The sequence below is a fragment of the Halomicroarcula saliterrae genome (assembly GCF_031624395.1).
Classification (GTDB): Archaea; Halobacteriota; Halobacteria; order Halobacteriales; family Haloarculaceae; genus Haloarcula; species Haloarcula saliterrae.
In genome coordinates this window covers 178988-290838 of record NZ_JAMQON010000004.1, presented here as the reverse complement: position 1 = coordinate 290838, position 111851 = coordinate 178988, and the positions used below count along the sequence as shown (strand labels likewise).

The following is a 111851-nucleotide window of genomic DNA, read 5'->3' as shown; positions in this document are numbered from 1 at the left end:
GCCGACGTCGTCCAGCTGCGCGAACAGCCCCGCCGCACGGGGTCGGTGTGGACCTACCTCGCCGACGTCTACCGGATGGGCGTCCAGGTCGAACAGCGCGCCTTCGCGCGGCTCTCTATCCCGCTGTTCGCATGGGGCGGCGGCATCGCCGTCCGCAGCGACCTCGAAGACGAGGTCACCTGGGACCGGGAGACCATCGTCGAAGACACCGCCTTCGTCTGGGCGGCCGCCCAGCAGGTCGATATCGACTTCGAGCTCGCGACGACGACCTGCCGGAACGAGGCCCCGCCGTCGCTGACCGAGATTCTCCAGCAGCGACGGCGCTGGGCCGCCGGCAACGTCGAGGCCTCGACCGACCTCCCGCTGGGCTACCAGCTGTTGACCCGCGTGCGCAACTACGCGTGGGCGCTCTCGCCGGTCGTGACGATGGTCGTCGTCCCGCTGTCGCTGCTCGGCGTCGGTGCCGGTGCCGGCGGTCTCTTTGCCGCCGTCTCCCTGCTACTCGGCGCGTTGACGCTGTTCTGGTATCTCCGCGGCGTCAGCTACTACGGTCGGGAGCAGCTCCCGTTGGCCGTCGCCGTGCCGCTGGCTCCGCTCATCACCGTCGTCCACTCGATGGGGACCGTCGCGGGCATCCTCGCGCCGCCCACGGAGTTCCGCGTCACGGAGAAGGTAGGATGACTCCCTGAAACAGCCGGTTGAACTAAACCCCTGTCAATCGATGGGTGGACCATGTCAATCGTTTCCTTCGGTGACACGGCGCTGCGGTTCTCGACACGGGACGGGGTACGCTTCGAGAGCGCCCGCGAGGTCGGGCTGCACGTCGACGGGATGTCGAGCAACGCCGCGGCCGTCGCCAGCCGACTGGGCGCGGACGCCGTCTGGCTCTCCAAGCTCGCCGACACGCCGCTCGGCCGGCGCGCCGTCGCCGAACTCCACGAGCACGGACTGGAGACGGAAGTCGTCTGGGCCGACGCCGACAGCGGTCGGCACGGCCTGAAGTTCCACGAGAGCGGGACCCCGCCTCGCGAGTCCCGACTCATTCAGGACCGGGCCGACACGGCGATGGCGACGGTGACGCCGGGCGACTTCCCGATGGGGCGCATCCAGAACGCCGACGCGGTGTTCACGACGGGCTCCATGGCGGCGCTGTCGGACCAGGCGGCCGAGACGGCCGGCGCCCTCCTCAGGTCTACCCCGGGGCTCCGGGCGCTGGACCTAGACTTCCACCCGGGTCTCTGGAGCGCCGAGGACGCCCACGACACCCTCACGGACATCTTCGACCCGGTCGAGCTCCTGTTTGCCAGCGAGGACCAGGCCAGAGCCGTCTTCGACCGGACGGGGTCGCCCCGGGAACTGGTCCACACCATCGCCAGCGACTACGACTTCTCCCACGTCGTCCTCACCCGAAACGAGTACGGCGTCGTCGGCTACCACGACGGCGTCCTCCACGAACAGGACGCCTTCGAGACGGCCGCGACCGACAGCGCCGGCCAGCACGCCGCCCTCGTCGGCACCGTCCTCCAGCAACTCACCGCCGGCGCCGCGACCGACGAGGCACTGGCACACGGGGCCGCGGCCGCGGCGCTGGTCCGGACGATGTCCGGTCCGCTGACGCCGCTCGAAGCCGACGACGTCGAGGGGCTCGTGGCGTCGGAATCGAACGGCCGATAGCGCCGACGGCCCGCTGTTCCGGCGTCTCCGAGCCGGTGGCGCCGAATCAGTAGGGGAGCCATACTGTTAAGGATGTACGTTGTTACCACTCGGGTATGGGTTCGACACGGCTTACAATCAGCCTCTGTATCGTGCTGCTTTTGGGGGGAGTCACAGTGGTCCCGGTGGCCGTCACCGCCCAGCAGGACCGGGTCACTATCACCGCCACTATCGTCGACCAGGACGGGCGGGCGGTCGGCAGCGGCGTCGGCGTCACGGCCACCTGGGACGGCGGCTCGGTCAGCGAGACGACGGCTTCGAGCGGACAGGTCCTGCTCGACGTGCCCGAGGGAGCGAACGTCTCCATTCAGGTCGACGACGACCGGTACATCCGCAACATCCCGTACACCGTCGAGGACGCGTCCACCGAATCGGTCGAGGTGCCGGTCGCGCAGTCGGCCACCGCGGAGATTACCGTCCGTAACACGGACAACGCGACCGTCGAGGGGGCCCGCGTCTTTCTGTACCGCGGCTCCGAAATCGTGACCAACCAGCGCACCGGCGCCGACGGCACTGTCGCGACGGGGGCCATCGAGGCGGGGGCCTACCAGCTCGGCATCCAGAAGGCGGGGTACTACACAACCCGCTCGCGCGTCGCCATCGCCGGGCAGGCCAGCCTGAACCGCACCATCGAGGAGGGCGAGGTGTTGCTCACCGTCTCGGTCGCGGACGACACGCTCGAACCGCCGGCGGACCTCAACGCCTCCGTCCGAATCCCGGCCGTCGGGACGCTCCAGACCGGTGCGGACGGCCAGACGGGGACCCAAGTAGCAGTCAACACGAACTACGACCTCGTCGTGACCGCGGACGGCTATCAGGAGGCGACCCGGACCGTACGCGTCGGTGAGAGCGACACGACGGTGAACGTCTCTACCGCCCGGGTCGACGAGATAAACGTCGACGCCCAGAACCAGAGTATCATCGACCAGCCCGTCAGGATGGACATCACTGACGAGTACGGTGAGCCGGTCACCGGCGCGACGGTCACCAGCGGCGGCGAGCAGGTCGGTACGACCGACGACGCCGGCGTGGTCAGAGTTACCCCCGAGTCGACCGGGAGGGTGACCTACACCATCGACGACGGTGACACCACGGAGACGGTCACTATCGAAGTGTTCGCGCCGAACGAGCTACAGGGGACTGCGACGCCGGCGGCCTCGCCGACGCCATCGGCCACTGCGTCGCCCGCGGCCGCGGAGACCACCGCGGGGGACGGCCCCGGCTTCACGCCGCTTACTGTCGTCGCGGCGGTCGCCGCGCTCTCGCTGGTCGCGTACCGACGCCGGTAGCGGGACGTTTTTTGCCGCGAAGCTCCCACTCGTTTGCATGACTGTTATCGAGGGCGTGCACACCGACCACGGCGCCAGCTTCCGCGAGGTCGGTGGCCGCCGTGTCGTCGCTGAGTACGGCCGGCCGGAACGGACCCACCGGGCGGTCCGTAACGTCGTCGGCGTCTGTGAGTTCGGCTACGGCGTCCTCGTCGTCACCGGCGAGGACCGCGTCGACTACGTGGACAACGCCGTCTCGAACCGCGTCCCCGACACCGACGGAGAGGGGGTGTACGCGCTGTTGCTGGACCCGCAGGGCCGCGTCGAGACCGACATGTACGTCTACAACGCCGGCGAGCGACTGCTCGTTTTCACCCCGCCACAGGAGGCCGAGCCCCTCGCCGAGGACTGGCAGAGCAAGACGTTCATCCAGGACGTCGACATCCGGCTGGCGACCGACGACTTCGCCACGTTCGGCGTCCACGGCCCGAAGGCGACGGAGAAGATAGCGAGCGTCCTGCATCAGGCCGCGTCGCCGGAAGCGCCGCTCTCCTTTAACCGCGGCGAGCTGGGCGACGCCGGCGTCTCGGTCATCCGGACCGACAACCTCGCCGGCGAGGAGAGCTACGACGTGGTCTGTGGCGCCGACGACGCCGAACGGGTCTTCGACACGCTCGTCAACCGTGGGCTCAACGCGGTTCCCTTCGGCTACCGTACCTGGGAGACGCTCACGCTCGAGGCCGGCTCGCCGCTGTTCGACACGGAAATCGAGGGCGCGCTCCCGAACGACCTCGGCCTGCGCAACGCCCTGGACTTCGAGAAGGGGTGTTACGTCGGGCAGGAGGTCGTCTCGCGCGTCGAGAACCAGGGCTACCCGCGGTCGCGGCTCGTTGGGCTCGCGCTCGACGGGCTCCCCGACTCGGGGGCGGCCGTGTCGGTCGGTGACGAGCACGTCGGCGAGGTGACCCGCGCCGTCGACAGCCCGACCCGCGAGGCCCCTATCGCCATGGCCAGCGTCGACTGGGACGTGCCCGACGGGGACCTCACGGTCAGCGTCGACGGCGAGGCACTCCCGGCCGAGCGGCGCGAGCTTCCGTTCGTCGACGGGTCGGCCGCCTCGGCGCGGCTGCCCAGCTACGAGTAGCCGATTCTGTCGCCCTCGTCCGTCTCGCCGGTGTCACCGGCGCCGAAAAAGCCCTCGACGGCGACCAGCGCCGTGTAGGCGGAGAAGGCCGCCAGACACATGCCGCCGAACTGTACCAGGGCGGTCAGCGGTGCCCCGACCGAGTCGTACTGCAGCGGCGCGACGATGAGCCAGAGTCCGAGGACGGTCGCCATGACGCCGGCCGCGAAACTCGGGAGTCCCCGCTCGCGGATGGTCTGGAAGTTCTTCCCCGCAAAGACCGCGCCGACGACGGCCGAGAGCGTCACGCTCCCGCGAATGCCCGGCTGTGCGCCCAGCGCCAGCGGCGCGACGAACGCGACCAGACAGCCAAGCAGTGCGACGACGCCCGATGCGACGGTGAAACGCGATGCGTCCATACCCCGTGCTAGCGGCCCGCGCGGTAAACAGGTTCGGCGTCTCTCACTCGACGAGCGGCAGAACGATACCGAACACGAGTGGCGAGAACAGCGCCAGCAGGATACCCAGCGCTTCCATGTCGGTCAACAGCAGGTTCCCCCAGCCCGGCAGCGGTCCGACGAACGCGTGGGCGGCGAGTTCCCCCAGTGCGCCGAGCGCGAACAGCCCGACACCGAGCAGGAAGCCGCGTTTGGCGAGCGTCGCGTGGTCCATACTCTTGTACTGTCCCATACACGCCGGGTTGCCACCACTCGACTAACCGCTTTCGCTTCGGGCGGAAAGCATATGTCGGGCTTTGGCCTATAGCCGCCGATGAACGGCTTTGGCTCACTCGTCGAACCGCTCGGACGACTACTCGCCGCTCTGGCGGCCGCCTTGCTGACGGTCGTCGGCGCGCTCACGGAGAATGCCGGCGTCGCGGACCTGCTCGCCGGCCAGTCGGTGTTCGGCCTCTGGGAAGTCGGCATGGGCGCACTGTTGCTGTACGTCGGCGTCTACATGCTCGGCTACAGGCAGGTGTGGCTGGGTCTCCGCGGCGCGGCGAACTGATCAGGACCGCGACAGCAGCGCCTTCAGCTGCTCGCGGGAGAACAGCGTCGAGGGACGGTCCATGTGGACCCCGATTTCGCCCTCGAACGCTTTCATGCCGGCTTTCTGGACCATCTTCGGGACCGAGTAGCCGGCCCGCACGGCGTGGCCCAGCCGGATATCGTCCCGGAGGTCCTCGCGCCAGGCCCGCTCGTAGTCGCCCAGCGTCGCTGGGTCGTCGGGGTCTATCTCCCGGGCGGCGTGGTCGGCCGCCGTCATCCCGTAGAGGATGCCGCCGCCGGTGAACGGCTTGGTCTGGGCGGCCGCGTCGCCGACGAGGAACGACCGCGAGCCGGTGACGCGTTTCGGTGGGCCGATGGGGATGAGTCCGGAACAGCGCCGGGTCACGTCGGCGTCGTACCCATCGCAGAACGCCTCGAAGCGCTCGCGGGCGTCGTCGCCCGGCGGCACGGCCAGTCCGTACTCGACGCCGGCCTCGCCGCGGGGGATGCGCCAGGCGAAGAACTTCGGGACGGTGAGGTGAACGTCCACGAAGTCTTGGTGGTCGGCGGTGTCGTCGAAGCCGAGCACGCCGTGGAGTAATTCGTCGGGTTCGGGGAGAGACAGCTCCCGGCGAACGCGGCTCTTCGGGCCGTCACAGCCCGCGACCAGTTTCGCGCGATGCGTTTGGACCTCGCCGTCGTCGCCCCGAACCTCGACGGTGACGCCGTGCCGGTCCTCCTCGACAGCAACGACAGTGTGGCCCTCCCGCAGGTCGGCCCCGGCCTCGCGAGCGAGCTCCGCGAGGTGCTTGTCGAGTCCCACGCGGTCGATGACGTTCGAGATGACCTCGTCCTTGTAGAACGGGTGGTCGTCGCTGCCGGGGCCGCCGGTGTGGAAGCGCGCGCCGCTGATTTCGTTCTGGAACAGCTCCCCGCGAGCGCCTTCCGTGAACTCCCAGATGTCCGTGCTGACGTGGCCCGAACAGGCGAGTGGCTCCCCGACCTCGCCCTGCTCGAAGACGAGCACGTCGAGCCCGTTCCGGGCGGCCCGGCGGGCGTACCGCGAGCCCGCGGGGCCGGCGCCGACGACGACGACATCGTGCATACCGACGACGTGGGTGTCAGGGGGCAAATACCTTCTCGATTCGAACGGGCCGGCTACGTGCCGTTTGCGGCAGGCTGGCGCGGCTGGCCGCGGAGTTCGGCCATCCACCCGCCCACTCGGCCGCCGACGGCCCCGGTCAGGCCACCGAGCAAGACGACGACGGGCGTGAGAAGAGCGACGAGCAGGCCGACGCCGAGCGGCTCCGCGAGGAGGCCGCCGCTGAACACGAACACGTCGAGCAGCGTCCAGAGGCCCGGTAACGACCCGACTTCCCCGGCGTCGAAGCCCGCTGCAGCGCCGGACTCGCCGCGGCGCCCGGCGACGTAGCCGGTCAGCAGTCCGGCCCCGAAAACCGGCCAGAACGGCAGCCACGTGACGGCGCCGGGCTGTACATAGCTGTGGACGGCGAACGGTATCGAGCTCAGCCCGACGAGGAGGGCGTATCGCCGCGTGGTGGGGTCGGTGCGACGCCGCGGGAGTATCGGGGCCACGGGTCAGTATCCGGCGGCCGGTCGGGGGTGGCCACTGCGCATAGCCAGCCAGCCGCCCAGCCGCGCGCCCAGCGCGCCGACGACCACGCCCAGACCGACGATGAGGGGGAGCAACAGGGCGACGACGGCCAGCTGGACGGCGCGAAACCACGCGGGGCCACCGAGTCCGAGGACGACCACCGCGAGGTCGCCGACCATCCACAGCGCCGGTACCGAGCCGACTAACCCGGCGCGGGCGCCGACCGGCGTGCTCGACAGCCCGCGGCGCTTGGCGAGGTAGCCGACGAGTAAGGCGGCCCAGAACACCGCGCCGAGTGCGAGTTCTCTGCCGGTCTCTGCGTAGCTGAGCGTCGTGAACGGAACCGCGAGCACACCGCCGAGGAGGGCGTAGCGCCACCGCTCGGACAGTTGCTGGAGGGAACTATGGAGGGACACGCACGGAAATCACGCTCGGACGACATAATTCTTCCCGGTAGCGGTGAACCGAATCGGCCCCCGCTGCTTTCACGTCGGAGCGCAAACGGCGGGTATGGCAGAGTACCAGCCCGGTGTCTGTAACATCGGCGCGGACCAGCGCCGCGCCCGGCGGCTATCCGGTATCGGTTCCTTCGGCCTCGCCGTCGGCGTCGTCCTCGCCGTCGCCGTCGACGTGCTCCCGACGAGCGCGCTGTGGCTCACCGCCCCGCTCGCCTTCGGCGGCTGGGTCGGGCTCGTTCAGGACTACTACGGCTTCTGTGTGGCCTTCGGCGCGCTGGCTCGCTACGACCTCTCGGGCTCGGGCGGGGAGACGGGGTCGGTCGCCGAGGCCGAGGCCGTCGCCGCCGACCGCAAGCGGGCGCTGAAAATCCTCGCCGTCGCCGCGGTGCTGACCGTCCTCACGACCGTCCCGGTCGTCCTCGTCGGTGGCGCGGTCTAGCGCAGCGCGAGCGTGAAGGCGACGACGGCGACCAGCAGCAGGGCGAGCGCGAGCGGCGACTCGCCGCCGGTCAGCGTCCGTTCGAGGAGGTAGCCGGCGCCGCCGCCGGCGACCAGCGCAGTCAGCGTCGAGACGGTCCGGACGAGTTCGACCCGTAGCGTCGACGCCGCCCGTCCGACCTGTCGTCCCAGCCGGACGGCGTCGCGCGCGCTCGTCCACGCGAGCACCGCGGGCACCGCCGCGAGCAGCAACCACCCCGTCGACTTGCCGTCGATGCCCGCCAGCACGACGGCGCTGAAGAGGGCCCCCGCGCCGACTGCCAGCGGGGCGTCCCGCCGTCGGACCAGCCCCGCCGCGAGGAGGCCTCCGCCCAGCAGGGCGACTCCCAGCGGCGCTGGCGCCGGCGCGACCAGCGCCGCGACGACCAGCACGGCGACCGCGCTGGCGCCGACGCTGAACCGCGGGAGTCCGCCGGTCGGTGACTCAGGCGCGGACACGGTGGCTCACCCCCACGATACCCTCGCCCGGGTCCCAGTCGGTCACGGGAATCCCGGCCCCCCGAAGGGCCGACAGGCGCTGGCTCCGCCGGAGCCGGCCGTAGGCGCCCGACACGCTCTCCGGGGTCGTGGAGTCCGGGCTCACCACGGTGACGCTGTGGCCCGCGGCGTCGAGCGTGCGGGCGAGCGTGACGCTGTCCTCGTCGGCGACGGGCGAGACGAACAGGACCTGCACGTCGGGGTCGAGCCGGGCGGTGAGCGCGGCCACCGTCTCGGCGACGGACGGGGACGAGTCGGGGGGCAGCCACGGGACGGCGTCGTCGCCGGCGAGGGCCTCGCGCAGCCTCGCCCGCTGGTCGGGGCCGGCCCCGACCGGCGTCCAGTGGCCGCCGACCGGTATCGTCCCCACGCCGACCGGGACGCCCTCGGCGAGCAGCCCGCCGGCGACGGTGAAGGCGGCGCGCGCGGCGTGTCTGGGCGCGGGCACCCCGCCCGGCGCGGCGACGTAGGCGGCCGGCCGGGCGTCGACGAGGACGGCCACCTTCGACAGCCGGGGCTCCCGGAACTCGACCGTGGCGAGCTCGCCCGTCTTCGCCCGGTGGGTCCAGTCGATGCGGGCCGGCGGGTCGCCCGGGCGGTACTCCCGCAGCGTGTCGAACTCGACGCCGGCGCCGCTGGCGTCGCCGAGCCGCCGGCCGGGCTGGACCGTCTGCTGGCGGCGCGGTGGCTCGGAGCCGGTCGCCGGCCGGCCGAAGCCACAGTCCAGTACCGTCGGCCCGTCGGCCGCCTCGACGGTCGCCACGGTCTCAGCGGCCCCGATAGGGTCGCTCACGACGACGACCCCCGGCTCGAACGTGTGCCGGCCGGCGACGGCCTCGACGGTGTAGCTCGCGGTGGTCGCCTTCCCGGGCCGCAGCGCCGTCGTGACGCGGGGGCTCCCCTCGACGACGCTGAGACCGGCCGGGACGCCGTCGACGAGGCGGATGTCGGGCAGCGTCCGCTCGCCGGTGTTCCTGACGGTGACGGTCACCGTCACTTCGTCGCCCGTCGCCGTCGACAGCGAGCGGTCGAGTGCCACGGTCGGCTCGGGCGACCAGGCCCGCGCGGCCCCGACCAGCGCGATGCCCAGCGCCGCGGTCAGGACCACTCCCGGCCGGCCGAAGACGACGCCGACCGCGCTAATCGCCAGCGCGCCCGCGACGACGGCGGCCGTCAGCCCGGTCGAACGCTCCCGCGGGAACTCGCCCGTCGGCCAGTAGCTGTCGGTCGGGACTGTCGGGCGCTCGGCCGCCTCGGTGTCGGGCACCGGGCCGCCGACGCGGTCGGCCAGTGCCGCGACGACGCGGCGGCCCCGCCGAGCGAACGGGAGGTCCGGGCGGCCGACGGGGAGATACGCCAGCCGGGAGACCGGCGGCGCGTACCCCTCGGCGAAGAAGGCGGCGGCCGCCTCGTCGTCGGTCCACGTCCCGTCGGCCAGCCGCTCGCGGGCCGTCTCGGCGTCCCAGCCGTCGGTCCGGCCCAGCACGTCGACCGCCAGCTCGCGGAGCGTCGCCCGGAGCCGCTCGCGGGCCGTCAGCTCCTCACTCTCGACCTGCCGGCGCCCGGCCAGCCCCATCTCGGCGAACAGGTCGGCCAGCTCCCCGCCGACAGCGCGGTAGCCCGGCCGGGACTCCGGCGTCGGCAGCGCGAACGGCTCGTCGGCGTCTGCGAGCTGTCGCACCGCCAGCCACACCGCGACGACGCCGACGCCGATGGTCAACACGACCGCCGCGGCCGTCGGGACCAGCGCCGCGCCCAGCGCCGGCACCGCGACGACGAGGAAGCCCCCCAGCCCGGCCAGCAGCCCCAGCGCGACGAGGCGGCGGTCGGTCACGGCTCGCCCTCCACGTCGAGGGACAGCTCGCTCGCCAGTGTGCGGGCGCGGGCCTCCCGCTCGCTCGTCGGTGCGGCGTCGCCGTAGCGTACCGCACAGAAGGCGTCGGTCAGCGCCGCCACCGCTTCGGGCGGGTGGCCGGCCGCCACCGCCGCCTCGGCCACGTCCGCGGGCGTCTGCCCGTCCGGGTCGAGCGGGACCGCACCACAGAGCGCCGCCCAGGCCCGGTAGACGTCGTTCGACGCGGGGACGGCCGACCCGAGGACGACGCTGTCGGCCGACGGCGCGGTCGGTTCGGGGTCGGGCCGCCCGTCGCCGGTGCCCTCCCCGTCTTCCCCGCGGGTCAGCCCGTAGAGCGCGACGGCGCTCCCGACCAGAAACAGCCCGAGGCCGACGACGACCTGCCACAGCGGGACGTCGGCCCCGTCACTGTCGTTCTCGGCAGCGATTTCGGTTCTCGTGGGCTGGTCGCGCTGCTCCCGCTCCGGCGTTCCGGTTCCCGAACCGCCGCCACCGCTTGAGTCGTTTTTCACCGTCAGCGTCGGGTCCTCGGTGTCGATGGTCGGCTCCGTCGAGACGCTGTCCAGCGAGGTGGCGACGGTCGCCAGCGCGACGACGGCCAGCGCGGCGAGCGCCAGCGGCGCGAGTCGCCGCACGCTCACGCCCCCCGCGAGGGACAGCCGGAATCGTCCGCACGCTGTCTTCCGGTCATGGGGTCACCCCTCGACGGTCGCTTCGCCGTCCTCGGCCGCCACGGTCGGCACCGGCACGGCGTCGAGCACGTCGTCGAGGATGTCGGCGGTCGCGGTGCCGTCGACGGTCGCGTCCGTCGTGCGGACGAGGCGGTGGGCGAGCACCGGCGGGGCCACCGTCGTCACGTCGACCGGCCGGACGTAGCCCCGCCCCTCGACGACGGCGCGGGCGCGGGCCGCTTCGAGCAGCCGCTGGGAGCCCCGCGGGGAGACGCCGACCTCGACGCGGGGGTCGCTGCGGGTCCGCCCGACGATGTCGACGATGTAACCGAGGATGTCGTCGTCGACGGTGACGGTCTCGGGGACGGCCTGCAGGGCGCGGACCCCGTCGGGGTCGAGCGCGGTGTCGGTCGACGGCGTCGGCGCGTCCCGCCGCGTGCGGGCCCGCAACAGGCCCTGCTCGGCCGCGGCGTCGGGGTACCCCATCGCGGTCTTGACCAGGAAGCGGTCCTTCTGGGCCGCCGGCAGCGGGAAGACGCCCTCGCTCTCGACGGGGTTCTGGGTCGCGACGACGACGAACGGCTCGGGGAGGTCGTGGGTGTCGCCGTCGACGGTCACCTGCCCCTCTGCCATCGCCTCCAGCAGGGCGGCCTGTGTCTTCGGGGGCGCGCGGTTTATCTCGTCGGCCAGCACGAAGTTCGCGAAGACGGGTCCCTCGCTGAAGACGAACTCCTCGCCGTCCTCGCGGAAGATGTGCGTGCCGGTGATGTCGGCGGGCAGCAGGTCCGGCGTGAACTGGATGCGGGAAAAGGAGAGCCCGAGCGCGTCGGCGAAACTGCGCGCGGTCAGCGTCTTGCCGGTGCCGGGCACGTCCTCGATGAGGACGTGACCACGGGAGAGCACCGCTGTCAGTACGGTTTCGAGGAAGGACTGGTCGGCGACGACGGCGGCGGAGACGGTCTGGAGGACCTCGTCGCATTCAGTGCGGGCTTTCGGAACGTCCATGTCACCGCCGCATTCCCCGCCGTGTGTAAAATAACTGACGACATTTCGCGGGCCGGTGAGCTACACCACCGCCAGCCCGTGCGGGACCTGGTCGTAACTCCCGTCCCACGCGCCGATGCGGTCCCACTCCGCCCCCCGCGGCGAGCGAAAGAGGCCGCGGTTCGTCAGCGCGAGGACGCCGCGCTCGTCGGTCGAAAGCACCGCACGCGCCAACCCGTCCGGGCCGGGCAGGCCGTCCATCGCCGGCTCCCACGTCCCGCCGGTCGTGCGGTAGACGTAGCTCTCGCCGGTCGTCGAGTGGGCCGACCGCGCGCCACGGGCCGCCGACGCGACGACGGTGTCGGGGTCGTCGGGGTGGACCGCCACGCTCCAGAGGTACCGGTGGTCGAGCCCCGCTTGCGGGTGTGTCCACGTCTCGCCGCGGTCGGTCGAGAGCGCGTAGCCGTCGCCCGCGGCGGCGTAGACGCGGTCCGGGGCGTCGGGATGCGTGGCGAGCGTGTGGTTGTCGTACCGGCCGCCGTCCGGGTGGTCGAGCCACGTGTCGCCGCCGTCGGGGCTCCGGACGAACGCGCCGGCCTCGATGGCGACGTACAGCCGGTCGGGGTCGTCGGGTGCGACCGCGAGCCAGCGGACGTGATGCGTATGCGGTCGCGGCGGGAACGACCAGCGCGAGGTGGAGTCGAGGTCGGTGAGTCCCTCGCGCTCGGTCCAGCTGTCGCCGCCGTCGGTCGAGCGATAGACGGCGCTGGGTTCGGTGCCGGCCCAGATAGTATCGGGGTCGTGGGGACTGACGGCGACGCTGGTCGCTCTGTCACCCGCGCTGAGGGCCCGCTGCCAGCTCTCGCCGCCGTCGGTCGTCCGCTGGAGCCCCGCGTCGACGGTGCCGACGAAGGCGCGGTCCGGCACTCGCTCGTCGGCCGCGACGCATTCGAGCGTTTCCCCGACGAGTCGGTCGGTCCACTCGCCGTCGCCGACCAGCAGCCGGTCCGAGAGCGCGGCGTAGTACGGTGGCATGGGTCACGGTACGGGCTCGCGGGACAGAAGTGTGTCGTCACCGAGGCTTACAGTGCATCGTGTTCTGGTGAGCAAACGCATGAACCACGACGAGTCAGAGCGCATCCGCACCGCTTTCCGGCTGTACGAGATCGGCGAGTTCGGAATGCGTGACGCGGCTGCTTTCGCCGGGCTCGGCATCGGGGAGATGATGACCGAAGCGAACGAGCGTGACATCCCGTCGAACTACGACGGCGCCGAACTGGCCGACGACGTCGAGGCGCTGCGCTGACCGACGCGAACCAGCGGTCGTGAGTGCCTTCCACGCCACCGACTAGTCGTCGTCGGCCTTCGCCGCCGCCTTCCCGTCCCGCTCGGCGCGTGGCCCCTCCAGGTCGACCGCGGGCAGGTGGTCACGCAGATATCGCCCGGTGTAGGACTCCTCGGTCCGCGCCACTTCCTCGGGCGTCCCTTCGCCGACGAGGTCGCCGCCGCCTTCGCCGCCCTCGGGGCCGAGGTCGATGACGTGGTCGGCGTTTTTCACGAGGTCGAGCTCGTGCTCGATGACCACGACGGTGTTGCCGTCGTCGGTGAGCCGGTGGAGCACGTCGATGAGCTTGCGCTCGTCCTCCGGGTGGAGGCCGGTCGTCGGCTCGTCGAGCAGGTACAGCGTCTCGCCCGAGTCCTTCTTCCCGAGCTCCTCGGCGAGTTTCACCCGCTGGGCCTCGCCGCCCGAGAGCGTTGTCGAGGGCTGGCCGAGCGTCATGTAGTCCAGTCCAACGTCTTTCAGGAGCTGCAGCCGGCGGCGGATGCCGCTGTGGCTCTCGAAGAAGTCGTAGGCCTCCTCGACGCTCATCTCCAGCACGTCCGCGATGGTCGCGCCCTTGTAGGTGACATCGAGGGTCTCGTCGTTGTAGCGGGCCCCGTTGCACTCCTCGCAGGGGACCTGCACGTCGGAGAGGAAGTTCATGTCGATGGTGACGGTGCCCTGCCCGCCACAGGCCTCACACCGGCCGCCCTTGACGTTGAACGAGAATCGCCCCTTCTCGTAGCCCCGCTGTTTGGCGAGGCTGGTTTCCGCGAACAGTTCGCGGATATGGTCGAAGACGTTGGTGTAGGTCGCCGGGTTCGACCGCGGGGTGCGGCCGATGGGCGACTGGTCGATGAGCCGCACGGTCTCGATGTGCTCGATGCCGTCGATGTCGTCGTGCTCGCCGGGGTTCACGTCGGTGTCGTTCATCCGTCGGACCAGCCCCTTGTACAGGATGTCGTGCATCAGCGTGGACTTCCCGGAGCCGGAGACGCCCGTAATCGCCGTGAACGTGCCAAGCGGGAAGTCGACGTTCAGGTCACGGAGGTTGTGCTGGCGAGCGCCCCGTACCGTGATGTGGGCCCCGTCGCCCTCGCGGCGCTCCTCGGGCACCGGAATCGTCCGCTCGCCCGAGAGATACTTCCCGGTGACCGACTCGTCGGTCTCCATCAGCACTTCCTGTGGCCCGTTGACGACGACTTCGCCGCCGCGCTTGCCCGGCCCCGGCCCCATGTCGATGACCGTGTCGGCCCGCCGCATCGTCTCGGTGTCGTGTTCGACGACGATGAGCGTGTTCCCGAGGTCGCGAAGCTCTTCGAGGGTGTTCAGCAGTTTGTCGTTGTCCCGCTGGTGGAGCCCGATGGAGGGCTCGTCCAGCACGTACAGCACGCCGACCAGCCCCGACCCGATCTGGGTGGCGAGGCGGATTCGCTGGCTCTCCCCGCCCGAGAGCGTCGACGCCTCGCGGTCCAGCGTCAGATACTCCAGACCGACCTCCTCCATGAACCCCAGCCGGGCGCGGATCTCTTTCAGAATCTCCTCGGCGATTTTCTTGTCGCGGGCCGAGAGGTCCGCTTCCAGCCCCTCGAAGTGGGCCAGCGCGTCGCCGATGGACAGCTCGTTCACCTCGGTGATGGCGGTGCCGTCGACGAGGACGGCGCGGGACTCGGTCTTGAGACGGGTGCCCTCACACGCCGGGCACTCCGTCGTCGCCATGAACTCCTCGATGTGCTCGCGGGCGCGGTCGGAGTCCGTCTCGACGTGGCGGCGTTCGAGGTTCGGGATGACGCCCTCGAAGCGCTCGTTCTTCTCGCGCGTGCCGTTCTTCGTGCGCCACTCGAAGTGGACCAGGTCGTCGGTGCCGTAGAGGAACTGGCGCCGAATCGACTCGTCTACCTCCTCGAAGGGCGTCGACAGCGAGACGCCGAAGTGCTCGGCGACGTTGTCGAGCTGTCTGGAGTAGTAGGTCCGGTCGTAGCTCCAGGGCTCGAAGACGTGTTTCAGTGGCTTCGAGGAGTCCCGGATAACCAGCTCCTCGCTGACCTCCTTGGTCTCGCCCAGCCCCTCACACTCGGGGCAGGCGCCGTGAGGGGAGTTAAACGAGAACGAGCGGGTCTCGACCTCGGAGATGTCGATACCGCAGTGCGTGCAGGCGAGTTCCTCCGAGAGCTCGACGACGAGGCGCTCGTCCGTCGACTCCTCGGCCTCGGCGAGGTCGCCGGTCGCCCGAGCGGTCGCCCCGCCCAGCGCGTCGGCGGCGCCCTCCGGCGGGTCCGGCAGGACGACTTTGAGGGTCCCGTCGGCCTCGCCGAGCGCCGTCTCCACGGAGTCGTTGATGCGCGACCGGGCCTCGGTCGATATCTTCACGCGGTCGACCACCACGTCGACCGTGTGGTCGTAGTTCTCGTCGAGGTCGGGTCTGTCCATGGTGAGGTCGTACTCCTCGCCGTCGACCTCGACGCGGGAATACCCCTCGCCGACGAGGTCGTCGAAGAGGTCCTCGAAGGCCCCCTTCTGGTCCCTGACGACCGGTGCACACAGCTTCGCACGGGTCCCGTCGGGCAGTTCCAGCAGCCGGGTGACCATGTTCTGGGCGGACTGCTCGCCGACCTCGCGGCCACACTCCGGGCAGTGTGGGACGCCGACGCGGGCGTACAGCAAGCGGAGGTAGTCGTGGAGCTCCGTCACAGTGCCCACCGTCGAGCGGGGGTTGTTCGCGGCGTTCTTCTGGTCGATGGAGATAGCCGGCGAGAGCCCCTCGACGTTCTCGACCTGGGGCTTGTCCATCTGCCCGAGGAAGTTCCGGGCGTAGGCCGACAGCGACTCGATGTACCGTCGCTGGCCCTCGGCGTACACCGTCTCGAAGGCCAGTGACGACTTCCCCGACCCCGACAGCCCCGTGACGACGGTGAGTTCCTCCCGGGGAATCTCCACGTCGACGTCTTTGAGGTTGTGTTCCTCTGCGCCGGTGACCTCGATGACGTCCTTACTCATCTATGACGTTCCCAAGAAATGTAGCCGTGAAACCCTGTCGGTTGACCCCCGTGGCTCGCGTAATCCCAGCTCCACAGCAGTACAAACTTTCAAGTTACTATCCGAGAATTCGATGGTATGAGCCAGCAGGAGCGGTCCTACGACATTCAGGGCATCGAGCTGACCGACGACAAGTACGTCGTCGAACAGAGCCTCATCCGAAACAAGTACAAGGCGATGGACAAGGCCGGGAACGTCGTCATCCGGGGGAAACAGAAGATGTTCAAGCTCAAAGAGGAGTTCCCCTTCGTCGACGCCGAGGGCAACGAGGTGTTCACTGTCAAGGCCGGCGGCATGCTCGACGTGGCCGGTAACTACGTGCTGAGCGACGCCCAGACCGGCGAGGAGGTCGTCATCCTCGACAACGACTACTCCCTCCTGCAGGACACCTGGAAGATTCGCGACGCCCGGACCGAGGCCAAAATCGCCGAGATAAACTCCCAGGGCGCGCTCGTGACTATCGCCCGCAACGTCATTCCCTTCGGCGGCTGGATTCCCCACAAGTACGAGATCACGGACGTCGACGGCAACCACGTCGGCAACATCGACGGCCAGTTCTCGCTGAAGGACCGCTACGAGATCACCATCGACGACTCCACGACCGTCCCGAAAGAGCCCATCATCGCCGCGGCGATGGTCATCGACGCGATTCAGGGGAACTAGTCGGAAGCCTTCTTTCTCTCCCGCCCCTTCCGCAGATATGCGTCGTCGCACCCTCCTCCAGTCGCTCGCGACCGCGAGCGCCGGCGGTGCCGTCGGCACTGCTTCCGCCCACCCGCTCCCCACCGACGACGGAAGTTCGACACCGGCCGGGACGCCGACCGGGGGCGAGCCGCTGGGGACGCTGTCGCTCTCGGGTGCCCGCGAGCTCGTCACCAGCCCCGACGGTCACACCGCCTACGTCGCCACCGGGGCTGGCATCGCTCTGGTCGACGTCGTCTCTCCGAGCAACCCCCGGCTACTGGCCGAGCGGACCGACCTGCTCGCCGACAGCGCCGACGGTCCGATGCAGGAGGTCCAGGACCTCGCCCTCCGGGACGACCGGCTGCTGGTCGTCGGTCCCGCAAACCCCGCCGAGGGCGCCCACGGGCTCGTCGTCTTCGACGTGAGCGACCGCCAGACGCCAGAGCGGGTCACCGCCGTCGAACTCGACACGCGTGTCCACAACTGCGATTTCGACGGGCGCTACGCTTACGTCACCGCGAACAGCCGCACGGACAACCCGCTCGTCGTCGTCGACACCCGAACCGGCGAGGCGGTCGGGTCGTGGTCGCTGGGTGCCGCCGACGAGCGGTGGGCCGAGGTCTCGCCCTCCCTCCGTCCGCTCCACGACGTGACGGTCCGGGGCGACCGCGCCTACCTCGCCTACTGGGACGCCGGGACGTGGATTCTGGACGTCTCCGACCCGGCGGATATCTCGCTCGTCTCCCGCGTTCGGGGGCGCAGTCGCGAGGCGCTCGCGGCCGTCTCGGACCCCCGGACCGAACGCACCGAACCGCCGGGCAACGACCACTACGTCACGGTCGACGAGGACGCGACGCTGCTGGGAGTGGGCGGGGAGTCCTGGGACCGCGACGACGACGGCAGCGGCGGCCCCAGCGGCATCGAGCTGTTCGACATCAGCGACCCGCGCGCACCCGAGTCGCTCGCGACCGTCGACCCGCCGCCGACGAGCGACCCGACGCGGGGCGGCGTGTTGACGACGGCGCACAACTTCGAGCTCACCGACGGCCGCCTGTACTCGGCGTGGTACGAGGGCGGCGTCAGGGTCCACGACGTGCGCGAACCGAGCCAGCCCCGGGAGATATTCCGGTGGCGCGACAGCTCGACGACCTCGTTCTGGACCGCCCAGCGGGGTGCGGGCTGTTTTCTGGCCGCGAACACCGCCGCCCTCGACTCCGATATCTCGCCGGGCGTCTACACGTTCCCCGACCCGGCCGTCGGCGCACCGACCCGGACCGAGAACGCCACGGGCGCGGGCGGCGACGGGTTCGGTATCGCCGCGGCGCTCGCAGCGGTCGGGCTGGGCGCGTGGCGACTCGCCCGCCGGCAGTAGTCTACGACAGCGCGCTCGCCACCGCCGCCGCGACGCTCCGGGCCTGCTCGGCCAGTTCCTCGGGCACGTCGCCCGCCGCGACCGCCGCGTCGAGCTCGTCGTCGTCGACGCGTTCCACGGTCCCGTCGGCGTGTTTGACGACGTCGACGTGCAGGTCGACGTAGCGGGCGGTGTCCGGGAATATCTCGACCGGCGTACAGACGTTGACGTAGGTGCCCTTCGTCGCGCCCTCGCTGTCGCGGTACACCGTCGGATACCACCACCGCCCCTCCTTCAGCTTCGTCTCGGCGACATCGCCGGCCTCCTTCGGGACGCCCAGCGCGTCGTAGCTCCCGCCGGCGCTCATCTCGCGCTCGACGGTGACGGTTCCGTCGGGGTCGACCGACTGCACGTCCGCCCGGCCGAGGGTGATGAGCCGCCCGTCGGGCTTGCCGTGGCCCAGCGTGAGCGAGCCGCCGGTCTGCGGGCCGAACTGCCGGGCCGTGACGGCGAACGGGAAGTCCGTCTCGGCGTCGCTCCCGGGCTCGTCACACAGCGCCTCGACGTAGTCCACGGCCGCACTGGCGCTCCGGGAGCCCGCCTTCACGCGGTGATGGCCCCGCATCGTCGTGGTCACCTGCCGGCGCGTCCCGTCCAGCGCGAAGCGGCTCTCCCGGCCGAACCACACCCAGGTCGTCCGTCCGCCGTCGGCCTGTCGGCGCGGCTCGCCCTCGCCGACGGGCTCGGCAGCGCCGAGCGCGTCGTCGATGGCCGCCGCCCGCTCGTTGGCCGCTTCCAGCGCCGCCGCGAGCGCGTCGAACCCGGCGTCGTCGCTGGCCGCTTCCCACGAGACGCCCCACCCCTCCCGCGGGTCGGCGGCGACGACGTCGAGCATCGCCGGCCCGGTCGCCGTCGCCGTGTTCGTCCCGCCACGGGACAGGGTCAACAGCTCGCCCCGGACGGCGACGGTCCCGTCGAGCACCGGCCGGCCGTCCGTCCACGGCGCGGCCCCGTCGACTACCTGCACCTGCACCCGATCGCCGGTCTCGACGCGGTCGTCGCTGTTCGAGTAGGGGAGAAACCCCTCGCCGTCGCCGCAGTCGACGACGGCGCCGCTCCCCAGCGTCTCGGTCACCTCGCCGGCGTAGACGGCCCCCTCGGGGAGCGGGTCGGCCCACGCCAGCGTGTCCCGACCCACCCCGCGGAGCTCCCCGAGCACTCGCTGGACCGTCTCGCGGTCCCCGCTGACGCCGACGCCCTGCCCGTCGTCGGTCGTCTCGACGGTCGCGCCGGCCCGTGCCACCGCGAACTCGTCGTCGAAGCGCGCCGCTATCGGACCGGAGGCCTGCACCACGTCGACGCCGGCGTCGGTCAACAGCCGGGTCAGCGCCGTCGCGTAGATTCCCCTGACCCGGACGCTCATAGAGCGTCCTCGTCGCCGGCAAAACGGACCCGCCCGTCGACCGTCGGCCCCAGCGTCAACTCGACTTTCCCGTCGGTCAACACCCGCCCGCCCTCGACCGGGACGCCCCACGTGTCGAAGCGGACGTAGCCGCGGATGTCGCCCGCGTGGGTGTACAGGTCGACGTAGTCGAGGGCGTGTTCCTGGATATCGCTGCTGCTGTGAGCGATGTCCATATCCGAGTACACCGTCTCCATGTCGGCGAAGAACGCTTCGAGTTCGTCGGCCGCCTCGCTGGTCGCTGCGACGACCGCCTCGGAGGCCCCAGCGATGGTCTCCTGGTCCATCCCGGCCTCGCGGAGCGCGGCCTGTTCGCGCTGCGTGAAGTGCATATCGGCCAGTCGCGCCGTAGTAAATTAAGCCACGTGGACTCCGTGCGGCCAGCCGGAGCGCTCGGACGCTGCCGCTGGCTTCACCGTCCGAATCGGCAGAAAGTACCGCGTCTACAGGCCGCTGCCGGTCTGGATAATGGCGTTCAGGACGAGCACGAGCGCGCCAAAGAGGACACCGAAGGCGACGATAGTACGCGGGTCGATTCGGATAGTGTTCTGGTCCTCGGCGTCGAAGTACCGGACCAGTCCGGCACTCGACATCAGTCCGCCGCTGTCGCTGCTCATACCTCTCAGTCTCCGCTCGCGTGGAGTAAGCTTTTCGGGTTCGCTTTGTTCGCGCCCACATGGACAATCCTTATCAGAACGCACAGTTTAGTCGGAAGAGAACCATGGCTGTCACGCTAAAGGACTTCTACGCCGATTGGTGCGGCCCCTGCAAGACACAGGACCCCATCCTCGAGGACTTAGAGGAGGAGTGGGGCGACGTCGAGTTCGAGAAGATCGACGTCGACGAGGAACAGGACGTGGCCAACGAGTACCAGGTCCGGTCGCTCCCGACGCTCATCGTCGAGAACGACGACGGCATCGTCGAGCGGTTCGTCGGCGTCACGCAGGCCGAGGACATCGAGGACGCGCTGACGCAGGCCTCCGCGTAGCCACTTTTCACTTCGTCGGGTCCCCTCTGCCACCTACGGCGGGCTGCGGGACCGCCTCGCGAAAACGCGGGGAACAACGGCCGAGTCCGAGCGAAGCGAGGATTCGGTGAAACCGCGCGTTCGGCGCAGAACACTCACACTGCCAGCCTGCCCTTCCCCGCCTTCGCGCGATGAAACGCGCTCACGGCCACCGCCGGGGCTCCTCAATCGGTCGACGACGACGCCTCGAACCGGCTGGCCGGAAGCAGGAGGTCCTGGACCGCCGGCAGGTGTTTGACGTTGTAGACGATTTTCGCGTCCGTCTCCGGCGCGACGATACAGGAGAGGCGGATGCCGCGGTCGTGGAGCTCCTTCGGCAGGATATGGCTCGACGGCGAGGGCATCTCCCCCTCGACGACGGCGACGGCGCAGTTCGTGCAGGCCCCGCCTCGACAGGCGAAGGGCCAGGCGTACCCCTGGCGCTCGGCGGCCTCCAGCAGCGACTCGCTGTCCCGGACGTAGAACTCCCCGTAGTCCTCGGGGGTGAGCCCGCCGTCGGCCGCCTTCTCGAAGAGGTCGTCGTCGGTCAGCTCCCACAGCTTGTCCGCCATCACCTCGTAGTTCAGATACTCGACCCTGACGCCCTCGGGCTCCGAGGGCTCCGCTGGGCCGGCCGCCTCGTCGGCGTCCGTGGTCCCCGTCGGCGCTCCGGGCACGTCGCTCTCCGGGACGGCGTCGCCGGGTCGCCAGCCGTTCTCGATGCGCTCGAAGGCAGTTTTCACTGCGAGGAACGCCTCTGTCGACCCGCCCTGGTCCGGATGGGTCTCCTTGACGCGCTCCCGGTAGGCATCGACTATCTCGGCCTCGTCCGCGTCGGGGTCGACGCCGAGAATCTCGTATGGGGACGCCACACCGGCCCGTAGGACCCTGCCGTCAAAAACTGTGTGCAATCGCCCCAAATTGCGGCTGGGAAAGGTTGGGTTTGGTGGTGTGAGTGCTGCTGGAGCGGTTCAGTACAGCCAGAAAGCCCCCGACCGCTCGGCAGCGAGACGACGCAAGCACCGCAACGAAGTGAGGAGCACAGCGAGTCGCAGCCGTCGAGCGGTCGGCCCCTTTCAGTCCCGCCCGTAGCTGTTTGACCAGCCGGCATGGGCGGGACTGAAAGGGGCGCTTGGCTAAACGAAGGCGGGCGATGTAAGCACCGCAACGAGTGTAGCGAGTGAGGAGCGCAGCGAGCCCCCCGAATTTAGCCAAGCGGGGCTTTCTGGCTGTCGGGGGTCTGTCGAGCAGCAGTAGCTAGCGGGGCGTTCTGGCTGTCGGGGGCCTGTCGAGCAGCAGTAGCTAGCGGGACTTTCTGGCTGTCGGGGGTCTATTGAGCAGCAGTAGCTAGCGAGCGTTCTGGCTGTCGACAATCGGTTCTATCCCGGAAAAACGACCGAGGTAGCTAGCGGAACTGCACGCCCAGGTCGTGCAGGCCGTCGTTGTGGCGGGCGACGTTGATGAGCAGCGGGGTCAGCCCCTCGACCTCGGCGGCGTTGGCGAGCGGGCCGCCGTCGAGCGCGCGCAGACCCTCGATGCCCTCGGCGAGTTCGGAGACGGTCGCCTTCGCGTCCCTGTCGTCGCCGACGACGATGGTGTCCCACTCCAGCTCCGCTTCGAGGTCGGCCAGCCGGCCGGCCGCGAGGTTGTGGAACGCGCCGACGACGGGCGTCCCATCGGGGGCGGCCTTCGCGGCGAGCTGGGTGACGCTGCCGACGCCGGGGCGGTTGTAGTGGAACCCGTCCTCGTCGCGTTTCATCCCGACGGCGGGGGAGACGAGGATAGCGTCGCCGAGCTCGTCGGCGACCGCCTCGACGGTGTCCGTGAGGTGGTAGGCCGGGACGGCCGTCACGACCACGTCGGCGCGAGCGGTGGCGTCCTCGTTTGCCAGCCCGGCTATCTCGACTTCGCGGCCGCGGCTGTCCAGTTCCGCCTCGTACTCCTCGGCTTTCGCCGCGGCCTTGTCGGCGTCACGCGAGCCGACGATGACGGTGTGGTTCGTGTCGTCCGCCCAGCGCAGGGCGAGCCCTTCACCGATGTCGCCGGTGCCGCCGAGTAACGCGATATCCATACCGGGGCGAAGGGCGAACCGTGAATAAGCGTTGTGCGACCGGAGGAGTTTGCCACCGTCGCGCTCGCCGGGTGGCGAACGCCACCGAAAGAGCCAATCGTGTCAGAATAGTATCTGTATTTCTAGGTGTGTGAAATGTTAACAGGTATTCCACTCGTCGTGTTGCTCGTCGGTGCCGTCGCCTTCATCATCGTCGCGACGGCGAAGCTCGACCTGCACGCGTTCCTGACGCTCCTCATCGCGGCCTACGCCACCGCGCTGCTCGGTGGCATCGGCCCGCAGTCGGCCGCCAACCTCGTCACGGAGGGCTTTGGCGACATCCTCGCGTACATCGGTATCGTCATCCTCGCGGGGACGATTATCGGGACGGTGCTCGAACGGTCGGGCGCGGCCGTCGTCATCGCAGAGAGCATCCTCGACGTCGTCGGCGAGGAGTACACCGAGGAGGTCATGGCTGTCACCGGCAGCGTGGTGAGCATCCCGGTGTTCTGTGACTCCGGGTTCGTGATTCTCTCGGGGCTCAACCGCGCGCTCGCGGAGCGCTCGAAGCTGTCGCTGTCGACGCTGGCCGTCGCGCTCGCTGGCGGCCTCTACGTGACCCACGTCTTCGTCCCGCCGACGCCCGGGCCCATCGCCGCCGCCGGGATTCTCGGGGCGGACATCGGGCTCGTGATGATCGCCGGCATCGTCATCAGCATCCCCGTCACGTTCGTCGCTGCACAGTGGGCCCAGCGGGTCGCCTCACGCTTCCACATCGACCCCAACCCGGAACGAACCGTCGAAGAGATAAAAAACGAGTACGGTGACCTCCCCTCGAAGGGCGCCTCCTTCGCGCCGCTCATCGTCCCCATCGTCCTCATCGCCATCGGGAGCATCGCCGCGTTCCCGTCGGCTGACGACCCGGCGTATATCACCGGCCCGGTCCAGCGCTGGCTCCTGTTCGTCGGCGACCCCGCGGTAGCGCTGCTGGCCGGGGCGTTCGTCGCCTTCGGTATCGTCCCGACCTACGGGTCGGAGATAATCGACGACTGGGTCAGCGACGGTCTGAAGAACGCGGCCGTGATTCTCGCGGTCACCGGAGCCGGCGGCGCGTTCGGCAACGTCCTCGGCGAACTCCCCTTCCAGGACCTCGTCAGCAACGCCTTCGGCGGGCTCGGGGTCGGGCTGCTCGCCGCGTTCGTCATCGCCGCCGCGCTCAAGACGGCGCTTGGCTCCTCGACGGTCGCCATCCTCACGACGGCGAGTCTCATCAACCCGCTGCTCGGGACGCTCGGGCTGGCGGGCGAGCTGGGGCGGGTGTTCGCGGTGCTGGCTATCGGTGCCGGCGCCATGACTGTGAGCCACGCCAACGACTCGTACTTCTGGATCATCACGGAGTTCTCGGACATGGAGACGGCGACCGCCTACCGGGCCTGGACCCTCGCGACGCTCGTGCTCGGCGTCGCCAGTATCGTCTGGATAATCGTCGTCAGGAACGTCACCGGGATGGTGTTTTGACCCACCTCACTCGGACGGTTCGACGACCAGCACGCGGAGGTCGTTGACGTTCGTCCCCGTGGGTCCGGTCTCCAGCAGCGCGTCCCGCTCGGCCAGATAGGCGTTGGCGTCGTTGGCGTCGAGGGCCTGCTCGGCGACCCCGCGGTCGGTCACGGTGTCGCCGTCGACGAGCGCGCCCGCCGCGTCGGTGTTGCCGTCGATACCGTCCGTGTCGACCGCTGCCAGCCCCGCCGCCGACGGCAGGTCCAGCGCGGCGGCGAGGGCGAACTCCTGGTTCGGACCGCCCCGCCCCTCGCCGGCGACGGTGACGGTCGTCTCCCCGCCCGAGAGCACGACTGCCGGCGGCTCGATGGGGTTGCCCGTCTCGACCACCTCCTCGGCGACGGCGGCGTGGGCCAGCGCGGCGTCGCGCGCCTCGCCCCGAATCCGCGAGGAGAGCACGAGCGTCTCGTACCCTCGGTCGGTCGCGACGTCGCGAGCGGCCGCCAGCGCGGTCATGTTGGTGCCGACGAGGTGCGTGCTGACGCGCTCGAACGCGGGATCGTCCGGACCGGGCGTCTCCTCGGTCTCGCCCCTCGCACCCGCCGCCAGTCGCTCGCCGACGCTCTCGGGAACCGAGAGGTCGTAGCGCTCGACCACGTCGAGTGCGTCCTCGTACGTCGTGGTGTCGGCGACGAGCGGCCCGCTGGCGACGACGTCGAGGTCGTCACCGACGACGTCGCTGAGAACGAGCGCCGAGACGCGTGCCGGGGCGAGCGCCCGTGCCAGTCGGCCGCCCTTGATGGCCGAGAGGTGTTTCCGGACCGCGTTTATCTCGTGGATATCGGCCCCGCTGTCGAGCAGGGCGTCGGTCGTCGCTTGCACGTCGTCGAGGCTGATACCCGCCGCCGGGGCCACCATGCATGCGCTCCCGCCACCCGTGATGACGGCGACGACGAGCGTCCCCTCGTCCACTGCTCGCGCCCGTTCGAGCAGTTCGCTCGTCGACTCGACGCCCCGTTCGCTGGGAATCGGATGGTCCGCCGGCAGCACGTCAACGGCGTCGGTCGGCTGCGGGTCGTCGGTGACGACGACGCCGCCGTCGAGGGCGTCGCCGAGGACGTCTTCGACTGTCACGGCGACGTGTGCGGCCGCGTTGCCGCCGCCGAGGACCAGCACTGAACTGTACGCGCTGCGGTCGTAGCGCTCGTCTCCGACCGCGAGCGCCTCGCCGTCGAACCGGAGGGCCGCACGGACGACGCGCTCCGGATGCGCGGCCTCGATACCCGCTTCGACGCAGGCCAGCGCGGTCGCGTGTGGCGCGGTCTCGGGGAACGCGTCTCGGTTCCGAATCATGACAAATTCTACCACGCGGGCAGATATCAATGTCCGTGTGCGACGGGTGTCAGTCGGTCGCTGTCACACTCGGGTACCGGAGGCCTTTTGTACGGACACTGGCGTTGTTCTGGTAGGCGGCACGGTCAGACGGCACCTTTCAGCCCGAACGTGGCTACACGTACGGGTACGCGGTCTGTCCTAAACCGTCTCTCTAACATTCCCGAGCGGCCGCGCTACGGCCGAACGTACAACGTCTGTCAGTGGCGTCGCCGCCAGTGACGCTACTGCTCGCCGCTCACTCCAGCAGGCCGGGCAGGTCCTCGACGCTCTCGACGACGGCGCTGGCGCCCGCACTGGCGTAGGTCCGCCGGCCGTCCTCGCCGGTGAGCCCGCCGGTCAGCACGCCGATGCCGTAGTACACCCGGTCGTCGTCCTCGTCGTCGGCGTTGACGGCCGTCTGGATGTCGTCGAGCGTGTCGCCGGCGAAGGCGATACGTCGGGCGTCGAAGCGCTCGGCCAGCGACCGCAACGCGTGTGGGTGGGGTTTCCCCTGCTCCCAGTCGTCCATCGTGAACCGATGCTCGTCGGGAACGGACAGGCCGACCCGCTCCATCGCGATGTCGGCTTCCGCCGCCGGGCGGCCGGTGACGACGCCGACCGCGTAGCGCTTCTGGAGGGTGTCGAGAGTCGCCTCGCTCACCAACTTCGGCTCGTCGTTGATGTACCCCGGCGCGTCGAAGGCGGGTTCGCCGCCTTCCAGCTCGCGATACAGCTCGCTGCCCAGATACAGCGTCTGGAACACTTCGCGGAGCCGTTCGGGGTCCCACGCCGCGAAGACGCCGTCGGCGTCCGCACCGAGGCGGTCACGGACGACCGCTTTCGCCGCGTCGAGGCCGCCCCCCTGCTCGGCGATAGCGTCGGTGAAAGCCGCCACGTCCACGTCCGTCTCGCGGGTCGTGAGGACGAACAGCGCCGCCGCGTCGGTCAGCTCCCAGTCGTTGTTGAACCCGCCGGCGTTCTTGAACCGCTGAATCGCCCCCTTCGCGATGGTGTCGCCGTACACCCGTTCGACGGACTCGACGATGGCCCGGCGGTAGGAGTCGGCCACGTCCACGAGCACCCCGTCGATGTCCAGCACGACAGCGTCGACTTGCATACTCGCCCGTCTGTGTGCTCGTTCAAGCCGCTTGCTATCCCGGGCCGTCGACGGTCCGGTACAGCGTCACACCGCCCGGCAACTGCTCGGGCTCGACCGGCACCACCGGGGGGTCCCCGCCGAGCGTCGTGAACCAGCAGGCCGCCCCGACGCGGCGGGCGACCTGACGAACGGGTCGCTGGAGCTCCGGTGGGAGATGCCGGGCGAAGACGATATCGGCCCCTTCGTACACCGACAGCGTCGGGTCGGTCACGTCGTCCCGGACGAAGCTGACCCCCTCGGGGACCGGCCGCTCGCGGATGTCGGTCGCCGTCACGTCGACACCCCGGGCGGCCAGCCCGGCGGCCACGTCCGGCCGGTTCCCCACGCCGACCTCGACGACGGAACCGACCGCGGACAGCCGGTTTATCAGCGCTGTCTCGGGCTCAGTCACGGCGGGAAACTTATGGCCCGGTGGCGTTTAGGGGTTCGCATGCACGTCGACATCGTACCGGTGGGCGAGGTCTCGAGCCTCGTCAAGCGCGAGGCCTCCGAGGGCCTCCGGGAGACCTACGACTGCGAAGTCTCGATGCACGAGCCGCAGTCGGTCCCCGCCGGTGCGTACCACAGCGACCGCGACCAGTACCGTGCCGAGGAGTTCATCGACCTCGCGCGCCGCGTCGGTTCGGGCGACAAGAACATCGCTATCACTCCCAAGGACCTCTTCTACCGCCGTCGAAACTACGTCTTCGGACTCGCCTACCTCAGTGGCTCCGGGAGCGTCATCTCCACGTACCGACTCCAGACCTCCTCGGACGGCGGCTTCTCGAACCAGTCGGCCAGCGACATCTTCTCCGCCCGGGTTCGCAAGGAGGTCGTCCACGAGATCGGCCACACCCTCGGGCTGGAACACTGTGACAACAAGCGCTGCGTGATGAACTTCTCCCCGACGGTCCGCCAGGTCGACGTCAAGGAGTCGTCGCTGTGTGGCTCCTGCCAGCGCAGCGTCCTCTAGATTCGCCGGACGGCGACGTTCCTAACGTGTTAGGTGGCCAAGCTACCTTCACCCAGTGTTTCGATACAATCGCGATGAGCACGAGTCAGTCAAGCGACCGAATTGCAGAGCTCGGTGACATCTTCGTCGCGGTCACGGGCGACGAATCGGTCACCGAAACACAGGCGGGGGACTCCCCCGACCGGGAGCTCCGACCCGACGAGGAGTTCGACCCCGACGAGGTCGCTGACGGGCTCGACGATGCCGTCGCCGGTTCCGAAACCGGCGATACGAGCGACCCCGCCGCGTAGGTACCCCCATACCGACGCGGCCCCGTGTGTTCTCCCCACACCCTTTCAGAACGCTACCGAGTAACTACGCGACGTTCTCCCGCTCCCGACGTGCGTCGGGCAGGGGATAGACGACGCCGAACAGCAGTCGGTTCGCCGCCGTTCCGACGCCGAGGCCGAACAGCAGCGGTGGTAACATCCCGTCCGGTGTGTCGGGCACGAGCCACCACAGCACCGCGGCCAACGCGAGGATACCACCCGATACCCCGGCTGTGAGTCCCCAGACCCCCGCGTTGCTTCGGTCGACCGCTGCGCAGAGAACGACACCGAACGCGGCAGCGAAGGCTCCGAGCGGCCACGGCGTCGGTCCGTCGAGCGAAGCAGCTATCAGTCCGGCAGTCACGACGCTCGACGTGCCGACGAACAGGTCCCGGGCGACGACCGCGCGTTTGCTCCGTGCCATGCTGTAGCGTCTGTAACGTGGGGAAAAAAGGCTCTCCTTCGCTTCGCTCGGTCGAGTGCAACGGTGCTCAGTTTCAGCTCTCGTCGGGCGCGTAGTCGTCCTCGCCCACCTTTTTCAGCGTCGGGGTTCCTCGGCCGCTCCGCGGCCTGCGGGACCCACTCCTCGAAAAACGTGGGCGAAAAAGGCTCTCCCTCGCTCCGCTCGGTCGAGTGAAACGGTGCTCAGTTTCAGCTCTCGTCGGGCGCGTAGTAGTACTCGCCGGCGTTCTTCTGTTTCCGGTCGAGCTGCGAGCCGGGTTTGTTGATGCGCGGTCGGGAAGTGCGCTCGTCCCGGCGGAAGGTGATATCGAGGTTCGTGAGGAACTCGTTCATCCCCTCGCGCATCCCCTGTGGCGGGGCGGCGTGGCCGGATTTTGCGGGCTCGCCGTCGAAGACGAGCAGGCGGTCCGCGAGCAGGTCGATCATGTAGATGTCGTGGTCGATGACCATCGCCGTCGCGTCGTGGTTCTCGGCGTAGCGTCGAATCGCCGACGTCGCGAGCACCCGCTGCTCGACGTCCAGGTGGGCCGACGGCTCGTCGAGCAGGTAGAGGTCGGCGTCCTTCGAGAGACAGGCCGCGATGGCGACCCGCTGGCGCTCCCCGCCGGAGAGGTCGGTGAGCTGCTGTTCCATCACCGCGTCTAGCTGGAGCGGGTCCGCGATTTCGGTCGTCCAGTAGGAGCTGCCGAAGTCGTCCGTAATCGAAGCGAGGAAGGCGTCGACCCGCATCGGCTGGTCGATCTCGATGTACTGTGGCTTGTAGGCGATGTCGAGGTCGGCGTCGACGCTGCCCTCGGTGGCCTCCAGCCGGCCGGCGAGCATCTTCGCGAACGTCGACTTCCCGATACCGTTGGGACCCACCACGCCGAGCACTTCGCTCTCGCGGATGGTCCCGGCGTCGACGTCGAGGGTGAACTCGCCGTCGCCGTAGGACTTGGTGAGGTCGGGGTACTCGATGACCACGTCGCCCGTCGAGGCGCTCCGTGGCGCGTGCTCCTCGAACTCGATTTCCGTCTGCCGGATGCGCATGTTCTCGTTCTCGAGATAGCCCGAGAGGTACTGGTTGATGCCCTTCTTCGTGGACTTGGGCGGCGTGATGATACCGTACGCCCCGGGCGACCCGTAGGCCATGTTGATGTTGTCCGCGAGCAGGTCCAGAATGGCGAGGTCGTGTTCGACGACGAGCATCGAGCGGTCGCCTTCCTCGGCGAGTTCACGGATGAGCCGGGCGGCGGTCATCCGCTGGCCGATATCGAGGTAGGGCGTGATCTCGTCGAGGAAGTAGAAGTCGGCGTCTCTCGCGAGGGTGGCGACGAGCGCGACCCGCTGGAGCTCCCCGCCCGAGAGCTCGTCGATGTGGTTGTCGACGACCGGGCGGATACCCGTGCGGTCGACGAGCTCGTCGAGGACCCCCCGCTCGTCGGTCTGTTCCAGCAACTGACGGGCCGGCCCGTCGAACTGGTCGGGGATGCGGTCGACGTACTGGGGCTTGCGGGCGACGCTCACGTCGCCGTCGCGCATGTCTTCGAGGTAATCCTGCAGCGCGGTCCCGCGGTACTCGTCGAGGATCTCGTCCCAGCTCGGCTCGGTACCGTACTGGCCGAGGTTGGGCGCCATCTCGTCGGCGAGGATGCGCACGGCGGTGGTCTTCCCGATACCGTTCGGCCCGAGAATCCCGGTGACCTGTCCCTCCTGTGGCGTGGGCAGGCCGTACAGCGCGAAGGCGTTCTCGCCGTAGCGATGGACCGGTTCCTCGTTCAGCTCCTGTGGCAGATTGATGATCTCGATGGCGTCGAAGGGGCACTTGTTGACGCAGATACCACAGCTCTCGCCCAGACAGATCTCCTCGGAGATGCGGACCTGGTCGGGCTTGCCCTCGAACTCCTCGTCGTCCTCGTAGGTGTCGCCGCGCTTGACGATGCACTCTTTCCCGCTCCGGTTGGGCGGGCAGTAGTTCATACACTCGTAGTTACAGCGGTCGGGCTGGCACCGGTCGAGGTCGACCACTGCGATGCTGTCCTCCGCCATGTTCAGGCCCCCGCTGTCAGCAGAATCCCCCAGGAGACGAACCAGAGCGCGAACGTCATAAAGGAGATGTAGAGATAGTCTTTCCCCGAGAAGTCGTCGTCGAGGATACCGATTCCCCGTAACAGCGGCAGCTGCGCGAAGATGGCGGCGAGAACGACGAGCAACGCGACCGTATCGGTCGCACCGCTCGCGACGGCGTTCGATACGAACGCCGCGCCGATACCGGCGATCGCCGTTATCGTCGTGACAGTGAGCCCCCGCATATGGGAACTCATTCCGTCCGCCGTATCCGTGGCCATACCCACAGTTCGACCACCCGCCACCAAAAGGGGCGCGGTTCCGGGACCGGCCCGCACAGAACCCGCGCGAGCGCCCGTCTGCCGAAGACACTCCTCAATCTTTATGCATCCGGCGACATTCGTAGCAGCTAATGACGGAAACCGATGGCGAGGGTATCACGGACCTCCCGCCCAGCGCGAAGCTCGTCTACAAGGTACTGGAGTACGACGGGCCGCTGACCCAGAAGGGCATCGTCGAGGAGTCGATGCTCTCGGCGCGCACGGTCCGCTATGCGCTCGAACGACTCGACGAGGTCGGCGTTATCGAGGAGGACGTCTACTTTGCCGACGCGCGACAGAATCTCTACGAACTGACCGACCAGCCCGCCGATCAGGCCGACGCCGCCATCTCGGATTAGCTTACTGACTGTCGCTTCCTGTCTCGCCGCAGGCCGGACAACCGAACCGCTGCCCACAGAACCCACAGCCGTTACTCGACCGAGCCTGCACCGCCGCTCGAATCCGTCTGCGAGCGCTCATGCCAGTTCTCCACAGGAGCGACAGCGCGCTCGACTCGCGGTCGTGTCGTACACCAGTGCGATTTCGGCGCAGTGTCGACAGTAGCGGTCGCTGGTCATCTCTGCGGAGCCGGTGTCGGCGACGCCGGCCGACATCGTGTGTGATTCGTTCACTGCCATGTGAGAGACAACCACGAACCGGTACAAAAGTGCTGTGGACATACGTCTGTGAATTACCTTATACACTATTGGTATCTACTTATCTGCGGGCGAACTTGGGAAATACAAGCAGTTTGTCGGGGTAAAACTACTGAAGACGCAGCTCGGTGCTCGCGCCGCTCCCCCGAAAACCGTCGCTGAAAACGCGCCTGCTGGGCCCTACGACGGGACGACCGTAATCGTACTGGCGCGGTCGATGGCCCGCTCCAGTTCCTCGGCGATGCCGGAGCCACGGGAGACCTGAATCTCGCCGCCCCGGGAGACGGTCGCGGTGAAGAGGTACTCCCCGTCGGCCTGCACCTCGACGGTGTCGCCCGCGTGCCCGTCGAGCGGAATCATCACGTGCCGGGACGTGACCTCCGGCTGGACGATTTCGCCCTGTCCGCCGCCGCTGTCTTTCTGCGGGCCGCCCGACGGCCCCGTGGGTTTCTCGTCGAGGGTCCGCACGTCGATGTCGATGCCCAGTCGGTTCTCCACGTCGGTGATGCGACCGCCGCCCTTGCCGATGACCTGCGGGATGTCGTCTTCCTCGACCCAGACGACGGCGTTGTTGGGGCCGCGCAGTTCCACGTCCACGTGACCGCGGGCGATGGAGCGAATCTCGCGCTCGACCTCCTGTTTCGCGAGGCGGTCGACGCCCGAGTCCTGTTCGTCCTCGTCCTCGTTGAGCGGGACGGTGACGACCTGACGGTTGAACGTGTAGATCTCGAACTCGGGCTGGCCGGTCTCGAAGTCCCGGACCATGATGACCGGGCGCGCGAGGTCCTCCTCCATCAGGCCCTGCGGGACCTTCACCTCGGTCTTGACGTCGTAGACGGTGTGGACTTCACCGGCCTCGATGTAGACGACGGTGTCGACTATCTGTGGTATCAATCCGAGCTCGACGCGGCCGATGAGCCGCTGGAGGGCGTCGACGGCCCGCGTCGCGTGGACGACGCCGACCATCCCGACGCCGGCCAGCCGCATGTCGGCAAAGACCTCGAAGTCGTCGGTCTTGCGGACCTCGTCGTAGATGGTGTAGTCGGGCCGGACCATCAGCAGCGAGTCGGCGGTCTTCTCCATCGACCCGCCCAGCGCGGTGTACTGGGTTATCTCGGGGCCGACCTGCAGGTCCCGCGGCTTCTCCATCGTCTTGACGGAGTAGTCCGAATCGACGAGGAACTCGCCGACCGCCTGTGCGAACGTGGACTTCCCGGCGCCGGGCGAGCCGGCGATGAGGACGCCCCGCTGGTGTTCCGTGAAGCGCTGGCGGAGCTCGTCGGCGTGGTCGTAGTCGTCCAGTTCGGTCTTGACGATGGGCCGCACCGCGGTAATCTCCCGGGCGTCCGAGAACGGCGGGCGGGCGATGGCGATTCGCAGGTCGCGAAACTGGACGATGCTCATCCCCGGCTCGTCCAGTTCGAGAAAGCCGTCGGGCGAGTCACGGGCGGCGTCGACTATCTCGTCGGCGTAGCCCCGAAGCTCCGCCTCCGTCGCCGGCTCGTCCCGGATGGGCTGGTAGTGCATGTCGCCGATAGAGCCCTTCTTGGCGTAGGGGCTGACCCCGACCTTGAGGTGGACGCTCATCGTCCCCTCGTCGAAGAAGTTCTCGATTTCGAGGCGGTCGACCGCGCGGCCCCGCGGCTCGATGTACTCCACATCGAGGCCTTTCGACCGGGCGACCTCGGCCTGGACGTCGTCGCTCGTGACCAGCGTCGCGCCCCGGTCGCCGGCGATATCGCGGATGAGCGCGTCGATCTCGCCCTCGCCGGCGTCGCGCTTCTCGACGGCGTCGGGCCGGCGGCCGACGTACTCCACGTCGATAGTGCCCTCGTCGGCCAGCGTGATGAGCGCCTGGAGCTCTTCGAGCCCTTCCCAGCCGGTGTCACGGCCGTCGTTGGCCTGTGCTTCGAGTTCGCCGACGACCGCCTCGGGGACGACGACCGTCGCGCCCGCAAAGCCCATGCCGTCGACCTCGCTGTCGGGGTCGGCGTCGGCTGCAATCTGTGTGGACACGCGGCCGTCGATGACCACGCTCGTGTCCGGGACGATTTCCATATCCGAGATACGGACCTGTCGACGGATAAGGGTCGTGATACGAACGGGCCTGTCGGGGCCGGACGACAGCCTGCTGGGCCGTCGCAGTGGCAAGACAGCGGTCCCCGGTCGGCCCACACGGAAATCGGCGTCTCAGTCGTCGGCCGGCGTCTCGGCGGCGTCGCTGGGGCCGAGTGGCTCCTTTGGCTTGATGGGGTCGCCCGATTCGAGCCCCTTCTCGGCCAGCGCCATGCTGCCCATGACCTCGATGATGAGCCGGTTGGCGAAGCCGCTGGTGATACCGCCGTTGTAGGAGTTCGTGTCGCTCACGTCGTAGGCGGGCGAGACCTCGACAACGTCGAAGCCGAAGTCCGCCGGGTCGAGCGCCTTGACGACTTCCCGGACCATGTAGATGGCCTCCCGGGGAACCAGTCCGCCGGGCTCCGGTTCGCCGGTCCCCGGCGCGTAGGCGGGCTCCATCACGTCCACGTCGAAGGAGACCCAGACCGCGTCGGTGCCGTCGGTCGCGCGCTGGACGGCGTCGGCGACGATGTCGTCGAGGGCCATGCCGGCGACCTCCATAGCGGTGTACCACTTCATCCCGGCTTCGCGCATCTCCTCGTAGATGTCCGGGCCGGGCCAGAAGCCGCGGGGACCGATGAGGGTGTAGTTCTCGCCCGCGACGAGCCCGTCGTCGAACACCCGCTTGACCCACGCGCCGTGGTCGTACTCGAAGCCGGTCAGTCCCTCGTCGCCGGTGTCCGCGTGACAGTCGAAGTGGATCAGGCCCACGTCCTCGTAGCCGTTGGCCTCGGCCCACCCTTTGATATCCGGATAGGAGATGGAGTGGTCGCCGCCGATGACGATGGGCGTCGCCTGCTCGCTGACCTCGTAGACGGCGTCTTCGATGTTGAGCTGGCTCTGTCGCGTGTCACCGGGCGAGACGGCCGCGTCACCGGTGTCGGCGACGCTGAAGGTGTCGAAGGGGTCGACGCCCGTCTCGATGTTGAAGTGCTCGTAGGGCGGCGAGGGGACCGTCGAGGCCGCTCGGACCGCTCGCGGGCCGTATCGGGTGCCCGGACGGATGGTCGTCGCCGTGTCCAGTGGCGCCCCGAGAATCCCGATGTCGACGTTCTCCTCGTCGAGTTCGTCCCGCTCGACTTCGGGCAGTTTGAGGAACGTCGGAATCCCGCTGAATATCGGTTCGTTCGCTTCCTTGTGCTTCTCGCCGTAGATGTCGTCGCCGTTTCGGTCGTCGGTCATGGTTTGTGTGATTTCTACCGCGTTCAGGGCGCGTTTCGCCCGATTATCGCGACAATACTGGATGCCCGCGTGAAACTGAAAAGCGTTCCTTCGGATGTGTAATACCCACTCCGATGACCATGCGTAGGCATGTACCGTTCGACCCTCCTCTAGGTGTTCTAGGACTACCCCATTGGCTGTCGCTCACCGTCGGCGTGTCGAAAACGGGAACCCGACTCACTCGCTCGTCACGAGGTCGGGGTCGTCGCGGAAGGCCAGATGCGTCGCGACCGAGAGGCTGTCACGGGCGTGTCGGGCGCTGCGTTCGAGCAGGACGACCGTTCGCTGGAGTGTCAACAGCGGCTCGGGCCGCTCGGCGGCCAGGTGGTCGTTCAGCGCCGCGACGTGTTCGTCGACCAGCGCGAACGCGGTCCGGGCCTCTTCGGTGGTCTCGTAATCCGGCGTGGTGACGGCGGTTCTGGTGGCACTGGCGGCGCTGTCGAGGGCGTCACCGAGCGTCCGGAGCTTCGCTGCCGTCGTCTCGTCGGGGGCCGTGCCGTCCCTGTCGGCCACGAGCGTCGCGATCTCGGTCGCGGCGTCGGCCATCAACACGATGTCCTGTGCGACCGAGCGGTAGCCGATGAGCGGGAAGCCGGTCTCCAGTCCGACGGCGCTGTTGAGCCGCGGGTTCCGATAGGTGGCAAACACCAGCCGAAGGAACAGGTAGAACAGCTTCTCGACCTGCTCGCTGCGGTCGCTGACCCGACTGGCGGCCTCGACGTTCCCGTCGACGAGCGCCCCCACCGCCTCCGAGCGTATCATCGCCTCAGTTCGGCTGAGTCGGCCGAGCAGCGTCGGGAGGTTGAAATCGCCCGGCGCGACCGAACAGCGAACGGTGACCGTGGTTTCGGCCTGTTCGACGATGCCCAGTCCCATCAGCCGACTCTCGGCGGCCAGTACGGCGTTGCGGTGTTCGAGGCTCAGCGGGGTCGTGGCCTCGATGCGGATGAGCTGGCGCCCCAGGACGTACTGTGTGACGATGGCTCGTTCGAGGGCGTCGGGCGTCAGCGCGTCCGCGTCGACGGTCGCTTCCACGTCTTCGATGGTCGGTTGCTCGGGCACCAGCAACAGCGAACCGCCGTTCTCGTCGCGCTGGACGATGAGTTCGTCGCCCTTCTCGATCTCGTGGTGGCGCGCCCAGTCGGCCGGGACGGTCACCGCGAGCGTCGAGGAGCCGAGCTGCTGGACTTTCCGCTTCATTCGTATCGGGGCTGGCGTCACGGCTCGAACCACCCGCGTGGCTGTGACGGCGTCGAGGCTTTCATCCAGTCCTCTATACAATGTCCCGATGCAAAGCAATTTTCCCTCTCGTAGCCGAAATGCAGGACTGGATCGGAAGCTAGGTTTAGAACGTCCAATTATCGGCGACTAGCGTTTAACAGTTCACTCCTCGTCGTCGCCGCCGGCGACGATGGTCCGCTGACCCTGTCTGTCGAGCGTCCGGACGCCGTAGCTGTCTTTCGTGGCGAACCCGACGGCCAGGAACACGACGAGGGCCACCGTCGGCGCGATGAACGTCGGGATGCCGTCGAAGGCCGCGGTGAAGACGTCGTTCCGGATGTACAGCAGGCTGTTCTCGTAGCCGTACGTGACCGGAATCAGCACGAAGAAGCCGAGACGGGTCAGGCTCCCGCTGACCATCGACGCCAGCGCGGCGGGCGTGGTGGAGACGTCCGGCCAGTAGATACCGAGCGCGAGCGGGACGAGCGCGCCGGCGAACATGATATCGAACGCCAGCACCAGTAACATCCCGGTCGCGGGGACCCGAAGGGCGAAGAAGATGCCCAGCACCGTGATGGGAATCGCCATCAGCCGGGTGACCTTGAGCAGCTTGTCGCTATCGTGGCCCAGCAGGCCACCGCCGTCGGTGGCGACCGACTCGGACCGCTCGGCGGTTTCGCTCTCGTCGATGCGGATGCCGACCATGTTGCGGGCGATGACCGAGGACGTGCCCAGGATGGCCCCGTCGCCGGTCGAGAAGGAGGCCGCCACGATGCCCGCCAGCACGAGCGCCGCGAGCCACGGCGGGACGGCCTCCTGCAACAGGACGTACAGCACCGCCTGACTGCCCGGGTCCACGCCCAGCGAGCTGAGAATCGCCCCGGAGGACAGCGCGACGATGGAGAAGGGGATGCCGATGACGAGGGTCCCGAGACTCCCGATGAAGCAGGCTTTCTGTGCGGTCTCCGGGCTGTCGGCCGCGAACACCCGCTCCATGAAGTCGATGGCCACGATGTCACCGAGCCCCAGGGCGGCTATCGTCGCGAGGTTGACGTAGGCGCCTTTCGAGGGGTCGGTGAGCTGGCCCAGCGCCGTCGGGCCCATCCCCTCGGGGATGGTGATGCCGTAGTTGGCCGCGACGAAGACGATGAGCGCGACCGAGCCGACCAGCGCCACGAAGGCCTGAATCACGTCGGTGTAGGCCACCGCGAACAGCCCGCCGGCGATGGTGTAGGTGAAGATGATGGCCGCGATGAGTACGACGCCGGTCGTGTAGCTCGTCCCGACGAATATCTGGAACAGGAACCCCCCCGCGACCAGGTTCCCGGCCAGCAGGAAGGCGTAGCTCACCACCATGATCGCGCTCGCGAGTAGCTCGACCGCCCGCCCGTACTTCCGTCGGAAGAAGTCTGGCAGCGTGATGAGGTCCATCCGGTTCATTGGCTTCGCGAAGAACAGCCCGGTGATGAACAGACACAGCGCGAGGCCGATGGGGAGCGCCGCCCCCGCCCAGAAGCCAAACGACGCCGTGAGGTCGGTGTTGCCGAGCGTCGCGTTGGCGTCGAGCGACTGCGCCATCAGCGTCGCCGCGGCCAGTGGCAGTATCAGCCCCCGGCCGGCGATGATGTAGTTGACGCTGTCGCCTTTGATCTTCTTGGCGACGTAGAGCCCGACGCCCATCATCAGCAGGATAATCGCCGCGAGCCCGTAGATGATGACACTCATCGCCGGCCACCGCGGTTGACAAACGCGTGGTGCAGTCCGTCACTCGATTCCGAATCAAAACTTACTGCGCGCAATCGATATGGCTTCGGTCGCATTTTTGGAACAGAAGTGAAAATCCACTCACTGCAAAAAGGGCTTTTCCTGACATTGTTTACCGTGTTAGTTCGTGCCCCAACGGACAAGGACCGTACATGCAGATAGTTGGACACTCGAACAGTTCATGCCCACACTTCTCCCCTAGGAGACCTTCGAGAATACTAGGCGTCGCCTCACGGGAGCCGGGGGAGCGTCGCCTGACTCACGGTCCTCGCGGGCGCGACGGCCAGCTCGCGCCACCTGACCAGTCCGCGCCTGAACAGCCGGTAGCTGTAGGCGTCGCCGTGGGGAGCGAAGACGACGAGTGCGAACCGCTCGGGGATGTGTCGGCGGTCAGTGTCCGTCAGCCCCGACGGCGACGCCGCGGACGTGTGTGAGTGATAGAACACGCGTGGACGACCGGGCGCCCGCTCGTCGACCGTCGCCCGGAACCGGCGCGTGGGGTCGGTGGCCTCGTTCGCGAGGGCCACGTGGTCGACCGCCCGCAGCCAGTCCCCGTCGCGCTCACAGGCGAGGAAGCCGCCGGCTTCAACCGGATGGGCGTCTGCGACGCTCGCTTCGAGTCGGTCCCGTATCGGCTCGGGAACGAACAGCCCACGGTCGCGGCGGGGGAACACGTGGGGAGATGGACCGCGGGAAATACGTGTGTTTCGCTCCGGCCTACACCGCGAGGTACTCCGCGATGGCGTCCTCGTCGGCCAGCGTCGACGGCCCGATCTCGTCGACGATTTCGCCCCGTTCCATCGCGTAACAGCGGTCGGCCATCTCCCGGATGACGCCCAGATTCTGCTCGACGAACAGGATGGTCGTCCCGAGGTCGTCGTTGATAGTCTGCATGTCCCGGCTGATCTGGTCGACGATGGAGGGCTGGATACCCTCGCTGGGCTCGTCGAGCAGGAGCAGGTCCGGGTCGGAGACGAGCGCCCGCGCGATGGCGAGCATCTGCTGTTGGCCCCCCGAGAGCGTGCCGGCCTGCTGGCCAGCGCGCTCTTCGAGCACCGGGAAGTAGTCGTATATCTGGTCGTACAGCGTGCGGTCGCTGTCCGCGTTGACCGTCTCGCCCATCCGGATGTTCTGTGTGACCGTGAGCTTCGGGAACACGTCCCGACCCTGCGGGATGTAGCCGATGCCGGTGCGGGCGCGTTCGTCGGCCGAGGCCTCGGTCACGTCCTCCCCGGCGTAGCTGATAGTGCCCCCAGTCGGCTCTAACAGCCCGATGACGGTCTTCATCAGCGTGGTCTTGCCGACGCCGTTTTTGCCCATCACGCCGACGATTTCCCCCTCCGCGACCGAGAGGTCGACCTCTCTGAGGATGGGCGTCGAGTCGTAGGCGGCCGTGACGCCGTCGAGTTCGAGCATCACTTCTCACCTCCGAGGTAGATGCGCTGGACCTCCGGGTCGGACTCGATCTCCTCGACAGTCCCCTCCCGGAATATCTCGCCGTTGTGGAGGACGGTTACCTTCTCGGCGATACTCGCGACGAAGTCGGTGTCGTGTTCGATGACGACGAACGCGATGTCGCGCTCCTCGTTGAGCCGGACGATCCGCTCGGCGATGGTCTCGCGCTCGGCCACGTCGAGGCCCGCCACCGGCTCGTCAAGCAGCAGTAGCTCCGGTTCCAGCGCCGCGGCCATCCCGATTTCCAGCTGCTGTTGCTGGCCGTGTGAGAGCTGACTGGCGTCGACGTCCTCGTAGCCCGCCAGCCCCGCCGAGTCGATGGCCTCGTCCACGCGCCGTCGGCGCTCGTCCCCGTCGGCGAACCGCTGGATGGGCAGTCGCGCGTTCTCGCGGACGGTCAGGTCGCTGTAGACGGACGGCACCTGAAACTTCATACTGATGCCGCGCTGGACGCGCTTGTGCGGGGCCAGCTCGGTGATATCGTGGCCGTTGTAGTAGACGCTTCCGGCGGTCGGGCTGTAGGACCCGGTGACGAGGTTCAGCAGCGTCGACTTGCCGGCCCCGTTGGGGCCGATGAGACAGCGCAGTTCCCCCTCCGCGACGGAGAAGTCTATCTCGTCGGTGGCGGTGAACCCGCCGAAGTCCTTGCGGAGGTCGTCCGTCGCGAGCAGCGTGTCCGTTCGGTCGCCCGTTGCGAGTTCCGCGGCCGTCTGGCGGACGTTCGGATTGCCCGCCGTGTCGTTCGTACTCATCAGTCGCTCTCCTCCGCTGGGGTCGCAGCCGCGCTCGGCCGTCGGGACCCGACGGTCCGTTTGAGCCACGGGAGCAGCGTCTCGTCGACCCACGGGACGATGCCGCCCGGCAGGCCGAGAATGAACACGAGCAACAGCGCGCCGACGATGATGAACGCCAGCTCCCCGGTCAGCGAGAACCGGAGGAACTCGACGCCGAGGGTGGCGACGAGCGCGCCGAGCAGGCTCTTGCGGCCGCCGACGCTCACCCAGATGACCGGCAGCGACGCGAACGTGAGCTCGAACACGCCCGGGCTCATGTAGTTGTTCAGCGTGGCGTTCAACACGCCCGAGACCCCCGCGAGGGCGCCACCGAGCGTGAAGACGGCGAGTTTCACCCGTTTGACGTCGTAGCCGAACATCCGGGTGCGGTCCTCGTCTTCCCTGATCGCGACCATCACGCGGCCGTAGTCGGAGTTGACGAGGGCCCGGAGCCCGAGATACGTCGCGAGCAACAGGATGAGGACGAAGTAGTAGAAGGTCACGTCGGTAAACGTCAGCGCGGCCCCCTCGACGCCCAGCGCGAGGTTCGGGATGGTGGGCATCCCGTTGAACCCGCCAAGCGCCGCCTCGCCGATGGTCCACTCGTCACCGGCGGTCTGGGCCATGAACGTGTGCAACACGAGCGTCGAGACCAGCGTGATGATGGTCACGTAGACGTTTCGGACGCCGCCGTAGAACATGAAGTAGCCGAGCACCGCGGCCATCAGCGCGCCCCCGAGGACGCCGGCGGCGAACCCGCCGGTGATGCCCAGCGGCGTCTGGAAGTTCACGGAGACGACGCCGAAGGTGTAGCCGGCGACGCCGAAGAAGACGACCTGTCCGAACGACAGGACGCCCGTGTACCCCCAGACGACCGACAGGGACAGCCCCAGGAAGGCGTACACCAGAAACAGCGACGACTGGAACGCCCAGTAGGGGCCAAACAGGACGGGCCCGAGAGCCAGGGCGACGGCGCCGAGAAAGAACAGCACCCAGAACCGGAGGCTGTTGCCGACGGTGTTTGGCCCCTCGAACCGGCCGACTCGTCGGTCGAACCAGCCGACCAGTCGGTCGAGCGGCCCGGCGTCTGCGTCCGTCTCAGCGGCCATCTACGCGCCCTCCTGTCGGCGTTTGCGAACCCGCTCGACGAACCCCGTGATACCCTCCGGCAGGAACCGTATCATCACGATGGCGGTCACGAGCAGGGCGATGCGGCCGAAGAACGTCCCGTAGATGTTCGAGAACACGGCGTTGATGCTCCCGAGCAGGCCGCCGGCGAGCGTCGTGCCGAGTACCACGCTCGGTCCGCCCACGACGACGGCGACGAACGCCTCGACGAGGAACGAACTGCCCAGTCCGGGCACCATCGTTATCGTCGGCGCGTACAGCGCGCCGGTCAGGCCGGCGAGCCCCGAGCCGATTGCGAACGTCGTCACGTACGTGCGCTCGGTGTCGACGCCCATCGCGCGGGCCGTGTCCTCGTCCTGAATGGTCGCTCGCGCGCGCATCCCGTACTCGGTGTACCGGAAGACGAGGAACGTCACGAACAGCACCGCGACGGCGACGCCGGCGAGCGAGACGCGGTACGTCGAGTAGGAGAAGCCGCTGTAGGCGATGTTACCGAGCGGCGTCCCGATCTGGTCGAGGGAGTTGCCGTACAGGATACGGACCCCCTGGACCATGACGAGGCTCAGGCCCCACGTGGCGACCATCGAGTCGGCCAGCCGGTCGTACAGGGGTTCGATGATGTCCCGGCCGAGGGCGAACTGACTGATGGCGTTGGGGAGCCACCCCGAGATGATGACCCGCTCGACCACGAGGCCGAACAGGGCCGTGACGACCACGCCGGCGGCCATCGCCGCCGGGAGCGGGAGCCCGTACTGGATGTTGGCGAGCGTCGTCGCGTACGCGCCCAGCATGATGAACTCGCCGTGGGCGAGGTTGATGACGCCCATGATGCCGAAGATGATGGCCAACCCGGCGGCTGCCAGCACGATAAAGGCGAAGCTATCGAGGAACTGGAACAGGAGGTTGAGGCCGTTTACCATCTCATCCCGCCTCCTCGTAGAAGTCCTGTGGGGTGTACTGCGTCTCCTCGTCTTCCTGAGTGAGGTCACAGCCGACCGTCTCGGAGAGGAACGTCTCGGGGATGACGCGGTCTTCGACCGCCTCGATGTTGTGCTCCTCGTCGGCCCGCATCACCCACATGTGGTGGTCGACGTGGTGGGTCGCCCCGTCGAGTTTGATAGATTCGCCCTCCGGCGCTTCGGGTGCCTCGTAGGTGATGCCCGACTCCAGGGCCGCCTTGACCTCTTCCTGGTCGGTCGTGCCGGCCTGTTCGACCGCCTGCTTGTACATGTATATCGAGAAGTAGTTCGTCTGGGCCTCCTCGTTGATGTACGGCGCGTCCGGGAACTTCTCGTAGTACCGGTCGACGAACCCGCCCTCCTCGGTGTTTCGCTTCGTCGGAATCTCCTCCATGTAGTTGACGCCGGCGTAGATGTTGGCCATCGCCGGCGGGTCGAGCCGGACGTGTTCGTACCCCTGGGCCATCGCCGTCGAGGTCCCGATGGGAACCTCCAGCCCGGCCGAGGCCTTCTGCTCGTAGAACGAGGTGTGGTTCGCCCCGACGAGCATCGACATCACGAAGTCCGGGTCGGCCTCCTGAATGCGGTTGATGGTCGAGCCGAACTGCGAGTTCGACAGGGGGATGAACTCTTCGCCGATGACGTTCGCGCCGTTCTCGTTTGCGAGCACCTTCACCCAGTCGGCCGACAGCTGGCCGAAGTTGTAGTCGGCGGCGATGGTGTAGATGTCCGTTCCGTACTCCTCGACGAGGTACGGGAGGACGCTCCCGAGCTGCTGGCGGGCCGTCGGCCCGACGGCGAAGACGTTGTGGTCACAGACGCCGCCCTCGTACTGGGTCGTGTAGAAGTACAGCTGGTCCTCGCGGTCGATGATGGGGCGGATAGCCTCACGCGTCGCGGAGGAGTAGCCGGCCCACAGCGCGTCGACGCGCTCTTGCTTGATGGCCCGTCGAGTCAGGTCCTGATAGCGGGCGTTGTCGGACTGCGGGTCCGGGTCGAACACCTCGATCTGCTGGCCGTCGATACCGCCGTCGTTGTTTATCTCCTCGATGGCCAGCAGCGAGGCCTTGTGTTTGGGGTCGCCGTTGAGCGCGAACGTCCCGGAGCGGTCCTCCAGGACACCCAGCTTGATACTGTTGCCTCCCGAGGCCGACCCGCCCAGACAGCCGGCGAGGGCCGTCCCGGCGAGCGCGGCGGTAGACGCCGCGAAGCGACGACGGCTCGTCAGGCGCTCCGTCATACGCGAACACCCGGCCCGCCGTTTCCAAAGCGGTGTCCGTTCGTCAAATTACCACACACAACTGCACTATACTCCTCGGAATGCGTACGTTTGTTCAGCATCGTGCTCACAAATTTCGGTTCAATAGTACATAGATAAGGTTTACCAATTTAATCTTATACTCTCATTGAGAAGGTGGCTTGTGTATAAGGATATGCTAGGAGAACGCAAAATACGTGAGTATTCAATTAATCTCTTGCAGAATTACTCGATAAACGCGAAAATACGGATCGGGCAACGAGCTATCGGTGACTACTGCCGGTAGGTGCTACTCGTCGACGACGACGACCTTGACCTGCTGGACGCCGGTGAGCGCGCGGAGTCGGTTCGCCAGTTCGGTGATGTCCTCGGCCGACCCCTCGACGACCAGCGTCTCCATGCAGGTGTCGTGTGAGAGGTGGATATGCTGGACCGAGGTTATCGCGTCGGCCATCTCGTGTTGGACGCTCTGGAGGTCGTCGGCGACCCCCGCGACGTGGTGGTCGTGGACCACGACGATGGTGCCGTGGTGGCGCTCGTCGCCGCCGCTCTCCCACTCGTAGTTCGCGAAGAAGTCACGCAGCGAGTCCCGGATGGCCTCCGACCGGCTGTCGTACTCCCAGTCGGCGACGATGCCGTCGAGTCGGTCGACCATCGACGACGGCAGCGTCAGGCTGATGCGGTCGATGTCGTCTGTCATGTCCCCCACTAGTCGGGTGGGTGTAATATGCGTGGCCACCCGCCGGTAATACTGCGCTAGCAGGAAGTATTATTTAGCGCGCCGGGCAGGTCGTAGATATGCACATTCCGGACGGATACGTCGACTTGCCGATAGCGGTCTTCTGTGGCCTCCTCTCCGTCGCGGTGCTCGCCCTGGCCGCCCGGCGCGTCGACGGCGAGATACCCGACGCCCGCGCGCCGTTGCTCGGCGTCGTCGCCGCCGGTATCTTCGCCGCACAGATGCTCAACTGGCCCATCCCCGGCGGGACGAGCGCACACTTCGTCGGCGGGGCGTTCGCCGCCATCATGCTCGGCCCCCACCTCGGCGCGCTGTCGGTCGCCACCGTCGTCGCCATTCAGGCCCTCGTGTTCGGGGACGGCGGTCTCGTCGTGCTCGGCGCGAACGTGTTCAACATGGCTATCGTCGAGGTGTACGTCGGCTACGCGCTCTACCGGCTGCTCGCGCCCTACGGCGAGTTCCGGGCCGCCTTCGTCGCCGGCTGGCTGGGCATCACTGCCGGCGCGCTCACCGCTGGCGTCCAGCTGGGCCTGTCCTCGGCCTTCGAGTACGAACTGGTGACGACGCTGCTCATCATGGGCGTCGGCCACCTCCTGCTGGGGCTCGTCGAGGGAGCCATCACGGCGGTCGTCTACCGCTATCTCGCCCGTGCCCGGCCCGACCTCCGCCCGAACGGCGGCCCGGAGGTGAGCGCCTGATGGACGACTGGCTCCCGCGCGGCCTGGCGATACTGTTCGTGCTGGTCCTTCTGGCACCGGTCTTCGGCTGGGCCGCCGGACAGGTGGGCTACGCCGAACCGCTGGAGAACGCCGCCGAGGCGACCGGAGCGACCGACGACGCCGAGAGCGTCGGCGTCGCGCCGCTCTCGGACTACGGCGTCCCGGGGCTGGAGAGCACAGCCGGCACCTTCCTCTCGGCGGTCGTGGGGACGGCGCTGACGCTGCTGGTCGCCGGCGCGCTGGGCCGACTGCTGGGGGCCGACGACCCGCGCTAGCCGTGACCCGGACCGACCTGCTCGACCGCACTGTCGGGGCCATCGCGGCGCACGCTCGCTGGGTGCTCCTCGCCGAGGATGTCCCCGAACGCGACGGCTTTCTCCAGGCGGTCGCCCCCGCTGTGAAGCTTGTCGGCGTCGTCGCGCTCGTCGCTGTCACCGTCGCCCAGCGCGAGCTCGCGACCGTGACGGCGCTCGCCTGCGTGGCCGCCGTCCTCGCCGTCAGCTCGCGTGTTCCCGTCCGGACGTTCCTCGGTCGCTTGGCCGGCCCGCCGGCGATGGCGCTGGTCGTCGTCGCACCGCAGGCGGTGTTGATGGGCGGGCCACCGCTGTCCGGCCTCCCGCTGTCGGCCGCCGGCGTCACCTACGTCGCCACGTTCACGATGCGGGTGGCCGCCTGCGTGGGCTTCCTGTCGGTCCTGCTGTTGACGACGCGGTTCGTCGACCTGCTCGGGGCGTTCCGACGCCTCCGCGTCCCCGCTATCGCCGTCGCCATGCTGTCGATAACCTACCGCTATCTGCTCCTCTTCTTCGCGGAACTGGAACGGATGGTCCGTGCCCGCCGGAGCCGCACACTCGCCGATCCGGCCCTCCGCCGGACCTGGCGCGACTCCGGGAACTTCCTCGGGACCTTCCTGCTGCGGAGCCTCGAACGCGGGGAGCGCGTCCAGCGCGCCGCCCGGGCCAGAGGCGGGACCGGCCCGACACCGGGCCGGCCGTCAGTCGCCCTCGGTCGGGCCGACGCCGCATTCGGGGTCGTCGTGGTCGCCACGGTCTGGGTGGTGCTCCCGTGACCGCTCTCGACGCCACCGGGCTCCGGTACAGCTACCCCGACGGGACGCTGGCGGTCGACGGCGTCGACGTGACCGTCGAGACCGGTGAGCGCGTCGCGCTGCTGGGACCGAACGGCGCCGGCAAGAGCACCGTCCTCCAGTTGCTCGGCGGCCTCATCGACCCCGACGCCGGGACCGTCCGGTACTTCGACGAGACGACCGACGCCGACGCCGTCCGCGACCGGCTGAGCGTCCTCACCCAGAACCCCGCCGATTACCTGTTCAACCCCACAGTACGGGAGGACCTCCGCTACGGTCCGGCCCAGCAGGACCGCTCCGAGAGCGAGGTCGACCGCCGCGTCGAACGCGTCGCTGACCGGCTCGACCTCGGGGAGCTGCTGTCGAAACCGCCGTTCCGGCTCAGCGGCGGCCAGCAGCGCCGCGCCGCGCTCGCGAGCGCGCTCACCGTCGAGCCGGACCTCCTCTTGCTCGACGAACCGGTGAGCAACGTCGACGCCGCCAACCGCGCCGAGGTCCTGGCCCTGTTCTCGGAACTCGCCGCCGACGGGGTGACGCTGGTCACCTCGACCCCCGACACCGAACTCGTGGCCCACGTCGCCGACCGCGTGGTCCTCTTCGACGAGACCGGGACGGTCGCCGCACGGGGCTCGACCCGCGAGATTCTGACCGACACCGAGCTCCTGACCGACTGCGACCTCCGGCCGCCACAGGTCGTCCGGCTGTTCGACGGTCGCGGGGATATCCCCCTCACCGTCGCGGAGGCGCGGCGCCGCCTGGACGAGCGCTGACCCGTCCTTTGGACAATCGTTCATCTGAACGGGGCGTAACTGTAGATTATCACGGAACTCGATTTTCCCTGGCGGTAATTGCACCGAAACGAATCGGGTTATAATAGGTGTTCAAAGGATAACCCAGATGTTGGACAAACATTCGGAAATACTCGTTGGAGGGACCCTCCATGAGTAATAATCTCACGCCCGGTGAGGTCGTCACCGGCGAGGGCACAGTCACGCTGAACGAAGGGCGCGAGACGGCCGAGGTGACCGTCGGGAACACCGGCGACCGGCCCGTTCAGGTCGGCTCGCACTTTCACTTCTTCGAGGCCAACGCCGCACTGGAGTTCGACCGCGAGACCGCTTTCGGGATGCGACTCAACATCCCGGCCGGCACCGCGGTCCGGTTCGAGCCCGGCGACCAGCAGACCGTCGAACTCGTCGATATCGGCGGCAAGCGCGTCGCCCACGGGATGAACGGGATGGTCAACGGCAGCGTCGACGCCGACCCGAGCGACGCGCTCGAACGGCTCCGAGCGGCCGGCTTCGGTGACACTGGAGGCGAGGAATGACCCGCGAGATGGACCGCGACGCCTACGCCTCGCTGTACGGCCCGACCGAGGGCGACAAGATCCGGCTCGGCGACACCGAGCTGTTCGCCGAGGTCGAGGACGACCTCCGGACCCACGGCGACGAGGCCGTCTTCGGCGGCGGCAAGACCCTGCGGGACGGCCTCGGGCAGGCCCCGGGCGTCACGCAGGAAGAGGGCGCGATGGACTGGGTGCTGACGAACGCGACCATCATCGACCCCGTACTCGGCATCGTCGCCGCCGACATCGGGATTCGCAACGGCGAAATCGCCGGCATCGGCAAGGCCGGCAACCCCGACACGATGGACGGGGTCGACATGGTCGTCGGCCCGTCGACGGACGTCTACCCCTGCGAGGGGAAGATCGCGACGGCCGGCGCGCTGGACATCCACGTCCACTGGAACTCCGCACAGCTCCACGAACACGCCCTCTCGGGCGGTATCACGACGATGCTCGGGGGCGGCTACGGCGGCGGTGCGACCACCTGTACCACCGGTCCGGAGAACGTCAAGCGCCACCTGCAGGCCGCGGAGGACTGGCCGGTCAACACCGGGTTCTACGCGAAGGGCAACGCCTCGAAGCCCGAGCCGCTGGTCGAGCAACTGGAGGCCGGCGCCTGCACGCTGAAGCTCCACGAGGACTGGGGGTCGATGCCAGACGCCATCGACACCGCCCTCGACGTGGCCGAGGAGCAGGACGTACAGGTGTGTATGCACACGGACACGCTCAACGAGGCCGGCTTCGTCGAGAACACCTTCGACGCCGTGGACGGCCGGACGATGCACCTGTTCCACATCGAGGGCGCCGGCGGCGGCCACGCCCCGGACATCATGGAGATGGTCGGTCAGCCCAACATGCTGCCGTCCTCGACCAACCCGTCGATGCCCTACACGGACAACACGTTCGACGAGCACCTCGACATGGTGATGGTGTGTCACCATCTGAACCCCGACGTGCCAGAGGACGTGGCCTTCGCGGAGTCGCGCGTGCGGGCCGAGACCATCGCCGCCGAGGACGTGCTCCACGACATGGGCGCCATCTCGATGATGACGACGGACTCACAGGCGATGGGCCGGATGGCCGAACTCGTCCCCCGGACGTGGCAGACGGCCTCGAAGATGAAGTCCCAGCGCGGCCCGCTCCCCGAAGACGAGGGCTCCGGTGCCGACAACCACCGAATCAAACGCTACATCTCGAAGTACACCGTCAACCCCGCGATCTCCGCGGGCATCGAGCCGTACGTCGGCACGCTCGAACCCGGCAAACTAGCCGACGTAGTGCTGTGGGACCCGGCGTTCTTCGGTATCAAGCCCGCGATGACGTTCAAGGGCGGCTTCCCGGTCCACTCCGAGATGGGCGAAGCCAACGGCTCGCTGATGACCTGCGAACCCATCAAACAGCGCGAGCGGGCCGGCGCCGTCGGCAAGGCCAAACACGGGCTCTCGCTGTCGTTCGTCTCGCCGGCCGCCGCCGAACGCGGCGTCGGCGAGGAGTACGGCCTCGACACACCAGTCGTCCCCGTCGAGGGCACCCGCACGCCCGGTAAAGACGACATGGTGTACAACAGCTACTGTCCCGACGACATCCAGGTCGACGCCGAAACGTTCGAGGTACAGGTCGACGGCGAACACGTCACCTGTGAACCGTCCTCGGAGATACCACTCGCACAGCGGTACCTGCTATGAAACTCACAGCCAAAGAGGAGGAACGACTCACGGTCTTTACCGCCGCAGAGGTCGCGCGGCGCCGCAAGGAGCGCGGCGTCCCGCTGAACCACCCCGAAGCCGTCGCCTACATCAGCGACTGGTGTATCGAGCGCGGGCGTGACGGCGACTCGGTCGCCGAGATTCGCTCCGGCGCGTCCCAGCTACTGGGCCGCGAGGACGTGATGGACGGCGTCCCCGAGATGATAGGGATGATTCAGGTCGAGCCCGTCTTCCCCGACGGCACGAAGCTCGTCACCGTCCACGACCCGATTCGCTCGGATAGCGTCGGCACCGCCGACGCAGCGGGAGACGGCACCGCCGACGGCGGGGACGAGGCCGAAGCGGAATAATGAGCCTCACCCACCGCGACGTGGCGACGGTCGGTATCGGCGGGCCCGTGGGCTCGGGCAAGACCTCGCTGCTGACCGAGCTCGTCCCCCGCCTGCGCGACGACGGTCTGGACGTCGGTGTCATCGCCAACGACATCCTCACACAGGAGGACGCGAACAAACTGCGCGAGCGCTTCGCGGGCGTCGTCCCAGAGGACCTCGTCGCCGGCGTCGAGACCGGGGCCTGTCCCCACACCGGCATCCGCGAGGACCCGTCGATGAACCTCCAGCAGATAGACGCGTTCGTCGACACCCATCCGGAGCTGGACCTCGTGCTCGTCGAGAGCGGCGGTGACAATCTCGCCGCGACGTTCAACCCCGAACTGGCCGACTACTCGCTGTACGTCATCAGCGTCGCCGAGGGCGACGACATCCCCCGCAAGCGCGGCCCCGGTGTCGTCGACTGCGACCTGCTCGTCGTCAACAAGACCGACCTCGCGCCCCACGTCGGTGCGGACTTGGACGTGATGGAGCGGGACGCCGACGAGGTCCGGGACGGCCCGTTCGTCTTCACCAACTGCAAGGCCGACGACGGTATCGACGAAGTCCTGGAGCACGTCCGCGAGGGGGTGCTGTTCGCCTGATGGCCGCCGACCTGCCGGACGCACAGGCAGACCGGGACGAGCCGCGTGGCGAGTCGGCCCAGCCCGACGCCCCGCATCCGGCCTTCGAGCCGTACGCGGCCGAACCCATCCCACAGGCCGCGGTCGGCGCACCGGGGAAAGACGGCGTGCTCGAACTCCGGTTTGCCCCAACTGAGGGGGGGACGAAACTCGTCCACGACTACGCGACGGTGCCGTTCCACGTCTCGGGGACGCTCGGTCACGACCCTCACCCCGAAGTCGAGACGGTCTTCCTGCAGTCGCCGACCGGCGGCATCGCACAGGGCGACCGCCACGACGTCGACATCGCCGTCGAGGCCGACGCGCTCGCCCACGTCTCGACCCAGAGCTCGACGAAGGTGCAGTCGATGAACTGCAACTACGCCGCGGCGGAGACGGCGCTGTCGGTCGGGGCCGGCGGCCATCTGGACTACGTCCCCGAGCCGACGATACTCCACGCCGACTCCCGGTTCTACCAGGGGCTGACGCTCGACCTCGCCGACGGCGCGACGGCCGTCCTCGGGGACATCGTCGTCCCCGGCCGGCTGGCCCGCGGCGAGCGCTTCGACTTCGAGCGGTATCTCTCGCGTGTCCGCGCCCGTGGCCCGGACGGGCTGTTGTTCGAGGACACGACCCACCTCGCGCCCGGGGACGCCGACCCGGCCACGCCCGGTGTGCTGGGCGAGTTCACCGTCTACGGGACGCTGTTCGTCGTCGCGCCCGACGCCGACACGGCGGCCCTGTCGGACGAGCTCCACGCGGCCGTCTCCGACGCCACGGCGCGTGCCGGCGCGACCGAACTGCCAAACGGTGCCGGTGTCGCCGTGCGAGCACTGGGCGACCGCGCCGAGACGGTCGAGGCCGCGTTGCACGCCGCCTGGGACGGGGCCCGCCGCGAGCTACTGGACGCCCCCGCACCGTCCGGGAGGAAGTACTGATGCTGGTCGCCGACAGCTACGTCGGCCACCGCGAGGACGCGGCCGTCGCCGACCGGCTGGCCGACGCCGACGTCGGGACAGTCGTCCTCTCGGACACCGACCGGCGGCGCTCCCGGGTGCGGACGACGACCGCCGACGGCGAGGACATCGGCATCGTCGTGGCCCGCGACCTCGCCGACGGCGACGTACTCGACGCCGACGACCGGCTCGTCGTCGTCGAACTCGCGCCCGTCGACGCGCTCGTCGTGGACGTGGCCGGCGCCGACATCCCGCCGACTGTCGCCCTGGAACTGGGCCACGCGCTGGGGAACCGACACTGGAACCTCGCGCTCCGGGACGGGGAGGCGCTGTTCCCGGTGCCGGACAGCCGCGATCGGATGGACGCGACCGTGGCGGAACTGCTCCCCGACGGCGTCGAGACGCGCTACGAGTCGGTGCCGCCGACGACGTTCGACGACGCGGACGACGGCCACGCCCACGGCGGTGACGGCCACAGCCACGGCGGTGACGGCCACAGCCACGATGGGGCCGGCCACAGTCACGGGGTCCACACCATCGAGGAGGGCGGACAGTGAGCGACGACGCGGCGCTCGAAGCGTTCCGACTCGCCGACTCCTTCCTCCCGGTCGGCACCTACACCGTCTCCTACGGGCTCGAACAGTTCGTGGCGGACGACCGCGTGACCGACGCCGACGAGCTCGAAGCCCTGCTGGAGACGTACCTGCGCCGGCAGGTCGGGCCGGCCGAACTGGTCGCGCTCCGGGCGGCCCACGCCGCCGCCCGCACGGGCGAGCTAGACGCAATCTGTGACGCCGACCGCCGTCTCGCGGCGGTCACGCTCGCGGCGGAGTTCCGCGAGAGCGCGACACAGTCCGGGAAACGCCTGCTCTCGCTGCAGTCGGACCTTCGGGACGACGACCTGCTGGCCCGGTACGCCGAGCGGGTCGACGAGGGGGCGACGCCGGGCAACTATGCCGTCGTTCTGGGCGTCACGGCCGCGCTCGCCGGCGTCGAGGAACGACGGGCCTGTCTGCTGTGCTGTCACGGCTTCGCCACCGGCCTGCTCGGGGCCGCCCAGCGACTGCTCTCGCTCGGCCACACCGACGCCCAGCGGATTCTCGACGGGCTCGGACCGGTGATGAGCGAGGCCGCCGACGACAGCGCGGACCGGTCTATCGACGAGATGACGCCCTTCGCGCCGCTGGTCGACGTGCTGGCGGCGGACCACGAGCGCGCACAGCGGCGGCTGTTCGCGAGCTGAGGCGGACACCGCGCCCGCGTTGCTCCCGAACCAGCCACATATCCGTCCCTGAGTGGACATGGACTTCCGGGAGGGATACTTCAAGCTACCGTGCTCGTGTACGTCTCTCGCGGTTTCAGGTTGCCTATTTGATACTACCGCTCCCATCTCCGTCCGTAATGGCAACCGAAACTTCGACGACGACTGACACCGGTGTCCACCTCCCCGACTGGCAGGCCGGTGTCGTCGGGGGTATCGCCGGGGCGGCCGTCATGGCCGTCCTTATCTCGGTGATGAACGCAGCAGTGCTCGCGGGCGCGATTCCGGCGCTGTACGGGCTCTCTGGCGGTGCCGCGGGCTGGATAGTTCACCTGTCTCACGGCGCGGTTCTGGGGGTCGTCTTCGCCGCTATCGTCCGGGCGGTGGGCGAGGACCGCTCGGCCGGGACAGTCGTGGGTCTGGGCGCGCTCTGGGGCGTCGTCACCTGGGTGGGTCTCGCCGCGCTGGTGATGCCGCTGTGGCTGGGTGCCGTCGGCTTCCCGATGGCCCCGCCGTTCCCGAACTTCGCCCCGCCGAGCCTGCTGTGGCACGCCGTCTACGGCGGCGTGCTGGGCGTCGCCTACGCCGGCCTCCGGTAGAACAAGACCCAAACCGACCCCGTTCTTTTCCGAGATATGGACGTCGTCTCTCTCACCGAGGAGCTGGTGGCGATTCCGAGCCACGACGACGAGACAGCCGCCGGCGAGTTCGTCGCCGAGTGGCTCCGTGACCACACCGACGCGGCCGTCTCCCGCGACGACCACGGTAACGTCGTCGCCCGGACGGGAACGGGCGAGCAGTCGCTCGCTCTCGTCGGCCACCACGACGTGGTGCCCCCGGACGACAGACAGGTCGACGACACGGGCGAGTACCGCCTCACGCGGCGAGCGGGACGCCTCTACGGCCGCGGCACCGCCGACATGAAGGGCTCGCTCGCGGCGGCGATGCTCGCCTTCGCCGACGCGGAACCGACCGCCGGCGAACTGGTTTTCGCCTCTTTCGCCGGCGAGGAGCAGGGCGGTGAGGGGTGTCGTGCGGCCATCGAGGACGGGTTCTCGACCGACTACGCCGTCGTCGTCGAGGGGTCGACGGGCTACTCCGAGCCGGGGGTCCCCGCGAGCGAAGCGGGTGGGGGCTCGCCGGAGCGTCGCTCCGACGGTGTCACCGACGTGGCCGTCGCCCACAAGGGCCGGCGCGGGTCGACAGTCGTCGCCGAGGGCACCGCCGCGCACGCGAGCGAGGTCGACGCGGGCGAGAACGCCATCTACCGGGCGACCGACGCCGTCGACCTGATCCGGGGTATCGAGTTCCCGACCACCGACGTGCTCGGTCACGAACTGCGGGGGAGCGTCACCGTCACCGAAATCGAGGGCGGGTCGGCCTGGAACGTCGTCCCCGAGCGCTGCGAGGCGACGGTCGACGAACGGACCGTCCCCGGCGAACGGGCGCCACTGGAGCGCGTCGAGGCTCTCGACGGCGTCTCCGTCCGCGTCGATCAGGACCTCCCGCCGATGGCCTGCGGCGACGCCGCGTTCGCCGACGCGGTGCTGGACGCGGCCGCCGGGGCACAGGAGGGCGACCCCGAACACGTCGTCAAACCCCACGCGACCGACGCCGGCTGGCTCGCAGCGGCGGGCACGGACTGTGTCGTCGTCGGCGCGGCCGAACCCGGCGAGGCACACACCGCGACGGAGAGCGTCTCCATCGCTGTGCTGGAGCGGTGCCGGACCATCTACGACGGCGTGGTCGACTCGTGGCTGGATTGACCCGGGCGGCGGGCGCGACCAGTTCACTGACCGACACTGTTTCAGTCGTGCCCCGTCGAACTGCGCGTAATGCCCTCGTCGGATACCACTCGGGTACCACTCACTCGCCGCGCCCTCCTCGGTCGCACGGCCGGCGCCGCCGCCGGAATCGCTGCCGCGACCGGGACCGCGGCCGGCTCGCAGTCGGCGGTCGCGGCGCCGACGGTCATGACGCAGAACGCGTATCTCGGTTTCGACGTCGCCGCGCTGGCACGGGCCGAGTCGATGGCGGACGTCCGGCGTATCGCGGGTGACCTCTTCGAACAGGTCGAGCCCGAACGCTACGGGGCTCGGGCCGACAGCTTCGCCGCGGCGGTCGAAACCAACGACCCGGCCGTCGTAGCCCTGCAGGAGGTGGTGGCGCTCCGGCGACAGCAGCCGGGGGATTTCGGCACCGAGTCGAGCGAGGCGGCCTCGGAGGTCGTCGTCGACTTCCTCTCCCGCATCCGGACGGCTCTGGACGACCGGGGGCTGGACTACACCGTCGCCGCCGAGGCGGTGACGAACGACGTCGAACTGCCGGCCGAGACGGACGACGGTGCCGTCGACGTGCGTCTCACCGACAGAGACGTGCTGTTGGTCCGCGGCGACCTCGACACCGCCGACGCCGTCACGGGCACCTACGACGCCGCACTGGCGCTCCCGGTGCCGGGCACCGACCGACGGCTCGTCGTCAACCGCGGCTACGCCATGGCCGACGTCACCGTCGACGGCGTCGAGTTCACGGCCGTCTCGACGCATCTGGAGTCGACCTCGGCGACGTTTCGGCGCCTGCAGGCACGGGAACTGCTCGATATCCTCCCCGCGGACGGGCCGGTCGTCCTCGGCGGTGACATCAACAGCGCGCCGGGCAGCGGGGCCTACGAGCTGTTGACCGACACGCTGACCGACCCGTACGCCGAGCTTCGGCCCGAGGCGGACGGCTACACCTGCTGTCAGGCCGACGACCTGCGCAACGACCAGTCACAGCTCACCCGTCGCATCGACACGGTGCTGTACCGCGGGGCCGTCAGCCCGACGTCGGTCGGGCGTGTCGGCCACGAGCCCGGTGACCGCGTCGCGGTCGCGGTCGACGGGGAGACCGTCCGCGTGTGGCCCTCGGACCACGCCGGCGTCGTCACCACTCTGGAGATACAGTCGACACCGGCCGAGGCGACGACGCCGTCCACGGCCGCGACGCCGTCTCCGACTGCGAGCGGGACGCCGTCGGCGCCGACCGCAACGGGCGTTTCGGCCCCCGGTTTCGGCCTCCTCTCGGCGGTCGCCGGGCTCGTGCTGGGCGTCGGGACGTGGCTTCGGCGTCGGTCCGACTGACCACCGCGCCGCTCGGCCGGCAACGCGCCTATAGGACTCCCCGCCTAACCCCCTGGCATGGCAACGACGACCGACACGACCGCGACGTACGAGGCGTTCCTGGACCACGTCAAGCGTCTCCACTACGTCGGCGACGCGGGCAGCGTCCTCCAGTGGGACCAGCAGGTGATGATGCCGAGCGGCGGGACGCCCGCCCGGGCCAAGCAGTCCTCGGCGCTGTCGACGCTGCACCACGAACTGCTGACCGACGACCGGCTCGGCGAGTGGCTGGACGAACTCGACGACGCCGACCTCGACCCCGAGCAGGCGGCCGTCGTCCGGGAGGTCCGCCGCGACCACGAACGGGCTGTCCGGGTCCCCTCGGACCTCGTCGAGCGCATCTCCGAGGCCTCCTCGAACGCTCTGCCGGTCTGGGAGGAGGCCAAGGCCGAGGACGACTTCGCTATGTTCGCCGACACGCTCGAAGAGATGGTCGAACTCCGCCGGGAGTACGCCGCCGCCATCGACCCCGACCGGGACCCCTACGAGGTCCTCTTCGAGGAGTACGAGCCGTATCTCGGCGTCGACACCGCCGAGGAAGTGTTGACGACCCTGCGCGACGAACTCGTCGGGCTCATCGACGACATCGCCGACAGCGACGTGACCCTCGCCAACCCGTTCGAGGGAACCTACGACGACGACACCCAGCAGGCCCTCGTCGAGGACGCGCTCTCCACGCTGGGGTACGACTGGGACCACGGCCGACTCGACACCGCGCCCCACCCGTTCTCGACGGGGACGCAGTTCGACGCCCGCGTCACCACCCGGTTCAAGCCCGACGACCCCATGGACGCCGTGGGGTCGACCATCCACGAGTTCGGCCACGCCACCTACACGCTGGGACTCCCACAGGAGGACTACGGCACGCCGCTCGGCGAGGACCGGGACCTCTCGGTCCACGAGTCACAGTCGCGCTTCTGGGAGAACCACGTCGGCCGCTCCCGGCCGTTCTGGGACCTGTTCGCCGACACCGCCAACGACCACCTCGGCACCGACGCCTCCCCCCGTGCGTTCTACGAGGCGGCCAACACGGTCCACCCGGACAACCTCATCCGCGTCGAGGCTGACGAGCTCACCTACCACATGCACATCATCCTCCGCTTCGAGATAGAGCGGGACCTGATACGGGGCGATCTGGCGGTAGCGGACGTGCCGGACGTGTGGAACGAGAAGATGGCCGAGTATCTGGGTGTCCGGCCCGACACCGACGCGGCGGGCTGTCTGCAGGACATCCACTGGACCAACGGCGCTATCGGCTACTTCCCGACGTACACCCTCGGGTCGGTGCTTGCCGCCCAGCTCGACCACCACGTCCGGGCCGACCTGGGCGACGTCGACGCCCTCGTCCGCGACGGCGACTTCGCACCGATCCACGACTGGCTCACCGAGCGCGTCCACCGCCACGGCGCCCGGTACGAGACCGACGACCTCGTCCGGGAAGCCACGGGGGAGTCCTTTAGCGCCGACCACTTCCTCGCCTACGCCGACGAGAAGTACCGCGACCTCTACGACTGCTAGAGTACCAATTGAAACGACTCACACACCGACCGCCCTGCTGTCGTGTGGTCGGGGGTGCGTTGATGGCTACTATAGGGCCTCTCCGGCGGTCCGATTTTCAGTTCTGATTCATTAGGCATATCGTTTTTCAAGCACCAGTTCATCGCCTGTCATATCATGTCTGAATCCGGGCCCGGGACGACGGACGTTTCGGCGAGTGCCGACATCGACGACGATATCGACGCGGATATCGAGGACGATATCGCCGAAGACATCGACAGAGAGGCCGGCTACGAGCACGAGGTCGCAAGCGAGATACAGACGCTCATCGCGGAACTGGAGAACTCGTCGGTCGACATCGCGCACGAGACCGCCGACATCAGGGAGCGAACCGCCGAGCAGTACGAGGGGATGGCGGAAATCGCCAGCGAGGTGTCGAACCTCTCGGCTTCCGTCGAAGAGATAGCCTCCTCCTCCGAAGAGGTCTCGGCGGCGACCCGGGAGGCCAACGACCTCGCCGAACGGGGGCAGGACAACGCCGAAGACGTCCACGAGGCGATGGAGGCCATCCAGCAGGCCGCCGACAGCGTCGCTCAGGACGTCCGGACCATCCAGCAGAGCGTCCAGGAGATAGACGAGATCGTCGACGTCATCAACGACATCGCCGACCAGACCAACATGCTGGCGCTGAACGCCTCTATCGAGGCCGCCCGCGCCGGTGAAGCCGGCGAAGGGTTCGCTGTCGTCGCGAACGAGGTCAAATCGCTGGCCGAGGAGTCCCAACAGCAGGCCACCACCATCGAGGGGATGATAGACGGGATTCAGGACGACACCGAGAACGCCGTCAGGAGCCTCGAATCGAGCAACAGAGAGATAGACGACGGCATCGAGACCGTCGAGGAGTCCACCGAGATCCTCTCGGATATCGGCGACGCCGTCCGCGAGGTCAACCACGGCATCGAGGAGGTCGCGACCGCGACGGACCAGCAGGCCGCCTCCACCGAGGAGGTCGCGAGTATGATAGACCAGGCGACCGACGACGCCGAGGTCATCGCCGAATCGACGGCCGACATCGCCGACAAAGCGGAGGGCCAGACCGACCAGATAGCCGGCATCAACCAGCGGATGGACGACCTCGTCGAAGACCTCCAGCGGAACAACTGATACGAGGCCCGCCGCGCCGGCTCCTCACGGCCGGTCGCTCGCCGCTTCGGCAGTCACAGCGTCCGAGCGGCCTCAGGACAGCCGTTCGCGGGCGCGTGCCTCCCGCCGCGCCTGGTAGAGCCCCAGGCCCCCGATGAGCGACACGATGACCCCGACGAAGAAGGCCCCCGTTGCCTGTCCCGACCGGCTGTCTTCGAGGAACGCCTGTCCCGGCGCGCCGGGGTCGACGTACGCGGTCACGCGCTCACCGACGGCGTACGCCGACGCGCGCGACTGTGCGGCCGCTCTGTCTTCGTATCGCGGTTGCGTGGTCCCCGGGTAGATTCTGTCCGAGGTGTAGCTGGTCCCCCGAAATCGGTACTGGAACGTCACGGCCGGAACGTACGACTCCCTGCCCCGTGACCCCTGCAGCTGTTCGACACCGACTTCGCTGACTTCGGCGGTTATCTGGACTCTGTTTTCGAGAGTCCCGGAGTCCGCCACGTACGAGTAGGCTCCCACTCCGACGATGCCGAGACCGGCCAGCAGGACGAAGACGCTCATCGCTTTCCCCGGCTTCGGCGGTCGGACGGGCAGGCGGCTGGCGTCCTCCGCGTCGGTGTCGCCGGTCCCGCTGTTTCCCATGTCCACTCTTTGCGGCCCTGAACAATAAAACTCAGACCCCGCTCGAACGGATATATCTGCGCCGGTTTCGACACGCTCCACCCGAAACGTCCGCGGGCCGCTGGCACTCCTCGGCCGCATCCCGCCGTTTATATCCGCCGCCGGCCAACACCTCGCCATGCGACCGGACCTCGACACAGAACAGCTCGACCGCTACTCCCGCCACATCATCATGGACGACGTCGGTCCGGCGGGGCAGGCGGCGCTGCTCGACACCGGCGTGCTCGTGGTGGGTGCCGGCGGTCTGGGCTCTCCGGTCCTGCAGTATCTCGCGGCGGCGGGCGTCGGCCGGCTCGGCATCGTCGACGACGACACGGTCGAACGCTCGAACCTCCAGCGACAGGTCGTCCACGGCGACAGCGACGTGGGTCGGCCGAAGGTCGACAGCGCCCGCGACTTCGTGGCCGACCTGAACCCCGACGTGACCGTCGACAGCCACGAGCTACGGCTCTCGGCCGACAACGCCGCCGACCTCGTCGACGAGTACGACATCGTGGTCGACGCCTCCGACAACTTCGCGACGCGGTTTCTGGTCAACGACGCCTGCACGCTCGCCGGCGTCCCGTTCTCCCACGGCGCGGTCTTCCGGTTCGAGGGGCAGGTGACGACGTTCACCGGCGACGGGCCCTGCTACCGCTGTCTGTTCCCGAAAGCCCCGCCCGCGGGCACGGTGCCTGACTGCTCGACGGCCGGCGTGCTGGGCGTCCTGCCGGGCACGATCGGCTGTCTGCAGGCGACGGAGGTGGTCAAACTCGCGATGGACTACGGGGACCCCCTCGACGGCCGGCTGCTCGCGTTCGACGCCGGACGGATGAACGTCGACGAGGTACCCGTCGCCCGGAACCCGGACTGTCCGGTGTGTGGCGACGACCCCGCCATCGGTTCGGTCGGCGAGGCGACCTACGACGGCCGCTGTGAACTGTAACCAGTTCTCAGCGCCGATACTCGGGTGCGGAGATTCAGGATGGGGAAACCGGGACTCCGTCCGAGACCTCACAACGGCACCCTCGTCGCCCCGCACGCTGACTGTGCAACGCCCCGGTTACGCCGACCTCGCTGGGCTGGGGACCGGCGTGGTTGCTCTCAACTGCTACGTGGCCCTCTCGGTCTGACTCCGTTCAACTCTCACGCCCGGAGCGGGTCCAGTTCGACCATCGCATCGCGGGGCGGTGTGTCGAACAGGTCCGGGTGACACAGCGCCGCCAGAAATTCCAGCGTCTCGACCAGCCGCGGCCCAGAGCGGTTCACGAAGTGATGACCGTCGACGACGTAGGCCCGTTCGTCGCGTACCGCCCCGAGGTCGTCGAAGCCGGGGCGCTCGGTCACGTCGGCGAGGTTCTCGCGGGTCTGTTCGACGTCGAACCCGCAGGGGGCCGCCACCAGCACGTCGGGGTCGTACGCCCGTACTTCGGTCCACTCGCGGGGCCGCGAGTGGGCGCCGGGCTCGGCCATGGCGTACTCACCACCGGCCAGTTCGACCATCCCGGGAATCCAGTGGCCCGCGACCATCACCGGGTCGAGCCAGTCCAGCACCGCCACGCTGGGCGTGTCGTCCGCACGCGCGGCGGTCGTCTCGACGGCGGCCACTCGCTCGCGGAGGTTCGCCACGACCTCCGTCGCCCGCTCCTCGCGGTCGATAGCCGCCCCGACGCGGTGGATAGAGTCGAAGAGCCCGTCGAGGCTATGCACGTCCAGCGTCAGCACGTCGGCGTCGAGTCCCAGCTCGGCAACGGCGTCGGCCACCAGGACGTGGTCGACGGCACACACGTCACAGACGCCTTGCGTAACGACCACGTCGGGCTCTAGCTCGGCCAGCGTCTCGCGGTCGACGGCGTAGACGCCGTCGGCCTCCTCGGCCTCGGCGACCTGCTCGTTTATCTCGCTGCTCGACGCCTCGGGGTCGACCCGGGAGCGGTTGACCGAGGGCTGCTCGCGGGCCGCCGGCGGGTAGTCACACTCGTGTGACACCCCGACCGGTTCGACCCCGAGCGCGTAGACTATCTCCGTGGCGGACGGCAACAGGGTGACGACGCGCATAGACCTGCTACGGGCGCCCGGAACTAAAGGCTCGCCTCGGGGACCGCAAGCTAAACGATAGGCACGCGCAGCGACCCGGCCTCGCCCAGGCTCCGGCGCAGCCTATCACCTGCCCCGGTATCCGGGCGCTGGCGGATGTCGACCGGACTCGTCACTCTCCCCCGGCTGCTGACTGTCGTCTCTTCGGTCTCCATGCCCGCACGTGCCGCCGACCTTCGTATACACGTTGCTTCACATGTGGCGTGCTTGCCGGACCACCGCACCAGCGATGGTGCGTGGCTCTTCCGGGCTTCGTTACGCTTACGCCCGATGACCGCGCAGTCGCTCGTATGAACGTCAAATCGCGCCACCACCTCCGCTCGGACGCGGTCGACGACATCGCCGACGCGCTCGCCGACAACCTCGGTGTCGAACTGGACGCCGACAGCTTCGAGAAAGTCGAGTTCGAGGACAGCGACTGGGACGTCGTCCTCGTCGACGGCGAGCCACACGTCCTCTATGTCGAAGACGACGAACCGTTCCTCACCGTCGAAGGCGCGAACGCGCACCCGCCGGAGAGACACGTCGTCACCGTCGACACGGGCGCTATCTCGTTCGTCTCCGACGGCGCCGACATCATGCGGCCGGGCATCACCGAGGCCGACGACGACATCAGCGAGGGTGACTTGGTCGTCATCAACGAGGAGACCCACGGGAAGTTCCTCGCGGTCGGCCGGGCGATGGCCGACGGCGACGACATGGTCGGCGAGTCGGGGAAGGTCGTCAAGTCCATCCACCACGTGGGTGACGACCTGTTCGAGTTCTCGGTCTGAGCGGGCTCCGAGTCGCGTGGACACTGCTGCCGTTTCGCTGCCGGTGTCAACGGCCGTGTCCGGGAATATTTCGCCGCCTGACGCCGGAACAAATATCCGTCTGACGAAAAGTTGAAACGGGTAGCGCCCGCCCGGTGGGATATGGGACTAATGAGCAAGATTCTCGGCGAGTCGGGGCCATCCCGGAAGACCGACGACTACGTCGAACTGAACGCCGACAACTACGATACGACGAGCGTCGAGTCCGAGCGACAGGTCCGAATCGCCCGTATCAGCGGCTCGAAGGACGTCATCGACATCAAGGACGCCGTCTACGACGGCGACATCGTCATCGCCGACATCACGCGCCACTCCACGCAGGACCGGACCATGGAACACATCAGCGACGAGCTCAAGCAGGTCGCCAACGAGGTCGGCGGCGACATCGTCCAGAAGGACGACGACCAGCTAATCATCACGCCGGCCGGGGTCACCGTCTCGCGCGAACGGCTCGGGGAGTAAGCTACCAGTTCGCACGCCTCGGACCGGCTAGCCGGCTTCAATGTCCTTTTCGGTGTCGGCCCGATAGAGGTGGTGATGACTGAACCGGCCATTCGAACACGCGAGTTACGGAAACGCTACGGCGACGTGCAGGCGCTCGACGGACTGGACCTGACCGTCGACCGCGGCGAGTTTTTCGGACTGCTCGGACCAAACGGCGCCGGCAAGACGACGTTCATCAACACGCTCGTCGGCCTCGTTCAGGGAGACAGCGGCACCGCCGAGGTGTTCGGCTTCGACGTCGAGGCCGACTACCGGGAGGCCCGCGACCGCATCGGACTCGCCCCACAGGAGTTCAACGTCGACCGCTTTTTCCCCATCATCGAGGTGCTCGAACACAAAGCCGGCTACCACGGTATCGGCAGCACCGAGGCCCGCCGCCGGGCCGAGGAGGCCCTGAAGACCGTCGGCATCTGGGACAAACGCGACACCCGTTTCGACTGGCTCTCGGGCGGAATGAAGCGACGGTTCGTGCTCGCCCGCGCGCTCGTCTCGGACCCGGACCTGCTGATTCTCGACGAGCCGACCGCGGGCGTCGACGTGCAACTTCGCCACGACCTCTGGAACATCATCAACCGGATGAACGACGAGGGGACGACCATCCTGCTCACCACCCACTACATCGAGGAGGCCGAACGGCTCTGTGACCGGGTCGCTATCATGGACAGCGGACGGAAAGTCGAGGTGGCCACCCCGGGCGACCTGATGTCGCGTGGCACCGACACCATCGACATCGGACTGGCCGACCCGCCACGGACGGCGCCGCGGCTCGACGTGGACGGCGTCACCGAGGTCGCCGTCACCGACGACGGACTCAGCGTCACCGCCGCCGGCGGCAGCCAGACCGCCCCCGAACTCATGCGCGAACTCGAACGTCAGGGTCACACCGTGACCTCGCTCGACATCCGCCGGGCCTCGCTCGAAGAGGTGTTCGTCGACCTGACCCGCGACGACCGCGAGTACGCGGAGGTGTCGGCGTGAGCCGCGACGGTGGCGCCCCCTGCTCCGGTCGCTGGACCGCACACAGCGCAGCTCAGTGGACACAGTCCACAGCCAACGGAGCGACAGCATGAATCAGAACACGACCCAGCTCAAGACCCTCATCCGACGGGAAATCCTCCGATTCGTCAGACGACCGTACAACACGTTCCTGCCGCCGATTATCACGAACGCGCTGTATTTCTCGGTTTTCGGCGTGATTCTCGGTAGCCGAATCGGCTCGATCGCCGGCGTCAGCTACATCCAGTTCGTCCTGCCGGGACTGGTCGTTCTGGGCGCTATCTCGGACAGCTTCGAGAACGCCTCGTTTACCATCTTCCACGGCAGGTGGAACGAGTACATCCAGGCCGTCCTGACGTCACCGATGTCGAACCGGGATATGGTGTCCGCGTACGTGGCCGCGAGCGCGCTGCGGGGTATCATCACGTCGCTGCTGATAATCGGTGTCGGGCTGATATTCACGTCCGTTCCGGTCGCTAACCCGCTCTACCTGACCGCGTTCATCCTGCTGATTACGACGCTGTTCGGTGGTCTCGGCGTCATCGGCGGCCTGTGGGCGAGCGACTTCGACTACCTGACGGTGATGAACCAGTTCATCCTCCGCCCGCTGGTGTTCTTCGGCGCCGTCTTCTACTCGCTCGAAGTCCTCCCGCCGGTCTGGCGGACCGTCTCGCTGTTCAACCCCATGGTCTACATGGTCAACGGGGTTCGCTACGGGATGATCGGCGTCACCGAAATCGACCCCACCACCTCCCTGCTCGTGCTCTCCGGTGCGACGGTGGCCGTTCTGGCTATCGATTTCTCGCTGTTCAAGCGGGGATACGGGCTGTCCGAGTAACGACCACGTCCCCGAGGGTCCGACGGTGGGGTAGAACGACTCGGACTTGACCTCGCTGCTGACGAACCGGACGTGCCGTGGTGTGCCGGATTGGGACCGCTTCCGGCGGAGCGGACAAACTATGACAGGGGGCAGACCCCGCGACCAGCGGGGCCGTCGGTGCTCCGGATACTTCTGTTCGCCTCCGGCAGGGCGTGTGTGAACGTATGTCACGAACGTATTTATGGGTGACGGCGAGAAAACTGTCCCAGCTCGGCTCAGACGCTGTCCGGCTTGTCGGCGTCGTCCTCGACGTCGCGTTTCAGCGAATCGCGGCGGGCCTTGGCGTCGCGCCCGGTCGCCTCTTCGAGGAAGTTGTTCTTCTTGCTGACGGCGTCTTCGGCGGCGTCGACGTGCCCCTCCGCGATGACCTCCTCGGCCGGCCGTTCGTCGATGTGCAGCGCCAGCTTGTCCTTCTTGCTCCCGTAGGAGACGGTCCCGGCGACGACCCTGTCGAAGACGGGGTTGTCCGGTTCGTCGACGACAAGCAGGTCGCTACCGTTGTGTTCCTCCGTATCGGTGATGTCACCGAAGTACTCCTCGACGAACGCTTCCATATCAGGGACGCGATCTTCGAGGTGCTCGCCGCGTCGCATCTTGTACTCTCGCATGGGCGACGTTTTGCAAGGCGCCGTCTTACCCTTTGCGTTCACTCCCGGTGAGCTCGGTCAACTCGCTTTGTTCGTTCTCCCCGCTATCGCGACCGTGAAGCGGTCGCTCACTCCCCAGTGTTGACGAGCGCGCCCTTGTGACACTCCGGGCAGAAATCGCCCGCTCGCAGCGAACTCGACGCAACGTCGGTAGTGAACTCACACTTCGGGCAGTGGAACTGGCCGCTCGGGACGGTCACCGCCGACCCGCCGAAGGGCTCGACGTCTGTGGCCCCGTCACCGTCGTCAGACGGTTCCGACTCGGCGACGCCCGTCTCCGGAACCCAGTCGTCCGCTTCGTCGTCCGGCTCCGCTGGCCACTCACCGGGCTGTCGGTCATCGGCCACCGAGTCGTCCTCGTCGTCGCCGTCGATTATCATGCCGTCGTCCGACTCCGGGTCGCTTGCGACAGCCGCTTCTTCGGCGTCGAGTGGCGGCTCGTTCTCTTCGGCGTCCTCGATAGACACCTCCGTCGAGGGGTTCTCTAGCTCGCTGTCTCCACCCGCGGGCTCCTCGTCACCGTCGTCGAGAATCTCCGCGTCGTCGGCGCCGGGGTCCACGGCGTCGACGGCGGCGTCCACTTCGGCGCTCTCGTCGTCCGCCACCGCTGGCTCTGATTCCTCGTCGTCGTCGTCCGCTGGCTCCGCCTCCTCTGTCGCTGTCTCCTCGTCGTCGATCATGTCGCCCGCGATATCGGACGGCGTCTCGATGGCGGTCACTTCCTTGTTCTCGGAAACGATTCGCGTCTTCCCACATCGTTCGCAGGTCTCGCGTTCCTGAATCGTGATGACGACCTCGCTGCCCTGTTCCTCGCGTTCCCGTTCGACCGCCGCCTCACCGTACTTGTGCCCGATGACGGAGCATTTGAGACCCATTGTCTGTCAATGTTGCTGTGACCTACTTAAACTCTGCCCGTCTGTCGTCCACGCCGATACCGCCACACTCCGCGCCCGCTCCCTTCCTTCCTTGATATCTGATGCGTAATTTTATAATGGGTACGGCGACCAACACTTTCCAATGCGCGTGGCCACACTCGTTGCACTCGTGAGTATCGGCCTGCTCGCCGCCACGGGGGGCGTCGTAGCGGCGGAGAACACCGCTCCACTTGCCGATGCCGGCGTGGACCAGACGGTCCCGGCCAACACGACGGTGCATCTCGACGCCAACGGGACCGTCGACCCCGACGGCGAGGTCGCGGGCGTCTCCTGGACTATCGAGACGCCGGGCGGCGACACGACCAGTCCGGCCTGTCCCGACTGTCGACGGACCGAGTTCGACGCCGACGACACCGGGCAGTACACCGTCACACTGACCGTGACCGACGACGACGGCGCGACTCGCTCGGACACGCTGTACGTCACCGTCACGAACGCGACCGGACCCGCTGTCACGCTGTCCGGACCGGGTGTGACGCTGCAAGACTCCAACACCACCTTCGAGGCGAACGTGAGTCGAGATAACGCACCGCTCCAGACGCTCGCCTGGGTCGTCGACGGCGAGGTCGTGCATCGCCAGTCACTCGACGGTGCCACCGCGAACACGTCGTTCTCCCACTCGTTCACCAACACAAGCACGATGGCCGTCCGCGCCGTCGTCTACGACACGCTCGGGAACCGCGGAAGCGCGACGTGGTCGGTCAAGGTGGTCGAAGGCGGAGGCGGTGGTAGCGGTGTCGGCGGTAGCACCTGTGCCTCGGGGGGCTGTTCGGGGGCAGACAAAATCGTCACTGGCCCCGACGGGCAGGACTACGTGCTCGATACCAACGGTGAAGACGGGATTCAACTCAACAGCGGTGACGGGGCAGACGCACTCACAGATTACGGGGACAATCTTCAGGAATCCGGGGACTTGCGCAAGACCGTCGGAGGCGCGTACAAAGTCACCGAGGGTCAAGCGCTCTCTGACATAACGACTGAAGCGGCCGAAACGAACGACCCGATGAACGATGATAACACGGGCAGTGACTATTTTGTCGATGATGATGGAGATTTGCCCATTTTGGATGACGATGACAGCGATGATTCGTTCAACCAATTTGATCCTTTAGATTTCTCGCCCGGTGGACCCAGTGAGAATGGCGATAGCAGCGAGGGTAGCGATGGCGTCCTGAACAACCCACTCTTATAAGAGGTGGTGGTTCTCGGTTATTCACTTCTCAATCATTATTACAAAATTCTTAACTAACTGTATTAAAAATGTTAATAGGAAAATTTAAACAGAAACATAAATATAAACAATAAATATGTCTAACGGCAAATTTGCATTCCGCCACACCCTGTTCAGCATCCTCTTCGCCACTTTACTGGTAACTGCTGGATGCTCCGGGATTCTATCGGATTCCGACGACAGGTCTGGAGCAACGCCAACGTCCGTGTTGGGTGGTTCTGACGACGAACCTGTTCCGGACAATGAAACGGACCTGCGTAGGGTCGCTATTCCCGATAACGGGAGCACCACGGTGTCTGGTGAGCTTGATACGGATGACCCAATTAGTGATAATAAGTTCTACGAGCCGGTCCAAATCGAAGTCAAGGCTGGGGCGCAAGCGAATATCACAATGCAAGCGGACGGCGGTGAACCGATGTTACGGGTTGTTAATCCCATCGGCAACGTCACTCAAACTGTCAGAAATAGTGATTCCGGAACGGTTGAGTTAATAGGTGGGACCTTCTCTAAGACAGGGAACTATACCATCGAAGTGACTTCGGACAACCCGAATGAAACGTTCGAGTATAATCTTACTATTGAGCGGGCTGGATCCGGAATATTCGCCGGTGCAAAATCAACATGGAACGAAACCGAAAAATATCTAGCGTTTGGTCGCACCTTTGCCCGCGCTGCGAACGCCACCGCAGATAACGGGCAGTTCTCTGGCTACGTCTCCCGGCGGAGTCTATGGGCTAACGCCCAAGAAGATTACCTAATAATTGGCTACCAGTGGGACGCGGAAAACCTGACCACCAGAGAGATGGTTGATATAGATACTGCCATAGAACTGACTTATGCGAATCTCGACGAGACCTATCGGAATGCGACAGGCAATCCTGAGTTTGCAGAAAACAAGTCCTGGGTCCCCGAGATAATCTATTTCCGTGCAGAGAACCCTAATGGGGAACTGTACCGAACGAACTTCCTGACGTTGGACTGGGCCCGAGAGTACGCTGAAACGGAAGACATCAGATCGTATTCTGACCGGTACTATTCGACGAATCGGATTGGACCGGGGAGCCCGAGCTACGAGGAGGGCGGGGACGTCATGACCACTGACGAAGCGTTCCCACTAGGGACGTATCTCAACTACACCTTCCCTGACGGGACGACACTCGAAGAGAGATACTACGACTGAAACACTCTGATCGAGGTCGGTTCCGGGGCTTCAGGACGATTCCGTTGTCGACTAACTCCCGGGTCGGGAACTCGCGGCAGGTCCCAGTTCCGACCGGTGAGTCCGACCGTTGAGGGACAAAGCCAAGAGCCAGCCGGGTTTAGGGGGTGATATGAGAGCGAAGCCGGAGTACCGCAATCGGGACGAGACGGAGGTTGTGGTACTCGATGCGCTCGCGGACCGCCACCAGGAGGGGATGACGGTGTTCGAGATACGCTCGCGAGCGGACGTCACCATCGACCAGATCGAGGACGCACTGGCTGCGCTGAAGGCGGACGGCCTCATCGTCGTCGAGAAAGAGGACGAGCGGACGCTCATCCTGCCCGACGAGGACGTGGTGGGGCCGGAGACGAGCGAGGACGAGGCGTCGCTGCTGCAGAAGGTCCGCCGCCTGCTCCCGCTATAGCGGCGTCGCCGCGCAGTTGTTCGGGCCCAGTTCCAGCTCGAAGGCGGCGTCGTCGTCGGCGCGTTCGATGCCGAGGTTGATGGCGATGATGCGCTCGAAGTTGGCGGGTCGGGGCGGGATATCGTCACAGATGCGCTCGACGAAGGCTTCGCGGTCGAGCCGCAGCGCCGGGAGCCGGTCGCGCAGGTCGCCCAGCCGAGCGGTGTAGCGCCGGCCTGCGTCAGGGTCGGTCGTCTCGCCGTGGTGGCCCGGCGCGACGAGGGTTTCAGCCGGGAGTGCACCGAGCCGTTCGGTGAGCGTCTCGTATAGCGTTTCCGCGAGCGCCGCTGTGCCCTCGTCGCCGGCTTCGAGGTCCGGGCGAGCGACGCTCTCCAAGAAGATGCTGTCGCCGGCCAGCAGGACGTCGCCGACGCGGAAGCCGGTCATGCCGGTGGTATGGCCCGGCAGGGCAACGGCGTCGAGCGAGACCGACCCGACCGCGATGCTCCCGTCGTCGGGGAGCTCGGTCACGTCGAAACTGACGCCGCGGTCGACGGCGCGGGCCGGCACGACTGGTTCGACGCCGTGGTCGGCGGCGAGTCGGCGGACGCCGCTGACGTGGTCGGCGTGGACGTGCGTGTCGACGGCGTGGGTTAGCGTGGCATCGCGGTCGGCGGCGTCGGCGACGTAGCGGTCGGCGAACTCCCGGAGCGGGTCGACGACAGCGGCCGCACCGTCGCTGACGACGAGATAGGCGAGACAGCCCGTGGCGGGGCGCTGGTACTGCAGGACGGTCGCGGTCTTGCAGGGCAGTTCGTGGGCCTCGTAGAGGCGGGCCCACCCGTCCATCCCGTCGGCGAGATTGCGGGCGTCGATGCCGTGGTCGACCAGCAGGCCGGCGGCGAAGGCGCTGGCCTCGCCGCGGGCACAGACCGCGGTGATCGGGCCTTCGCCGTCGATGCGTTCGAGCAGCGCATCGACCTCGCCGGTCACCTTCGCCTGCAGGAACTTCGCGAACGGGAGCTGTGTCGCCGTCACCGTCGGTCCCTCGATGTGCCACTGCTCGAACTCGTCGCGGTCGCGGACGTCCAGCAGCCGGACGGGTTCGCCCGCGTCGAGCCGCTCTTTCAGGGCCGCCGCGGAGAGCGAGGGGTGCTCGGCGGGCGGGTCCGGATGGTTCTCGGCCATATCTCAGAGAGGGGGCCGCGACCGATAAATCGGGCGGAGGATGTATGCCCCGAGCGGTCCTTTCACCGGTATGGACGCAGCCGACACCATCGCGGCCGTCGAGGACGGGACGACGACCGAGCGCAGTCGGCTCGGTTCCGACAAGACGCTCGTCGCGGCCACCGATGCGACGCTGGAGACCGACGCCGTCTGGCGGGCCGCGGCGACGCGGGAGGCCGGCGTGGCCGGGGCACTGGACGGCTGGGCTGGCGAAACCGACGGCGCCGTGGCCGAGGCCTTCGAGCGGGCCGCGGCGGCTGCGGGCGACAGAGCCGACCGCATCGACGCGACGCCCGACGACGCCGACGCGCTCTCGGCCTATTTGCGGACTCTCGACGGAACCGCCGACCGCGTGGGTGCCGGACTCGTCGCAGTCCCGCTCGCGCTCGACCGGTTCTACCTGCAGGTGGTCAGCTTCTTCGTCAACGAGGCCGACGAGAGCAGAGCCGACGTGGCCCGCGAGCTCCGGACCGGGGCGAGTGACCTCGACCCGGCTCGCGCGGCGCTGTCGGCGCTCGACGACTCCGGCCGCGAGCGAGCCCGGGACGCGGCAATCGAGGCACTCGGCGTCGCCTACGACGAGTACGCGGAGACCCTCGAAGCGATGGGTTTCGATCCGAAGCCAATCTGCTGACTCACTCCAGTCGGTACGTCCCGACGCGGTTGGCGGCGTAGAGAAAGCCCATCGAGCCGGCGACGGCGGCGAGTGCGACGGTCACCGCGAGGCCGCTGGCGAGCAGGACCGTCGACGAGAGCGGGAGCGCGAACGGCTCGACAACCGCTAGCCAGACGGCGATGCTGCCGGGAGCAACGACGATGCCAAGCACCGAGGCGTAGAACCCGAAGGCGAACCCGCTGGGGAGCGTCACCTCGCGGTTGCCGACGGACGACCGGTCGAACTTCGGGAAGACGACGCCCGCCGCGGCCGCGATGGCGGGGGCGGTGACCGTGGCCACGAGTGTCGTCAGGAGTGTGACTCCCAGCGTCGCCGGGGCGCTCCCGGCGGCGAGCCCGAACCCGACGACGAGCAGCGCCGTCAGGACCACCCCGGGTACCGCGCCGGCAAGTGCCAGCCCGGTGACGAACGCCCTCCCGGAGATATCCGCGGTGAGCGTCAGCGGCAGGACCCGCTCTTCGCCGCCCAGCGGGTTGAGCGTGAAGGCGGCACCGGCGGCCGTCGTGCTCGCCAGTCCGGCGGTCAGCGGGAGCGTCGGCGGGACGGTCCCGCCGAGCAAGACGGTCCGGAACTGCAACGCCAGCAGGAAGAACGGCGCGATGGCGAACTGGACGGTGAACGGGGCCCGTTTCGCGCGGAGCCACGACTTCTGCGCGACGACGCGGGTCGGCGTCGACACCCGGCCATCGAGCAGGCGGTCCGACAGCGTCCGCTCCGCGGCGTCGAACTCGTGGGCGGGCTGGACGGGGTCAGCGTACCACAGCCGCTCGGCCAGCCGCAGGCTGGCGACACCGGCGAGCGGAACGCTTCCCAGTAGTGCGGTGGCGGCGACGGCGGCGGAGAGTGCGTCGGCGCCGACGCCCGGGACCGTCAGGAGGACGATATCCCCGGTCCAGGAGAGCGGCGACTGGGTGGCGGCTCGCAACAGCGCCAGCTGCACGCCCAGCGCACTCGACCCCAGAATCCAGAACAGGACGAGCGCCAGTGAAGCGGCCCCGCCGAGCGTGGCCCGGTGGCGCGCGACGAACTCCGAGCGCGCGGCGACGAGCTTCACCGCCAGCCCCGCGGCGTAACTGCCCAGTACCGCGAGCGCGACCACGACTCCCGTCGTCGCCAACGTCGCCGCGCCCAGTAGCGGGAGCCCGCTCCCGACGGTCAGGCCGACCGTGAGCGCCAGCAGCGGCCCCGCCATGATAGCGAACATCCGGCACAGCTCGGCCCCGAGCAGGCCGGCGGCGATGTCCGCGTACGGGGCGGTGGTCAACAGGCCGTCGACTGCGTCGGGCTCGCCGTTGGTCTTGATGGTCCGCTGGACGACCATGAACGCGACCAGCCCGACGAGGAAGGCCAGAATCCCTGTGGTCGCGAGCCTGACGGTGGCCGGGTCGCTGCTGGCGATTTCCCGTCCGCCAAACAGCGCCATGACACCGATGGCGAGACTGTACAGCGGGAGCATCAGACAGCCGCCGGCCAGCAGGAGTAGCCCTCGGGTGCTGCCTCTGAGCGAGCGCCATGTCCGGCGCAGCTCCAGCCGGGCGACCAGTGCGGCCCGGCGTGGGTTCGTCCGGGTCATCGCTCCGCGTGGTCCGCGCTGGTCACGTCGAGGAACACGTCTTCGAGCGTGCTTCCCGCCTCGACGTCGTCGGTCAGTGCCGTCGGTGACCCCTCGGCGACGAGCTCGCCGTCGTAGAGGACGCCGACGGTGTCAGCCAGCTCCTCCACGACCGGGAGGATATGCGTCGAGAGGAACACCGTCGTGTCGGCGGCCGCGACCTCGTCGATGGTGTCCCGTACCGTTCGGGCCGCCCGGGGGTCCAGCCCGCTCGTGGGCTCGTCCAGAAAGAGGACGTCGGGCTCGTGTAGCAGCGCCTGAATCAGTCCGAGCTTCTGTTTCATCCCCTTCGAGTAGGTCTCGACTCGCCGGTCCGCGTCGCCGTCGAGGTCGAAGCGGGAAAGCAGCGACTCCACTCGGTCCCAGTCCTCGTGGCCGCGCAGGCCGGCGATGTACTCCAGCTGTTCCCGGCCGGTGAGCTCGTCGTACAGCGGGGGCTCCTCGGGGAGGAAACCGATGTGTTCGACCACCGCGGACCGGTCACTGACCGGCTGGCCGGCGACGTGGGCGGTGCCCGCGGTCGGTGTCGTCAGCGTCGTCAGGATGCGGATGGTGGAGGTCTTCCCGGCGCCGTTGGGACCGAGGAAGCCGAAGACGCTCCCCCGGTCGACGGTGAGGTCGAGGTCGGCGACGGCGACTGCGTCACCGTACTGTTTCCGCAGGCCGTCTGTTCGGATGGCTGGTGATGGAGGGCTCACACCCGAGCCTGAAGCCCGAGCCCATTAGATTTTACCAGTTGGCCCGTAGCTATATTATCCACCGAACGTAACGCCAGACCATGACTGGGTATGGGGAGGCGACGGGTGTCCACACCGGAGGCCAGCAGCTTCGTCGGGCGACCGCGATTCTGGGCAAGAAGTGGCATCCGATGTTGATACACACGCTCCTCTCGGAGGGACCGCTCGGGTTCAACGACATCAAGAACCGGGTCGACGGTATCTCGGACAAGGTGCTCTCGGAAGCGCTCGACGACCTCCAGGACGCCGGCCTGGTGGTCCGTGACGTGGTCGAGGACAAACCCGTCCGGGTGAACTACTCGCTGACTCCCGCCGGCAGGGCGCTCGAACCCATCATCAAGGGGTTGCTGGAGTGGAGCCACGAACACCTCGCCGACCCGCACTGAGCCGGCTCGTCACTCCTCGTCGTCGACGACTTCTAGCCCGCGGTTGTTCACCGCCGACGCGTCCAGACCCACCTCTTCGAGGAACTTCTTGTACTCCCGTTCGCACTGCTCGGCGTCCTTCTGGCGGTCGCTGGCGCGGTCACACAGCGCGACGAGGTCCTCGGGCACGTCGTTGCTGTAGACGATCCAGTGGTTGATGAGGTCCGAGAGCCGCCGGATGGGCGACGTGAAGTGGCCGTATATCTCGAAGTTCAGGGCGTGGTGGCCCCCGAACGGGTCGTTCATATACTTCGCGCGGGGCATCACCTTCATCACGGCCCACTGAATCTTGTCGAGCTGGCGCTGGGGCGCGTCTTCCAGCGTGGCGTTGACCGCCTTGCGGGGGTCGTCCCACGCCGACCCGGGAATCGAGACCCCGTCGAGTTCCTGTATCTCCACGAGCGCCTCGTCCCACTCGTCCGGACTCGGCTGTGGGTGGACGCGGTACATCGCCTCGACGCCGCGGGACCACATCAGTTCGTGAGTGACGGCCTTGTTGGCTTTCAGCATGCACTCCTCGATGATGGTGTGGGCGCGGTCCCGCGCTGGGTTCAGGACGAGCGACCCCTCCTCCTTGCGCTGTTCGTGCATCCGGTCGGCCAGTTTCCAGACCATCTCGGTCTTCTCCGCGAGGTCGACGCTGGGGTCTTCGAGCAGGTCGTCGGCGCTCTCGGGGTCGTCGAGGATGCCCTCGGCCTCGGAGTAGGTCAGGCGGGCGTCGCTCTCGATGACGGACTTGTATATCTCTATCTCGTCGTAGCCCAGGTTCTCCTTGTCCAGGTGCATCTCGACGGTGTGGGCCAGTCGCTCCTCGTTGGGCACGAGCGAGCAGACTGTCTCGGCCAGTACCGGCGGGAGCATGTGGATGGTGTAGGCGGGGAGATAGACGGTGTTGCCCCGCTCGACGGCCTCGTCCCACATCGCCGTCTCGGGGTTGACGTAGTGGGTCACGTCGGCGATGTGGACCCAGAGGACGTACTCGTCCTCTCGTTCCTCGACGGAGATGGCGTCGTCGAAGTCCTGGGCGTCGATGGGGTCGGTCGTCCAGGTCGTCATCTCCCGGAGGTCTCGCCGTTCGTCGATTTCGCCCTGTATCTCCGCGTGGACGTCCTCCGTTCGGGCCTCGGCTTCGTCGAGTACCTCCGGCGGGAACTCGTCGCGGATGCCGAACTTCTCGAACAGCTCCTCGCGCTTGTTCGAGAGATGGCGGGCCATCTCCTCGTCGATCTCCACGGGGCCTTGCCCTTCGGCAGTTCCGGCCGCCGATTGCGCGTCCTCGGTAGTCATGCCCCCGGCTACGCCCACGGTGTAGTTAGGACTGTCGGGGTGGCCGAGGGGACACGGTCGGCGGTCGCCCTCAATTAGAAAAGTCCCTGGACCGTATGTCAACAGAGAACAATGTCATCCGGATCCCAACCACCGCATCGAGGTCGGCGAAGCGAGACCAGGGCACTCCGCGTCCCGTCGTCTTCACGACTCCGGGGGTCCGTCACACGGGGTTGTGTCGGGGGGCTCGTCGCGACGGTCGTCATGACCGTCTACCGCGCCCCCGTGTTCAAAGCGCTCCCCCCGACGGCCGAGTTCTGGGCCCGGTACGTCAGTGGTGGCGACGTGGAACAGCACTTCGTCCCGGGGCTGGTCTTACACCTTCTCTACGGCGTCGTGGGTGGCGGCGTCTACGGGTTGCTCGCGAGTTTCGTCGACGTGAGCGACCCGGCGGTACGAGAGCGGGTGAGCGTGGCCGGCGGACTGGGGTACGGTCTCTGCCTCTCGGCTATCGGCTCGCGGGTCATCTTCGTCCGCGTCCTCGGTCGCGAACTACAGTCCGAGGACGCGCTGGTGTTCCACGTCGGCCACGCGGTCTACGGGGTGACGCTCGGGACCTATATGGCGTCTAACGAGCCCGTAGGTAGCGTCTACGACGAGAGCAGACGGACCCGACCGGCGACGGCCAAACAGCGACGGCAGTCGGGCTAAGGGGCCGATTCGGCGTATCCCGGCGGGTCTCTCCCGTCGGCTACAGCGTGTCGTCCCCTCGCTCCGGCCCGTTGTCGGGCGTCGCGCCCCCGCGGTCGGAGTACCGCTGGCGGCCGACGGACTCGCCGGGCATCAGATTGAGCAGGCTCTGGCGTACTTCTTCGGGTGACTCGAACGTGTCCGCCCCGGTCCCCCTGAACAGTTCTTGGACCGTAATCGATTCAGCGTTGGTCCGTTCGACGCTCCGGGCGCCGTGCTGTCCGACGAGTTCCGCCGTGGTAATCGGGTACTCTATGCCCGTGAGGACCGGGTTGATGGGGGTAAAGTCCACACCCTCGTCCCGGTCTGTGGTCTCTCCAGTCACAAAGAAGTGTTAAACTTCCAACTATAAGTCCTTTGGCGCCCCCTGTGTGCCACGGCTCCGCGATGTCGCTGTCCGTCCGATTTGATATCGCGGTATTTGATTTATCGCCAACCTGACGGCCGGTGTCAGCCCACAACAGCACGGCCGCTCCGCTAGCGGCAGAATGGCAGCTACAGCGACCGCTCGTCGGTGCGAGTCGCTCTAGTTCACTCCCGCTCGACGCTTCGCTCCCGGACCAGTTCGCGGAACTGCCGCAGGAAGGTCGCGCGGTCCGTCTCGCCGGCGTCGGCCGCCGCGAGCGTCGCTTCGAGCCCGTCGCGGGGCTGGCGGCAGGTCTCGGTGAAACACCCCTTGCAGAGAAACTCGAAGGTCTTGTCCCGGCGGTCCCACCGGTCCCCGTGCTTGTCGTACTCGCGGGCGTCGGACCGGGGACGCTCCTCGCCACAGGCGATACAGGTCACCGTCTCCCCGTCGCGCCGGGACCCGAACATACCCGATGGTAGCGGCTGGCACGGTAAAGTATTTTCCGAGCGGGCAAGCGCCACCGTTCGGCGTCGGCCATACGTTTATCAAACTGCCAGCACTACGTTGTCTATCGGCTGTTCGGAGCCGAGGACCGAACATGCAACCACCCCAAACGCTCGTTCACTCGACGCTCGATACGCTCCCCATCAACATCGCCGTGCTCGACGCGGACGGGACGATTCTGTTCACCAACCGCGCGTGGCGGGAGTTCGCCAGCGCCGACGAGGGCGAGATGCAGGGCGTGAACTATTTCGGGACGACCGACGTCGACGCGGACGAGTACGCCGGGCAGGCCGTCGAGGGTATCGAGGCCGTCATCTCCGGGAAGCAGGAGCTGTTCACGCTCGAATACCCCTGTCACTCGCCGGACGAGAAGCAGTGGTTCCTGATGCGGGTCGCGCCGTTGCCGCCCGAGGAAGCGGGCAGCGCCGTCGTCGCCCACATCGATATCACACAGCGGAAACTGGCCGAGCTTTCGGCCGAACGACGCAGTGAGCAGCTCAAAGCGGAGCGCTCGAACCTCCAGCACCTCGTCGACCGCGTCGAGGGGCTCATCACCGCGGTGATGGACGACGTGATGAGCGCCGGTTCGCGGGGCGCTATCCAGCAGACCGTGGTCGACCGGCTGGCGACCGTCGACTCCTACCGCTTTGCCTGGGTGGCCGAGTTCGATCTCCGGGACGAAACGCTGCGGCCGGCGGCGCTGTCGGACGACCGCGACACCGACCTCGCAATCTCGCTCGCGGCGGACGACCCCGTCGCACTCGCCGCGCGGACCGAGGAGATACAGTTCGCGACGGGGGATATCGGGCGTACCCACACGGAGCTCGCAGCGGCCGACGCGGCTTCGCTGGCCGCGGTGCCGCTCGTCGCCGGCGAGTCGCTGTACGGCGTGTTGACGGTGTACGCCGACAGCCCCGACGTGTTCGACCCGCGCGAGCGGGCCGTACTGGGCGCCGTCGGGCAGGCCGTCGCCACCGCCATCGACGCCACCGAGACGAGCCGCCTGCTGACCGCCGACAACGTCACCGAACTCGAACTCCAGATTCGCGACGACGACATCTTCTTCGTCTCGCTGGCCCGTGAACTGGGCTGTCGGCTGGAGTACGGCGGGAGCGTCGCCGGCGACGAGGAGACGGTGATGTTCTTCCTCGTCGAGAGCGACGACCCGTCGACGGTGTGTGCGGTGGCCGGCGACCACCCGCACGTCAGTGCCGTCACCCACGTCTCGACCGCCGAATCGACGGCGCTGTTCGAGTTCACCGTCTCCGACCCGCCGGTCGTCTCGCTGCTGGCCGACCGGGGCGCGGAGACGCGGGATATCGTGGTCTCGCCCGAGTTCGCCCGCTTTACCGTCACGCTCCCGTCGACGACGGAGACACGCAGTATCGTCGAACACGTCCGGGACCGCTACCCCAGCACTGACCTCCTCTCGGTCAGGGAACGCGACGAGCCGCCGGTCTCCCGGCAGGCGTTCCTGGGGACGCTCGAAGACCGCCTGACGAACCGCCAGCTGACGGCGCTCCGGAAGGGGTATCTCGGCGGCTTCTTCGACTGGCCCCGGGACGTCTCCGGCGAGGAACTCGCCGAGTCGATGGGCATCTGTCCCTCTACCTTCCACCAGCATCTGCGTGCCGGCGAGCGGAAACTGCTCGAGGCCATCTTCGAGACGTGGTAACTGGCCACGGGCGAGGCGTCCGACCCAGTTTGGCAGGCAATTTAAATCCGTCCTATCCTAATTAGCGGGCATACGATGTGCCAATCGGGACTTTCGAGCCAGCCGGCGCCTACTCTGCGGTCGTCTCTGCTAGCCGCCCAGCTGCGCTCGTCTCCACGCTCCCCGCACGTATCCGGGCGGCGTGTCCGCCACAGCGCGTCGAAAACCAACTCACAGTCCACCCTGTCGTGATAATGCAATCTGATAATATACGCACCAGCAAGTCGATTCAACAGCAGACCGGTCGGACCTTCCACCTCGCCACTCGCCTCCTCCCCGAGCGGATTCGCCACCCGACGTACGTGATGTACGCCTTCTTTCGGGTCGCCGACGAGGTCGTCGACCAGCCCGACGGGCCGCCCCCGAACGTCCAGCACGAGCGCCTGGAGGAGATTCGCGAGGCCGCTCTGGGCAACCGCGACGCGAGCGAGATGCCCGACGGGGAGGTCCTCGCCGCCTTTCAGGAACTCCGGGCGGCAAACGACATCCCGGACGAGGAGGTCAACGTCTTCGTCGACGCGATGGAGATGGACATCGCCCAGGCCCGCTACGAGACCTTCGAGGACCTCCGTGAGTACATGCGGGGGTCGGCCGTCGCCGTCGGCAACATGATGACGATGGTGATGGACCCGCCCGAAGCCGACACCGCTCTGCCCCACGCGCAGGCGCTCGCCGAGGCGTTCCAGCTCTCGAACTTCCTCCGGGACGTCCGCGAGGACATCCACGAGTACGGCCGGGTGTACCTCCCACAGGAGACGCTCTCCCGTCACGGCGTCACCGAGGAGCAACTGGCCAAAGCCGACGTCGACGACGGCTTTCGCGCCGTGATGCAGGAGGAGCTGGCCCGGACCGAAGACCGCTACCGGGAGGGCGTCGCCGGCATCCGGTATCTCCCCGAGGACTGCCAGTTCGGCGTCCTGCTGTCGGCGGTGCTGTACGCCGAGCACCACCGGCTCATCCGCTCGCGGGGCTACGACGTGCTGACGAAAACCCCGGAGCTGACCCGTCGCCGCCGCCTCTGGCTGCTGGCCCGGACGTGGTGGCACTGGCGGCGCAACGGCGACCCCGAGGCGACCTTCTACGCCGTCAGCGCCGTCTCCGAGGGCGGCCCCGGCGCGACGGCCGCCGAGCCCGCCAGCCACGGCCAGCCGACCTGGCGCGGCTGAGGCACCGCTCGATGTTCGCTGGCCTCTCGTATCTGGAGTTCCACTCCGTCGCGATCCTCCCTGTCATCGGTCTGCTGGCCCTGGCCGCCCGCTATCGGCTCGGGACGCGCCGCGACGTCCTGACGGCGACCGCTCTGCTCGCGACGCTGGCGCTCGTGTACACCACACCGTGGGACAACTACCTCATCCTCCGCGGCGTCTGGTGGTACGGCGAGGGGACGGTGGCGCTCAGGTTCTGGGCGGCCCCGCTGGGCGAGTATCTCTTCTTCGTTTTCCAGCCCCTGCTGGTCGCGCTCTGGGCCGCTCGGTTTCCCGTCGCGACGGAGCGACCGCTGTCGCTGTCACTTCCGGAGCGGGCCCTCGGACTGCTCGGTGCCGGAGTCGTCGCCCTCGCGGGTGTCGTTTTGCTGGGCGACGACAGCGGGCTGTATCTTGGGTCGCTACTGGTCTGGAGCGCGCCCATTCTGGCCATCCAGTGGGCGTTCGGCTGGCCCTTCCTGCTGGCCGAGTGGCGCGCCGTCCTCGGAGCCACGCTGCCCCCCACGCTGTATCTCTGGCTCGTCGACCGGGCCGCTATCGGGGTCGGGCTCTGGACCATCTCGGACCGGTACACGACCGGGGTCGACGTCCCGCTGTTGGGCCTTCCGATAGAAGAGGCGACGTTCTTCCTGTTGACCTCGCTGTTCGTCGTCCAGGGGCTCGTCCTCTACGTCTGGCTCGCCGACCGGTTGCGAGCGGTCGAACGGCGGGACCTCCGCACCGTCGGCGCCCTGTTCGGGGGGCGGTGACACGGTGGCGACGACCCGGGCGGCACGGCGGACGCTCCGCCCCCTCGTTTTCAGTCCGGGGTGGGCGGCAACCGTCGCGCTCGTCGCTATCGCTCTCGTGGGGCTCTCGCTGCCGCCGACGCTCCAGTACGCGCCGCTGGTCGCCAGCGCCCTGGTGCTGGGGCTCCCGCACGGGGCCGTCGACCACCTCGCTGTCGCCCGCGCCCGCGGCCGACCACCGGACCGGGGGGCCGTCGCCCGCGTGGTCGCCCTCTACGGCGTCGTCGGCGGGGCCTACGCCGTCGGCTGGTTCCTCGGGCCCGCCGCCGCCTTCGCCCTCTTCATCCTCGTCACCTGGTTTCACTGGGGTCAGGGGGACCTCTACGTGTTGGTGGCCCTCGCCGACGCCGATTACCTCCGGTCGCTCCCCCAACGCGTGGGGACTGTCGTCGTCCGGGGCGGGCTCCCGATGCTCGTCCCCCTGCTCGCGTTCCCGGCGTGGTACCGCCGGGTCGCGGAGACCCTCGTGGGCCGCTTCGCCCCGGAGGCCGTCGGGGCGCTCGCGTGGGCGTTCCGGCCGGACGTTCGCCTCGCGCTCGGCGTCGGCTACGGCGCCGTCGTCGCCGCGACGCTGGCCCTGGGGTACGTCCGCGCCGACGACCGCGGCCCGTGGCGTCTCGACGCCGCCGAGACGCTCGGGCTCGTCGCGTACTTCGCTCTCGTCCCGCCCGTCCTCGCCATCGGCGTCTACTTCACCCTCTGGCACTCGCTGCGCCACATCGCCCGCCTGCTGCTCGTCGACGACGGAGCGGCGGCGGCGCTCCGGGACCGCGAACCAACGGCGGCGCTGGCCCGGTTCGCCCGCGACGCGTTCCCCCTGACGGCGGCGTCGCTCGCCCTGCTCGCCGGCCTCGCCGTGGTCGTCCCGAACCCGCCGGCGACCGTCCCCGAGTGGGTCGGTCTGTATCTGGTGTTCATCGCGGTCGTCACCCTCCCCCACGTCGTGGTCGTTACAATCATGGACTGGGAGCAGAGCGTCTGGGCGTAGCGCGAACGCGCCGCACAGGAGCAGAGCGTCTGGGCGTAGTCCGAACGGACCGCACAGGAGCAGGGCGTCTGGGCGTCGCCCGGAACAGCACTCGGCTGTCGGCGTCGAACGACCGAGAGACGGGTTACGCCGTCTCGTTCTCGGGGGCCGTCTCGTTGTCTTCTGGCGTATCGGTCTCGTTACCTTCCGGCGTGTCGGTCTCGCCGTCCGGGGTCGCCGTTTCGGCCTCCTCGTCGACCGATGCGTAGGCGGCGGTGACGACCGGCTGGCCGGCCTGAACGTACGGGCCGTCGGACTCGCCGCCCGACTCGACGAAGTCGTAGCTCTCGTTGTCGGTCGTCTCTTCGTGGGGCATCGCGATGAGCGCCTGTGTCTCTTCGAGCGCCGACTGGTCGAACTCCGCGCCGGGGACTTCGTACAGGGTAATCTCGCCGTCCACGTAGCTGCCCGGTTCGAGGTACTCGCTGACGCCGATGACGCTCTCGACGACGGCCCCGTCGAGCAGGGTGACGTCGTGGACAGCGACGTAGCCGCCCTCGGGCAGCGTGACCGCTGCGACCGTCACGGTGGTGCCGTCGGTCGACTGGTTCAGGAACGTGACCGAGGCCTCGCCGTCGGCGGCGTCTGTCGGCGTCGCGGTGGCGTTCTCGGGCGTCGCGGTGGCGTTTTCGGGGGTCGCCGTGGCGTTCTCGGGGGTCGCGGTGCCGTTTGCGGCCCCGTCGACGACGGCGTACCCGACGTCGACGACTGCCTGCCCCTCGCGGACGTACGGGCCGTCGGACTCGCCACCCGACTCGACGAAGTCGTAGCTCTCGTTGTCGGTCGTCTCCTCGTGTGGCATCGCGAACAGCGCCTGTGTCTCTTCGAGGGCCGACTGGTCGGTGCTCCCACCGGGGACCTCGTACAGGTCGACCTCGACGGCCTCGTAGGCGCCGGGGTCGAGATAGTCGCTGACGCCGATGACGCTCTCGACGACGGCCCCGTCGAGCAGGGTAGCGTCGTGGACGGTGACGTAGCCGCCCTCGGGGACCGTGACCGACTCGACGGTGACGGCGGTGCCGTCGGTCGGCTGGTTCAGGAACGACACCGAGGCCTGTTCGGCGACGGTCTCCGTCTCGTTTCCGGCGTCGTCTCCTTCCTGTGCGAGTCCGCCGGTGGCACCGGCGAACCCGACGCCCAGTACCGCCGAGGCGGCGGCCCCGGTTTTGAGGATGTCGCGCCTGGCTGTCAGCCGCGACGGGAGCTCCCAGTCGCTGTCGGTGCGTGCTGTAGCGTCGCCACTCTCGTCCGTTGTCTCGTCAGTCATGATCGGTCTCCTGTCACAGCGCCGCGTCCCGACGCAAGGAGTGCACTGGGAAAAACCGCGGCCGTCGTTCAGCGGCGTAGCTATCTCGTACGACTTGTTCGGGCCGCTTAGTTCCGAGTGGGACCGTCTTACTCCGAACCGCTCGGGTCGGGGCGATGCCTACTCGTATGCAACCGGAACTGGCCCGCCCTATCTGTCGGCCGGACCACCGCGTCAGCTGACCAGCGTCCGCGTCTCCATATACCGGTTGCAGATGTCACAGAAGGCGTTGCCGTCCTGCTGGAGAATCGGGCTCGTCTCGCACTCCGGACACACGCGGTGGGCCGCACGGTTTTCTTTCGTCATAAATCCGACTCGAAGCCGGCGTATATTAAAATTACGTTCGATTGTCACGAACTGCGGGTGGAGCACGCGGTGGTCGGCCGTCGAAACGTATCGCCGGAGTTCCAAAGCAAAACCGACGGTTCGGTCGTGTTACTTGCCCTTGCCGTCGTTCGAGCGGATCGAGGGACGGGTCTTCTCCGAGCCCTTGCCCTTGCCGCTCAGCCCGCGGTTACGCCGGCCGGCGCCGGTGAGGCCGCGGAAGACGCGGTCGTTCTGGTCCGGTTCGCAGATCCAGTTGAGGTCGTCGTCGTTCCGGATAGCCGGGTGCTCCGGGTCGACGAGGATGACTTCGTGCCACTTCTGTCGGCCGTCCTGGCCGACGGAGTAGCTGTTCAGGACCCGGAGGTTCGGGTAGACCCGCGCGGCGCGCTCCTCGGCGACGCGCTGGAGGTTCTTCCGGCGAGTGATGCGGGTGACGCCCTGTCGCTTCGAGCGTCGACCGGCCTTGTGTCGCTGCTTGCGGGCGCTGCCCTTCCGGACGGACACGCGGGCGACGACGACGCCCTGCTTTGCCTTGTACCCCTGCGAGCGGGCCTTGTCGAGGCGGGTCGGGCGCTCGATGCGGACGACCGACCCCTCGTTGCGCCACTCCTGCTGGCGCTGCCACTGCAGCTCCGCTAGTTTCCCCTCTTTGGGGGTCTGCCATGCGTCTCGGATGTACGAGTATGCGCTTCGTGCCATTGTGTTTCACCACGGGCGTTGCGTGGTTCAAGTCGCCTCGGAGACTGACTGTCCCGTGGGGACTCACATCCCGACCTGCACACGCAGGTGCCCGCTGGTGCCCGTCGTCCAGCGAGTTGGTTTGTGTTCCGGACTCGAAGTCTTAAACCGTTCGGACCCGCGCTGGCGTGTGACTGTTGCCCACACGGCGTTCCCGGCGACCGGGAACGCGGCGGCTCCCTTATGTCCGAGGTTCCCTATCGTTCGAGTATGGACCGAGTCGTGGCCAGCGACGACCCGATGATAGACGCCGGACGGCTCCGCGAACAGCTCGACGCCGACGTGACCGTCGCTGCCACCGACAGCGAAGCGGCGCTGGTGGACGCCGCCGACGGCGCCGACGGACTGGTCGTCGACGTGAACACGCCGGTCGGCGCCGCCGTCTTCGACAGGCTCGACGGCCTGCGGGTCGTCGCCCGGGCCGGCGTCGGCATCGAGAACATAGACGTGGCTGCGGCCACGAAGCACGGTGTCACCGTCACCAACGCCCCCGACTACTGCACTCGCGAGGTCGCCACCCACACCGTGACGCTCCTGCTCGACTGCGCCCGCAGCGTCGCCGCCTACGACCGAGACACCCGGGCCGGCAACTGGGGCTGGGAACGGGGCCGTCGCGTCCACCGACTGCGCGGCCGGACGCTCGGGCTGGTCTCCTTCGGTCCCATCGCCCGGCGGGTCCGCGAGCAGGTGCGCGGGTTCGATATCGACGTGGTCGCCTACGACCCCTACGTCGACGCCGAGACGATGGCCGACGCTGACGTGGAGAAGGTGACCCTCGAGGCCCTGTATGACCAGGCCGACTTCGTCTCCCTGCACGCGCCGCTGACCGACGGCACGCGCGGGCTCGTCGACGCCGACGCGCTCGACGCGATGCATGACCACGCCGTCCTCGTCAACACCGGCCGGGGCGGGCTCGTCGACGAGGCGGCGCTAGCCGACGCGCTGGCCGAGGGGACCATCGCCGCTGCCGGCCTCGACGTGCTCCGGACGGAACCACCGGCCCCCGACCACCCGCTCGTCGAACTCGACAACTGCGTGGTCACCCCCCACGCCGCGTGGTACTCCGCGGAAGCGCGCGCGGAGCTCAACGCCACCGTCGCGGCGAACGTCCGCGCGGCGCTGGCCGGCGAGACGCCGCCGGACGCGATCGACCCCGAGACCGATTGGCTGTAACAGAAACATTGGGTGCAGAGTACGATTGACTCAGGGCTGGGATAACCGGAGGTAACGAGTATCTAATCGACGTGTTATCGTATCAATCCCACTAGCTTATATTCTCTACCGGTGTTCTCTTGGTGATGAAATACGTACGCTTGTCGACGCTACTGGTCGTGCTGACAGTCGCCCTCGCGGGCTGTTCGGGCGGGGGCGTGACCGACGGCTCCGAGAACGGGACCGAGGCGGCGACAGGCAGTCCGTCGTCGTCCGGTGACAGCGCGTCGAGCGACGGGCTCTCGTTGACCGAGGCCGACGAGAGACTCCGCGACGCGGGGAGCTTCACCACCGAGTGGAGCTACTCCGTCACCGAGGCCGACGGGACGACGGCTTCGATTACCGACACCTACCGCGTCGACCTCGACGCGAACCGGTCGGTCGAGCTGTTCTCGACGACCGGCCCCGACAGCACTGTCGAAATCGAGACGTTCGTCGCCGACGGCACGGTCTACAGCAGATACGGCGGCGGTCAGGAGCCGTTCTACAACGTGAACGACCAGGCGCCCGACGTCTTCGACTCGGCGACCGGCCGCGCGTCGTCGTTCTACGGCTCGCTCGAATCGGACGCGCAGTTCGTGGGGACCGAGACGTTCGATGGCGTCACCGTCTCCCGGTACGAGTACGACGACACCGCCGCGTGGCAGACCTACAACGGCGCGACCGGTTCGTCGATGTTCGGGAGCGACAACGTCACGGTCACCGATTTCACCGTCAGCGTGCTGGTCGACGAGAACGACGTCGCCCGGCTGACGATGTGGACGTTCAGCGGCCGGACCGACGCCGGTCAGTCCGTCTCGGCGGAGTGGCGCTACTCGCTGACCGACATCGGCTCCACCACCGTCTCCGACCCCAGTTGGCTCGCCGAGGCACAGGCCCAGCAGTCCTGACCCGAGCCAGCAGTCGAATCGGGTCTGTGCGTCCCAGTGACGCGCGACTTTGGAACGGTCTCAGTGCGTTTCGACCTATATTTCTCACGTGTAAACTGTCTCCGACCACACTCCCTTCGCTCTCGTCTGTCGGTAGTCACACGGCAGCGCCACGGGCACCATCGACTGTTCGGCGTGGGCCGAACGTTTCCGGAGCTATAAGCCCCCCGGTCGCGTACCCTGTCTGTGCGCGAGTTCATCTTCACCATCGACTACGACCGGAACGTGGACCCGTTGATGGACGTGTTCATCGACCATCCGGAGACCCACTCCCGCTCTATCGCCTGCAACGTGACCGACGACGGGATGTGGCGGCTCGAACGGGTCGCCGGCCCCGAAACGGCGCTCGAACGGCTGGACGACGTCTTCGACAGCCCCGTCCAGTGTACGGAGTGTATCGGCACCCGCGACTGCGTGACCGACTGGCACTACGAGGTCATCGCCAGCGAGGCGGGCCGGCGCACCGTCTACAGCTACCGCTCGGAGGCCGGCGACTGCCACTCCATCCCGCGCCTGGCCATCGAACACGTCGGTCAGGGCGTCCTCTGTGAGACCGAGCGGCGGGGGAGCCGCTGTGAGTGGCGCCTGCTTCTCTGTAGCGACGACGGGGTCGACGACCTCTTCGGCGCGCTGGAAGACGAGCTTCGCCCCGGCCTCACCGTCGAATTCAGACAGCTGGGCGAGCCCGCTTACTGGGCCGACGAGGCCGTGACGCTCGCGGAGCTCCCGCCCGAACAGCAGGCCGCCGTCGAAGCGGCCGTCGAGTACGGCTACTACCGGACCCCGAGAGACGTGTCGCTGACCGAACTCGCCGAGCGCCTCGACGTGTCGCGTTCGACCCTGCAGTACCGTCTCCAGCGGGCCGAAGCGTGGATTGTTCGCTCGTTCGTCACCCGCTCGATGGGCCCCGTCGAGGCCGACGAGGCCGTCGCCGAGGGGAGCCGACTCCGGGTCGGCCGCTCGGGCGTGTGAGGGGCTGACACGGCAGTTCGGCATATGCCAACCGAGACCTGATACCCGATGCGCGTGTTCGTTTGGATACACACGCGAGTGGCGGTCCGCACTCGCACTCTCATTATGACTACACTCAACACCTACGACGCCCACGAGCGCGATGTCGACGAGAAAGACACAGCGGTCGCTGACGAGCGCCGCTGCCCGGACTGTGGCGGCTCCCTCACCAGCGACGCCGCCCGCGGCGAGACGGTGTGTGCGGACTGCGGACTGGTCGTCGAGGAAGACGAGATCGACCACGGACCCGAGTGGCGCGCCTTCGACTCGGCCGAGCGCGACCAGAAGTCCCGCGTCGGCGCCCCGACGACCAAGATGATGCACGACGAGGGGCTGTCGACCAACATCGGCTGGCAGGACAAGGACGCCAACGGCAACACGCTGTCGGCGAGCCAGCGCGAGAAGATGCAGCGCCTCCGGACGTGGAACGAGCGGTTCCGGACGCGGGACCACAGCGAGCGCAACCTCAAACAGGCGCTCGGTGAAATCGACCGCATGGGGAGCGCTCTTGGTGTCCCCGAGAGCGCCCGCGAGACCGCGAGCGTCGTCTATCGCCGAGCGCTCGACGAGGGGCTGCTCCCGGGCCGCTCCATCGAGGGCATCGCCACGGCCGCGCTGTACGCCGCTATCCGGCAGGCGAACCTCCCCCAGACCATCGACGACATGGTGCTGGTGAGTCGGGTGGACGAACAGGAGTTCACGCGGGCGTACCGCTACATCAATCGCGAGCTCGCCCTGGAGATCGGCCCGCCCGACCCCGCCGACTACCTCACCAAGTTCGCTTCCCAACTCGACGCCAGCGACGAACTGGTACGGCGGGCCCGCGAACTGCTGGAAACGGGCAAGGCCGCCAACGTCCACAGCGGCAAGAGTCCCGTCGGTCTGGCCGCGGCGGCCATCTACGCCGCCGGGCTGCTCGTCAACGAGGAGCTCACTCAGGAGACCGTGAGCGGGGCGACCGACGTGAGCACGGTCACCATCCGGGACCGCTACCGCGAACTGCTCGAAGCCGAGTCGGCCCACGAGGCCGTCGAGACGAACGCGCCGAGCAGCTCCAACGCGAGCGCCTGACCGGCCGACTGCGGGCGTCTCGCCGCCCACGCGACCGAGGCCCTTAGTTGTTGGACCGACCCGACCTATTTATCACAGCCCGACCCACTCCCCGGTATGACGGCTACTGTGACCGACAAGACGGTGCTCGTCACCGGCGGCGCTGGCTTCGTCGGCAGCCACGTCGCCGACGCCCACCTCCCGGACAACGACGTCCGTGTTCTCGACAACTTCTCCAGTGGCAAGCGGGCGAACGTCCCCGACGACGCGACGCTCATCGAGGGGGATATCCGCGACGACGAGGCCCTCGCTGAGGCCATGGACGGCGTCGATATCGTCTTCCACCAGGCGGCTATCGTCAGCGTCGCCCGCTCGGTGGAGGACCCGACGACGAGCAACGCGGTCAACGCCAACGGCACCCTCGCCGTGCTGGAGGCGGCCCGTCGGCAGGACGCCCGCGTCGTCTTCGCCTCCAGTGCCGCTATCTACGGCGCACCCGACACGCTCCCCATCACCGAGACGGAGTCGAAAGACCCGTCTTCGCCCTACGGACTGGAGAAGCTGACGAGCGACCACTACTGTCGGCTCTACGCCGACCTCTATGACCTCCCGACCGTCGCGTTGCGCTATTTCAACATCTACGGCCCTCGCCAGTCCGGCGGTGACTACGCTGGCGTCATCAAGGCGTTCGACGAGCAGGCCCACGACGGCGGTCCGCTGACCGTCCACGGCGACGGGGAGCAGACCCGCGACTTCGTCAACGTCGCCGACGTGGTGCAGGCGAACGTGCTCGCGGCCCGGACTGACGAGACTGGCGAGGCGTTCAACGTCGGCACCGGCTCGCGGACCTCCGTTCGCGGGCTCGCCGAACTAATCAGAGACGAGGTCGACCCCACGGCCGAGATAACCCACGTCGACGCCCGGGAGGGCGATATCCGCCACTCCGTGGCCGACATCGGCAAGGCCCGGGAGCGACTGGGCTTCGAGCCCACCGTCTCGCTGGCGGACGGGCTCCACGACTACCTGAACTGAGCCGCCCGCCGTCACTCCACGACGACGGTCCCTTGCATCCCCGACTCGTGGGGGATACAGAAGTAGGGGAACTCGCCGCTCGTCTCGAACGTGTGTTCGTAGGTCTCGCCGGCGCCGATCGCCCCCTCGTTGGGATAGTTCTCCCTGGCGGCGGACTCGCTGTCGAACCCGCCGGAGGCGAAGTACGTCGCCCCGTCGGGCAGGTCGGCCTCGTAGGCGGTGACGCTGTGTGGGACCGAGCCGGTGTTCTCCCAGGTGACGGTGTCGCCGACGCTGACAGTTATCTCCCTGGGGTCGAACACGAGGCCGTCGGTCATTGCGACCGTGGTACCGCTGCCTGTCGCTGTCCCCTCGGGCGTCCCCTCCGACGAGGTCCCGCCACAGCCGGCCAGACCGGCGGCTAACGCGACCCCGCTCGCTCGCAGTATGGTTCGTCGGTCCATCACACCGTGATATTCGGCTCCGAACGGTTTACTTTCCCCGGTTTCGACCGCCAACGGGACCGGGAACGGGCGTTTCAGCCGTCGTTCGCTGTGTCGCGCTGTTCGTCGCGCGAGCCGATTTGTTATAGCGATATATAATTTATTGGTATGGCTGCGAGCGGACCACGGCGCCGCCGCTCAGCGCGCACACCGGCCGGAAAACGGCAATAGCGGCCTCAGACAGTGTAGTCGCCGACGGTCTCGAAGCTGTCGTCAGTGAGCGCCGCAGCGACGGCGTCGATGTCGACGTCTGGCACCACTGCGGGGTATTTCCGCTGGAAGTAGCTCGCGATGTTGTCGACGTCCCGGGCCAGCAACTCCTCCGCGTTCTCGTGGTCGGTCGGCACTGCCTGGGGCCAGTCGAAGACGACGACCCCCTGAGTCGTAACGAAGACGTTGTACTCGCTCATGTCCGCGTGGACGAACCCCTCCTGGTAGGCGGTCTGCATCTCGTCGAGGACGAGGTTCAGAACGGGAACGACCTGTTCGGCTTCCAGACCCGTCCGGGAGAGCTCGACGCCGTCGACTTTCTCCATGACGATGGCGTGGCGGTTCGTGTCGATCGGCTGGGGGACCGAGACGTCGGGATACAGCGTCTCCAGGGCCTCGTGCTCCCGCTCCGCGGCCTTGCGGGCCGTGTAGAGCCAGGAGACGTGGTCGCGGTCGGACGTGTAGTCCCGGTCGCGCATCACCTCGCGGAAGTTGGTGTACCCCTCGCGGTGGTATTTCAGCGCCAGGGGTTTGTACGACTGGACCTCGTAGACGTCGCTCTCCTTGCCCACGCCCAGCGGGGCCCCGAACCCCTCGATGGTGTCGCGTTCGACGAAGGTGTGCAAGGCCAGGGCGTCGTACCCCTCGAAGGTGAGCTTGAACCCCTCGTACTGGATGGTCTTGCGCTCGACGAGCCCGCGGTCCTCACACCGGTCCAGCCGGTAGTCGACGTTCTCCTCGCTGAGCCGGGAGAAGTCGGTGAGCTTGTCCCGGTTGACGTACTCCGAGAACCGCATCCCCTGTTCGACCCCCGAGAGAAGGTGGAAATCCTCAAGCTCCAGCTCCGGCATCACGGACGCCACGTTCTGGACCATTAGCGGCGCCTAAACGCCCGACTCGTAAAAGTTCGACGCGTCGGCGGCGAATCGGTGATAAATCAGATAGCGCTATACAGAATCGACGGCCCCACCGGCCGCTATCCGGCGCGAGCAGTGTCGCTCGGGTAAAAAGCGGCTCGTCGCGCCGCTCAGTCGTCGGCCACGGCCGGCGTGGCTTCGGCAGACGGTTCGGCGGCCACGTCTTTGCTGGCCGGGCTCCAGGAGAGTTCGCCGGCGTAGTGGAAGGCGGTGTGGTCCTGGGTCGGGTCGACGACGGTCAGCGAGAGCCACCCGTTGTCGAGCAGACCGGCCACGTCCTCGTGGTCCGCGAGGATGTCGGTGACGGTGTCGACCGGTGCGTGGATGACCGTCGAGAGACGCAGCGGCTGGTGGTAGGGCTCGTCGTCGGCCGCCTTGAGCGACTGCAGCGGCAGGCCGGTCATCAGGTCGCCGCCGTTGCCCTGGTAGACGCCGACGTTGCCGACGGGGTTGTGGGTTATCTTCGACCCGCTGCCGTACACTGCGTTGTCGACGGTCGAGAAGTAGTACTGGCAGTTAATCCACTGGGTGACGACCATCGGCGCCGTCATGATCGCTTCCAGCGCGTCGCCGTCGGGGTCGGTCGTCCAGTCGTACGAATGCAGGAACGCGCGGCCGTCGAGGTCGAGGTCGGCCGCCAGCTCCCCCGGCCCGACGACGAAACCGGCGTTGCCGGCCAGCCCCCACTCGGGGCGGGTCTCTGCCCAGTCGGCCGCCTTGCGCTCGGTCTCGCGGACGGCGTCGTCAACCGACCTCGTGCGTTCTGCAGTCGCGCCTTCGCGGGCCGCCTTCAGGTCCGAGCGCAGCGTTTCGAGCTCCTCGGCGTGGCTCTCGGGCACACCGCTGTCGTACAGGTCGACCTCGTCGGTCGTGGTGTTGTGCTGGCCGGCGAGGAACACGGTGTCGTCGGGAATGTCGAAGCCGCGCTCGCGGAGTTCCTCCCGCACGGCGTCCTGGTTACAGATCGCCGCGAGGACGCGGGCGCTCGGGCCGCCGGGGTTGCCGGCACAGGCCCCACAGTCCAGACTCGAGTCGTACGGGTTGTTCGCGGTCTCGCTGGCGTGGCCGGTGAACACCGCCAGACGGGCGAACTGGTCCCACCCCATCAGGTCGAAGGCGGTCTCGGCGTACCCGACCTTCTCTTCGAGCGTGAGGGTCTCGACCGACGGGCTACAGAACTCGTGCTCGTCGGGCACTCTCCCGTCGACGCTGTCGAACAGGTCGTGGACGCGCCCGGGAACCAGCGTGCGGCCCGCCAGTGCGAGCCCGTAGCCGCTCCCGGCGCTTTCGACGAAGCCGTAGGCGGTCGCGGCGTTGGACTCGATGGTCTCGACAATCTCGGCGGCGGCCTCGCGGATGCCCGTCAGGTGGTCGTACTCGGCCTGCCTCTCGCCGTCGGTCGGGTGCTCGGTGATGGTGTGCTGGGTGTCCGCGATGGGGGGGCACGCCTCGACGGAGACCTCCGAGTTGTACCCCTCGTACTCCATCGGAACGCCGAAAAAGCCGGCGTAGCCGTGGGTCTCGTAGTCGCCCGTGTCCTCGAGGTGGCGACGCAGGACCTCGGAGCGGGTGTCGATACAGAAGACGAGCTGTGCGTCAGGACGGCCGTCGTCGGCGTCGGCACGTTCCTCGCTGGCCTCGCTGACGGCGTCGACCAGCTCCTCGCGGTAGGTCGCCTCCCAGGCGCTGAGGAACGCTTCGCTGAGCTCGTCTGTTTCGTTCGGCTCGGCCGTGTGGGATTTGGCCGGCGAGAGGTCGGCGTCGACGGCGTCGAACAACGACAGACGCACCGCGAGATACCCCGCGAGTGTTATCGGATGCCTCGACTGCCACTCGCCCCCGTCTTCGGCACGCTGTTTGATGAAGCCGGTCCAGCCCGGGAGCGCGGAGAGTTGCTCCTCGAAGATGGCCTCCCACTGCGCCTCGGGATACGGGTCGAGCACCGTCTCGATGGCCTCGACCGGCGTCGCCGGCAGGTCCGCGACGATGCCCGCGTCGGGAATCTGGGTGTCGTAGGCGGCTACGTTGCGGAAGACGCCGTAGAACCCGAGGTCACGGTCCGGCAGCGCCCAGTGGGCGCGCCCCTCGTCGAGGAAGGCAGACAGCCACTTCGTCAGCACGTGGTCGACGCGGTCCTCGACCGTGTCCTCTGCGGCCTCGTCAGCGTCGACGGTCGTGTCCATACGGTCGAGCAGCGCCTCCGGGTCGGCCTCGTAGCCGGCCTCGGCGAGTTCCGCTTCCAGGATTTCGCGGTCTATCTGCTCGCGCTCCAGGGCCTGGCGGAACGTCTCCGGGCTGGGATAGCCCCGGCCGCCGAGGATATCGGTGGCCTGTGCGACCGCCTCGTCGAACGGCTGGTCCTCGAACCCCGAGAGGGGGTTGGCCGTCACGAACGAGTGGATGGGCCAGACCGAGCCGACGGTGGCGGCTGCGTCGTCGATGCTGTCGCGGATAGTGGATTCAGTACTCATTGTAGTCCTCCGTGGAAGTCAACACGGTGTCGGTCGGCGGTTGGCTGGCGTTCAACAGCGCCACGTAGAGGCGCTGGCTGTGCTCGTGGACGCCGGTCTCGATGGCGAGGTAGACGCCGACGAAGAAGACGGCGACGGCGCCGTGAAGCAGGGTCAGTTCGGTCGTCGCCGTGCCCACTGCCAAGAGCCCGGAGACCCCCTCGTAGACCACGGCGTAGACGACGATGGCCGGGAAGAAGACCAGCGGGACGGCCCCGTAGCGGGCCATCGCCGGCAGTTCGGTGTGCTGGACCGCGTTGCGGGCCGCGTGTAGCGTGGTGAACACCACGAAGAAGGTCAACAGGAGGCCGCTGTCGAGTTTCGCTCCCTTCCCCGTCAGCACCGCGAACAGCGCGCCGCCGACCAGTGCGGTCAACAGCGTCACGGCGACGCCGACGACGCTCTCCCTGCGGCCCGGCCGCCCGGCGGGGCTGTTGTGTTCGACGCCGTCACCGGAGGAGAGGAACTGGTAGGCCTTGTAGAAGCCGTGCAGGATGAGGTGGGTGATGGCAGCTCCGAAAAAGCCCAGCCCGGCCTGCATTATCATAAAGCCCATCTGGCCGACCGTCGAACAGCCGAGCTTGCTCTTGACGTCCGTCTGGACCGATTTCAGGAGCTTCCCCCCGAGGGCGCTGGCCGCGCCGACGCCGACAACTGCGAGCATGAGTGTGGGGTCGACGGTGATGACCGGGGCAAAGCGGGTCAGCAGGATGCCGCCGGCGTTGACGAACCCGGCGTGCATCAGCGCCGACGCCGGCGTCGGCGCGGTCATCGAGGAGAGCAGCCAGCCCTGAAACGGGATGAGCGCCGACTGGATCATCGCCGCGAGGACGAGCGCGCCGGCGGCGAGGAGCCACACCGGCCCGCCCAGCGTGTCCGAGGCCGCGGCGATTCCGGAGAGCGTCGTCGCGTCGGTCGCCAACCACAGCGCCGCCAGCGAGACACCGAGCAACGCGCTGCTCGCGAGGAAGTACCTGCGGGCGACCGCCGCGGCCGCCTGTGCCTGCTGCCAGCCGTCGATGACGCCGATGAGCTGTGCCATCAACAGCCCCATCGCCAGCCACAGGGCGCCAAAGAGGGCGACGTGGTTCGCCGCGACCAGCGCCATCACCACCACGGTAAAGCCGAACACGGTGGCGAAAAAGCGCGTCTCGTGGGCGCTGCCGGCCATGTAGCGCCGGGAGTAGCTGTGGACGATGCCCGAAAAGAACGTGACGACCGTCCACATCAGGACGGTCAGCCCGTCGACGGCGACCAGACTGCCGAACGCGGGTGACCAGCCGTTCACCGCGTGGCCGACCAGTGCGGCCAGACTCAGCCCCCACAGCAACCAGACGGCCCGGGTCAGGGCGTTCGGCGTGCTCGGTGCTTGCTGCCCTATCCCGTTCGGAAGTGGTCCGACCGTCGTGCGCTGTGTTTCGTCTGACATTGATAGCGTGTTCGTCGACCGGCACCACCCGGACAGCTACTCCGGGCGATGTCGGCCGTCGTTCGTCCACATAACGAACAGACTGGTTATTAAATTCTTCTATCTTACCAGTCTGTTCGCGTATAAGGAAATTAAAGAACATTATGATTTCAGCGAAACAGTCGTATGGTCCGACCGCTCACGGGTCTTGGATGCCGGTTTCGGACTGTTAAACGGCGTCTATACGGGGTATTAGTCGTCCGAAAGACGCGCCTACTCGCCGTCGAACTCGCCAAACGGCGTCGTCTCGTGGCTCCGGACCAGCACCTCGTCGACGACAGTCAGCCCCAGGTCCAGTAGCTCCTGTGCGACCGGGGTGATGTCGCTGTCCGTCTCGCCGACGACGGTCACCAGCAGGTTCCGCTCGCCGGTGACTAGCTCCTGAACCGAGACGACGCCGTCGATGTCGAGGATACCGGGAATCTGCTCGCCACGCTCGGGAATCGGCGCGGTGCAAAACAGGAGCATCCGGAGCGGGTATCCGGACTTCTGGTAGTCGATTTCGGCGCTGTACCCCTTGATGACCTCGTCCCCTTCGAGCCGCTGAATCCGTTTCCTAACGGTGCTTCCCGACGTGCCGGTCCGTTCCGCGATGTCGCCCGACGAGATGTTACGCGCGTCCTCCTGGAGGGCGTGGAGAATCGCCTCGTCGACACCATCGATAGCATCGTCTCCCATACACCGCCTACAGCCGTCACTGCCAAAGGAACTTCGCCTGGTCGCGGCTGCAGACGACTCGTCACTCACGGGCGAGGACAGCTAGAGAGCCCCCGTCGCCGGTTAGTCGACCGTATGGGCGGGACTGAAAGGGGCTGTGGCCTTTCTGGCCGTCACCGTTTCCGGCCATCTATCCACACACGACCGACATCGCTTCTCCGATACTGCTACTGCCCGAACTCGAACTCGCTGATGGCGTCGCGCCAGGACTCGGGAATCGGCTGTGGCTCGCCGGCCGCGCGGTCGTAGGTGACGACGGTCGTCTCACCGGTCGCGGCGACCCGCCCGTCGTCCCGGACCTCGTACTCGAAGGGGAAACTCGTCGTGCCCAGCCGGGGCACCCGGACGCTGACGGTGACGCTGTCGGCCGCTCTTATCGGCTGTTCGAAGTCGATTTCCAGGTTGGCGATGACGATGCCGTCGTCGCTCCCGGCGAGGAACTCCCGGTCGCCGTCGCCGACCACCGCGGTCAGGTAGTCGATGCGGGCCTCCTCCAGATAGGTGCCGTACCGGACGTTGTTCACGTGGCCGTACGTGTCGAGGTCGTCGAAGCGCAGGGCCACCTCGGTCTCGAAGTTCATGCCAGTAGCTCGGCGTGTTTCTCGCGCAGTTTGTCCAGCTTGGGCGGAATCGTCATCTGGCAGTAGGCCTGATTCGGGTTCTTCTCGAAGTAGTCCTGATGGTACTCCTCGGCCGGGTAGAACTCTTCGAGGGGCTCGACTTCGGTGACGATGTCGTCGTCGTAGCCGGGCTGAATCTCCTCGATGAACGATTCGACGGTCTCCCGCTGTGCGTCGTCGTGGTAGAACACCGCCGACCGGTACTGGGTCCCAACGTCGTTGCCCTCGCGGTTCAGCGTCGTCGGGGTGTGGGTCGTGAAAAACACCGCGAGCAGCTCCTCGTAGCTCACGGCGTCGGGGTCGTAGGTCAGCTGAACGCACTCGGCGTGGCCCGTCTCCTCGCGGCAGACGGCCTCGTAGCTCGGATTCTCGACGTGGCCCCCGGCGTAACCCGAGACGACGTCTTCGACGCCCTCGACCTGCTTGAAGACGGACTCGGTACACCAGAAACACCCACCAGCGAACGTCGCTTGCTCGGTCATCGACCGCTAGTAGGCGTGGGACGTACAAAAGCGGCCGGCCGCCGTGTCCGCTACCGGTCGACCTCGCCGACGGTGGTCGCCGGCGGCCCTCTGACTTCGACGCCGTCGAGGAGCGCGTCGAGTTCACCGTCGGCCACGTCGTAGGGCCGGAACGTGGGAACGTGTGCGGTTATGGAGTGGAAGTAGTTCGGCTCGAACAGGACGCCTTGCCGCGCGTCGAGTAGCCTCGCGGGCGTGTCCACCGGCGGTGGCTGCCCCGTTTCGAGGTCGGCGTCGACGAGCAGGTATCGCTCCGAATCCGGAACCCGGGCCGATATTCTGAGTGCCACTGGACGAGGAGACGGGCGGCGGCCCCTTACCCGTTCTCCCGGAACGCCTCTCGGTCCACGGCGACCCGCAATCGGTCGCCCACCCGAGCCAGTCGGGCCGCAAAGCCCCGCGTCAGTCAGCCGACGCCGGGGTTCCGGCTCCGGCTTCGCGTGTCGGGCTGTCCCGGCCACTCCCCAGCGACCGCGCGGAGTTGGCCACGACCAGCAGGCTGCTGGCGGTCATCGCCAGCGCGGCAAACAGCGGGTTCAACAGCCCCGAAAGCGCCAGAGGCACGGCGACGGCGTTGTAACAGAAGGCCCACGCGAGGTTCTCGCGGATGCGCCGCTGGGTCCGTTGGGTCAGGTCGAACACCCGGGGGACCGCGGCGATATCGTCGGTCGTGACCACGGCGTCGGCGGCGTCGGCGGCCAGTTTCGTCCCTGAGGCGAGCGAGATACCGAGGTCCGCCGTCCCCAGCGCCGGCGCGTCGTTCGCCCCGTCGCCGACCATCGCCACGGTGCCCCGGGCCCCGAGCCGTTCGACCACCTCGGCCTTCGCTTCGGGCGGGACGCCGGCGAACACCTCGTCGACCGCCGGGTGGCGCTCGAACCGGGCGGCCGCGGCCGGCCCGTCACCGGTGATGACGACGACCTCCCGGGCCGACAGCGACTCGGCGACGGACGCCCACTCCTCGCGGGGCCGGTCACCGCCCACGACGAGGTCACGCGCGCGGCCGTCCCAGCCGACCAGCGCGGGGAGGTTGCCGTCGGCGCGGGCCCGCTCGCAACGGTCGGCCAACCTCCCGGGCACCGACTGCCCCCGGTCGGCGAGTAGTTCGGGCGTCCCGACGACCACGCGTTCGCCGTCGACGGTCCCGCTCACACCGCGCCCGGGGGAGTGTTCGACGTCTTCGACGACGACGCCCGGCGTGGCGTCGACTATCGCCGCGTCGGACGCCTGCGCGGCGTCGACTATCGCCACGTCGGCCGCCTGCGCGGCGTCGACTATCGCCGCCGCCAGCGGATGGTCGGCGAACTGCTCGACGGCGGCGGCCCGTCGAAGCGCCTCGTCGCCGGGCCGTTCGAGCAGCCGCAGTTCGCCGGTCGTCAGCGTCCCCGTCTTGTCGAACGCGACCACGTCCGCGTCGGTCGCCGTCTCGAACACCGACCCGTCGGTGATGACGACACCCTCTCCGAGGGCGGCGCGCACGCCCGCCGCGGTCGCCAGCGGCGTCGCCAGCCCGAGCGCGCAGGGACAGGAGACGACCAGCACCGCGAGGCCCGTCAGCAAGGCGTCGGTCGGGGCCGCGCCGAGGACCAGGTGTGTGGCGGTCGCGAGGAGTGCCAGCCCGACCACGAGCGGGACGAACACCGCCGCGACGCGGTCGACGAGCCGTCCCACGCCGCTCCGTTCGCTCTGGACGTTCCAGAGTAGCTCGGTGAGCCGGGCGACGGTGCTCCGTGCCTCGGGGCCGACCGCCACCACGAGTCCACCGGCGGACTCGTCCGACGAGGTTCGCCTCACTTCGCTCGGCTCACCGCCGTCTGAATTGCGGTCTGACGAGGTTCGCCTCACTTCGCTCGGCTCACCGCCGCCAGTCACCGTCGCACCGCCGACGACGTCGTCGCCCGGCGCCTTCCGGACCGGCAGGGACTCGCCCGTGACGAGGGACTCGTCGACGCCGGCGGTCCCCTCGACGACAGCGCCGTCGGCGGGGACCCGCTCTCCGGGCCTGACGACGACCTCGTCGCCGGGGACCAGCTCGTCGCGGTCGACCGTCTCGGTGCCGGCGGCGGTCCGGCGGCGCGCCCGCTCGGGCCGCTGGGCGGTCAGGTCGGCGAGCCGGCCGGCGGCGGCCCGGCGGACCCGCTCGCGGTAGTAGTCGCCGACAGAGACGGCCAGCACGATGACCGTCGCCACATCGAAGTACACCTCCGTCCGCCCCAGTACGACGGCGAGGAGGCTGTAGCCGAAGGCCGTCGTCGCGGCCATCGCCACGAGCAGGTCCATGTTCGGCCGCCCGGTCCGAAGGCTCACGAACGCGCCCCGGAGCAGCGGCCAGCCGGTGTACCCGACCACGACGGCGGTCATCACGGCCATGTTCCAGAGCAGGTACGACCCGGCCGTCCCGCCGAGGTCCAGTAGGCCGACCTCCAGCCCGAGGTAGGCCGGATAGAGAAAGAGGACGTACCACAGCATGGTCATCATCCCGAAGAAGCCGCCGACGAGCAGCCGGCCCACCTGTTCGGTGTCGTCCTCCTCGCCCGGCCGGCGGCGGGACACATCGTAGCCCGTCCCGGACAGGAGGTCGGGCAGGGCGTCCGCCTCGACCTGCTCGGCGTCGTAGGTGAGCTTCATCGTCCCGGTCGCGTAGCTGGCCGACGCCGCCCTGATACCGTCGTGGGAAGTCGCCCGCCGCTCTACGAACAGCTCACAGGTCGCACAGTGCATCCCCGACGCGGCGAGGAAGGCCGTCTCGCCCTCGGCGTCGTCCGGGTCGGTCCCGCTGTCGACGCTCTCGGGGTCGGTGCCGGCGGGGTCGTCGAGGGTCCGCGCCACTTCGAGACACCCCCGGCAGCAGAACGTGCCGGCGACGCCGCTATCGGTGACCGGGTCGTCCGTCGACAGCCCACAGAGCGTGCAGTCGGTCATCTCCAGGGCATCGGTAGGGGCGGCTTCGGCACGGCGACGCCGAAGACCCCGAGTCCGTTCGCGAGCGGTACCAGCGCGAGGACGAGGAAGACCGCGCCGAGGACGCGGTGCAGGGCTGTGCGCCGGGCGGGCGACAGCGTCCCGAAGGCGGTGCCGGCGGCGAACACGAGCGGGACGGTCCCGAGCCCAAGCGCCAGCAGCGAGAGCGCCCCGGTCACCGGGGAGCCGGTCGACGCGGCGTAGAGGAAGGCCGGATACAGCAGCGGACACGGCAACAGCCCGTGTACCGCGCCCAGCGCGACCATCCCCGGGCCGTCGACCAGCCGGTCGAGCCGGTCGACCAGCACCGACGAGACCCGGGCGAACAGGCCGCCCACCAGCGGCAGGGACCGGCCCACGTCGACGGCCCGGCCACGGGTCAGATAGCCCGTTCCGACCGCGAGGATGAACAGGCCGACGACCACGCCGACCCCGCCCCGGACGAGCGCGCCGACCCGAGCGAGCGCCGCCAGGTCGAAGAGTAGCGCGCCCGCGGCGCCGAAGAGGCCGCCGAGTAGCGTGTAGCTCGCCGTCCGGCCGACGTTGAACAGCGCCTGCTGGCGTATCTCCGACAGCGACAGCGGCCCCCCGTCGTCCAGTCGGTCGGCGTAGGTGGTCACCAGCGGCCCACACATCCCGAGGCAGTGGACGCTCCCGAGGAGGCCGAGGCCGACCATCGCGGCGAGCCCGGTCGTCTCGCCCGCCGAAAGCCCGATGCTCACGGGGGCCATCTCAGGCGGTCTGGCCCTCGTGGTCCCCGGTCATCAGGTAGAGACTCGCCGTGATGATGACGACACTGACCAGGGAGAGCGCGACAATCGTCCGGCCGGTACCGAGAATGTAGTAGGCGACCGGAACCAGACCAAGCAGAGCCAACAGCGTGACGTGACGTGGGCTGGACGATGACATGGCCGACGGTAGGTCGGATGTATTAAAAAAACGGCTAGCGCGTTCCAAGTCTGTAGGAACAGCGTCCTGTATTTTAGTCATCGTAGTCGGGTTTCTCGTCCATGGGACGGTTCAAACGCGACAACGCGCGGCGCCCCTGGTCCGCAGGAGGGGGCCGATGACGCTCGGACGACGCCAGTTCCTCACGGCCACGGCGGGGGCGGCCGCTCTCGGTGCAGTGGGGACGGCGACCGCACAGAGCGAGCCAGACTACGGCGGCTGGTTCGACGACGTCTCGAACTACGACGGGACCCTCGACAAGCGCGGTCAGGACACCGTCGAGATAACGGTCGGAGCGGAGGGCAACAACGGCGCTTACGCCTTCGGCCCGGCTGCGGTGAAGGTCAACCCCGGCACGGAGGTCGTCTGGACGTGGACCGGGTCGGGCGGCGGGCACAACGTCGTCTCGGACGGGGACGGCCCGCTCGACTCCGGCGAACTCGTCTCCGAGCAGGGGACGACCTACAGCCATACCTTCGAAGACGAGGGCACCTACAAGTACGTCTGTGAGCCCCACAAAGGGCTCGGGATGAAAGGCGCCGTCGTGGTCGAGAGCGGCACGCCGGGCCCGAAGGGGCCGCCGGCGAGCCCCGACTACGGCGGCTGGTTCGGCGACGTCTCGAACTTCGACGGGACGACGGTCGACAAGACCGGCTCCGACTCGGTCGAGATAACGGTCGGGGCGGAGGGCAACAACGGCGCCTACGCTTTCGACCCGCCCGCGGTCCGGGTCACGCCGGGGACGGAGGTCGTCTGGACGTGGACCGGGTCGGGCGGCGGGCACAACGTCGTCTCGGACGGGGACGGCCCGCTCGACTCCGGCGAACTCGTCTCCGAGCAGGGGACGACCTACAGCCACACGTTCGAGGAGTACGGTATCTACAAGTACGTCTGTGTGCCCCACAAGGGGCTCGGGATGAAAGGCGCCGTCGTCGTCGGCGGCCCGTTGGCGGGCGGCAGCGGCGAGGGGGGTACCGAGGTCGAACTCTCGGGGCCGATGTGGCTCCTCATGGGGTCGGTTCTGACGGCGTTTTTCTCACCGCTGCTGTTCGCGGCGGTGATGCGCCGCCGGTACCGCGAGCGGCCGCCGGAACCGACCGACGACTCTCTGGAGCGGGCCAGCGGCCCGAGACCGGTCGACGAGGCGCCGACGACGGAGCCCGACGTCGAACTCGGACACGACGAGTTCGACCCGTGGGGGACGGCCTCGCTGGTCGCGGCGTACTTCGTCCTCATCGCGCTGCTGTGGGTGTTCATGTACTTCGTGGAGTTCCTCGGCCGCGTCTCGGTGATCGGGTGATAGCATGCAGGTTCACAGTTTCGAGAAAGTCTGGCTCGGCGCAGCGCTCCTGCTCATCGTCGGCTTCATCGCCACCGTTACGTACGGCACCGCCGGTGCCGGCGTGAAGATGGTCGACGACTCGGGCGGCGAAATCGACCCGGAAGCGGTCAAGAGCGGCGACACCGGGACCGGCTTCGACGACCCGGGCGTCGTCAGGCAAAACGACAGCCACTACGTGGTGTACGTCGTGGCCCAGCAGTTCCAGTTCGTGCCGGGCAGCGGTGACAACCCCATCCGCATCCCCGCGGACACGCGCGTCACCTTCCGGGTGACCAGCGCGGACGTGATGCACGGGTTCTCCATCACCGAGACGAACATCAACACGATGGTCATCCCCGGCCAGGTGGCGGACATCACCGCCAAATTCGACGAGCCGGGGACCTACGGACTGGTCTGTCACGAGTACTGTGGGGCCGGCCACCACGCCATGGGCGGGTCGGTCGAGGTGGTCCCGAAATCCGAGTACGAGTACAACGGCACGGAGGTGCAAAACTGATGGTCTTCGTCGATAGCTATCCCAAGACTTCGAAACTCGTCCGCCGACAGTTCATCGTCGCGTTCGTGGCGCTCGGTATCGGTGCGCTCTTCGGTATCGTTCAAGCACTGCATCGCACCGGCGTCTTCCGCGGGTTCGTCAGCTCCGCGGACTACTACACTATCCTGACCGGCCACGGCGTCCTGCTGGCGCTGGTGTTTACGACGTTCTTCATCGCCGGCCTCTTCGGCTGGGCTGTGACGAACTCGCTGGAGCGGGAGCTCCCGCAGGCGGTCGCCTGGTGGTCGTTCCGGCTGATGCTGTTCGGGTCGGTGCTCGCCACCGTCGCTATCCTCGGCGGCGTGCTGGGCGCGCCGACGGTCCTCGGACAGGACCTCAGCGCCGACGTGCTCTTTACGTTCTACGCGCCGCTGCAGGCCCACCCGCTGTTCTACGTCGGCGCGGCCCTGCTCATCGTCGGCTCGTGGGGCGCCGGGCTGGCGTATTTCAAGTCGCTGTGGGAGTGGCGCGCCGAGAACCCGGACGAGCGCATCCCACTCCAGACGTTCATGGTCGTGACGACGATGCTGATGTGGTACATCTCCACCATCGGCGTCGCCGTCGAGGTGGTCGTCTTCCTCATCCCGTGGTCGCTGGGGCTCATCGACCAGGTCGACCCGCTGCTTACGCGGACGCTGTTCTGGTACTTCGGTCACCCGGTGGTGTACTTCTGGCTCATGCCGGCCTATCTGGTGTGGTACACTATCCTGCCGAAACTGGCCGGCGGACGGCTGTTCAGCGACCCTCTCGCACGCGTGGTGTTCGTCCTGTTCCTGCTGTTGTCGACGCCGGTCGGGTTCCACCACCAGTACGTCGACCCCGGCATCCCGGCCGGGTTCAAGACTATCGCGATGACGAACACGATGTTCCTGCTGTTGCCGTCGCTGTTGACGGCTTTCACCGTGGTCGCCTCCGTGGAACACGGCGCCCGCCAGCACGGCGCGACGGGGTACGTGAGCTGGCTGCGCGAGCTGCCGTGGGACAAGCCCGCCTTCACCGGCTGTATGCTCGCCGGGCTGATGTTCGCCGCCGGCGGGTTCAGCGGGATGATAAACGCCGGCATGAACATCAACTACCTCATCCACAACACGCTGTGGGTGCCGGGCCACTTCCACCTCACCGTGGGGACGGCCTTCGCCCTGACGGCGATGGCAATCAGCTACTGGCTGGTCCCACAGCTCACCGGCAAGCGGCTCCGGCGCCGTTCCGTCGCGGTCGCCCAGCCGTACGTCTGGTTCATCGGGATGGCGCTGATGTCGAACGCCATGCACCGGGCCGGGTTGGCGGGCATCCCGCGCCGGACGGCCGAGCCGACCTACGACGAGTTCGCGTTCCAGAGCGCCACCGGCTCCGTCGGCGAGATGCGGCTCCAGATCGCTATCGGCGGCACGCTGCTGTTCGTCGGCGCGGCGATGTTCCTGTTCGTGATGGCCGAGACGTGGCTGGCCCATCGCGGCGGGACTCTCTCGGTCAACAGCGCGATTCCGGAGCCGCTGTCGGGGCCGGAACACAGCCCCCGGCTGCTGGACAACTACAAGCTCTGGACGGCCATCGCGCTGGCGCTCATCGTCATCGCCTACGGCCCACCGCTGGTGAGCATGGTCGCAGACGGCATCACCACTCCGGGGAGTCCCCCCTTCCCAGTGTGATGCTCGAAGACCTCGACCCCCCGGAGGTGAGCATGGTCCGGGTGATCCTCGTGCTCGCCATCGCCGTCCCCATCGCCATCGAGGTGGTGACCTTCGGCGGCCTCGTCGGCCACTACTTCGGCGGTGACGACGCCGACACGGCGACGCCAGTCGCAACGCCGACGCCCGAGACGGCGGGTGCGACCGTCGGCGACGAGATACTCCCGGAGACCGCGGCGACCGAGCGCCTCGACGCGGCGACGCTGTCCGAAGACGACGGCGAGACCCGGCTCGTTCTCACGGTGACCGTCACCGACCCGCCCGACGGCTACGTGCTCCGGCTCGGGGCGGTTACGACCCGCGCGGGTCGGACCGTCGAGGACGCGGGGGCGACGACGGGGACGCTCGACGCCGGCGAGAACGGCCTCGCCACCGGCACCTGGGGGCTCCCCAGCGGCGACCGACCTGACGCGGTCGCGGTCACCGTCACCTCGGCGCCCAACGGCACGCCGACGACCCGCGAGTACACTGTCGACCTCGGGTAGCGCTACCGGTCGACCTCGCCCATGATGGCGTCCAGACTTCCGATCGTCGCCACGAGGTCGGGGACGGACTCGCCCTCGGCTATCGTCGACAGAGCCTGGATGTGGGAGAACGAGGGGCCGCGAATCTTGAAGCGCGCGGGCGTCTCCGTCCCGTCGGAGCGGATGTAGATGCCGAGTTCGCCCTTCGCGGCCTCGACCGCGCGGTAGATCTCTGTATCGGCCTCGGGCCGGAGCGTCCGGGGGACGTTGGACTGGATTTCGCGGTCGTTCTCGGGCCAGTTCTCCAGCAGGTCTGCACACTGTTCGACGATGCGGGCGGACTCCTCGACCTCGCGCAGCCGGACCAGCAGCCGGGCGAAGTTGTCGCCACCGTCGTCGGTCACCACGTCCCAGTCGAGTTCGTCGTAGTAGCCGTACGGGTCGTCCCGCCGCAAATCGTAGTCGACGCCGGAGCCGCGGGCGACGGGCCCGGTACAGCCGTAGGCCTTCGCCGTCTCGGGCGCGAGATACCCCGTATCGACGGTCCGCAACTGGAGAATCTCGTTGCTGGTCAGCATGTCGTGGTACTCGCCGAGCTTCCGGGGCAGCTCGTCGAGGAAGACCCGTATCTTCTCGAAGAAGGTCTCCCGGGGCTCGGGCAGGTCCCAGGCGACGCCGCCCAGGCGGAGATAGTTGAACATGAGCCGCTGGCCGGTGAGGTCTTCGAGGATGTCCTGGACGACCTCCCTGTCACGGATGCCCCACTGGAAGACGGCAGTGAACTCCCCGACCACGTCCAGCGCGTAGGTGGCGACGGCGAGCATATGCGAGAGGATGCGTGCGAGTTCCCCACACATCGTGCGGATGACCTGGGCGTACTCGGGGACCTCGATGTCGGCGAGGTCCTCGGCGGCCCGCGCGTAGGCCCACTCGTTGAGCAGCCCCCCGCCGCCCCAGTCCCAGCGGTCGGGGTAGGGCATTATCTGGTGGCGGTAGGTGCCCTGCTGGCACATCTGTTCCTCACAGCGGTGGATGTAGCCGATATCGGGGTCGACGGCGGCGACCTGCTCGCCGTCCAGTTCCACGCTGAGGTGGAGCACACCGTGGGTCGATGGGTGATGTGGCCCGACGTTGAGGTGCATCGTATCGGGGCCGACGCGCTCGTCGTCCAGCAGCCGCTGGTGTTCGCGGAACGTGACAATCTGGGGCTGGTCCTGATTGTAGTCTCGGGAGAGCGGGTGGCCCTGCCAGGTCTCGGGCAGGAGAATCCGTCGCAGGTCCGGATGGTCGTCGTACCGGACGCCAAGCAGGTCGTAGGCCTCGCGCTCGTGCCAGTCGGCGGTCCGGTACACCGGCGCCGCTGACTCGCTGTGGGGGTCGTCGTGGACCGTCGGGACCACCACCGACAGCTCCCGGGTCGGGTCGTCGTAGCTGCGCAGGTGGTAGATCGTCTCGAAGCGGTCGCTGTATTCTTGGGCCGTGACACAGGCACAGTGGTCGAGCCCGGCCTCGGCTCGCAGTGTCGAGAGCACCTGCCGTACCTCGTCGGCGCGAATCACGACCGCCGGTGCGTTCTCGTGGACCTCCTCGCGGACGACGTGCTCGCGTATCGGCTCGACCGGGTCGTCTGCCTCACGGGCCGGTGTGGCGACGGAGCGGGACATGCCCGAGACTGGACGCCGAGCCCGCCTCGCCGTGGTGCCCCAGCGGCGAGGTGCATTTATATTCGGCGAGTCGAGTGCAGCTATGAAGTACGTCAGGCTCTCGCTGTCGCTGCCGCCCGACGCGCGCAACCCGATGCACCAGTTTATCGTCGACCACGAGGGGTACGAGGCGTCGTATCTGCTTCAAGGGAACAACATCGACGACGACGTCCACACGATGCTGTTCTACGTCGACGGCCACCCGATAGCGCCATATCGGGAGGCCTTGGAAGCGACCGAGAACGTCGTCGAGTACGCTATCTCGCCGTGTCCGGACGGGTCGTTCTACCTCTACGTTCGGGACCGGTTCTCCCAGACCGGTCGGGGTATCGTCGACGCGGTCACCGCCGCCGGGCTGGTGGGCGTCTCGCCGGTCGCGTTCCGCGCCGACGGGACGATGGAACTCACGCTGGTCGGCCCGGGCCAGACGGTCCAGCGGGCACTCGACGCCGTCCCGGACGGCATCGGCGTCGACGTCCGCGAGGTCGGCGAGTACGCGAACCACCAGTTCGAGCCGAGCGCGGCGCTGACCGACCGCCAGTTCGAGGCCGTCGACGCCGCCGTCGACTGTGGCTACTACGACGAACCGCGAGAGGGGTCGACGGCGGAGGTGGCCGAGACACTGGGCTGTTCGCCGGGCACCGCCGCCGAACACCTCCGCAAGGCCGAGGCGCGGGTGATGGGGCGGCTCGTCGAGGGCGACGGGCCCGTCTGACCGGTATCCGCCCTCCCACCGGCGGCCCGCAACCCATAACGCTGCCCACGACATACCGACGCCAATGACACTCGCGGAGCTCGACTGGCGGGTCGTCGGCGAAGCCACCGACGACGGGCCGACGACGATGGCACTGGAGGAGATCGCCGCCGAGACCGCGGCGGCGGGCGGCCCGGCCACCGTTCGCGTCTACACCTGGCCCGACGTGCTCTCGCTGGGTTACAACCAGGACCCCGACACCGTCGACTGGGACTTTTGCGAGCGGGAAGGCATCGGGGTCACGCGCCGCCCGACCGGCGGCGGCGCCATCTACCACGACCACTACGCCGACCTCTCCTACAGCATCGTCGCGCCGGCCGACGCGGTTCCCGGCGACCTCATGGAGTGCTACCAGCTGTTCTGTGGCCCGGTTCTCGATGCCTTCGAGGGTATCGGTGTCGACGCGAGCTTCGTCGACGCGGAACGCGACGCCGTCCACCAGCCGGCCTGTTACCTCCGGGCGCTCCATCCCGCCCACGACATCGTCGGGCCGGACGGCCGCAAGCTCGGCGGCAACGCCCAGTACCGCCGGAAAGACGCCGTCGTCCAGCACGGCTCGCTGTCGGTGTCCCTTCGCCCGGAGCGCCACTGCGGCTGTTTCACCGGCGAGCCCGACACCGACGCCTTCCGCGAGCGGGTCGGTGCTATCGACGAGTACGTCGACGTCGAGCGGGGCGACGTGGTCGACGCCCTGTGCGCGACGCTCGCCGAGTGGGTCGACGCCGACGAGGGGCAATGGACAGACGACGAGCGGGCCCGCGCACGCGAGCGCGCGGAGTCGAAATACACCACCGACGAGTGGGTCCGGAAGTCGCCCTGACGCGGCCCGCCGGACACCCCCTGACAGATGTCGGAACCCCTTTTATTCGGCGTCCCCCACCGCTGTCCATGGTACGAGTCGGCGCACACACCTCTATCGCCGGCGGCGCGTACAACGCCGTCGACGAACAGGTCGAGTACGGTGGCAACTGCGGCCAGATATTCTCTCACTCCCCGCAGGTCTGGCAGGACCCCAACATCGAGGACGACGAGGCCGCGACGTTCCGCGAGCTGAGCGAGGACCACGGCGTCGGGCCGTGGGTCATCCACTCCTCGTATCTCGTGAACCTCTGTACGCCCAAGGACGACCTCCGGGAGAAGTCACTCGACTCGATGCAAAAGGAGGTCGACGCCGCCGACAAACTCGGCGTCGAGTACGTCAACGTCCATCTGGGCGCTCACACCGGCGCCGGCGTCGACGGTGGGCTCGACAACGCCGCGAGCGTGCTCGACGAGCTCGACGTCCCCGAGAGCGTGACGGTGCTCATCGAGTCCGACGCCGGCAGCGGCACGAAGCTCGGCGGGCAGTTCGAGCACCTGGCCACCGTTCGCGAACGGACCGAACAGGACATCGAGTTCTGTCTGGACACCGCCCACATGTTCGCGGCGGGCTACGACCTCTCGACCCCGGAAGGCGTCGAGGAGACCTTCACCGAGTTCGACGACGTGGTCGGGTTCGAGGACCTCGCCTGTATCCATCTCAACGACTCGAAACACGCCTGCGGGACGAACAAGGACGAACACGCCCACATCGGCGAGGGCGAAATCGGCGAGGCCGGGATGGCGGCGTTCGTCAACCACGACGCCGTCGCGGACGTGCCGCTGGTGCTCGAAACGCCCACGGAAAACGGCAAGAGCTTCGCGTGGAACATCGAGCGCGTACGGGAACTGCGCGACGAGAACTGATTCTCGAACCCGGCGCGTGCCGGGGCGTCGTTTAGCCGATACCAACCGGGCCCCCTGGGAGACCGTGACGGTGGTTCGCGTCGACGGCGGGCGGGTCACGGTCGGCGCCTGCGTCGCGGATTACGCTGCCCAGCCGGTGACGCCGGAGTGGACCTGACGGGTACCGGACCCACCTCCAACCGACAGTGCACTTTCGACCGTTCTGGCCCGCTGCAGTCGGGATAATTTCACTTCTCGTTTACGGTAAATATTAATAGTCGGAGTAATATGTACTCTCATATCTGTGGATAGAAACGGGTCGGTCGCGGTTCCGGACACTACTGGGCAGGGAACAACGATGAACTCAGATGCCGATGGAGACAGTGGATGGGCGGACGGTCGTATCGCTCGATGGACAACGGTGTTACTCGTCGTCGGGACGGTCGCCGTGGTCGCCGCGGCGCCGGTCTTGGGTGTGATGACGGCCGGGGGACCGACAGCGTCGGCCCCCCAGTCTGACGCCCCGACTGACGACGGAACTGTGGCTGCCGTCTCCGCGAACGCGACGGCCGAGGTGAACGCGACGAACGACACGGCGCCGCGGGTCGGGTTTCGGTCGGCACCGGCCGACCCGGAACCGGAGACCGTGACCCAGCCCAACGGGACGACCTTCGAGGCCCGGCAGTGGGGCGACGCGCGTCGACACGGCTGGGAGACGACGGACGGCTACACCATCGTCCAGTCCAACGAGTCGGGCTGGTGGTACTACGCCCGCGAGGCTGACGGAGCGCTCGAAGCGACCGACCGGCGCGTCGGGCTCGATTCGCCGGGCGACCTCGACAGACACGTCAGGCCGACGGCCGAGGTGCCTCAGTCGGCCCCGTCGATCAGTCCGGATTCGACGGGACAGCGCGCGTTCGAGCAGTCTCCCGGTGCGACCTCCGGACGGACCGACGTTCCGATTCCCCTCCTCTTTGCGAACTTCGCGGACACGGAGCCCGACTATAGCGCCGCCTCGTTCGCGGACCTCTACTTCGGGTCCGACCCCGACGAGGCGACCGGGCCCGGGAGCTTCCGTGAGTACTTCCTCGAAGCCAGCGACGGCCGGGTGAACTTCACGGCCGGGCCGGGCGTCGTCGGCTGGTTCGACACCGATACGACTCACGACGAGGCCGGTGCCGACTACGGCGCGGCCCGCGACTACGCCGCCGAGGCGATCCGGACCGCCGACGACTCGACCGACTTCTCGAAGTACGACCACGACGGCGACGGCCACGTCAGCGTGGCCATCGTCCACCCGGGCCCCGGGGAGGAGGTCTCCGGCGACTCGACGGACATCTGGTCACACCGCTGGGGGTTTCGCACGCCGATCGACACTGACGACGGCGTCGCGGTGACCGGGTACAGCCTCCAGCCCGAGACGGTCCCGTCGGGCGAACAGAACACAATCGGCGTGATGGCCCACGAGACCGGCCACCTGATATTCGACTGGCCGGACCTCTACCCGCGAGACGGGTATCCGGGCATCGACGACTGGGGCCTGATGGGCGGCGGAAGCTACGGCGGGCTCGCCCGGGGCGGCGACTCGCCGGTCCACCCCACTGTCTGGACGAAACGGGCACGGGGCTGGACGGAGACGCCGCGCATCGCCCCGTCGGACCAGCCGGGTATCCTCCCGCCGTCGTCGTCGGTCAACGACTTCTACCGGCTCGGCGACGACAGCGCGACCAGCGGCCACCACTTCCTGCTGTCGTTCCGCGCCGACGAGGGATTCGACCAAGGGCTGTTCGGGTACGGGTCCTCGAAAGAGCCCGGCCTGCTGGCCTGGCGAACCGACAACTCGGGCGTCTCGAACGGCGGCGACCTCGACCAGACGCTCTACCCGGGGACGGGGGGAACATTCGAGGGGGCGTCCTGTGCGGACTGTCAGAGCGATGTCAGTCTGACGAACGTCACCCGAGTCCACGACTCAGTCGTGTTCAACGACCCCCCACGCCGGAGCCTCGACGCCGGCGAGTCGGCGGTGTACGCCGTTCCCGTCGACACGACGCTGCCGGACGGTCGGACGGTGTCCGCCACGTGGCGGCTCTCCTCGCGGGCGTCGTGGGCCGACAACGACAGCGACCTCGACGTCGCGCTGACCAGCCCCGACGGGAGCCGGACGCTCACCGCGTCGGAGACCGAAACCAGCTACGAGGCCGCGCGGACGGCCGGCACGCCGACGAGTGGCGGCTGGAAGCTGGTCGAGAGCGCCGGTGACGACGGCGTCGACTACTACAGCGCGACGACGTATCCGACGCTTCCGCTCCCGACGGCGCTCGCCGTCGACGAGCGCGAACTCGACGCCGGCGCCGCGGCCGACCCGGACCCGGTGACGGCGAACGTCACGGTCCGGACCGGAAACCAGCCCTACGACACCGGCGCGTTCGACGCGTTGAACGCCTCGGCGTTCACCGTCGCGGTCGGCTCTGACACCGTCCCGGACGAGGACATCAGCGTCGCCAGACGCGGGCCGGGCGCGTACACGCTGACCATCACGCCTCCGGCGCGGGCGTCCGGCGGCTCCTACCGCCTCGCCGTCAACGCCACCGACGCGAAGGTCGGCGTCAGCCACACCACGAACACCTCGACGGCCACGGTTACCTACGAGCGCGGCGGCAACGCGGCGCCGACGGCAGCGGTGTCGGCCAACCGGACGAACGTGACCGTCGGCGACCCGGTCGCCTTCGACGCGAGGAACTCGACCGATTCGGACGGCTCGCTCACGGAGTACGCGTGGGCGTTCGGCGACGGGACAACGGCGAACGGTTCACAGGCCACGCACGCGTTCGAGTCGGCCGGGACGTACTCCGCCGAGGTGACCGTCACGGACGACGACGGGGCGACGGACACGGCGACCGTCACCGTCGAGGTGGCCGAGCCCAACGACGCACCGGCGCCAGCCGCGTCGGCCAACCGAACGAGCGTGACGGTCGGTGAAGCGGTCGCCTTCGACGCGGGCAACTCGACCGATTCGGACGGGTCGATTGCCGCCTACGACTGGACCTTCGGCGACGGCGCCGGTGGGGCGGCCGAGCGGGTCGTCCACTCGTACTCGTCGGCCGGGACGTACACGGTCGAACTCACGGTGACTGACGACGACGGTGCGACCGACAACGCGACGGTCACGGTCGAGGTGACCGAGCCCAACGAGGCGCCGACCGCATCGGCCTCGGCGAACCGGACGGCTGTCACGGTCGGCGAAGCGGTCAGCTTCGACGCGAACGAGTCGACTGACACCGATGGTCGTATCGAGCGATCCCAGTGGGCCTTCGACGATGGGACCACGGCGACCGTTTCCCAGCCCACTCACGCCTTCGCCTCGCCCGGGACCTACGCGGTCGAGCTCACGGTGACTGACGACGACGGTGCGACCGACAACGCGACGGTCACGGTCGAGGTGGCCGCGCCGAACACGGCGCCGACGGCAGTCGCCACGGCGAACGCCTCCACCGTCGCGGTCGGCGACGCGGTCGCGTTCAACGCGAGCCGGTCCACCGATGCCGACGGACGTATCGAAAGCTACGCGTGGAACCTGCGCGACGGATCTACCGTCTCTGGTCCCCGGACGACAGAGGCCTTCTCGTCGGCCGGGACGTACACGGTCGAACTCACCGTGACGGACGACGACGGCGCGACGAACACCTCGACGGTCGCCGTCGAAGTCGTCGAGGCCAACGAGGCCCCGACGGCAGTCGCCGCCGCGAACCGGACGGCCGTGAGCGTCGGTGATGCAGTGGCGTTCAACGCCAGCGAGTCGACCGACGCCGACGGCAGTATCGAACGCTACGAGTGGGACTTCGACGACGGGACGACGGCCAATGGCTCACAGGTCGTCCACGCGTTTTCGTCGAAGGGCACCTACGCCGTGACTCTGACCGTTACCGACAACCGCAGTGGAACCGACACCACCACGCGCTCCGTCGAGGTGACTGCGACCGACGACGACGGTAGCAGCGGTGGCGGCGACGACGACGGTAGCAGCGGTGGTGGCGACGACGACGGTAGCAGCGGTGGTGGAGACGACGACGGTAGCAGCGGTGGTGGCGACGACGACGGTAGCAGCGGTGGTGGCGACGACGACGGTAGCAGCGGTGGTGGCGACGACGACGGTAGCAGCGGTGGTGGCGACGACGACGGTAGCAGCGGTGGTGGCGACGACGACGGTAGCAGCGGA

118 protein-coding genes (1 of these 118 cut by a window edge) are annotated in these 111851 nt (G+C 68.1%); 58 read left to right on the top strand and 60 right to left on the bottom strand.

Translation table 11 applies throughout. The features are described 5' to 3' along the window. From NDI56_RS15225 to ygfZ, 4 genes are all read left to right on the top strand, one after another. Positions 1-681: the 3' portion of a glycosyltransferase family 2 protein gene (locus NDI56_RS15225; RefSeq protein WP_310920486.1), read on the top strand. It extends 510 nt beyond the left edge of the window; the window shows 681 of its 1191 coding nt (coding positions 511-1191); its start codon lies beyond the left edge, outside the window; it ends in the stop codon at positions 679-681. A 51-nt stretch (positions 682-732) separates the two neighbouring features. Next, positions 733-1674, top strand: a complete 942-nt coding sequence (locus NDI56_RS15220) for a carbohydrate kinase family protein (RefSeq protein WP_310920484.1) — start codon at positions 733-735, stop codon at positions 1672-1674. A gap of 95 nt (positions 1675-1769) precedes the next feature. Next, positions 1770-3002 carry a PGF-CTERM sorting domain-containing protein gene (locus NDI56_RS15215; protein ID WP_310920483.1) on the top strand — a complete coding sequence of 411 codons (1233 nt, stop codon included), beginning with the start codon at positions 1770-1772 and terminating at the stop codon, positions 3000-3002. A 37-nt stretch (positions 3003-3039) separates the two neighbouring features. Beyond that, the gene (ygfZ, locus tag NDI56_RS15210; protein WP_310920482.1) at positions 3040-4125 is read left to right on the top strand and encodes a CAF17-like 4Fe-4S cluster assembly/insertion protein YgfZ; all 1086 of its coding nucleotides are present in this window, start codon (positions 3040-3042) and stop codon (positions 4123-4125) included. Here the strand turns inward: ygfZ and NDI56_RS15205 are convergent. Together NDI56_RS15205 and NDI56_RS15200 are read right to left on the bottom strand one after the other, a co-directional pair. Continuing rightward, complete coding sequence (locus NDI56_RS15205; RefSeq protein ID WP_310920481.1) at positions 4116-4523, bottom strand: hypothetical protein; 408 nt, start codon at positions 4521-4523, stop codon at positions 4116-4118. The two genes, ygfZ and NDI56_RS15205, sit on opposite strands and share 10 nt — an antisense overlap. Positions 4524-4566: 43 nt before the next feature. Further along, a complete protein-coding gene (locus NDI56_RS15200; protein ID WP_310920480.1) occupies positions 4567-4794 on the bottom strand; it encodes a DUF7860 family protein in 228 nt (75 codons plus the stop codon). A gap of 81 nt (positions 4795-4875) precedes the next feature. On the opposite strand from NDI56_RS15200, the gene NDI56_RS15195 reads away from it, so the two are divergent. Next, entirely contained in the window at positions 4876-5112 is a 237-nt protein-coding gene (locus NDI56_RS15195; RefSeq protein ID WP_310920479.1) for a DUF8151 family protein, read from the top strand. On the opposite strand, the gene NDI56_RS15190 is transcribed toward NDI56_RS15195, so the two are convergent. From NDI56_RS15190 to NDI56_RS15180, 3 genes are read right to left on the bottom strand one after another with little or no spacing between them, the layout of a single operon-like run. Then, entirely contained in the window at positions 5113-6198 is a 1086-nt protein-coding gene (locus NDI56_RS15190; protein ID WP_310920478.1) for a geranylgeranyl reductase family protein, read from the bottom strand. A gap of 53 nt (positions 6199-6251) precedes the next feature. Continuing rightward, positions 6252-6689, bottom strand: a complete 438-nt coding sequence (locus NDI56_RS15185; RefSeq protein ID WP_310920477.1) for a DUF5518 domain-containing protein — start codon at positions 6687-6689, stop codon at positions 6252-6254. A gap of 3 nt (positions 6690-6692) precedes the next feature. After that, the gene (locus NDI56_RS15180; protein ID WP_310920476.1) at positions 6693-7124 is read right to left on the bottom strand and encodes a DUF5518 domain-containing protein; all 432 of its coding nucleotides are present in this window, start codon (positions 7122-7124) and stop codon (positions 6693-6695) included. Positions 7125-7218: 94 nt separating this feature from the next. Between NDI56_RS15180 and NDI56_RS15175 the strand changes: the two genes are divergently transcribed. Then, a complete protein-coding gene (locus NDI56_RS15175; RefSeq protein WP_310920474.1) occupies positions 7219-7605 on the top strand; it encodes a hypothetical protein in 387 nt (128 codons plus the stop codon). On the opposite strand, the gene NDI56_RS15170 is transcribed toward NDI56_RS15175, so the two are convergent. The 5 genes from NDI56_RS15170 to NDI56_RS15150 are packed head-to-tail and all read right to left on the bottom strand — an operon-like array spanning position 7602 to position 12686. Next, positions 7602-8102, bottom strand: a complete 501-nt coding sequence (locus NDI56_RS15170) for a DUF7519 family protein (RefSeq protein WP_310920473.1) — start codon at positions 8100-8102, stop codon at positions 7602-7604. The two genes, NDI56_RS15175 and NDI56_RS15170, sit on opposite strands and share 4 nt — an antisense overlap. After that, on the bottom strand, positions 8089-9975 hold the full coding sequence (locus NDI56_RS15165) for a DUF58 domain-containing protein (RefSeq protein ID WP_310920471.1): 1887 nt from the start codon (positions 9973-9975) through the stop codon (positions 8089-8091). Before NDI56_RS15165 ends, NDI56_RS15170 begins: the two co-directional genes overlap by 14 nt. After that, positions 9972-10637, bottom strand: a complete 666-nt coding sequence (locus NDI56_RS15160) for a DUF4129 domain-containing protein (protein ID WP_310920470.1) — start codon at positions 10635-10637, stop codon at positions 9972-9974. Before NDI56_RS15160 ends, NDI56_RS15165 begins: the two co-directional genes overlap by 4 nt. Positions 10638-10691: 54 nt before the next feature. Then, positions 10692-11672 (bottom strand): AAA family ATPase, encoded by a 981-nt coding sequence (locus NDI56_RS15155; RefSeq protein ID WP_310920469.1) that lies wholly within the window; start codon positions 11670-11672, stop codon positions 10692-10694. A 60-nt stretch (positions 11673-11732) separates the two neighbouring features. After that, positions 11733-12686, bottom strand: a complete 954-nt coding sequence (locus tag NDI56_RS15150; RefSeq protein WP_310920468.1) for a WD40/YVTN/BNR-like repeat-containing protein — start codon at positions 12684-12686, stop codon at positions 11733-11735. Positions 12687-12753: 67 nt separating this feature from the next. On the opposite strand from NDI56_RS15150, the gene NDI56_RS15145 reads away from it, so the two are divergent. Beyond that, entirely contained in the window at positions 12754-12957 is a 204-nt protein-coding gene (locus tag NDI56_RS15145; RefSeq protein WP_310920467.1) for a UPF0175 family protein, read from the top strand. 42 nt (positions 12958-12999) lie between these two features. Here NDI56_RS15145 and uvrA read toward each other — a convergent pair whose 3' ends face one another. Continuing rightward, positions 13000-15969 (bottom strand): excinuclease ABC subunit UvrA, encoded by a 2970-nt coding sequence (gene uvrA / locus NDI56_RS15140; protein ID WP_310920466.1) that lies wholly within the window; start codon positions 15967-15969, stop codon positions 13000-13002. Between the two features lie 117 nt (positions 15970-16086). Here uvrA and NDI56_RS15135 point away from each other — a divergent pair, with 117 nt between their 5' ends. Beyond that, on the top strand, positions 16087-16671 hold the full coding sequence (locus NDI56_RS15135; protein ID WP_310920465.1) for an LURP-one-related/scramblase family protein: 585 nt from the start codon (positions 16087-16089) through the stop codon (positions 16669-16671). Positions 16672-16708: 37 nt separating this feature from the next. Beyond that, the gene (locus NDI56_RS15130; protein ID WP_310920464.1) at positions 16709-18064 is read left to right on the top strand and encodes an LVIVD repeat-containing protein; all 1356 of its coding nucleotides are present in this window, start codon (positions 16709-16711) and stop codon (positions 18062-18064) included. Between the two features lies 1 nt (position 18065). On the opposite strand, the gene NDI56_RS15125 is transcribed toward NDI56_RS15130, so the two are convergent. The 3 genes from NDI56_RS15125 to NDI56_RS15115 all read right to left on the bottom strand — a co-directional run bounded on the left by NDI56_RS15125 (position 18066) and on the right by NDI56_RS15115 (position 20122). After that, positions 18066-19466, bottom strand: a complete 1401-nt coding sequence (locus tag NDI56_RS15125; protein WP_310920463.1) for a ribonuclease FAU-1 family protein — start codon at positions 19464-19466, stop codon at positions 18066-18068. Then, positions 19463-19837, bottom strand: a complete 375-nt coding sequence (locus NDI56_RS15120; RefSeq protein WP_310920462.1) for a DUF7532 family protein — start codon at positions 19835-19837, stop codon at positions 19463-19465. The genes NDI56_RS15125 and NDI56_RS15120 overlap by 4 nt, the downstream gene beginning before the upstream one ends. 111 nt (positions 19838-19948) lie before the next feature. Then, positions 19949-20122, bottom strand: a complete 174-nt coding sequence (locus NDI56_RS15115) for a preprotein translocase subunit Sec61beta (protein WP_310920460.1) — start codon at positions 20120-20122, stop codon at positions 19949-19951. A 104-nt stretch (positions 20123-20226) separates the two neighbouring features. Between NDI56_RS15115 and NDI56_RS15110 the strand changes: the two genes are divergently transcribed. Next, entirely contained in the window at positions 20227-20493 is a 267-nt protein-coding gene (locus tag NDI56_RS15110; RefSeq protein WP_310920458.1) for a thioredoxin family protein, read from the top strand. Between the two features lie 203 nt (positions 20494-20696). On the opposite strand, the gene fer is transcribed toward NDI56_RS15110, so the two are convergent. Continuing rightward, a complete protein-coding gene (gene fer, locus NDI56_RS15105) occupies positions 20697-21383 on the bottom strand; it encodes a ferredoxin Fer (protein ID WP_310920456.1) in 687 nt (228 codons plus the stop codon). 533 nt (positions 21384-21916) lie between these two features. Next, positions 21917-22582 (bottom strand): NADPH-dependent F420 reductase, encoded by a 666-nt coding sequence (npdG, locus tag NDI56_RS15100; protein WP_310920455.1) that lies wholly within the window; start codon positions 22580-22582, stop codon positions 21917-21919. A gap of 135 nt (positions 22583-22717) precedes the next feature. On the opposite strand from npdG, the gene NDI56_RS15095 reads away from it, so the two are divergent. Next, positions 22718-24079, top strand: a complete 1362-nt coding sequence (locus NDI56_RS15095) for a GntP family permease (RefSeq protein ID WP_310920454.1) — start codon at positions 22718-22720, stop codon at positions 24077-24079. Positions 24080-24085: 6 nt separating this feature from the next. On the opposite strand, the gene NDI56_RS15090 is transcribed toward NDI56_RS15095, so the two are convergent. The 3 genes from NDI56_RS15090 to NDI56_RS15080 form a co-directional block, all read right to left on the bottom strand. Next, positions 24086-25414: a glycerate kinase type-2 family protein gene (locus NDI56_RS15090; protein ID WP_310920452.1), complete on the bottom strand. Its 1329-nt coding sequence runs from the start codon at positions 25412-25414 to the stop codon at positions 24086-24088. A gap of 277 nt (positions 25415-25691) precedes the next feature. Further along, the gene (locus NDI56_RS15085) at positions 25692-26552 is read right to left on the bottom strand and encodes a TIGR01548 family HAD-type hydrolase (RefSeq protein WP_310920451.1); all 861 of its coding nucleotides are present in this window, start codon (positions 26550-26552) and stop codon (positions 25692-25694) included. 34 nt (positions 26553-26586) lie between these two features. Continuing rightward, a complete protein-coding gene (locus NDI56_RS15080) occupies positions 26587-26985 on the bottom strand; it encodes a UPF0146 family protein (RefSeq protein ID WP_310920450.1) in 399 nt (132 codons plus the stop codon). Between the two features lie 39 nt (positions 26986-27024). Between NDI56_RS15080 and NDI56_RS15075 the strand changes: the two genes are divergently transcribed. Both NDI56_RS15075 and NDI56_RS15070 read left to right on the top strand, forming a co-directional pair. Next, a complete protein-coding gene (locus tag NDI56_RS15075) occupies positions 27025-27546 on the top strand; it encodes an archaemetzincin family Zn-dependent metalloprotease (protein WP_310920447.1) in 522 nt (173 codons plus the stop codon). 74 nt (positions 27547-27620) lie between these two features. Next, positions 27621-27836, top strand: a complete 216-nt coding sequence (locus NDI56_RS15070) for a hypothetical protein (protein WP_310920446.1) — start codon at positions 27621-27623, stop codon at positions 27834-27836. A 64-nt stretch (positions 27837-27900) separates the two neighbouring features. On the opposite strand, the gene NDI56_RS15065 is transcribed toward NDI56_RS15070, so the two are convergent. The 3 genes from NDI56_RS15065 to NDI56_RS15055 form a co-directional block, all read right to left on the bottom strand. Continuing rightward, positions 27901-28278, bottom strand: coding sequence for a hypothetical protein (locus tag NDI56_RS15065; protein WP_310920445.1), 378 nt, complete (start codon positions 28276-28278; stop codon positions 27901-27903). A gap of 227 nt (positions 28279-28505) precedes the next feature. Then, on the bottom strand, positions 28506-30344 hold the full coding sequence (locus NDI56_RS15060; protein WP_310920443.1) for a ribosome biogenesis/translation initiation ATPase RLI: 1839 nt from the start codon (positions 30342-30344) through the stop codon (positions 28506-28508). 2 nt (positions 30345-30346) lie between these two features. Further along, positions 30347-30643: an EMC6-like membrane protein gene (locus tag NDI56_RS15055; protein WP_310920442.1), complete on the bottom strand. Its 297-nt coding sequence runs from the start codon at positions 30641-30643 to the stop codon at positions 30347-30349. Between the two features lie 131 nt (positions 30644-30774). On the opposite strand from NDI56_RS15055, the gene NDI56_RS15050 reads away from it, so the two are divergent. Beyond that, positions 30775-31041, top strand: a complete 267-nt coding sequence (locus tag NDI56_RS15050) for an ArsR family transcriptional regulator (RefSeq protein ID WP_310920441.1) — start codon at positions 30775-30777, stop codon at positions 31039-31041. A 117-nt stretch (positions 31042-31158) separates the two neighbouring features. Here the strand turns inward: NDI56_RS15050 and NDI56_RS15045 are convergent, their stop codons facing one another. The 12 genes from NDI56_RS15045 to nikR form a co-directional block, all read right to left on the bottom strand. Continuing rightward, positions 31159-31320: a hypothetical protein gene (locus tag NDI56_RS15045; protein ID WP_310920440.1), complete on the bottom strand. Its 162-nt coding sequence runs from the start codon at positions 31318-31320 to the stop codon at positions 31159-31161. A 198-nt stretch (positions 31321-31518) separates the two neighbouring features. After that, positions 31519-33396 (bottom strand): PINc/VapC family ATPase, encoded by a 1878-nt coding sequence (locus NDI56_RS15040; protein ID WP_310920439.1) that lies wholly within the window; start codon positions 33394-33396, stop codon positions 31519-31521. Positions 33397-33528: 132 nt separating this feature from the next. Beyond that, entirely contained in the window at positions 33529-34638 is a 1110-nt protein-coding gene (locus tag NDI56_RS15035) for an agmatinase family protein (protein ID WP_310920438.1), read from the bottom strand. 216 nt (positions 34639-34854) lie between these two features. Further along, a complete protein-coding gene (locus NDI56_RS15030) occupies positions 34855-35877 on the bottom strand; it encodes an AbrB/MazE/SpoVT family DNA-binding domain-containing protein (RefSeq protein ID WP_310920437.1) in 1023 nt (340 codons plus the stop codon). 183 nt (positions 35878-36060) lie between these two features. Continuing rightward, a complete protein-coding gene (locus NDI56_RS15025; protein WP_310920436.1) occupies positions 36061-37623 on the bottom strand; it encodes a high affinity choline transporter 1 in 1563 nt (520 codons plus the stop codon). 269 nt (positions 37624-37892) lie between these two features. Further along, positions 37893-38336 carry a M67 family metallopeptidase gene (locus tag NDI56_RS15020; protein WP_310920435.1) on the bottom strand — a complete coding sequence of 148 codons (444 nt, stop codon included), beginning with the start codon at positions 38334-38336 and terminating at the stop codon, positions 37893-37895. 43 nt (positions 38337-38379) lie between these two features. After that, positions 38380-39078, bottom strand: coding sequence for an ABC transporter ATP-binding protein (locus NDI56_RS15015; RefSeq protein ID WP_310920433.1), 699 nt, complete (start codon positions 39076-39078; stop codon positions 38380-38382). Further along, positions 39078-39869, bottom strand: coding sequence for an ABC transporter ATP-binding protein (locus tag NDI56_RS15010; RefSeq protein ID WP_310920430.1), 792 nt, complete (start codon positions 39867-39869; stop codon positions 39078-39080). Before NDI56_RS15010 ends, NDI56_RS15015 begins: the two co-directional genes overlap by 1 nt. Further along, positions 39869-40999: an ABC transporter permease subunit gene (locus NDI56_RS15005; RefSeq protein WP_310920429.1), complete on the bottom strand. Its 1131-nt coding sequence runs from the start codon at positions 40997-40999 to the stop codon at positions 39869-39871. The genes NDI56_RS15010 and NDI56_RS15005 overlap by 1 nt, the downstream gene beginning before the upstream one ends. Further along, positions 41000-41938: an urea ABC transporter, permease protein UrtB gene (gene urtB, locus NDI56_RS15000; protein ID WP_310920427.1), complete on the bottom strand. Its 939-nt coding sequence runs from the start codon at positions 41936-41938 to the stop codon at positions 41000-41002. A 1-nt stretch (position 41939) separates the two neighbouring features. After that, positions 41940-43217, bottom strand: a complete 1278-nt coding sequence (locus NDI56_RS14995; RefSeq protein ID WP_310920426.1) for an urea ABC transporter substrate-binding protein — start codon at positions 43215-43217, stop codon at positions 41940-41942. A gap of 307 nt (positions 43218-43524) precedes the next feature. Next, the gene (nikR, locus tag NDI56_RS14990) at positions 43525-43935 is read right to left on the bottom strand and encodes a nickel-responsive transcriptional regulator NikR (RefSeq protein WP_310920425.1); all 411 of its coding nucleotides are present in this window, start codon (positions 43933-43935) and stop codon (positions 43525-43527) included. A 98-nt stretch (positions 43936-44033) separates the two neighbouring features. Between nikR and NDI56_RS14985 the strand changes: the two genes are divergently transcribed. The 16 genes from NDI56_RS14985 (at position 44034) to NDI56_RS14910 (ending at position 57858) form a co-directional block, all read left to right on the top strand. After that, the gene (locus tag NDI56_RS14985) at positions 44034-44672 is read left to right on the top strand and encodes an energy-coupling factor ABC transporter permease (protein ID WP_310920424.1); all 639 of its coding nucleotides are present in this window, start codon (positions 44034-44036) and stop codon (positions 44670-44672) included. Further along, positions 44672-44968: a PDGLE domain-containing protein gene (locus NDI56_RS14980; protein WP_310920423.1), complete on the top strand. Its 297-nt coding sequence runs from the start codon at positions 44672-44674 to the stop codon at positions 44966-44968. Before NDI56_RS14985 ends, NDI56_RS14980 begins: the two co-directional genes overlap by 1 nt. Positions 44969-44970: 2 nt before the next feature. Continuing rightward, on the top strand, positions 44971-45762 hold the full coding sequence (gene cbiQ, locus NDI56_RS14975; protein WP_310920422.1) for a cobalt ECF transporter T component CbiQ: 792 nt from the start codon (positions 44971-44973) through the stop codon (positions 45760-45762). Further along, a complete protein-coding gene (locus tag NDI56_RS14970; RefSeq protein ID WP_310920421.1) occupies positions 45759-46550 on the top strand; it encodes an energy-coupling factor ABC transporter ATP-binding protein in 792 nt (263 codons plus the stop codon). Before cbiQ ends, NDI56_RS14970 begins: the two co-directional genes overlap by 4 nt. Before the next feature lie 170 nt (positions 46551-46720). Next, the gene (locus NDI56_RS14965) at positions 46721-47107 is read left to right on the top strand and encodes an urease subunit beta (RefSeq protein ID WP_310920419.1); all 387 of its coding nucleotides are present in this window, start codon (positions 46721-46723) and stop codon (positions 47105-47107) included. Then, positions 47104-48810, top strand: coding sequence for an urease subunit alpha (gene ureC / locus NDI56_RS14960; protein WP_310920418.1), 1707 nt, complete (start codon positions 47104-47106; stop codon positions 48808-48810). Before NDI56_RS14965 ends, ureC begins: the two co-directional genes overlap by 4 nt. Beyond that, positions 48807-49181: an urease subunit gamma gene (locus tag NDI56_RS14955; RefSeq protein ID WP_310920417.1), complete on the top strand. Its 375-nt coding sequence runs from the start codon at positions 48807-48809 to the stop codon at positions 49179-49181. Before ureC ends, NDI56_RS14955 begins: the two co-directional genes overlap by 4 nt. After that, the gene (gene ureG, locus NDI56_RS14950) at positions 49181-49804 is read left to right on the top strand and encodes an urease accessory protein UreG (RefSeq protein WP_310920416.1); all 624 of its coding nucleotides are present in this window, start codon (positions 49181-49183) and stop codon (positions 49802-49804) included. The genes NDI56_RS14955 and ureG overlap by 1 nt, the downstream gene beginning before the upstream one ends. Then, on the top strand, positions 49804-50760 hold the full coding sequence (ureD, locus tag NDI56_RS14945) for an urease accessory protein UreD (RefSeq protein ID WP_310920415.1): 957 nt from the start codon (positions 49804-49806) through the stop codon (positions 50758-50760). Before ureG ends, ureD begins: the two co-directional genes overlap by 1 nt. Beyond that, complete coding sequence (locus NDI56_RS14940) at positions 50760-51335, top strand: urease accessory protein UreE (protein WP_310920414.1); 576 nt, start codon at positions 50760-50762, stop codon at positions 51333-51335. The genes ureD and NDI56_RS14940 overlap by 1 nt, the downstream gene beginning before the upstream one ends. Beyond that, a complete protein-coding gene (locus NDI56_RS14935; protein ID WP_310920413.1) occupies positions 51332-52021 on the top strand; it encodes an urease accessory protein UreF in 690 nt (229 codons plus the stop codon). The genes NDI56_RS14940 and NDI56_RS14935 overlap by 4 nt, the downstream gene beginning before the upstream one ends. Positions 52022-52179: 158 nt before the next feature. After that, on the top strand, positions 52180-52638 hold the full coding sequence (locus NDI56_RS14930; RefSeq protein ID WP_310920412.1) for a histidine kinase: 459 nt from the start codon (positions 52180-52182) through the stop codon (positions 52636-52638). A gap of 36 nt (positions 52639-52674) precedes the next feature. After that, positions 52675-53805, top strand: a complete 1131-nt coding sequence (locus NDI56_RS14925) for a M20 family metallopeptidase (protein WP_310920411.1) — start codon at positions 52675-52677, stop codon at positions 53803-53805. Between the two features lie 69 nt (positions 53806-53874). Next, positions 53875-55158, top strand: coding sequence for an endonuclease/exonuclease/phosphatase family protein (locus tag NDI56_RS14920; protein ID WP_310920410.1), 1284 nt, complete (start codon positions 53875-53877; stop codon positions 55156-55158). 57 nt (positions 55159-55215) lie between these two features. Continuing rightward, the gene (locus NDI56_RS14915; protein ID WP_310920408.1) at positions 55216-56715 is read left to right on the top strand and encodes a carboxypeptidase M32; all 1500 of its coding nucleotides are present in this window, start codon (positions 55216-55218) and stop codon (positions 56713-56715) included. A 156-nt stretch (positions 56716-56871) separates the two neighbouring features. Then, positions 56872-57858 (top strand): methyl-accepting chemotaxis protein, encoded by a 987-nt coding sequence (locus tag NDI56_RS14910; RefSeq protein ID WP_310920407.1) that lies wholly within the window; start codon positions 56872-56874, stop codon positions 57856-57858. Between the two features lie 72 nt (positions 57859-57930). On the opposite strand, the gene NDI56_RS14905 is transcribed toward NDI56_RS14910, so the two are convergent. Then, a complete protein-coding gene (locus tag NDI56_RS14905) occupies positions 57931-58482 on the bottom strand; it encodes a DUF3592 domain-containing protein (RefSeq protein WP_310920406.1) in 552 nt (183 codons plus the stop codon). Positions 58483-58639: 157 nt separating this feature from the next. On the opposite strand from NDI56_RS14905, the gene ubaA reads away from it, so the two are divergent. Next, entirely contained in the window at positions 58640-59446 is an 807-nt protein-coding gene (gene ubaA / locus NDI56_RS14900) for an SAMP-activating enzyme E1 (RefSeq protein WP_310920405.1), read from the top strand. Positions 59447-59646: 200 nt separating this feature from the next. Here ubaA and NDI56_RS14895 read toward each other — a convergent pair whose 3' ends face one another. Continuing rightward, complete coding sequence (locus tag NDI56_RS14895) at positions 59647-60558, bottom strand: cobalamin-binding protein (RefSeq protein WP_310920404.1); 912 nt, start codon at positions 60556-60558, stop codon at positions 59647-59649. Positions 60559-60608: 50 nt separating this feature from the next. Beyond that, the gene (locus tag NDI56_RS14890; RefSeq protein WP_310920403.1) at positions 60609-60752 is read right to left on the bottom strand and encodes a hypothetical protein; all 144 of its coding nucleotides are present in this window, start codon (positions 60750-60752) and stop codon (positions 60609-60611) included. Positions 60753-60887: 135 nt separating this feature from the next. On the opposite strand from NDI56_RS14890, the gene NDI56_RS14885 reads away from it, so the two are divergent. The 4 genes from NDI56_RS14885 (at position 60888) to NDI56_RS14870 (ending at position 63747) form a co-directional block, all read left to right on the top strand. Continuing rightward, positions 60888-61370, top strand: coding sequence for an RNA-binding protein (locus NDI56_RS14885; protein ID WP_310920402.1), 483 nt, complete (start codon positions 60888-60890; stop codon positions 61368-61370). A gap of 141 nt (positions 61371-61511) precedes the next feature. Then, positions 61512-61871 (top strand): cell division protein SepF, encoded by a 360-nt coding sequence (locus NDI56_RS14880; protein ID WP_310920401.1) that lies wholly within the window; start codon positions 61512-61514, stop codon positions 61869-61871. A 75-nt stretch (positions 61872-61946) separates the two neighbouring features. After that, complete coding sequence (locus NDI56_RS14875; protein ID WP_310920400.1) at positions 61947-62891, top strand: ABC transporter ATP-binding protein; 945 nt, start codon at positions 61947-61949, stop codon at positions 62889-62891. Positions 62892-62979: 88 nt separating this feature from the next. After that, positions 62980-63747 carry an ABC transporter permease gene (locus tag NDI56_RS14870; protein WP_310920399.1) on the top strand — a complete coding sequence of 256 codons (768 nt, stop codon included), beginning with the start codon at positions 62980-62982 and terminating at the stop codon, positions 63745-63747. A 257-nt stretch (positions 63748-64004) separates the two neighbouring features. Here the strand turns inward: NDI56_RS14870 and NDI56_RS14865 are convergent, their stop codons facing one another. Together NDI56_RS14865 and NDI56_RS14860 are read right to left on the bottom strand one after the other, a co-directional pair. After that, the gene (locus NDI56_RS14865; protein WP_310920398.1) at positions 64005-64397 is read right to left on the bottom strand and encodes a DUF5611 family protein; all 393 of its coding nucleotides are present in this window, start codon (positions 64395-64397) and stop codon (positions 64005-64007) included. Between the two features lie 107 nt (positions 64398-64504). Continuing rightward, complete coding sequence (locus tag NDI56_RS14860; protein ID WP_310920397.1) at positions 64505-65311, bottom strand: DUF7093 family protein; 807 nt, start codon at positions 65309-65311, stop codon at positions 64505-64507. 142 nt (positions 65312-65453) lie between these two features. On the opposite strand from NDI56_RS14860, the gene NDI56_RS14855 reads away from it, so the two are divergent. The 3 genes from NDI56_RS14855 (at position 65454) to NDI56_RS14845 (ending at position 68227) form a co-directional block, all read left to right on the top strand. After that, positions 65454-66563 (top strand): PKD domain-containing protein, encoded by a 1110-nt coding sequence (locus tag NDI56_RS14855; RefSeq protein ID WP_310920396.1) that lies wholly within the window; start codon positions 65454-65456, stop codon positions 66561-66563. Between the two features lie 115 nt (positions 66564-66678). Beyond that, positions 66679-67782, top strand: a complete 1104-nt coding sequence (locus NDI56_RS14850) for a hypothetical protein (protein WP_310920394.1) — start codon at positions 66679-66681, stop codon at positions 67780-67782. 151 nt (positions 67783-67933) lie between these two features. Further along, positions 67934-68227: a DUF6432 family protein gene (locus NDI56_RS14845; protein WP_310920392.1), complete on the top strand. Its 294-nt coding sequence runs from the start codon at positions 67934-67936 to the stop codon at positions 68225-68227. Here the strand turns inward: NDI56_RS14845 and NDI56_RS14840 are convergent. Continuing rightward, the gene (locus tag NDI56_RS14840; protein ID WP_310920391.1) at positions 68222-69394 is read right to left on the bottom strand and encodes an MBL fold metallo-hydrolase; all 1173 of its coding nucleotides are present in this window, start codon (positions 69392-69394) and stop codon (positions 68222-68224) included. The two genes, NDI56_RS14845 and NDI56_RS14840, sit on opposite strands and share 6 nt — an antisense overlap. A gap of 70 nt (positions 69395-69464) precedes the next feature. On the opposite strand from NDI56_RS14840, the gene NDI56_RS14835 reads away from it, so the two are divergent. Beyond that, the gene (locus NDI56_RS14835; RefSeq protein ID WP_310920390.1) at positions 69465-70067 is read left to right on the top strand and encodes a transcription antitermination protein; all 603 of its coding nucleotides are present in this window, start codon (positions 69465-69467) and stop codon (positions 70065-70067) included. 1 nt (position 70068) lies between these two features. On the opposite strand, the gene NDI56_RS14830 is transcribed toward NDI56_RS14835, so the two are convergent. Together NDI56_RS14830 and NDI56_RS14825 are read right to left on the bottom strand one after the other, a co-directional pair. Then, positions 70069-71682 (bottom strand): hypothetical protein, encoded by a 1614-nt coding sequence (locus tag NDI56_RS14830; RefSeq protein ID WP_310920389.1) that lies wholly within the window; start codon positions 71680-71682, stop codon positions 70069-70071. Next, complete coding sequence (locus NDI56_RS14825) at positions 71679-72419, bottom strand: ABC transporter ATP-binding protein (protein ID WP_310920387.1); 741 nt, start codon at positions 72417-72419, stop codon at positions 71679-71681. Before NDI56_RS14825 ends, NDI56_RS14830 begins: the two co-directional genes overlap by 4 nt. 80 nt (positions 72420-72499) lie before the next feature. Here NDI56_RS14825 and NDI56_RS14820 point away from each other — a divergent pair, with 80 nt between their 5' ends. Continuing rightward, complete coding sequence (locus NDI56_RS14820) at positions 72500-72844, top strand: winged helix-turn-helix transcriptional regulator (RefSeq protein WP_310920386.1); 345 nt, start codon at positions 72500-72502, stop codon at positions 72842-72844. A 9-nt stretch (positions 72845-72853) separates the two neighbouring features. Here NDI56_RS14820 and NDI56_RS14815 read toward each other — a convergent pair whose 3' ends face one another. Further along, a complete protein-coding gene (locus NDI56_RS14815; RefSeq protein WP_310920385.1) occupies positions 72854-74170 on the bottom strand; it encodes a ribonuclease R in 1317 nt (438 codons plus the stop codon). 243 nt (positions 74171-74413) lie between these two features. On the opposite strand from NDI56_RS14815, the gene NDI56_RS14810 reads away from it, so the two are divergent. Next, positions 74414-74860, top strand: coding sequence for a hypothetical protein (locus tag NDI56_RS14810; protein WP_310920384.1), 447 nt, complete (start codon positions 74414-74416; stop codon positions 74858-74860). Between the two features lie 40 nt (positions 74861-74900). Here NDI56_RS14810 and NDI56_RS14805 read toward each other — a convergent pair whose 3' ends face one another. Then, positions 74901-75224 carry a DUF5789 family protein gene (locus NDI56_RS14805; protein WP_310920383.1) on the bottom strand — a complete coding sequence of 108 codons (324 nt, stop codon included), beginning with the start codon at positions 75222-75224 and terminating at the stop codon, positions 74901-74903. A 206-nt stretch (positions 75225-75430) separates the two neighbouring features. Further along, positions 75431-75715, bottom strand: coding sequence for a DUF7562 family protein (locus tag NDI56_RS14800; RefSeq protein ID WP_310920382.1), 285 nt, complete (start codon positions 75713-75715; stop codon positions 75431-75433). A 131-nt stretch (positions 75716-75846) separates the two neighbouring features. On the opposite strand from NDI56_RS14800, the gene NDI56_RS14795 reads away from it, so the two are divergent. The 4 genes from NDI56_RS14795 to NDI56_RS14780 all read left to right on the top strand — a co-directional run bounded on the left by NDI56_RS14795 (position 75847) and on the right by NDI56_RS14780 (position 80447). Next, positions 75847-77427, top strand: a complete 1581-nt coding sequence (locus NDI56_RS14795) for a bacterio-opsin activator domain-containing protein (RefSeq protein WP_310920381.1) — start codon at positions 75847-75849, stop codon at positions 77425-77427. A 233-nt stretch (positions 77428-77660) separates the two neighbouring features. After that, complete coding sequence (locus tag NDI56_RS14790) at positions 77661-78632, top strand: phytoene/squalene synthase family protein (protein ID WP_310920380.1); 972 nt, start codon at positions 77661-77663, stop codon at positions 78630-78632. Positions 78633-78643: 11 nt separating this feature from the next. Beyond that, positions 78644-79420, top strand: coding sequence for a lycopene cyclase domain-containing protein (locus NDI56_RS14785; RefSeq protein ID WP_310920379.1), 777 nt, complete (start codon positions 78644-78646; stop codon positions 79418-79420). A gap of 4 nt (positions 79421-79424) precedes the next feature. Next, positions 79425-80447: a Brp/Blh family beta-carotene 15,15'-dioxygenase gene (locus tag NDI56_RS14780; RefSeq protein WP_310920378.1), complete on the top strand. Its 1023-nt coding sequence runs from the start codon at positions 79425-79427 to the stop codon at positions 80445-80447. Between the two features lie 124 nt (positions 80448-80571). Here NDI56_RS14780 and NDI56_RS14775 read toward each other — a convergent pair whose 3' ends face one another. From NDI56_RS14775 to NDI56_RS14765, 3 genes are all read right to left on the bottom strand, one after another. Further along, positions 80572-81753 carry a DUF7282 domain-containing protein gene (locus NDI56_RS14775; protein WP_310920377.1) on the bottom strand — a complete coding sequence of 394 codons (1182 nt, stop codon included), beginning with the start codon at positions 81751-81753 and terminating at the stop codon, positions 80572-80574. Positions 81754-81966: 213 nt separating this feature from the next. After that, positions 81967-82098 (bottom strand): hypothetical protein, encoded by a 132-nt coding sequence (locus NDI56_RS14770; RefSeq protein WP_310920376.1) that lies wholly within the window; start codon positions 82096-82098, stop codon positions 81967-81969. A gap of 129 nt (positions 82099-82227) precedes the next feature. Further along, a complete protein-coding gene (locus NDI56_RS14765) occupies positions 82228-82818 on the bottom strand; it encodes a 50S ribosomal protein L15e (RefSeq protein ID WP_310920375.1) in 591 nt (196 codons plus the stop codon). A gap of 249 nt (positions 82819-83067) precedes the next feature. Between NDI56_RS14765 and NDI56_RS14760 the strand changes: the two genes are divergently transcribed. From NDI56_RS14760 to NDI56_RS14740, 5 genes are all read left to right on the top strand, one after another. Beyond that, on the top strand, positions 83068-84030 hold the full coding sequence (locus NDI56_RS14760) for a C-terminal binding protein (protein WP_310920374.1): 963 nt from the start codon (positions 83068-83070) through the stop codon (positions 84028-84030). 125 nt (positions 84031-84155) lie between these two features. Further along, a complete protein-coding gene (locus tag NDI56_RS14755; protein ID WP_310920373.1) occupies positions 84156-84959 on the top strand; it encodes a DUF7537 family lipoprotein in 804 nt (267 codons plus the stop codon). Positions 84960-85184: 225 nt separating this feature from the next. Then, positions 85185-85970 (top strand): helix-turn-helix domain-containing protein, encoded by a 786-nt coding sequence (locus NDI56_RS14750; protein ID WP_310920372.1) that lies wholly within the window; start codon positions 85185-85187, stop codon positions 85968-85970. A 105-nt stretch (positions 85971-86075) separates the two neighbouring features. Next, a complete protein-coding gene (locus tag NDI56_RS14745; protein WP_310920371.1) occupies positions 86076-87080 on the top strand; it encodes a transcription initiation factor IIB in 1005 nt (334 codons plus the stop codon). A gap of 96 nt (positions 87081-87176) precedes the next feature. Next, complete coding sequence (locus NDI56_RS14740) at positions 87177-88091, top strand: NAD-dependent epimerase/dehydratase family protein (protein ID WP_310920370.1); 915 nt, start codon at positions 87177-87179, stop codon at positions 88089-88091. Between the two features lie 11 nt (positions 88092-88102). Here the strand turns inward: NDI56_RS14740 and NDI56_RS14735 are convergent, their stop codons facing one another. The 11 genes from NDI56_RS14735 to NDI56_RS14685 form a co-directional block, all read right to left on the bottom strand. Then, the gene (locus NDI56_RS14735; protein WP_310920369.1) at positions 88103-88534 is read right to left on the bottom strand and encodes a cupredoxin domain-containing protein; all 432 of its coding nucleotides are present in this window, start codon (positions 88532-88534) and stop codon (positions 88103-88105) included. Between the two features lie 215 nt (positions 88535-88749). Then, positions 88750-89658: a serine/threonine-protein kinase RIO2 gene (locus NDI56_RS14730; protein ID WP_310920368.1), complete on the bottom strand. Its 909-nt coding sequence runs from the start codon at positions 89656-89658 to the stop codon at positions 88750-88752. A 152-nt stretch (positions 89659-89810) separates the two neighbouring features. After that, a complete protein-coding gene (locus NDI56_RS14725) occupies positions 89811-92171 on the bottom strand; it encodes a DUF2309 domain-containing protein (protein WP_310920367.1) in 2361 nt (786 codons plus the stop codon). Beyond that, positions 92161-93639, bottom strand: a complete 1479-nt coding sequence (locus NDI56_RS14720; RefSeq protein WP_310920366.1) for a proton-conducting transporter transmembrane domain-containing protein — start codon at positions 93637-93639, stop codon at positions 92161-92163. Before NDI56_RS14720 ends, NDI56_RS14725 begins: the two co-directional genes overlap by 11 nt. Before the next feature lie 252 nt (positions 93640-93891). Further along, on the bottom strand, positions 93892-94356 hold the full coding sequence (locus tag NDI56_RS14715) for an Lrp/AsnC family transcriptional regulator (RefSeq protein WP_310920365.1): 465 nt from the start codon (positions 94354-94356) through the stop codon (positions 93892-93894). A gap of 206 nt (positions 94357-94562) precedes the next feature. Next, on the bottom strand, positions 94563-94976 hold the full coding sequence (locus NDI56_RS14710) for an acyl-CoA thioesterase (RefSeq protein ID WP_310920363.1): 414 nt from the start codon (positions 94974-94976) through the stop codon (positions 94563-94565). Next, complete coding sequence (gene msrA, locus NDI56_RS14705) at positions 94973-95497, bottom strand: peptide-methionine (S)-S-oxide reductase MsrA (RefSeq protein ID WP_310920362.1); 525 nt, start codon at positions 95495-95497, stop codon at positions 94973-94975. Before msrA ends, NDI56_RS14710 begins: the two co-directional genes overlap by 4 nt. Positions 95498-95547: 50 nt before the next feature. Further along, positions 95548-95826, bottom strand: coding sequence for a hypothetical protein (locus NDI56_RS14700; protein WP_310920361.1), 279 nt, complete (start codon positions 95824-95826; stop codon positions 95548-95550). A 112-nt stretch (positions 95827-95938) separates the two neighbouring features. Next, positions 95939-98458, bottom strand: a complete 2520-nt coding sequence (locus NDI56_RS14695) for a heavy metal translocating P-type ATPase (RefSeq protein ID WP_310920360.1) — start codon at positions 98456-98458, stop codon at positions 95939-95941. Next, positions 98455-99228 (bottom strand): sulfite exporter TauE/SafE family protein, encoded by a 774-nt coding sequence (locus tag NDI56_RS14690; RefSeq protein WP_310920359.1) that lies wholly within the window; start codon positions 99226-99228, stop codon positions 98455-98457. The genes NDI56_RS14695 and NDI56_RS14690 overlap by 4 nt, the downstream gene beginning before the upstream one ends. Position 99229: 1 nt before the next feature. Next, complete coding sequence (locus NDI56_RS14685) at positions 99230-99406, bottom strand: DUF8131 family protein (protein ID WP_310920358.1); 177 nt, start codon at positions 99404-99406, stop codon at positions 99230-99232. 157 nt (positions 99407-99563) lie between these two features. Between NDI56_RS14685 and NDI56_RS14680 the strand changes: the two genes are divergently transcribed. Genes NDI56_RS14680 through NDI56_RS14665 form a run of 4 tightly spaced genes read left to right on the top strand, consistent with a single transcriptional unit; the run spans position 99564 to position 103495 of the window. Beyond that, positions 99564-100745 (top strand): halocyanin domain-containing protein, encoded by a 1182-nt coding sequence (locus NDI56_RS14680; protein WP_310920357.1) that lies wholly within the window; start codon positions 99564-99566, stop codon positions 100743-100745. A gap of 4 nt (positions 100746-100749) precedes the next feature. Then, entirely contained in the window at positions 100750-101283 is a 534-nt protein-coding gene (locus tag NDI56_RS14675) for a cytochrome c oxidase subunit II (RefSeq protein ID WP_310920356.1), read from the top strand. Beyond that, on the top strand, positions 101283-102971 hold the full coding sequence (locus NDI56_RS14670; RefSeq protein ID WP_310920355.1) for a b(o/a)3-type cytochrome-c oxidase subunit 1: 1689 nt from the start codon (positions 101283-101285) through the stop codon (positions 102969-102971). The genes NDI56_RS14675 and NDI56_RS14670 overlap by 1 nt, the downstream gene beginning before the upstream one ends. Beyond that, positions 102968-103495, top strand: a complete 528-nt coding sequence (locus NDI56_RS14665) for a hypothetical protein (protein ID WP_310920354.1) — start codon at positions 102968-102970, stop codon at positions 103493-103495. Before NDI56_RS14670 ends, NDI56_RS14665 begins: the two co-directional genes overlap by 4 nt. 2 nt (positions 103496-103497) lie before the next feature. On the opposite strand, the gene NDI56_RS14660 is transcribed toward NDI56_RS14665, so the two are convergent. Further along, positions 103498-105138 (bottom strand): NADH-quinone oxidoreductase subunit D, encoded by a 1641-nt coding sequence (locus NDI56_RS14660; RefSeq protein ID WP_310920353.1) that lies wholly within the window; start codon positions 105136-105138, stop codon positions 103498-103500. Positions 105139-105220: 82 nt separating this feature from the next. Between NDI56_RS14660 and NDI56_RS14655 the strand changes: the two genes are divergently transcribed. The 4 genes from NDI56_RS14655 to NDI56_RS14640 all read left to right on the top strand — a co-directional run. Next, positions 105221-105892: a helix-turn-helix domain-containing protein gene (locus NDI56_RS14655; protein WP_310920352.1), complete on the top strand. Its 672-nt coding sequence runs from the start codon at positions 105221-105223 to the stop codon at positions 105890-105892. Positions 105893-105956: 64 nt separating this feature from the next. After that, complete coding sequence (locus tag NDI56_RS14650) at positions 105957-106751, top strand: lipoate--protein ligase family protein (RefSeq protein WP_310920351.1); 795 nt, start codon at positions 105957-105959, stop codon at positions 106749-106751. A 68-nt stretch (positions 106752-106819) separates the two neighbouring features. After that, positions 106820-107656 carry a deoxyribonuclease IV gene (locus NDI56_RS14645; RefSeq protein WP_310920350.1) on the top strand — a complete coding sequence of 279 codons (837 nt, stop codon included), beginning with the start codon at positions 106820-106822 and terminating at the stop codon, positions 107654-107656. 337 nt (positions 107657-107993) lie between these two features. Beyond that, positions 107994-111851, top strand: a 3858-nt coding sequence (locus NDI56_RS14640) for a PKD domain-containing protein (protein WP_310920349.1), incomplete at its 3' end; no start/stop codon positions are given.

Excerpts from the sequence above, each read along its gene's own strand:
- NDI56_RS15220 (WP_310920484.1), top strand. The coding sequence starts at position 733 with ATGTCAATCGTTTCCTTCGGTGACACGGCGCTGCGGTTCTCGACACGG.
- NDI56_RS15215 (WP_310920483.1), top strand. The coding sequence starts at position 1,770 with ATGGGTTCGACACGGCTTACAATCAGCCTCTGTATCGTGCTGCTTTTG.
- ygfZ (WP_310920482.1), top strand. The coding sequence starts at position 3,040 with ATGACTGTTATCGAGGGCGTGCACACCGACCACGGCGCCAGCTTCCGC.
- NDI56_RS15205 (WP_310920481.1), bottom strand. The coding sequence starts at position 4,523 with ATGGACGCATCGCGTTTCACCGTCGCATCGGGCGTCGTCGCACTGCTT.
- NDI56_RS15200 (WP_310920480.1), bottom strand. The coding sequence starts at position 4,794 with ATGGGACAGTACAAGAGTATGGACCACGCGACGCTCGCCAAACGCGGC.
- NDI56_RS15195 (WP_310920479.1), top strand. The coding sequence starts at position 4,876 with ATGAACGGCTTTGGCTCACTCGTCGAACCGCTCGGACGACTACTCGCC.
- NDI56_RS15190 (WP_310920478.1), bottom strand. The coding sequence starts at position 6,198 with ATGCACGATGTCGTCGTCGTCGGCGCCGGCCCCGCGGGCTCGCGGTAC.
- NDI56_RS15175 (WP_310920474.1), top strand. The coding sequence starts at position 7,219 with ATGGCAGAGTACCAGCCCGGTGTCTGTAACATCGGCGCGGACCAGCGC.
- NDI56_RS15155 (WP_310920469.1), bottom strand. The coding sequence starts at position 11,672 with ATGGACGTTCCGAAAGCCCGCACTGAATGCGACGAGGTCCTCCAGACC.
- NDI56_RS15150 (WP_310920468.1), bottom strand. The coding sequence starts at position 12,686 with ATGCCACCGTACTACGCCGCGCTCTCGGACCGGCTGCTGGTCGGCGAC.
- uvrA (WP_310920466.1), bottom strand. The coding sequence starts at position 15,969 with ATGAGTAAGGACGTCATCGAGGTCACCGGCGCAGAGGAACACAACCTC.
- NDI56_RS15135 (WP_310920465.1), top strand. The coding sequence starts at position 16,087 with ATGAGCCAGCAGGAGCGGTCCTACGACATTCAGGGCATCGAGCTGACC.
- NDI56_RS15130 (WP_310920464.1), top strand. The coding sequence starts at position 16,709 with ATGCGTCGTCGCACCCTCCTCCAGTCGCTCGCGACCGCGAGCGCCGGC.
- NDI56_RS15125 (WP_310920463.1), bottom strand. The coding sequence starts at position 19,466 with ATGAGCGTCCGGGTCAGGGGAATCTACGCGACGGCGCTGACCCGGCTG.
- NDI56_RS15120 (WP_310920462.1), bottom strand. The coding sequence starts at position 19,837 with ATGCACTTCACGCAGCGCGAACAGGCCGCGCTCCGCGAGGCCGGGATG.
- NDI56_RS15115 (WP_310920460.1), bottom strand. The coding sequence starts at position 20,122 with ATGAGCAGCGACAGCGGCGGACTGATGTCGAGTGCCGGACTGGTCCGG.
- NDI56_RS15110 (WP_310920458.1), top strand. The coding sequence starts at position 20,227 with ATGGCTGTCACGCTAAAGGACTTCTACGCCGATTGGTGCGGCCCCTGC.
- npdG (WP_310920455.1), bottom strand. The coding sequence starts at position 22,582 with ATGGATATCGCGTTACTCGGCGGCACCGGCGACATCGGTGAAGGGCTC.
- NDI56_RS15095 (WP_310920454.1), top strand. The coding sequence starts at position 22,718 with ATGTTAACAGGTATTCCACTCGTCGTGTTGCTCGTCGGTGCCGTCGCC.
- NDI56_RS15090 (WP_310920452.1), bottom strand. The coding sequence starts at position 25,414 with ATGATTCGGAACCGAGACGCGTTCCCCGAGACCGCGCCACACGCGACC.
- NDI56_RS15085 (WP_310920451.1), bottom strand. The coding sequence starts at position 26,552 with ATGCAAGTCGACGCTGTCGTGCTGGACATCGACGGGGTGCTCGTGGAC.
- NDI56_RS15075 (WP_310920447.1), top strand. The coding sequence starts at position 27,025 with ATGCACGTCGACATCGTACCGGTGGGCGAGGTCTCGAGCCTCGTCAAG.
- NDI56_RS15070 (WP_310920446.1), top strand. The coding sequence starts at position 27,621 with ATGAGCACGAGTCAGTCAAGCGACCGAATTGCAGAGCTCGGTGACATC.
- NDI56_RS15065 (WP_310920445.1), bottom strand. The coding sequence starts at position 28,278 with ATGGCACGGAGCAAACGCGCGGTCGTCGCCCGGGACCTGTTCGTCGGC.
- NDI56_RS15060 (WP_310920443.1), bottom strand. The coding sequence starts at position 30,344 with ATGGCGGAGGACAGCATCGCAGTGGTCGACCTCGACCGGTGCCAGCCC.
- NDI56_RS15055 (WP_310920442.1), bottom strand. The coding sequence starts at position 30,643 with ATGGCCACGGATACGGCGGACGGAATGAGTTCCCATATGCGGGGGCTC.
- NDI56_RS15050 (WP_310920441.1), top strand. The coding sequence starts at position 30,775 with ATGACGGAAACCGATGGCGAGGGTATCACGGACCTCCCGCCCAGCGCG.
- NDI56_RS15045 (WP_310920440.1), bottom strand. The coding sequence starts at position 31,320 with ATGGCAGTGAACGAATCACACACGATGTCGGCCGGCGTCGCCGACACC.
- NDI56_RS15040 (WP_310920439.1), bottom strand. The coding sequence starts at position 33,396 with ATGGAAATCGTCCCGGACACGAGCGTGGTCATCGACGGCCGCGTGTCC.
- NDI56_RS15035 (WP_310920438.1), bottom strand. The coding sequence starts at position 34,638 with ATGACCGACGACCGAAACGGCGACGACATCTACGGCGAGAAGCACAAG.
- NDI56_RS15030 (WP_310920437.1), bottom strand. The coding sequence starts at position 35,877 with ATGAAGCGGAAAGTCCAGCAGCTCGGCTCCTCGACGCTCGCGGTGACC.
- NDI56_RS15025 (WP_310920436.1), bottom strand. The coding sequence starts at position 37,623 with ATGAGTGTCATCATCTACGGGCTCGCGGCGATTATCCTGCTGATGATG.
- NDI56_RS15015 (WP_310920433.1), bottom strand. The coding sequence starts at position 39,078 with ATGCTCGAACTCGACGGCGTCACGGCCGCCTACGACTCGACGCCCATC.
- NDI56_RS15010 (WP_310920430.1), bottom strand. The coding sequence starts at position 39,869 with ATGAGTACGAACGACACGGCGGGCAATCCGAACGTCCGCCAGACGGCC.
- NDI56_RS15005 (WP_310920429.1), bottom strand. The coding sequence starts at position 40,999 with ATGGCCGCTGAGACGGACGCAGACGCCGGGCCGCTCGACCGACTGGTC.
- urtB (WP_310920427.1), bottom strand. The coding sequence starts at position 41,938 with ATGGTAAACGGCCTCAACCTCCTGTTCCAGTTCCTCGATAGCTTCGCC.
- NDI56_RS14995 (WP_310920426.1), bottom strand. The coding sequence starts at position 43,217 with ATGACGGAGCGCCTGACGAGCCGTCGTCGCTTCGCGGCGTCTACCGCC.
- nikR (WP_310920425.1), bottom strand. The coding sequence starts at position 43,935 with ATGACAGACGACATCGACCGCATCAGCCTGACGCTGCCGTCGTCGATG.
- NDI56_RS14985 (WP_310920424.1), top strand. The coding sequence starts at position 44,034 with ATGCACATTCCGGACGGATACGTCGACTTGCCGATAGCGGTCTTCTGT.
- NDI56_RS14980 (WP_310920423.1), top strand. The coding sequence starts at position 44,672 with ATGGACGACTGGCTCCCGCGCGGCCTGGCGATACTGTTCGTGCTGGTC.
- NDI56_RS14965 (WP_310920419.1), top strand. The coding sequence starts at position 46,721 with ATGAGTAATAATCTCACGCCCGGTGAGGTCGTCACCGGCGAGGGCACA.
- ureC (WP_310920418.1), top strand. The coding sequence starts at position 47,104 with ATGACCCGCGAGATGGACCGCGACGCCTACGCCTCGCTGTACGGCCCG.
- NDI56_RS14955 (WP_310920417.1), top strand. The coding sequence starts at position 48,807 with ATGAAACTCACAGCCAAAGAGGAGGAACGACTCACGGTCTTTACCGCC.
- ureG (WP_310920416.1), top strand. The coding sequence starts at position 49,181 with ATGAGCCTCACCCACCGCGACGTGGCGACGGTCGGTATCGGCGGGCCC.
- ureD (WP_310920415.1), top strand. The coding sequence starts at position 49,804 with ATGGCCGCCGACCTGCCGGACGCACAGGCAGACCGGGACGAGCCGCGT.
- NDI56_RS14940 (WP_310920414.1), top strand. The coding sequence starts at position 50,760 with ATGCTGGTCGCCGACAGCTACGTCGGCCACCGCGAGGACGCGGCCGTC.
- NDI56_RS14930 (WP_310920412.1), top strand. The coding sequence starts at position 52,180 with ATGGCAACCGAAACTTCGACGACGACTGACACCGGTGTCCACCTCCCC.
- NDI56_RS14925 (WP_310920411.1), top strand. The coding sequence starts at position 52,675 with ATGGACGTCGTCTCTCTCACCGAGGAGCTGGTGGCGATTCCGAGCCAC.
- NDI56_RS14920 (WP_310920410.1), top strand. The coding sequence starts at position 53,875 with ATGCCCTCGTCGGATACCACTCGGGTACCACTCACTCGCCGCGCCCTC.
- NDI56_RS14915 (WP_310920408.1), top strand. The coding sequence starts at position 55,216 with ATGGCAACGACGACCGACACGACCGCGACGTACGAGGCGTTCCTGGAC.
- NDI56_RS14910 (WP_310920407.1), top strand. The coding sequence starts at position 56,872 with ATGTCTGAATCCGGGCCCGGGACGACGGACGTTTCGGCGAGTGCCGAC.
- NDI56_RS14905 (WP_310920406.1), bottom strand. The coding sequence starts at position 58,482 with ATGGGAAACAGCGGGACCGGCGACACCGACGCGGAGGACGCCAGCCGC.
- ubaA (WP_310920405.1), top strand. The coding sequence starts at position 58,640 with ATGCGACCGGACCTCGACACAGAACAGCTCGACCGCTACTCCCGCCAC.
- NDI56_RS14895 (WP_310920404.1), bottom strand. The coding sequence starts at position 60,558 with ATGCGCGTCGTCACCCTGTTGCCGTCCGCCACGGAGATAGTCTACGCG.
- NDI56_RS14890 (WP_310920403.1), bottom strand. The coding sequence starts at position 60,752 with ATGGAGACCGAAGAGACGACAGTCAGCAGCCGGGGGAGAGTGACGAGT.
- NDI56_RS14885 (WP_310920402.1), top strand. The coding sequence starts at position 60,888 with ATGAACGTCAAATCGCGCCACCACCTCCGCTCGGACGCGGTCGACGAC.
- NDI56_RS14880 (WP_310920401.1), top strand. The coding sequence starts at position 61,512 with ATGGGACTAATGAGCAAGATTCTCGGCGAGTCGGGGCCATCCCGGAAG.
- NDI56_RS14875 (WP_310920400.1), top strand. The coding sequence starts at position 61,947 with ATGACTGAACCGGCCATTCGAACACGCGAGTTACGGAAACGCTACGGC.
- NDI56_RS14870 (WP_310920399.1), top strand. The coding sequence starts at position 62,980 with ATGAATCAGAACACGACCCAGCTCAAGACCCTCATCCGACGGGAAATC.
- NDI56_RS14865 (WP_310920398.1), bottom strand. The coding sequence starts at position 64,397 with ATGCGAGAGTACAAGATGCGACGCGGCGAGCACCTCGAAGATCGCGTC.
- NDI56_RS14860 (WP_310920397.1), bottom strand. The coding sequence starts at position 65,311 with ATGGGTCTCAAATGCTCCGTCATCGGGCACAAGTACGGTGAGGCGGCG.
- NDI56_RS14855 (WP_310920396.1), top strand. The coding sequence starts at position 65,454 with ATGCGCGTGGCCACACTCGTTGCACTCGTGAGTATCGGCCTGCTCGCC.
- NDI56_RS14850 (WP_310920394.1), top strand. The coding sequence starts at position 66,679 with ATGTCTAACGGCAAATTTGCATTCCGCCACACCCTGTTCAGCATCCTC.
- NDI56_RS14845 (WP_310920392.1), top strand. The coding sequence starts at position 67,934 with ATGAGAGCGAAGCCGGAGTACCGCAATCGGGACGAGACGGAGGTTGTG.
- NDI56_RS14840 (WP_310920391.1), bottom strand. The coding sequence starts at position 69,394 with ATGGCCGAGAACCATCCGGACCCGCCCGCCGAGCACCCCTCGCTCTCC.
- NDI56_RS14835 (WP_310920390.1), top strand. The coding sequence starts at position 69,465 with ATGGACGCAGCCGACACCATCGCGGCCGTCGAGGACGGGACGACGACC.
- NDI56_RS14830 (WP_310920389.1), bottom strand. The coding sequence starts at position 71,682 with ATGACCCGGACGAACCCACGCCGGGCCGCACTGGTCGCCCGGCTGGAG.
- NDI56_RS14820 (WP_310920386.1), top strand. The coding sequence starts at position 72,500 with ATGACTGGGTATGGGGAGGCGACGGGTGTCCACACCGGAGGCCAGCAG.
- NDI56_RS14815 (WP_310920385.1), bottom strand. The coding sequence starts at position 74,170 with ATGACTACCGAGGACGCGCAATCGGCGGCCGGAACTGCCGAAGGGCAA.
- NDI56_RS14810 (WP_310920384.1), top strand. The coding sequence starts at position 74,414 with ATGACCGTCTACCGCGCCCCCGTGTTCAAAGCGCTCCCCCCGACGGCC.
- NDI56_RS14800 (WP_310920382.1), bottom strand. The coding sequence starts at position 75,715 with ATGTTCGGGTCCCGGCGCGACGGGGAGACGGTGACCTGTATCGCCTGT.
- NDI56_RS14795 (WP_310920381.1), top strand. The coding sequence starts at position 75,847 with ATGCAACCACCCCAAACGCTCGTTCACTCGACGCTCGATACGCTCCCC.
- NDI56_RS14790 (WP_310920380.1), top strand. The coding sequence starts at position 77,661 with ATGCAATCTGATAATATACGCACCAGCAAGTCGATTCAACAGCAGACC.
- NDI56_RS14785 (WP_310920379.1), top strand. The coding sequence starts at position 78,644 with ATGTTCGCTGGCCTCTCGTATCTGGAGTTCCACTCCGTCGCGATCCTC.
- NDI56_RS14775 (WP_310920377.1), bottom strand. The coding sequence starts at position 81,753 with ATGACTGACGAGACAACGGACGAGAGTGGCGACGCTACAGCACGCACC.
- NDI56_RS14770 (WP_310920376.1), bottom strand. The coding sequence starts at position 82,098 with ATGACGAAAGAAAACCGTGCGGCCCACCGCGTGTGTCCGGAGTGCGAG.
- NDI56_RS14765 (WP_310920375.1), bottom strand. The coding sequence starts at position 82,818 with ATGGCACGAAGCGCATACTCGTACATCCGAGACGCATGGCAGACCCCC.
- NDI56_RS14760 (WP_310920374.1), top strand. The coding sequence starts at position 83,068 with ATGGACCGAGTCGTGGCCAGCGACGACCCGATGATAGACGCCGGACGG.
- NDI56_RS14755 (WP_310920373.1), top strand. The coding sequence starts at position 84,156 with ATGAAATACGTACGCTTGTCGACGCTACTGGTCGTGCTGACAGTCGCC.
- NDI56_RS14745 (WP_310920371.1), top strand. The coding sequence starts at position 86,076 with ATGACTACACTCAACACCTACGACGCCCACGAGCGCGATGTCGACGAG.
- NDI56_RS14740 (WP_310920370.1), top strand. The coding sequence starts at position 87,177 with ATGACGGCTACTGTGACCGACAAGACGGTGCTCGTCACCGGCGGCGCT.
- NDI56_RS14735 (WP_310920369.1), bottom strand. The coding sequence starts at position 88,534 with ATGGACCGACGAACCATACTGCGAGCGAGCGGGGTCGCGTTAGCCGCC.
- NDI56_RS14730 (WP_310920368.1), bottom strand. The coding sequence starts at position 89,658 with ATGGTCCAGAACGTGGCGTCCGTGATGCCGGAGCTGGAGCTTGAGGAT.
- NDI56_RS14725 (WP_310920367.1), bottom strand. The coding sequence starts at position 92,171 with ATGAGTACTGAATCCACTATCCGCGACAGCATCGACGACGCAGCCGCC.
- NDI56_RS14720 (WP_310920366.1), bottom strand. The coding sequence starts at position 93,639 with ATGTCAGACGAAACACAGCGCACGACGGTCGGACCACTTCCGAACGGG.
- NDI56_RS14715 (WP_310920365.1), bottom strand. The coding sequence starts at position 94,356 with ATGGGAGACGATGCTATCGATGGTGTCGACGAGGCGATTCTCCACGCC.
- NDI56_RS14710 (WP_310920363.1), bottom strand. The coding sequence starts at position 94,976 with ATGAACTTCGAGACCGAGGTGGCCCTGCGCTTCGACGACCTCGACACG.
- msrA (WP_310920362.1), bottom strand. The coding sequence starts at position 95,497 with ATGACCGAGCAAGCGACGTTCGCTGGTGGGTGTTTCTGGTGTACCGAG.
- NDI56_RS14695 (WP_310920360.1), bottom strand. The coding sequence starts at position 98,458 with ATGACCGACTGCACGCTCTGTGGGCTGTCGACGGACGACCCGGTCACC.
- NDI56_RS14690 (WP_310920359.1), bottom strand. The coding sequence starts at position 99,228 with ATGGCCCCCGTGAGCATCGGGCTTTCGGCGGGCGAGACGACCGGGCTC.
- NDI56_RS14685 (WP_310920358.1), bottom strand. The coding sequence starts at position 99,406 with ATGTCATCGTCCAGCCCACGTCACGTCACGCTGTTGGCTCTGCTTGGT.
- NDI56_RS14680 (WP_310920357.1), top strand. The coding sequence starts at position 99,564 with ATGACGCTCGGACGACGCCAGTTCCTCACGGCCACGGCGGGGGCGGCC.
- NDI56_RS14675 (WP_310920356.1), top strand. The coding sequence starts at position 100,750 with ATGCAGGTTCACAGTTTCGAGAAAGTCTGGCTCGGCGCAGCGCTCCTG.
- NDI56_RS14670 (WP_310920355.1), top strand. The coding sequence starts at position 101,283 with ATGGTCTTCGTCGATAGCTATCCCAAGACTTCGAAACTCGTCCGCCGA.
- NDI56_RS14660 (WP_310920353.1), bottom strand. The coding sequence starts at position 105,138 with ATGTCCCGCTCCGTCGCCACACCGGCCCGTGAGGCAGACGACCCGGTC.
- NDI56_RS14655 (WP_310920352.1), top strand. The coding sequence starts at position 105,221 with ATGAAGTACGTCAGGCTCTCGCTGTCGCTGCCGCCCGACGCGCGCAAC.
- NDI56_RS14650 (WP_310920351.1), top strand. The coding sequence starts at position 105,957 with ATGACACTCGCGGAGCTCGACTGGCGGGTCGTCGGCGAAGCCACCGAC.
- NDI56_RS14645 (WP_310920350.1), top strand. The coding sequence starts at position 106,820 with ATGGTACGAGTCGGCGCACACACCTCTATCGCCGGCGGCGCGTACAAC.